Origin of the sequence: Bradyrhizobium sp. SZCCHNR1093, from assembly GCF_032381175.1 — a bacterium.
Taxonomy (GTDB): Bacteria; Pseudomonadota; Alphaproteobacteria; order Rhizobiales; family Xanthobacteraceae; genus Bradyrhizobium.
Genome location: NZ_JAUHJJ010000002.1, coordinates 1062172 through 1176721 on the forward strand (window position 1 = coordinate 1062172; position 114550 = coordinate 1176721).

The 114550-nt window shown below is 65.7% G+C and carries 103 protein-coding genes, 1 tRNA gene, 1 other RNA gene, 2 pseudogenes and 1 riboswitch (2 of these 108 running past the window's edge); of the genes and pseudogenes, 69 read left to right on the forward strand and 38 right to left on the reverse strand.

From position 1 onward, the window contains the following. The 11 genes from QX070_RS10510 to QX070_RS10560 form a co-directional block, all read left to right on the forward strand. Positions 1-731 carry the 3' portion of an MFS transporter gene (locus QX070_RS10510; protein WP_315736847.1) on the forward strand. Its footprint begins 571 nt before the window's first position, so the window shows 731 of its 1302 coding nt (coding positions 572-1302); the start codon falls outside the window, past its left edge; the stop codon is at positions 729-731. A 70-nt stretch (positions 732-801) separates the two neighbouring features. After that, positions 802-2034, forward strand: coding sequence for a cytochrome P450 (locus QX070_RS10515; RefSeq protein ID WP_315736848.1), 1233 nt, complete (start codon positions 802-804; stop codon positions 2032-2034). A 169-nt stretch (positions 2035-2203) separates the two neighbouring features. Continuing rightward, the gene (locus QX070_RS10520; protein ID WP_315736849.1) at positions 2204-5971 is read left to right on the forward strand and encodes an AsmA-like C-terminal region-containing protein; all 3768 of its coding nucleotides are present in this window, start codon (positions 2204-2206) and stop codon (positions 5969-5971) included. 31 nt (positions 5972-6002) lie between these two features. Next, the gene (locus QX070_RS10525; RefSeq protein ID WP_315736850.1) at positions 6003-6944 is read left to right on the forward strand and encodes a LysR family transcriptional regulator; all 942 of its coding nucleotides are present in this window, start codon (positions 6003-6005) and stop codon (positions 6942-6944) included. A gap of 121 nt (positions 6945-7065) precedes the next feature. Beyond that, on the forward strand, positions 7066-7947 hold the full coding sequence (locus QX070_RS10530) for a shikimate dehydrogenase (protein ID WP_315736851.1): 882 nt from the start codon (positions 7066-7068) through the stop codon (positions 7945-7947). A gap of 80 nt (positions 7948-8027) precedes the next feature. Further along, a complete protein-coding gene (locus QX070_RS10535; protein WP_315736852.1) occupies positions 8028-9167 on the forward strand; it encodes an ABC transporter substrate-binding protein in 1140 nt (379 codons plus the stop codon). A gap of 71 nt (positions 9168-9238) precedes the next feature. Beyond that, positions 9239-10114 (forward strand): branched-chain amino acid ABC transporter permease, encoded by an 876-nt coding sequence (locus QX070_RS10540; RefSeq protein ID WP_315736853.1) that lies wholly within the window; start codon positions 9239-9241, stop codon positions 10112-10114. After that, positions 10111-11109 (forward strand): branched-chain amino acid ABC transporter permease, encoded by a 999-nt coding sequence (locus QX070_RS10545; RefSeq protein WP_315736854.1) that lies wholly within the window; start codon positions 10111-10113, stop codon positions 11107-11109. Before QX070_RS10540 ends, QX070_RS10545 begins: the two co-directional genes overlap by 4 nt. Then, positions 11106-11849, forward strand: coding sequence for an ABC transporter ATP-binding protein (locus tag QX070_RS10550; RefSeq protein WP_315736855.1), 744 nt, complete (start codon positions 11106-11108; stop codon positions 11847-11849). The genes QX070_RS10545 and QX070_RS10550 overlap by 4 nt, the downstream gene beginning before the upstream one ends. An 11-nt stretch (positions 11850-11860) precedes the next feature. Further along, entirely contained in the window at positions 11861-12598 is a 738-nt protein-coding gene (locus tag QX070_RS10555; RefSeq protein ID WP_315736856.1) for an ABC transporter ATP-binding protein, read from the forward strand. Then, positions 12595-14466: a bifunctional sugar phosphate isomerase/epimerase/4-hydroxyphenylpyruvate dioxygenase family protein gene (locus QX070_RS10560; protein WP_315736857.1), complete on the forward strand. Its 1872-nt coding sequence runs from the start codon at positions 12595-12597 to the stop codon at positions 14464-14466. The genes QX070_RS10555 and QX070_RS10560 overlap by 4 nt, the downstream gene beginning before the upstream one ends. Position 14467: 1 nt before the next feature. On the opposite strand, the gene QX070_RS10565 is transcribed toward QX070_RS10560, so the two are convergent. Next, a complete protein-coding gene (locus QX070_RS10565; RefSeq protein WP_315736858.1) occupies positions 14468-15391 on the reverse strand; it encodes a LysR family transcriptional regulator in 924 nt (307 codons plus the stop codon). Between the two features lie 89 nt (positions 15392-15480). On the opposite strand from QX070_RS10565, the gene QX070_RS10570 reads away from it, so the two are divergent. Continuing rightward, positions 15481-16269 (forward strand): NAD(P)H-dependent oxidoreductase, encoded by a 789-nt coding sequence (locus QX070_RS10570; protein WP_315736860.1) that lies wholly within the window; start codon positions 15481-15483, stop codon positions 16267-16269. 16 nt (positions 16270-16285) lie between these two features. Here QX070_RS10570 and feoB read toward each other — a convergent pair whose 3' ends face one another. The 7 genes from feoB to ssrA all read right to left on the reverse strand — a co-directional run bounded on the left by feoB (position 16286) and on the right by ssrA (position 21967). Further along, positions 16286-18163, reverse strand: a complete 1878-nt coding sequence (gene feoB / locus QX070_RS10575) for a ferrous iron transport protein B (RefSeq protein ID WP_315736861.1) — start codon at positions 18161-18163, stop codon at positions 16286-16288. A 20-nt stretch (positions 18164-18183) separates the two neighbouring features. After that, positions 18184-18459: a ferrous iron transport protein A gene (locus QX070_RS10580; RefSeq protein ID WP_315713372.1), complete on the reverse strand. Its 276-nt coding sequence runs from the start codon at positions 18457-18459 to the stop codon at positions 18184-18186. Between the two features lie 107 nt (positions 18460-18566). After that, complete coding sequence (locus QX070_RS10585; RefSeq protein ID WP_315736862.1) at positions 18567-18854, reverse strand: ribbon-helix-helix domain-containing protein; 288 nt, start codon at positions 18852-18854, stop codon at positions 18567-18569. Beyond that, positions 18854-19039, reverse strand: coding sequence for a DUF4169 family protein (locus QX070_RS10590; protein WP_315736863.1), 186 nt, complete (start codon positions 19037-19039; stop codon positions 18854-18856). Before QX070_RS10590 ends, QX070_RS10585 begins: the two co-directional genes overlap by 1 nt. A 238-nt stretch (positions 19040-19277) precedes the next feature. After that, positions 19278-20702: a class II fumarate hydratase gene (gene fumC / locus QX070_RS10595; protein ID WP_315736864.1), complete on the reverse strand. Its 1425-nt coding sequence runs from the start codon at positions 20700-20702 to the stop codon at positions 19278-19280. Positions 20703-20798: 96 nt separating this feature from the next. Beyond that, complete coding sequence (locus tag QX070_RS10600; RefSeq protein WP_315736865.1) at positions 20799-21329, reverse strand: SspB family protein; 531 nt, start codon at positions 21327-21329, stop codon at positions 20799-20801. A 283-nt stretch (positions 21330-21612) separates the two neighbouring features. Further along, positions 21613-21967: a transfer-messenger RNA gene (gene ssrA / locus QX070_RS10605) on the reverse strand. A gap of 95 nt (positions 21968-22062) precedes the next feature. On the opposite strand from ssrA, the gene QX070_RS10610 reads away from it, so the two are divergent. The 12 genes and pseudogenes from QX070_RS10610 to QX070_RS10665 all read left to right on the forward strand — a co-directional run bounded on the left by QX070_RS10610 (position 22063) and on the right by QX070_RS10665 (position 32109). After that, positions 22063-22659 (forward strand): chromate transporter, encoded by a 597-nt coding sequence (locus QX070_RS10610; RefSeq protein WP_315736866.1) that lies wholly within the window; start codon positions 22063-22065, stop codon positions 22657-22659. Next, complete coding sequence (locus QX070_RS10615; protein ID WP_315736868.1) at positions 22656-23189, forward strand: chromate transporter; 534 nt, start codon at positions 22656-22658, stop codon at positions 23187-23189. The genes QX070_RS10610 and QX070_RS10615 overlap by 4 nt, the downstream gene beginning before the upstream one ends. Positions 23190-23286: 97 nt before the next feature. Continuing rightward, positions 23287-24066, forward strand: a complete 780-nt coding sequence (locus tag QX070_RS10620) for a tripartite tricarboxylate transporter TctB family protein (RefSeq protein ID WP_315736869.1) — start codon at positions 23287-23289, stop codon at positions 24064-24066. Between the two features lie 7 nt (positions 24067-24073). Then, positions 24074-25588: a tripartite tricarboxylate transporter permease gene (locus QX070_RS10625; RefSeq protein WP_315736871.1), complete on the forward strand. Its 1515-nt coding sequence runs from the start codon at positions 24074-24076 to the stop codon at positions 25586-25588. Between the two features lies 1 nt (position 25589). Then, positions 25590-25769, forward strand: a pseudogene (locus QX070_RS10630) (tripartite tricarboxylate transporter substrate binding protein BugD); the annotation flags it as partial. 180 nt (positions 25770-25949) lie between these two features. After that, entirely contained in the window at positions 25950-26744 is a 795-nt protein-coding gene (locus QX070_RS10635) for a thymidylate synthase (RefSeq protein ID WP_315736873.1), read from the forward strand. Between the two features lie 3 nt (positions 26745-26747). Continuing rightward, the gene (locus tag QX070_RS10640) at positions 26748-27233 is read left to right on the forward strand and encodes a GNAT family N-acetyltransferase (RefSeq protein ID WP_315736874.1); all 486 of its coding nucleotides are present in this window, start codon (positions 26748-26750) and stop codon (positions 27231-27233) included. Further along, entirely contained in the window at positions 27230-27742 is a 513-nt protein-coding gene (locus QX070_RS10645; RefSeq protein WP_315736876.1) for a dihydrofolate reductase, read from the forward strand. The genes QX070_RS10640 and QX070_RS10645 overlap by 4 nt, the downstream gene beginning before the upstream one ends. A gap of 248 nt (positions 27743-27990) precedes the next feature. Continuing rightward, positions 27991-29118, forward strand: a complete 1128-nt coding sequence (gene hflK, locus QX070_RS10650; RefSeq protein ID WP_315736878.1) for an FtsH protease activity modulator HflK — start codon at positions 27991-27993, stop codon at positions 29116-29118. Beyond that, the gene (gene hflC / locus QX070_RS10655) at positions 29115-30053 is read left to right on the forward strand and encodes a protease modulator HflC (protein ID WP_315736879.1); all 939 of its coding nucleotides are present in this window, start codon (positions 29115-29117) and stop codon (positions 30051-30053) included. The genes hflK and hflC overlap by 4 nt, the downstream gene beginning before the upstream one ends. 120 nt (positions 30054-30173) lie before the next feature. Then, entirely contained in the window at positions 30174-30380 is a 207-nt protein-coding gene (locus QX070_RS10660) for a DUF2065 domain-containing protein (protein ID WP_008960820.1), read from the forward strand. 226 nt (positions 30381-30606) lie between these two features. Beyond that, positions 30607-32109, forward strand: a complete 1503-nt coding sequence (locus QX070_RS10665; protein ID WP_315736881.1) for a Do family serine endopeptidase — start codon at positions 30607-30609, stop codon at positions 32107-32109. Between the two features lie 851 nt (positions 32110-32960). On the opposite strand, the gene arsH is transcribed toward QX070_RS10665, so the two are convergent. From arsH to serB, 3 genes are all read right to left on the reverse strand, one after another. Further along, positions 32961-33662 carry an arsenical resistance protein ArsH gene (gene arsH / locus QX070_RS10670; protein ID WP_315737074.1) on the reverse strand — a complete coding sequence of 234 codons (702 nt, stop codon included), beginning with the start codon at positions 33660-33662 and terminating at the stop codon, positions 32961-32963. A 487-nt stretch (positions 33663-34149) separates the two neighbouring features. Next, a complete protein-coding gene (locus tag QX070_RS10675; protein ID WP_315736882.1) occupies positions 34150-34413 on the reverse strand; it encodes a hypothetical protein in 264 nt (87 codons plus the stop codon). A gap of 562 nt (positions 34414-34975) precedes the next feature. Further along, positions 34976-35866: a phosphoserine phosphatase SerB gene (gene serB / locus QX070_RS10680; protein ID WP_315736884.1), complete on the reverse strand. Its 891-nt coding sequence runs from the start codon at positions 35864-35866 to the stop codon at positions 34976-34978. Between the two features lie 3 nt (positions 35867-35869). Here serB and miaA point away from each other — a divergent pair, with 3 nt between their 5' ends. From miaA to ilvC, 7 genes are all read left to right on the forward strand, one after another. After that, positions 35870-36787: a tRNA (adenosine(37)-N6)-dimethylallyltransferase MiaA gene (gene miaA, locus QX070_RS10685; RefSeq protein WP_315736885.1), complete on the forward strand. Its 918-nt coding sequence runs from the start codon at positions 35870-35872 to the stop codon at positions 36785-36787. A gap of 520 nt (positions 36788-37307) precedes the next feature. Next, positions 37308-39077, forward strand: coding sequence for an acetolactate synthase 3 large subunit (locus QX070_RS10690; RefSeq protein ID WP_315736887.1), 1770 nt, complete (start codon positions 37308-37310; stop codon positions 39075-39077). A 224-nt stretch (positions 39078-39301) separates the two neighbouring features. Further along, complete coding sequence (locus QX070_RS10695) at positions 39302-40285, forward strand: threonine dehydratase (RefSeq protein ID WP_315736888.1); 984 nt, start codon at positions 39302-39304, stop codon at positions 40283-40285. Between the two features lie 175 nt (positions 40286-40460). Beyond that, positions 40461-41003 carry an acetolactate synthase small subunit gene (gene ilvN / locus QX070_RS10700; RefSeq protein WP_315736889.1) on the forward strand — a complete coding sequence of 181 codons (543 nt, stop codon included), beginning with the start codon at positions 40461-40463 and terminating at the stop codon, positions 41001-41003. Positions 41004-41006: 3 nt separating this feature from the next. Continuing rightward, positions 41007-41696 (forward strand): class I SAM-dependent methyltransferase, encoded by a 690-nt coding sequence (locus QX070_RS10705; RefSeq protein WP_315736890.1) that lies wholly within the window; start codon positions 41007-41009, stop codon positions 41694-41696. Positions 41697-41925: 229 nt separating this feature from the next. After that, positions 41926-42531, forward strand: coding sequence for a LysE family translocator (locus QX070_RS10710; protein ID WP_315736891.1), 606 nt, complete (start codon positions 41926-41928; stop codon positions 42529-42531). 150 nt (positions 42532-42681) lie between these two features. Then, positions 42682-43701 (forward strand): ketol-acid reductoisomerase, encoded by a 1020-nt coding sequence (ilvC, locus tag QX070_RS10715; RefSeq protein WP_315736892.1) that lies wholly within the window; start codon positions 42682-42684, stop codon positions 43699-43701. Positions 43702-43783: 82 nt separating this feature from the next. Here the strand turns inward: ilvC and QX070_RS10720 are convergent, their stop codons facing one another. The 3 genes from QX070_RS10720 to QX070_RS10730 all read right to left on the reverse strand — a co-directional run bounded on the left by QX070_RS10720 (position 43784) and on the right by QX070_RS10730 (position 48225). Further along, a complete protein-coding gene (locus QX070_RS10720; RefSeq protein WP_315736893.1) occupies positions 43784-44362 on the reverse strand; it encodes a hypothetical protein in 579 nt (192 codons plus the stop codon). Between the two features lie 70 nt (positions 44363-44432). Beyond that, positions 44433-46514 (reverse strand): TonB-dependent receptor domain-containing protein, encoded by a 2082-nt coding sequence (locus tag QX070_RS10725; RefSeq protein ID WP_409999159.1) that lies wholly within the window; start codon positions 46512-46514, stop codon positions 44433-44435. A gap of 95 nt (positions 46515-46609) precedes the next feature. Next, a riboswitch (cobalamin riboswitch) is annotated at positions 46610-46828 on the reverse strand. Positions 46829-47112: 284 nt separating this feature from the next. Next, positions 47113-48225 (reverse strand): DUF2336 domain-containing protein, encoded by a 1113-nt coding sequence (locus QX070_RS10730; protein WP_315736896.1) that lies wholly within the window; start codon positions 48223-48225, stop codon positions 47113-47115. A gap of 545 nt (positions 48226-48770) precedes the next feature. Here QX070_RS10730 and QX070_RS10735 point away from each other — a divergent pair. After that, entirely contained in the window at positions 48771-49628 is an 858-nt protein-coding gene (locus QX070_RS10735) for an SDR family oxidoreductase (RefSeq protein ID WP_315736897.1), read from the forward strand. Then, positions 49628-49936: a hypothetical protein gene (locus tag QX070_RS10740; protein WP_315736898.1), complete on the forward strand. Its 309-nt coding sequence runs from the start codon at positions 49628-49630 to the stop codon at positions 49934-49936. The genes QX070_RS10735 and QX070_RS10740 overlap by 1 nt, the downstream gene beginning before the upstream one ends. Before the next feature lie 31 nt (positions 49937-49967). Here QX070_RS10740 and QX070_RS10745 read toward each other — a convergent pair whose 3' ends face one another. Beyond that, positions 49968-50609, reverse strand: coding sequence for a response regulator transcription factor (locus QX070_RS10745; RefSeq protein WP_315736899.1), 642 nt, complete (start codon positions 50607-50609; stop codon positions 49968-49970). Beyond that, complete coding sequence (locus QX070_RS10750) at positions 50606-52009, reverse strand: sensor histidine kinase (RefSeq protein WP_315737076.1); 1404 nt, start codon at positions 52007-52009, stop codon at positions 50606-50608. The genes QX070_RS10745 and QX070_RS10750 overlap by 4 nt, the downstream gene beginning before the upstream one ends. 189 nt (positions 52010-52198) lie before the next feature. On the opposite strand from QX070_RS10750, the gene QX070_RS10755 reads away from it, so the two are divergent. Both QX070_RS10755 and QX070_RS10760 read left to right on the forward strand, forming a co-directional pair. Continuing rightward, a complete protein-coding gene (locus QX070_RS10755) occupies positions 52199-53131 on the forward strand; it encodes a DUF2380 domain-containing protein (protein ID WP_315736901.1) in 933 nt (310 codons plus the stop codon). 191 nt (positions 53132-53322) lie between these two features. Next, positions 53323-55032, forward strand: a complete 1710-nt coding sequence (locus QX070_RS10760; protein ID WP_315736903.1) for a sulfatase-like hydrolase/transferase — start codon at positions 53323-53325, stop codon at positions 55030-55032. A 48-nt stretch (positions 55033-55080) separates the two neighbouring features. On the opposite strand, the gene QX070_RS10765 is transcribed toward QX070_RS10760, so the two are convergent. From QX070_RS10765 to QX070_RS10780, 4 genes are all read right to left on the reverse strand, one after another. Then, the gene (locus QX070_RS10765) at positions 55081-56304 is read right to left on the reverse strand and encodes an ABC transporter substrate-binding protein (RefSeq protein ID WP_315736904.1); all 1224 of its coding nucleotides are present in this window, start codon (positions 56302-56304) and stop codon (positions 55081-55083) included. 32 nt (positions 56305-56336) lie between these two features. Next, on the reverse strand, positions 56337-57323 hold the full coding sequence (locus QX070_RS10770; protein WP_315736905.1) for a tripartite tricarboxylate transporter substrate binding protein: 987 nt from the start codon (positions 57321-57323) through the stop codon (positions 56337-56339). 86 nt (positions 57324-57409) lie between these two features. Next, positions 57410-58606, reverse strand: coding sequence for a CoA transferase (locus QX070_RS10775; protein ID WP_315736906.1), 1197 nt, complete (start codon positions 58604-58606; stop codon positions 57410-57412). A gap of 17 nt (positions 58607-58623) precedes the next feature. Continuing rightward, positions 58624-59514 carry an IclR family transcriptional regulator gene (locus QX070_RS10780; RefSeq protein WP_315736908.1) on the reverse strand — a complete coding sequence of 297 codons (891 nt, stop codon included), beginning with the start codon at positions 59512-59514 and terminating at the stop codon, positions 58624-58626. Positions 59515-59697: 183 nt separating this feature from the next. Between QX070_RS10780 and QX070_RS10785 the strand changes: the two genes are divergently transcribed. Then, a complete protein-coding gene (locus tag QX070_RS10785) occupies positions 59698-60093 on the forward strand; it encodes a rhodanese-like domain-containing protein (protein ID WP_315736910.1) in 396 nt (131 codons plus the stop codon). Between the two features lie 144 nt (positions 60094-60237). Here the strand turns inward: QX070_RS10785 and QX070_RS10790 are convergent, their stop codons facing one another. Both QX070_RS10790 and QX070_RS10795 read right to left on the reverse strand, forming a co-directional pair. Then, positions 60238-61794 carry a glycine betaine ABC transporter substrate-binding protein gene (locus QX070_RS10790; protein ID WP_315736911.1) on the reverse strand — a complete coding sequence of 519 codons (1557 nt, stop codon included), beginning with the start codon at positions 61792-61794 and terminating at the stop codon, positions 60238-60240. Then, on the reverse strand, positions 61791-62585 hold the full coding sequence (locus QX070_RS10795) for an ABC transporter ATP-binding protein (protein WP_315736912.1): 795 nt from the start codon (positions 62583-62585) through the stop codon (positions 61791-61793). Before QX070_RS10795 ends, QX070_RS10790 begins: the two co-directional genes overlap by 4 nt. A gap of 130 nt (positions 62586-62715) precedes the next feature. On the opposite strand from QX070_RS10795, the gene QX070_RS10800 reads away from it, so the two are divergent. The 5 genes from QX070_RS10800 to QX070_RS10820 all read left to right on the forward strand — a co-directional run bounded on the left by QX070_RS10800 (position 62716) and on the right by QX070_RS10820 (position 67406). After that, on the forward strand, positions 62716-63522 hold the full coding sequence (locus QX070_RS10800; protein ID WP_315737078.1) for an ABC transporter ATP-binding protein: 807 nt from the start codon (positions 62716-62718) through the stop codon (positions 63520-63522). Positions 63523-63739: 217 nt separating this feature from the next. After that, on the forward strand, positions 63740-64525 hold the full coding sequence (locus tag QX070_RS10805; protein WP_315736914.1) for an ABC transporter permease: 786 nt from the start codon (positions 63740-63742) through the stop codon (positions 64523-64525). A gap of 223 nt (positions 64526-64748) precedes the next feature. After that, complete coding sequence (locus tag QX070_RS10810; RefSeq protein WP_315736915.1) at positions 64749-65762, forward strand: ABC transporter substrate-binding protein; 1014 nt, start codon at positions 64749-64751, stop codon at positions 65760-65762. A 4-nt stretch (positions 65763-65766) separates the two neighbouring features. Next, complete coding sequence (locus QX070_RS10815) at positions 65767-66483, forward strand: NUDIX hydrolase (protein ID WP_315736917.1); 717 nt, start codon at positions 65767-65769, stop codon at positions 66481-66483. Next, the gene (locus QX070_RS10820; protein WP_315736918.1) at positions 66480-67406 is read left to right on the forward strand and encodes a polyphosphate kinase 2 family protein; all 927 of its coding nucleotides are present in this window, start codon (positions 66480-66482) and stop codon (positions 67404-67406) included. The genes QX070_RS10815 and QX070_RS10820 overlap by 4 nt, the downstream gene beginning before the upstream one ends. Before the next feature lie 36 nt (positions 67407-67442). On the opposite strand, the gene QX070_RS10825 is transcribed toward QX070_RS10820, so the two are convergent. Next, the gene (locus QX070_RS10825; RefSeq protein WP_315736919.1) at positions 67443-70211 is read right to left on the reverse strand and encodes an EAL domain-containing protein; all 2769 of its coding nucleotides are present in this window, start codon (positions 70209-70211) and stop codon (positions 67443-67445) included. A gap of 148 nt (positions 70212-70359) precedes the next feature. Further along, positions 70360-71604 (reverse strand): FecR family protein, encoded by a 1245-nt coding sequence (locus QX070_RS10830; RefSeq protein ID WP_315736920.1) that lies wholly within the window; start codon positions 71602-71604, stop codon positions 70360-70362. Positions 71605-71731: 127 nt separating this feature from the next. On the opposite strand from QX070_RS10830, the gene QX070_RS10835 reads away from it, so the two are divergent. After that, positions 71732-73531: a ShlB/FhaC/HecB family hemolysin secretion/activation protein gene (locus QX070_RS10835; RefSeq protein ID WP_315736921.1), complete on the forward strand. Its 1800-nt coding sequence runs from the start codon at positions 71732-71734 to the stop codon at positions 73529-73531. 15 nt (positions 73532-73546) lie between these two features. Here QX070_RS10835 and QX070_RS10840 read toward each other — a convergent pair whose 3' ends face one another. Further along, on the reverse strand, positions 73547-74794 hold the full coding sequence (locus QX070_RS10840; RefSeq protein ID WP_315736922.1) for a multidrug effflux MFS transporter: 1248 nt from the start codon (positions 74792-74794) through the stop codon (positions 73547-73549). Between the two features lie 207 nt (positions 74795-75001). Here QX070_RS10840 and QX070_RS10845 point away from each other — a divergent pair, with 207 nt between their 5' ends. Next, positions 75002-75343, forward strand: a complete 342-nt coding sequence (locus QX070_RS10845; protein ID WP_315736923.1) for a YqfO family protein — start codon at positions 75002-75004, stop codon at positions 75341-75343. Between the two features lie 120 nt (positions 75344-75463). On the opposite strand, the gene QX070_RS10850 is transcribed toward QX070_RS10845, so the two are convergent. Next, positions 75464-77758, reverse strand: a complete 2295-nt coding sequence (locus QX070_RS10850; RefSeq protein ID WP_315736924.1) for a tetratricopeptide repeat protein — start codon at positions 77756-77758, stop codon at positions 75464-75466. Here QX070_RS10850 and QX070_RS10855 point away from each other — a divergent pair. From QX070_RS10855 to QX070_RS10890, 8 genes are all read left to right on the forward strand, one after another. Continuing rightward, entirely contained in the window at positions 77757-78023 is a 267-nt protein-coding gene (locus QX070_RS10855) for a hypothetical protein (RefSeq protein WP_315736926.1), read from the forward strand. The genes QX070_RS10850 and QX070_RS10855 overlap by 2 nt on opposite strands. A 63-nt stretch (positions 78024-78086) precedes the next feature. After that, complete coding sequence (locus tag QX070_RS10860) at positions 78087-78329, forward strand: hypothetical protein (RefSeq protein ID WP_315736927.1); 243 nt, start codon at positions 78087-78089, stop codon at positions 78327-78329. Positions 78330-78344: 15 nt separating this feature from the next. Further along, positions 78345-80903: an arylsulfatase gene (locus QX070_RS10865; protein WP_315736929.1), complete on the forward strand. Its 2559-nt coding sequence runs from the start codon at positions 78345-78347 to the stop codon at positions 80901-80903. A 53-nt stretch (positions 80904-80956) separates the two neighbouring features. Then, positions 80957-81745, forward strand: a complete 789-nt coding sequence (locus tag QX070_RS10870) for a hypothetical protein (RefSeq protein ID WP_315736930.1) — start codon at positions 80957-80959, stop codon at positions 81743-81745. A gap of 101 nt (positions 81746-81846) precedes the next feature. Beyond that, positions 81847-82875: a transporter gene (locus QX070_RS10875; protein ID WP_315737080.1), complete on the forward strand. Its 1029-nt coding sequence runs from the start codon at positions 81847-81849 to the stop codon at positions 82873-82875. Between the two features lie 151 nt (positions 82876-83026). Then, a complete protein-coding gene (locus tag QX070_RS10880) occupies positions 83027-83659 on the forward strand; it encodes a CAP domain-containing protein (protein WP_315736931.1) in 633 nt (210 codons plus the stop codon). A gap of 18 nt (positions 83660-83677) precedes the next feature. Next, the gene (locus tag QX070_RS10885) at positions 83678-83842 is read left to right on the forward strand and encodes a hypothetical protein (RefSeq protein ID WP_315736932.1); all 165 of its coding nucleotides are present in this window, start codon (positions 83678-83680) and stop codon (positions 83840-83842) included. Continuing rightward, the gene (locus QX070_RS10890; RefSeq protein WP_315736933.1) at positions 83829-84182 is read left to right on the forward strand and encodes a hypothetical protein; all 354 of its coding nucleotides are present in this window, start codon (positions 83829-83831) and stop codon (positions 84180-84182) included. Before QX070_RS10885 ends, QX070_RS10890 begins: the two co-directional genes overlap by 14 nt. A gap of 64 nt (positions 84183-84246) precedes the next feature. On the opposite strand, the gene QX070_RS10895 is transcribed toward QX070_RS10890, so the two are convergent. Further along, positions 84247-84972, reverse strand: coding sequence for a Crp/Fnr family transcriptional regulator (locus tag QX070_RS10895; RefSeq protein ID WP_315736935.1), 726 nt, complete (start codon positions 84970-84972; stop codon positions 84247-84249). A 123-nt stretch (positions 84973-85095) separates the two neighbouring features. Between QX070_RS10895 and QX070_RS10900 the strand changes: the two genes are divergently transcribed. Continuing rightward, positions 85096-85326: a hypothetical protein gene (locus tag QX070_RS10900; RefSeq protein WP_315736937.1), complete on the forward strand. Its 231-nt coding sequence runs from the start codon at positions 85096-85098 to the stop codon at positions 85324-85326. Here QX070_RS10900 and QX070_RS10905 read toward each other — a convergent pair whose 3' ends face one another. Continuing rightward, positions 85327-85920, reverse strand: a complete 594-nt coding sequence (locus tag QX070_RS10905) for a TetR/AcrR family transcriptional regulator (RefSeq protein WP_315736938.1) — start codon at positions 85918-85920, stop codon at positions 85327-85329. 199 nt (positions 85921-86119) lie between these two features. Here QX070_RS10905 and QX070_RS10910 point away from each other — a divergent pair, with 199 nt between their 5' ends. Beyond that, positions 86120-86410, forward strand: a complete 291-nt coding sequence (locus QX070_RS10910) for a hypothetical protein (RefSeq protein ID WP_315736940.1) — start codon at positions 86120-86122, stop codon at positions 86408-86410. Between the two features lie 279 nt (positions 86411-86689). On the opposite strand, the gene QX070_RS10915 is transcribed toward QX070_RS10910, so the two are convergent. The 4 genes from QX070_RS10915 to QX070_RS10930 all read right to left on the reverse strand — a co-directional run bounded on the left by QX070_RS10915 (position 86690) and on the right by QX070_RS10930 (position 93829). After that, entirely contained in the window at positions 86690-87868 is a 1179-nt protein-coding gene (locus QX070_RS10915; RefSeq protein WP_315736942.1) for a PepSY-associated TM helix domain-containing protein, read from the reverse strand. Between the two features lie 23 nt (positions 87869-87891). Beyond that, positions 87892-90183: a TonB-dependent siderophore receptor gene (locus QX070_RS10920; RefSeq protein ID WP_315736944.1), complete on the reverse strand. Its 2292-nt coding sequence runs from the start codon at positions 90181-90183 to the stop codon at positions 87892-87894. 385 nt (positions 90184-90568) lie between these two features. Then, the gene (locus QX070_RS10925; protein ID WP_315736945.1) at positions 90569-92020 is read right to left on the reverse strand and encodes a HAMP domain-containing sensor histidine kinase; all 1452 of its coding nucleotides are present in this window, start codon (positions 92018-92020) and stop codon (positions 90569-90571) included. Between the two features lie 249 nt (positions 92021-92269). Then, the gene (locus QX070_RS10930; RefSeq protein WP_315736947.1) at positions 92270-93829 is read right to left on the reverse strand and encodes a serine hydrolase; all 1560 of its coding nucleotides are present in this window, start codon (positions 93827-93829) and stop codon (positions 92270-92272) included. A gap of 140 nt (positions 93830-93969) precedes the next feature. On the opposite strand from QX070_RS10930, the gene QX070_RS10935 reads away from it, so the two are divergent. After that, entirely contained in the window at positions 93970-94464 is a 495-nt protein-coding gene (locus tag QX070_RS10935; RefSeq protein WP_315737082.1) for a hypothetical protein, read from the forward strand. Here QX070_RS10935 and QX070_RS10940 read toward each other — a convergent pair. Next, positions 94447-95205: an alpha/beta hydrolase gene (locus QX070_RS10940; protein ID WP_315736948.1), complete on the reverse strand. Its 759-nt coding sequence runs from the start codon at positions 95203-95205 to the stop codon at positions 94447-94449. The genes QX070_RS10935 and QX070_RS10940 overlap by 18 nt on opposite strands. Positions 95206-95647: 442 nt before the next feature. Between QX070_RS10940 and QX070_RS10945 the strand changes: the two genes are divergently transcribed. The 3 genes from QX070_RS10945 (at position 95648) to QX070_RS10955 (ending at position 97894) form a co-directional block, all read left to right on the forward strand. Next, positions 95648-95782: a hypothetical protein gene (locus QX070_RS10945; protein ID WP_315736949.1), complete on the forward strand. Its 135-nt coding sequence runs from the start codon at positions 95648-95650 to the stop codon at positions 95780-95782. Between the two features lie 296 nt (positions 95783-96078). Then, complete coding sequence (locus tag QX070_RS10950; RefSeq protein ID WP_284423887.1) at positions 96079-96204, forward strand: hypothetical protein; 126 nt, start codon at positions 96079-96081, stop codon at positions 96202-96204. A 112-nt stretch (positions 96205-96316) separates the two neighbouring features. Continuing rightward, positions 96317-97894, forward strand: coding sequence for a 2-isopropylmalate synthase (locus QX070_RS10955; RefSeq protein WP_315736950.1), 1578 nt, complete (start codon positions 96317-96319; stop codon positions 97892-97894). A 36-nt stretch (positions 97895-97930) separates the two neighbouring features. On the opposite strand, the gene QX070_RS10960 is transcribed toward QX070_RS10955, so the two are convergent. Further along, positions 97931-98071: a hypothetical protein gene (locus QX070_RS10960; RefSeq protein ID WP_315736951.1), complete on the reverse strand. Its 141-nt coding sequence runs from the start codon at positions 98069-98071 to the stop codon at positions 97931-97933. Between the two features lie 122 nt (positions 98072-98193). Here QX070_RS10960 and QX070_RS10965 point away from each other — a divergent pair, with 122 nt between their 5' ends. The 5 genes from QX070_RS10965 (at position 98194) to QX070_RS10985 (ending at position 102217) form a co-directional block, all read left to right on the forward strand. Next, positions 98194-99210 (forward strand): TRAP transporter substrate-binding protein, encoded by a 1017-nt coding sequence (locus QX070_RS10965; protein ID WP_315736952.1) that lies wholly within the window; start codon positions 98194-98196, stop codon positions 99208-99210. 122 nt (positions 99211-99332) lie between these two features. Next, the gene (locus QX070_RS10970) at positions 99333-99899 is read left to right on the forward strand and encodes a TRAP transporter small permease (RefSeq protein ID WP_315736954.1); all 567 of its coding nucleotides are present in this window, start codon (positions 99333-99335) and stop codon (positions 99897-99899) included. Continuing rightward, a complete protein-coding gene (locus QX070_RS10975; RefSeq protein ID WP_315736956.1) occupies positions 99896-101221 on the forward strand; it encodes a TRAP transporter large permease subunit in 1326 nt (441 codons plus the stop codon). The genes QX070_RS10970 and QX070_RS10975 overlap by 4 nt, the downstream gene beginning before the upstream one ends. 149 nt (positions 101222-101370) lie before the next feature. Continuing rightward, positions 101371-101976 (forward strand): Spy/CpxP family protein refolding chaperone, encoded by a 606-nt coding sequence (locus tag QX070_RS10980; RefSeq protein ID WP_315736958.1) that lies wholly within the window; start codon positions 101371-101373, stop codon positions 101974-101976. Positions 101977-102141: 165 nt separating this feature from the next. Beyond that, positions 102142-102217, forward strand: a tRNA-Lys gene (locus tag QX070_RS10985). A gap of 134 nt (positions 102218-102351) precedes the next feature. On the opposite strand, the pseudogene QX070_RS10990 reads toward QX070_RS10985, so the two are convergent. From QX070_RS10990 to QX070_RS11000, 3 genes and pseudogenes are all read right to left on the reverse strand, one after another. After that, positions 102352-102530: pseudogene (locus tag QX070_RS10990) on the reverse strand (transposase); the annotation flags it as partial. Positions 102531-102626: 96 nt separating this feature from the next. Then, complete coding sequence (locus tag QX070_RS10995) at positions 102627-104027, reverse strand: ATP-binding protein (protein ID WP_315736959.1); 1401 nt, start codon at positions 104025-104027, stop codon at positions 102627-102629. After that, positions 104024-104686, reverse strand: coding sequence for a response regulator transcription factor (locus QX070_RS11000; protein WP_315736961.1), 663 nt, complete (start codon positions 104684-104686; stop codon positions 104024-104026). Before QX070_RS11000 ends, QX070_RS10995 begins: the two co-directional genes overlap by 4 nt. A gap of 160 nt (positions 104687-104846) precedes the next feature. Here QX070_RS11000 and QX070_RS11005 point away from each other — a divergent pair, with 160 nt between their 5' ends. From QX070_RS11005 to QX070_RS11035, 7 genes are all read left to right on the forward strand, one after another. Continuing rightward, complete coding sequence (locus QX070_RS11005; protein WP_315736962.1) at positions 104847-105269, forward strand: PepSY domain-containing protein; 423 nt, start codon at positions 104847-104849, stop codon at positions 105267-105269. A gap of 252 nt (positions 105270-105521) precedes the next feature. Further along, positions 105522-105992, forward strand: a complete 471-nt coding sequence (locus QX070_RS11010; RefSeq protein ID WP_315736963.1) for a DUF2271 domain-containing protein — start codon at positions 105522-105524, stop codon at positions 105990-105992. Between the two features lie 23 nt (positions 105993-106015). Next, the gene (locus QX070_RS11015) at positions 106016-108220 is read left to right on the forward strand and encodes a PepSY domain-containing protein (RefSeq protein ID WP_315736964.1); all 2205 of its coding nucleotides are present in this window, start codon (positions 106016-106018) and stop codon (positions 108218-108220) included. Beyond that, complete coding sequence (locus QX070_RS11020) at positions 108201-109205, forward strand: FAD:protein FMN transferase (RefSeq protein ID WP_409999160.1); 1005 nt, start codon at positions 108201-108203, stop codon at positions 109203-109205. The genes QX070_RS11015 and QX070_RS11020 overlap by 20 nt, the downstream gene beginning before the upstream one ends. Positions 109206-109410: 205 nt before the next feature. Then, on the forward strand, positions 109411-110448 hold the full coding sequence (locus tag QX070_RS11025; RefSeq protein ID WP_315737083.1) for a zinc-dependent alcohol dehydrogenase family protein: 1038 nt from the start codon (positions 109411-109413) through the stop codon (positions 110446-110448). A 274-nt stretch (positions 110449-110722) separates the two neighbouring features. Next, positions 110723-112648, forward strand: a complete 1926-nt coding sequence (locus QX070_RS11030; protein WP_315736968.1) for a hypothetical protein — start codon at positions 110723-110725, stop codon at positions 112646-112648. A gap of 11 nt (positions 112649-112659) precedes the next feature. After that, positions 112660-114282 carry a PEP/pyruvate-binding domain-containing protein gene (locus tag QX070_RS11035; RefSeq protein ID WP_315736969.1) on the forward strand — a complete coding sequence of 541 codons (1623 nt, stop codon included), beginning with the start codon at positions 112660-112662 and terminating at the stop codon, positions 114280-114282. Positions 114283-114330: 48 nt separating this feature from the next. On the opposite strand, the gene QX070_RS11040 is transcribed toward QX070_RS11035, so the two are convergent. Next, a protein-coding gene (locus QX070_RS11040; RefSeq protein ID WP_315736971.1) for a LysR substrate-binding domain-containing protein crosses the window boundary here: on the reverse strand, positions 114331-114550 show its 3' end. The gene runs 746 nt beyond the window's last position; 220 of the gene's 966 nt are visible here — the last part of the coding sequence; its start codon lies off the right edge, out of view; its stop codon occupies positions 114331-114333.

Here is a 114550-nt window from a genome sequence, read left to right on the forward strand (position 1 = left end):
AGGAGATCGGCCTGCGTCCCGACGGCGACGTCGCGCCGCTCGCCAATGCGGTCAAACCGGTCTCCAACATCGTCGATGCCGCCTGGGCCGGCACCGACTGGACATTGTCGCGCGCGCTGCGCACGGGCCGGTTCTGGTGGCTCGCGCTCGGCTATTTCTTCGGGCTCTACGTCTGGTACGCGGTGCAGGTGCACCAGACGAAATACCTGCTCGAGATCGGCTTCAGCTCGAGCGTCGCGGTGTGGGCGCTCGGGGCCGTCAGCCTGCTCGGGATTCCCGGCCAGATCGCGCTCGGCCATCTGTCGGATCGCCTGGGGCGTGAGGCGGTGTGGGGATTAGGCTGTCTCGGCTTCGCGATCTGCTTCGCCGCGCTGATCGCGCTCAAGGCCGCGCCGTCGCTCGTGCTGATCTACGTCATGGTGGCGACGCAGGGCGCGCTTGGTTACGGCCTGACCTCGGTGATGGGCGCGGTCGCGCTGGAAATATTCCAGGGCGCGCATTTCGGCAGCATCTTCGGAACGCTGATGCTGATCGGGCTGTGCGGCGGCGCAGCAGGGCCGTGGGTGACCGGCGTGCTCTATGACTACACCCTGAGCTACACGCCGGGCTTCGTGATCGCCTTCCTCGGCGCCTTCGTCTCGGCGGCGGCGATCTGGATCGCGGCACCCCGCAGGGTCCGCCTCGTCGCCGGCCAATTGCACAGGTTAAGGACGGCAGGGGCCACGGCGTGATGTGTGATCCGGCCGACTTGCCATCGCCGCGCGGCCGTGAGCTAATCGGCCAATCCAAGGGAGGGACCACATGAACGAGCATGTCCAGGCCGCCAAGGCTGCGCCGCTGTTCAATCCGCTGTCGCCGGAGTTCATCCGCGACCCCTATCCCTTCTATGCGCAACTGCGCGACAACGATCCGATGCATGTGACGCCGTTCGGCGCGTTCCTCGCCAGCCGGCACGCGGAATCGAGCCTGGTGCTGCGCGACAAGCGCTTCGGCAAGGACTTCGTCGCGCGTTCGATCCGGCGCTACGGTCCCGACATCATGCAGGAGCCGGTGTTCCAGAGCATGCGGCATTGGATGCTGCAGCAGGACCCGCCGGACCACACCCGGTTGCGCGGCCTGGTCGTGAAGGCGTTCACGGCGCGGCGGGTCGAGGACATGCGGCCGCGCATCCAGGAGATCGTCGACCGCACGCTCGATCAGGTGATCCCGCAGGGCCGGATGGACCTGATCGAGGACTTCGCGTTCAAGCTGCCCGTCACCGTGATCTGCGATATGCTCGGCATTCCCGAGGAGCATCGCGAGGCGTTCTACAAGAGCTCGCGCGAGGGCGGCCGGCTGCTCGAGCCGGTGCCGCTGTCCAAGGCCGAGATCGCCGAGGGCAACGCCGGCAATGCCTTGTCCAAGGCGTATTTCCAGCACCTGTTCGAGCTGCGCCGGAAACATCCCGGCGACGACCTGACGACGCAGCTGCTGCAGGCCGAGGAGGACGGTGCCAAGCTCAGCCATGAGGAGCTCACCGCCAACATCATCCTGCTGTTCGGCGCGGGGCACGAGACCACGGTCAACCTGATTGGCAACGGCCTGCTGGCGCTGCACCGCAATCCGGACCAGTTGGCGCTCTTGAAGGCGCGGCCGGCGCTCATCACCAACGCGATCGAGGAGTTCCTGCGCTACGATTCCTCGGTGCAGCTCACCGGGCGGGTCGCGCTCGAGGATATCGAGGATCTCGGCGGCCGGCGGATTCCTGCGGGCGAGAGCGTGCTGTGCCTGCTCGGCTCGGCCAACCGCGATCCCGCCGTGTATCCGGACAATCCGGAACAGCTCGATATCACCAGGCCAAACGTGAAGCCGCTGTCGTTCGGCGGCGGCATCCATCATTGCCTGGGCGCGCAGCTTGCCCGGATCGAGGCCGAGATCGCGATCGGAACCCTGCTGCGGCGGCTGCCGGAGCTGAAGCTGGACGATCCGGACAACCCGGAATGGCGGCCGACCTTCGTGCTGCGCGGCCTCAAGCGGCTGCCGGCCCACTGGTAACCATCTTCGTTAACGGAGTTGTGCAACGCCCCCGGAAAGACCGACAGCGCTGTGACTTCGCCATACTTAATCCTATATGATGCAGCGCTCCGGTATCGATGCCAGTGGGCCGCGGCCGCATTGGTTTTAAGGTTGGGACACCGGAGCGTTGTCCTTTGAGGGAGACCCCGTGCAGACGACCCTGCTCGGCTTGGCGATTGCCTTCATCCTTGCGCTCCTTGCTGCGCTGATCGGCCCGTACTTCGTCGACTGGAACCAGTTCCGGCCGCAGTTCGAGGCCGAGGCGAGCCAGGTCATCGGTGTGCCCGTGCGGGTCGCCGGTGCGCTGGATGCACGGCTGTTACCGACGCCGACCTTAAGGCTGCGCCAGGTCACGTTCGGCGGCGCCAACCATCTCGGCAAGCTGCGCGCCGACAAGCTCGACGTCGAGTTCAGCCTCGGCGATCTGATGCGCGGGGAATGGCGGGCGAACGAGCTCACCATCGGCGGCATGGCCGCCGATCTCGGCCTCGATGCCAAGGGCCTGGTCGACCTGCCGGCTGCCTCCGGCCGCTTCAACCTGGCCGCGCTCGCGATCGACCGGCTCAATCTCACCGGCCGCGTCGCCCTGCACGACGCAGCCAGCCGCTCGACGCTGGAGCTGACCGACATCGTCTTCTCCGGCGACGTGCGTTCGCTGGCTGGCTCCCTGCGCGGCGACGGCGCCGTGTCGATCCGCGGCGGCCGCTACCCGTTCCGGGTGTCGTCGAGCCAGGACAAGGACTCCAACGGCCTGCGCGTCCACCTCAACATCGACCCGGGCGAGCGTCTCGTGATGGCCGACATCGAAGGCCTCATCAGCTTTCCCAACCGCTCGCCGAAGTTCGAGGGCGCGCTGACGCTGTCGTCGCCCCCGAAAGAGCAGGGCGCCGACAACGACAAGCCCGCCCAGTCTGCGAAGGAGCCGTCCGCAAAGCAGGCCCAACAGGCCAAGACACGTCCGCTGAACCAGGCCGGCGCGACGCCTTGGCGCATCGCCACCAAGATCGTCGGCGACCAGGCGACGGCCAAGCTCGACCAGATCGAGGTCAGCTTCGGCCAGGAGGATCGCTCGCTGAAATTCGCAGGCAGCGGCGACGTCCGTTTCGGCGCCGCCCCCGTGCTGAAAGCCTCACTGTCCGCACGCCAGCTCGATGCCGACAAGCTCCTGGCCGGCGGTGACGACGTCAAGGACCGGCGGGCGATTGCGCCCGCGCTGGTGCTGCCGGCGCTGCGCAACTGGATTGCACAACTGCCGACCTTGCCGATGCCGGCCAACGTGCAGTTCGCGACCGAGCAGATCATGCTCTCCGGCCGCCCGGTGCAGAACTTCACCGCCGACTTGCACAATGAGCCGTCGGCATGGAGCCTCGAGAAGGTCGATCTGCGCGCGCCCGGTTCGACGCGGCTGACCTTCCGGACCATCGGCATCTCGACCTCGGTGACATCGGGCTTCACCGGCGCGCTCGATCTCGAATCGTCGGAGCCCGATACGCTGGTGGCCTGGCTGCAGGGCCGCAGCGACAGCAGCTACCGCACCCAGCGTCCGCTGCGGCTGCGCGGCGACCTCAACGTGGCGCCGGAGCGGATCGCGATCGACAGCCTCAAGGCCGATATCGACGGCGGCTCCGTCGATGGACGCGTCGCTCTCGTCAACCGGTCGGCCGGGCCGGGCTCGCGTTTCGAAGCGGTGCTGAAGGGCGACCGGCTCGACCTCGACGCGGCGATGGCCGTGACCCGGTCGCTGGTCGGCGTCACCGGCGAGTGGCCCGCCGAGGCCACCGTGGCGCTCGACGTCGGCCGCGCCAAGCTCAGCGGCCAGGAGCTGCGTCCGCTCACCGCGCGCTTTTCCTACGATCCCAAGACCATCGCCATCGACCAGATCAAGTTTGGCCAGAGCGGCGGCGTGACGAGCGAGGGCTCCGGCCGTTTCGATCGCGCCGACGCGACCGGGCGGCTGGTCGTGACCTCGATGGCCGGCTCGCTCAAGGAGATCACGGCGCTGGTGCAGCCGTTCGCGCCGCAGATCGCCGCGCGCTTCGATGCACTCGGCACGCCTGCCGGTGCTGCCCGGTTGAAGCTCACGCTCGATCTCGCCAAGGATCCTGCCAATGCCGACCGCAGCCAGGCCAAGGCGGTGCTTGATCTCGATGCGCCGCAACTCAAGGGCTCGGCGACGCTGACGGCCAAACCGTCGGCGGCGGCGCTGCGCAGCTTCGAGGTCGACGCGATCGATCGAACCGAGCTTGGGATCGAGAGCCGCGTCGCGGCCGAGCAGGGCAATGTCGTGCTGGCGCTGCTCGGGCTCGATCGCGTCGCGGCGGCCGGCAACGGTCCGGCCCAGTTCGACGCCAGCGTGACCGGCAGCTGGCGCACGCCGCTACGGGTGAATGCGAAGCTGTCCGGCGCCGGGCTCGATGGCGATGCGCAAGGCTCCGTCGATCCCTGGGGGGACACCGCCAAGGCCAACGTCAATCTGCGCCTGCGCAGCGCCAATCTGTCGCCGTTGTTCGGATTGAAGCCGCAGGATCCGGCGGCGCAGAACATCCGCCTGTTCGGCCGTCTCGGTCTTTCCAACAATCGCGTGACGCTCGACGACATCGACAGCACGGTCGGTGGATCGCGGCTGCGCGGCCGGCTCGCCCTGGTGCTCGACGAGGACAAGCAGATCGATGGTGAGCTCGGGCTGGACGCGCTCGACGTGCCGCAAGTGTTCTCGGTGCTGGTCGGCGCAGCCGGGCGTGAGCAGGCCGAGCCTCTCGGCGCAGGTCTCTTGAAGGGATGGCGCGGGCGGGTCTCGTTCCAGGCCCTCAGCGGCGCCATTCTGAACGGCACTGATCTGCGTCCGCTGGGCGGCGCCATCAAGAGCGACGGTCAGTCGCTGAGCATCGAGAACCTCAAGGGCAAGCTCGGCGGCGGCGACGTCACCGCGACCGTCGATGCGCGCTCCAACGCGAATGGTCTCGTCCTGAACGGCCGCGTCGAGCTCGCCGGCATCGACGGCAACGCGCTGCGCTATCACAGCCTGAAGATGCCGACCGGCAAGGTTTCGGCGCAGATGACGCTCGCCGCCGAAGGGCGCAGCGTGCAGGCACTGGTCAACGCGCTCTCGGGCAATGGCACGGTGACGCTCGACAATGCGGCGCTCCCCAATCTCGACCCGCGGGCGTTCGATGCGGCGTTGCGCGCGGCCGACGCAGGCCAGGTGAGCGACGACGGCAAGTTGCGGCAGGTGATCGAGCCGGTGCTGACATCGGGGACGTTGCCGGTCGCGTCTGCTCAGATCCCCTTCATCATCCGCGATGGCCGGCTGCGTGTCGGCGCCACCACGCTCGAAGCGCAGGGCGCCCGCGCCGTCGTGTCCGGTGGCTTCGACATTCCTGCCGACCAGGCCGACATTCGCGCCAGCCTGAGCGCGAACACCGTCGGCAACGCCAACAGCCGTCCCGAGATCCAGCTGTTCGTGATCGGCACGTCCGAGGCGCTGACGCGCGCGGTCGACGTCACCTCGCTGTCGTCGTGGCTCGCGGTGCGTGCGATCGATCGCGAAACGCGGCGTCTGGATGCGATCGCGCGCGGCGAGGTGCCGCCGGCCTATCCGTCGTCCACCGCGTCGCTGCCCGGTGCACCCGAGGCTGGCCCGGCCGCGCCGAGCGCGGCCGACGTGCCGCTGCCCGGGCGTGATCCGCGGCGTGAGCCGCGCGCCAAGCTCGGCGGTCCCCGCGCCGTCGTGCCGCCGCTGACCCAGCCGCTCTCCGCTCCCGCGCCTCAGCCGGCGGCACCGGTGGCATCGAGCCAGCCGCAGGTCGCGCCCTTGCCGCCGCCGGTCGAGATCAAGCCCGCGCCGGGTGCGCTGCCGCCGCGCCCCAGGCCCGTGCCGCGTCCGCCGGTCGTGCTGACGCCGCCGGGCAGCCCATGATGCCGGCTGACGGCGTGCGGGGACCGCGCCGATGATGACGTTGCGACAGGTCGAGGTCATCCGCGCGGTCATGGTGACGGGCACCATCAACGGCGCTGCGCGCCTGCTGAAGGTGTCGGCACCGGGCGTCAGCCGTCTGGTGAAATACACCGAGCGTTCGCTCGGCATCCGTTTCTTCCAGCGCCAGAACGGCCGCTATTTCCCGACCCCCGAGGCGCAGAACATCTTCGAGCAGATCAACAGCGTCTACGAGAAGGTCGACGATCTCAGCTACATCATCTCCAACATCGGCCGCGGCGCGCTGTCGGAACTGCGCGTCGGCTCGGTGCCCAGCATCTCCCAGGTGATGGTGCCGCGCGCGATCGAGCGCGTCCGCCGCCGCTATCCCGATCTCGGCATCGACATCAACATTCTCAAGATCGAGGAAGCGATCGACTATCTGATGCTGGGCAAGGGCGAGTGCGTGGCGATGAGCTACCGGCTCGATCATTCCGGGCTCGAATTCCTGCCGCTGGCCTTAGGCGAATTGTTCTGCATCGTGCCGCCGGGACACGAACTCGCCGGCCGCAAGCAGGTGTCGGCTGCCGAGATGACGCGCTATCCGCTGATCGGCATCGATCCCAACGACCCCTACGGCCGGATCATGGCGGAGATCTTCGCGCGCAACAAACTCAGCTACAACATCTCGATCAAGGCGCGCTTCGGCACCACGGTCTGCGCGCTGGTGAAGGCCGGGCTCGGCATCGCGGTGATCGACCAGTTCACGGTCGCGCATGGCGGCTATCCCGGCATCGAGTTGATCAAGATTGCCGAGCCCACGCGGTTCGACACCTACATCGCCGTCAAGCGCGGCACGCCGCTGTCGCTCTACGCCGAACACTTCATCGACTGCCTGCGCGCGGAGATGCGCGCGCTGGAGCCCGGCCGACGTCAGGTGGCCAAACCGGCGAAATCCGGCGGCGGCAAAAAATAACATGATGTTAGGTTCAGCCGATATTTGAGTAATTGTGTTAGCGAGCGAACGCGCTATCGTCTGCATCGAAATCCGCGCGTGCGACGCTCGCACGTCACAGCAGCAAGAGACAAAAGCGAACGTGCCCGATCTTTCCGCGCTCAAAGCCCGCAAATTCCTGACCGGCTTGATCGGTGCGCCGATCGCGCATTCGGCGTCTCCCGCGATGCACGAATATGCCGCGGCGGCGCTCGGCATGCGCTGCCATTACCAGCTGATCGAGGTGGCCGGTGCCGATCGCGCGGGTCTGGCGACGCTGCTTGAAGGCGTGCGCCGGCTCGGCTTTGCCGGGGTCAATGTGACCTATCCCTACAAGGAAGCTGTGGTCGAGCTGCTCGACGAACTCGCGCCGAAGGCGGCGGCGATGGGCGCCGTCAATACCGTCGTCGTGCGCGATGGCCGGCTGATCGGCCACAATACCGATACCACCGGCTTCGAGCGGGCAGTGGCGCCGCTGGTCAGCCGGACCGGTCGCGGCGTCGTGGCGCTGATTGGGGCCGGCGGGGTTGGTAAAGCGATTGCGTTCGCGCTTGCGAACCTCGACGTCGCAGGCTTGCACATCTACGACACCGAGCGTGCGCGTGCGGAGAAGCTGGCGAACCTGCTTCCGGGCGGCAAATCCATCACGGTGGCCGATAGCGTCGAAGAGGCGCTGCAGGGGGTGGTGGGCGTCGTCAACGGCACACCGATCGGGATGCTGCCGAACCGCGGTACGCCGGTGCCGGAACACTTGCTGCGCGTCGATCTCTGGGTCGCGGACGCCGTCTATTCGCCGCTGTGGACGCCACTCCTGAAAGCCGCCAAGGCCCGGGGCGCCCACGTCCTGCTCGGGCGCGAGCTCGCGATCTATCAGGCGGCGGACGCGTTCGAGCTGTTCACGGGGCTCGTGCCCTCGACCGAGGCGATGGGCGCGGCGTTCGACAACCATATGGCGGAGAGATATCCGGCGGTTGACGCCGCCTGACCAAACCGGCCAATACGCGCCGGACTAGTCGTTCAAGCAAGAAACGCAAACAAGCGTTTGGAAACAGAGGAGGAAACAACGTGAGATCGATCACCCTGGCTGGCCTGTGCTCAGCCGTGCTGCTGTCCGGAGCCGCCTTCGCGCAATCCGGCGCCCCCATCAAGATCGCCAATGTCGCCGAGCTCTCAGGCGGTGGCGCCACCGTCGGCAACAACTGGAAGAACGGCATCGATCTCGCCGTCGAGGAAATCAACGCCAAGGGCGGCATCCTCGGCCGCAAGATCGAGGTCAGCCATGCCGACTCGCAGTCGAACCCCGGCGTTGCGCGTGCGCAGGTGCAGAAGGCGCTCGATGGCGAGCCCTACGTGCTGCTCGGGCCCGGCTATTCCGGCTCGGTGAAGGTGACGGCGCCGCTGGCGGCCGAGGCCGGCATCACCCAGATCATGGGCGGCGAAGCGGCCGAGCTCACGCAGGCCGGCAACAAGTTCCTGTTCCGCACCTCGTTCGGCCAGCAATCGTCGATGCCGAAGGTCGCGAAGTACATCAACGATGAGCTGAAGGCGAAGTCGGTCGCGGTGGTCTGGGTCAACAATGATTTCGGCCGCGGCGGTCGCGACGTCATCACCAAGGAGTTCAACCGTCTCGGCATCAAGGTCGCGGCCGACCTCTCGACCGAAGCCGGCCAGGCCGACTTCGCCGCCGACGTCAGCAAGATCAAGGCGGCGGCGCCGGATGCGGTCTTCATCTATGTCAACGAGGAAGAGAGCGCGCGCATCCTCAAGGAGATCAAGCGCCAGGGCGTGACCGCGCCGCTGATCGGCGAGACCACGCTGGTCGGCCAGAAGGTGATCGAGCTCGCCGGCGATGCCGCCAACGGCGCCCGCGGCCATGTCGGTCTCACCACCGACGCACCGATCGAGGCCATCAAGGCGTTCCGCGACCGCTTCGTGAAGAAGTACAACTACGTGCCGGATCACAACGGCCTCAAGGGCTATCTCGCGATCTACATGGTCAAGGCCACGACCGAGAAGATGGGCAAGGTGGATTCCAAGGCCTTCGCCGACACGCTGCACGGCCTGACCATCAAGACCTCGACCGAGCCGAATATCCTGATGGATGTCACGTTCGACCAGAACGGCGACATCGATCGCCAGGGCTTCCTGGTCGAGGTGGTCGAAGGCAAGCAGGTCGTGAAGCAGGTGCTGCCGAAGCTCAACTGAGGACAACGGTCGACCGGCGGCGCCGGAGGGGATGCTAGTGCCGCCGTCACCCAAAGGCTTAGGGGGAAACGATGTCCAATCTGCTCGACCTGATCGTGGCGGGTCTCGCCACCGGCGCCATCTACGCGCTCGTTGCCGTCGGCTTCACCTTGCTGTGGCAGACCTCGCAGACCATCAACTTCGCCCAGGGCGAGTTCGTGATGCTGCCGGCCTTCCTGATGCTCGCGGTGATGCATCTCGGCGCGCCGTTCTGGCTCGCGGTTCTCGTCGGCATCCTGTTGTCGGCACTGCTGCTCGGTCTCGCCTTCAAGATGCTGCTGGTCGATCCGATGCTGCGGCATGGCGTGCTGCCGCTGGCGATCGCCACCATGGCGCTGGCGGTCGGGATCAAGGAGGCGGTGAAGCAGTTCTTCAGCGCCGAGGCCTCGCCTTTCCCCTCGATCGTGCCGGTCGGCGATGTCTCGATCCTCGGACGTGCGATTTCGCTGCAGAGCCTCGGTGTGCTCGCCGTCGCGATCCTGGCCGTCGTCGGCCTGACCACACTCTTGAACCGTACGTCGCTCGGTCACCAGATGCAGGCGGCGGCGCAGAACCCGACGGTGGCGCGCATCATCGGCGTGCCTGTCGAGCGTATGATCCTCCTGACCTTCCTGATCAACGCCGTGCTGGTGGCGCTGGCCTCGCTGCTGATCACGCCGATCTATCTCGCGAAGTTTTCCAGCGGTGAGGTGCTCGGGCAGGCCGCGTTTATCGCCGCCATTGTCGGCGGCTTCAACCAGGTGCGCGGCGCCATTGCCGGCGGTCTCCTGATCGGCGTCGTCGACAACCTCGCCGCCGCCTACGTCTCCACTCAGTATCGCGCCGCCGTTCCGATGGTGCTGCTGATCCTTGTCATCCTGTTCCGGCCGCAGGGCCTGCTCGGACGCGCCGAGGAGCGTACGGTATGAGCAAGCACAGCAAACTGCTTCTCGTCGCGCTCGGTCTCGTCATCATCGCGGGTCTGATCATCATCCCGATGAACTTCAACCGCTACGGCCTGTATATTCTGAGCCAGTGGGCGGTCATGACCATTGCGGCCATGGGGCTCAACCTCACGCTCGGTTATGCCGGACAGGTGTCGCTGGCCCAGGGCGCGTTCGTCGGCATCGGCGCCTACGGGGCCGCGATCCTGACTACGCATGGCTGGCCACTGATCGCCGCGCTAGGGCTCGTCATCGTGATCTGCTTCGCCGTCGGCTGGCTCTTGGGCTATCCGGCGCTGCGCGTGCAGCACCACTATCTCGCCTTTGTCACGCTCGCCTTCTCGACCTTGGCGTTCCTGGTGTTTCGCAACGAGAGCTGGCTCACCAACGGCATCTACGGCATCAGCAACATTCCGCGCCCGGAAATCTTCGGCTTTCCGACCCGCAAGCCATTGCCGTTCTATTACCTCTGCCTCGGCTCGCTCGGTCTGGTGACGCTGGCGATGTGGTGGCTGATCCGCTCGCCCTGGGGCCGCGCCTTCATGGCGCTGCGCGAGAACCCGATCCGGGCGCAGTCGCTCGGCATCGACACCAGGCGCTACACGCTGATGGCGTTCGCAATCGGCTCCGTGCTCGGCGGCATCGCCGGCGTGCTCTATGCGCCGCTGACGCAATATGTCGACCCGGTGCCGTTCAACCTGCAGCTTTCGCTCGACCTCCTGATGATGGTGATCGTCGGCGGCGCTGGCTTCATGCTCGGGCCGTTCCTGGGCGCCATGATCGCGGTGCTGCTGCCGGAGTGGCTGCGCTTCGCCGAGGGCTACTATTTGATGCTCTATGCCGTGGCGGTCATCCTGCTGCTGATCTACTCGCCCACCGGCATCCTTGGCATTATCGATCGCTATCTCAGCTCACGGCGAACCCAGGCTGCCTCCGCGCTGCGGGCCGCGGCCCAATCCAAGCTGGAGGCCGCGCGATGACCGCAGTCCTCGACGTACGCGACGTCAAGAAGAGCTTCGGCGGCATCACCGCCGTCAACGGCGTCAGCTTCGACGTGCACGAGGGCGAGATCCTCGGCCTGATCGGCCCCAACGGCTGCGGCAAGTCGACCCTGTTCAACTGTATCCTCGGCCAGCTGGTGCCGAGTGCCGGCGAGGTCAGGGTCGACGGCAAGCTCGTCACTGGACAGCGTCCGGCGGAGCTGAACCGGCTCGGCGTCAGCCGCACGTTTCAGTTGCTGCAGGTGTTCCCGAAACTGTCGGTGCGCGACAATCTGATCCTTGCGGGACAGGAGCATCGCGGCAGCATGCTGTCGCGCCTGTTCGGTCCGTCGGATGCCGGCCTGACCACGACCGCCGATCAGATGATCGGCTTCTTCAAGCTGGAGCACCTCGCCAACGAGCCGGCCGGTGGCTTGTCCTATGGTCAGCAGAAGCTGCTCGATGCCGCGATGGCCTTCATGGGCGGCCCGCGGCTGGTGCTGCTCGACGAGCCTGCAGGCGGCGTCAACCCGACCATGCTGGGCGACCTCAAGGAGCGGCTGATCGCGATCAATCGCGAGCGCCGCGCCACCTTCGTCGTGATCGAGCACAACATGGAGTTTGTGATGTCGCTGTGCTCGCGCGTGATGGTGATGGCGGAAGGCAAGGTGCTTGCGATCGGCAAACCCGACGAGATCAGGGCCAACCCGGCCGTGATCGAAGCCTATCTCGGACACTGAGGGAGCCGGCGATGAGCGATCCCATTCTCGATGTCCAGAACCTCGTCGGCGGCTACGGCAAGATGACGATCCTCAACGGCACGACCTTCTCGGTGCCGGCGGGCTCGATCACCACCGTCATCGGTCCGAACGGCGCCGGCAAGTCGACCGTGTTCAAGGCGATCTTCGGCCTGCTCAAGCTGCGCGAAGGCAAGGTGGTCTTCAAGGGCCGCGACGTCACCGGCTTGAGCCAGCGCGCGCTGCTCGGCGCCGGCATCTGCTACATCCCGCAGGGCCGCAACATCTTCGGCGAGCTGTCGGTGCGTCACAACATCGAGCTTGGCGGCGTCGCCGCTTCGCGCGATCTCGATCTGACCGCCCGCGTCGAGGCGGCGCTCGACGTCTTTCCGGTGCTGCGCAAGAAGGCGGATCGTCAGGCCTCGACCCTGTCGGGCGGCGAGCAGAAGCAGCTCGAGATCGCGCGCGGGCTGCTTCTCGAGCCGCAGCTGGTGCTGATCGACGAGCCCTCCATCGGCCTGTCGCCCTTGATGGTGCATCAGACCTTCGACATGCTGAAACAATTGCGCGACCGCGGCGTCTCGGTGCTCCTGATCGAGCAGAATGCGCGCTCGGCGCTGGAGATCTCCGACTACGGCATCGTGCTCGAGCTCGGCCGCACCCGCATCATCGACAAGGCCGATCGCGTGCTGGCCGATCCGCGCATCGGCCAGCTGTTCCTGGGCGGCGCGATGGAGGAGACGGCGGCATGAACCAGCGCTCGATCGCAACCGTCTCCATCTCTGGCGCGCTCGACGAGAAGCTCAAGGCGATCGCTGCCGCCGGCTTCGATACGGTCGAGATCTTCGAGAACGATCTGGTCGCGTTCGGGATGCGGCCGCGCGAGATCGGGCAGATGTGCCGCGACCTCGGACTTGCGATCTGCGCCTATCAGCCGTTCCGCGATTTCGAGGGCATGCCGGAGCCGCAGCGCGCGCGCAACGTCATCCGCGCCGAGCGCAAGTTCGACCTGATGCAGGAGCTGGGCACGGATCTGCTGCTGATCTGCAGCAGCGTGTCGCCGGCCTCGCTCGGCGGCATCGACCGCGCCGCCGCCGATTTCCACGAGCTCGGCGAGCGCGCCGCGAAGCGGGGTCTGCGCGTCGGCTATGAGGCGCTGGCCTGGGGCCGTCACGTGCATGACTATCGCGATGCCTGGGAGATCGTGCGCCGCGCCGATCACAAAGCCATCGGCGTCATCCTCGACAGTTTCCATGCGCTCGCACCGGCGCTGCCGACCAACGCGATTCGCTCCATTCCCGCCGACAAGATCTTCCTGGTGCAACTCGCCGATGCGCCGAAGCTCGAACTGGATGTGCTGTCCTGGAGCCGGCATTTCCGCAGCTTTCCCGGGCAAGGCGATCTGCCGGTCGGGGAGTTCATGGAGGCGGTGGCCGCGACCGGCTATACGGGGCCGCTGTCGCTGGAGATCTTCAACGATCAGTTCCGCGCCGGCTCGGCGCCGCGCACCGCGCTCGACGGCATGCGCTCGCTGCTGCTGTTGCAGGATGACCTCGCCGGGAAGATGCCCGCCCAGCCGGAGCCGCGCTTCGAGCCTCGGGTCAAGAGCCACGGCATCGGCTTCGTGGAATTCGCGGTCAGCGAGGACAAAGCGGAGTCTCTGGCGAGACTGTTCGGGCAGCTTGGCTTCCGCAAGACGGGGCGTCACCGCAGCAAGGCGGTGCAGCGCTGGTCCCAGGGCGCAATCGAGCTGGTGATCAACTGCGAGCCGGCCAGCTTTGCGCATTCGCATTACGTCACGCATGGGGCAGGCGTCTGCGCGTTGGCGCTGGACGTCGACAGCGCCGCTCGTGCCATGGCGCGGGCGCAGTCCTTGAAGACGCGCACCTTCACGCAGCCGGTCGGGCCGGGGGAACTGGAAATTCCGGCGATCCACGGCGTCGGCGGCAGCCTGTTGTACTTCCTGGATACGCACGGGCGGCACTGGGACGTCGATTTCGAAGCTGTCGCCAGCGACAGGAGCACCGACCGTCTCGTCGCGGTCGATCACATCGCCCAGTCGATGCCGTATGAAGAGATGCTGTCCTGGCTGCTGTTCTATGCCGGGATCATCGACTTCTCGCGGCTGCCGCAGATGGAGATCGCCGACCCCCGAGGCCTCGTGCAGAGCCAGGCGATCGTCAACGGCGATCGCAGCCTGCGCTTCATCCTCAACGGCTCCTCGGCGACGCGCACCTTGTCTTCGCGTTTCATCTCCGAGTTCTTCGGTTCCGGCGTCCAGCACATCGCGTTCTCCTGCGACGACATTTTTGCAGCCGTGGCCGAGATGCGCGCCCGCGGCGCCGGCTTCCTCGACATTCCCGATAACTACTACGACGATCTCGAAGCCAAGTATGATCTTGCGCCCGAGACGATCGCAGCGCTCCGTGCCAACGAGATCCTGTACGACCGCGACGGCGACGCCGAGTTCTTCCAAGTCTACACCCATATCTTCGAGGAGCGCTTCTTCTTCGAGATCGTGCAGCGGCGCAACTATCAGGGCTTCGGTGCGGCCAATGCCGCGATCCGGCTGGCGGCGCAGGCCCGCGAGGTGCGGCCGGACGCGATGCCGCGGCTGTAGCTCAGGGCTCGGGCCGGATGCCGGGCAGGCGGACGATCTCCTCGGCGAGATAGTCGATCAGCAGCCGCACGCGCGCGATGCCGGCGCGCTCCGGGACGATCAGCATGTTGAGGGGAGTCGATGGCAAACGGTGGTCGGGCAGGATGACCGTCAGCCTGCCAGCCGCGATGAGGTCGTCGACCAGCCACGCATGGCTCCCGCCGATTCCGCGCCCGGACAGCACGGCCTCTCGAACCGCGAGTCCGTGATTGGTGCGGAAGCAGCCTCTGAACGGCACCTCATGGCGTTCTCCGTCGGGTCCCATGACGACCAGCGACTCGCTGTCCGCGACGTTGGTCATGCGGATGCCGTCATGCCCGATCAGTTCCTGCGGCGTGCGCGGCGTGCCGCGTCTCGCGAGGTAGTCGGGAGAAGCGACCAGCAGCCGGTGCGAGTGGCCGAGCGACCGCAGCTTCAGAGAACTGTCGGTGAGCGGGGCGAGACGCAGCGCGATGTCGACACCCTCCCGCACGAGGTCGATGCGCTCGTCGGTCAAATTGAGATCGATCGCGATGTCCGGATAGAGATCCTGAAACGCGAAGACCAGCCGCGCGACATGCAGGATGCCGAAGGCCGCCGTGCAGGAAATCCGGATGATGCCGCTGGCAGCGCCACGCGCACCGCGCGCCTCGTCGCCGGCCTGTTCGATAAGCCGCAGGATCTGGACGCAGTTCGTGTAGTAGCGGCTGCCTTCGTCGGTCAGGGTGACGCGCCGGGTGGTGCGGCTGAGCAGCGGCACGCCGATCGCATCCTCCAATTCCTGAAGGTGACGCGAGATGGTGGACTGGCCCAGCCCGAGCTCGCGCGCCACGGCCGACAGGTTGCCGCGCTCGGCGACCCGGACGAAGCTGCGCATGTTGATGAGGCTGATGTCTGATTTATCCATAAAACAGCATAATATTATCGATATATGCCATATAGTGGATAAGTTGGCGCGCGTCTATGTTCCGGCTGTTCCAGCAAAGGATCCAAGCCATGAACGTGCTGCTCGTCTTCGCCCATCCCGAACCCCGCTCGCTGAACGGCGCCCTGCGCGAGGTCGCCGTCGCCGAGCTCAAGGCCCAGGGCCACGAGATCCGGGTCTCAGATCTCTACGCGATGGGCTGGAAGTCGGCCACCGACCGCGCCGACTTCCCGCTCTTGCCGCCGGACGGGCCTCTCAACGTCGCCACCGCGTCTGGCGAGGCCTTCAAGACCCACACCTTGACCGAGGACGTCAGGGCCGAGCAGGACAAGCTGCTCTGGGCCGACGCGGTGGTCCTGCAGTTTCCGCTGTGGTGGTTCACGATGCCGGCGATCCTCAAGGGCTGGGTCGACCGGGTGTATTCCTATGGCTTCACCTATGGCGTCGGCGAGCACAGCGACAAGCGCTGGGGCAACCGCTATGGTGAGGGTGTGTTTGCCGGCAAGCGCGCGATGCTGGTCGTGACCACCGGCGGCTGGGAGGAGCATTATTCGGCGCGCGGCATCAACGGGCCGATCGACGATCTCCTGTTTCCGATCAACCACGGCATCCTGTTCTATCCCGGCTTCGACGTGCTGCCGGCGTTCGTGGCGCACCGGGTCAACCGGCTCGATGATGCCGGCTTTGCCGCGATCGCCGAGCGGCTGCGCGAGCGCATGCGGACGCTGTTCACGGATCAGCCGACCCCGTACCGGCGGCAGAACCACGGCGACTATCTGATCCCGTCGATGCAGCTTCGTCCCGAGCTCGGCGCGCCGGACGCGCGCGGCTTCGCGCTGCATGTCGACGTCGCGCGCTGACGCGGAGGGCGCGGGCTCAGCCCGCGCCCATCGCGACCGCAATGTGGTAGGTCGCGAACGCGGCCGCATAGGCGAGCGCGAACATGTAGAAGAAGGTGACGGCCATCCAGCGCCAGCTGCCGGTTTCTCGGCGGATGACGGCGAGGGTCGAGGCGCATTGCGGGGCGAAGATGTACCAGGCGAGCAGCGCCAGCGCCGTGGCGAGGCTCCATTTGCTGGCCAGCACCTGTCCGATCTGCTCGGCGGCCTCCTTGCCGCCCTCGATCGCATAGACGGTGCCGAGCGCGGCGACTGCGACTTCGCGGGCGGCCATGCCGGGCACCAGCGCCACCGCGATCTGCCAGTTGAAGCCGACCGGCGAGAGCAGGGGGGCGATCGCCTGGCCGATCATCGCCGCGAGGCTGTAATTGATCGCGGGCTCGGTCGCGCCCTCCGGCGGCTGCGGGAACGACGCCAGGAACCAGATCAGCACCATCATCGCGAAGATCGTGGTGCCGGCGCGCTGCAAGAACATCTTGGCGCGGGTGTAGACGCCGATCGCGATGCTGCGCAACCGCGGCATCTTGTAGTCCGGCAGCTCCAGCATGAACGGCGCCGGCTGGTAGTCGCGCATCAGGAAGAACTTCACCAGGAACGACACCAGCAGCGCGCTGATGATCCCGGCGGCGTAGAGCCCGAACATCACCAGGCCCTGCAGGTTGACCAGGCCCCACACCTTGGTCGGCGGGATGAAGGCCGAGATGATCAGCGTATAGACCGGGATCCGCGCCGAGCAGGTCATCAGCGGCGCGATCAGGATCGTGGTGAGCCGGTCGCGGCGGTTATCGATCACGCGCGTCGCCATGATGCCGGGAATGGCGCAGGCAAAGCTCGAGAGCAGCGGGATGAAGGCGCGGCCATGCAGCCCGGCGCCGCCCATGATGCGGTCCATCAGGAATGCGGCGCGCGCCATGTAGCCGAAATCTTCCAAGAGCAGGATGAACAGGAAGATGATGATGATCTGCGGCAGGAACACGATGACGCTGCCGACGCCGGAGATCACGCCGTTCTGCAGGAAGCTCTGCAGCAGGCCTTCGGGAAGCTCGTCGTGAACGAGCTGGCCGAGCGCATCGAAGGCCGCCGACAACACCTGCATCAGCGGCTGGGCCCAGGCGAACACCCCCTGAAACATCACGAACAGGATCGCCAGCAGGATCAGCAGACCGCCGACCGGATGCAGCGCGATGGCATCGATCCGGGCAGTCCAGGTATCGGGCCGCTCGGGCAAGCTGACCGTCTCCGCGATGATACGGTCGGCCTCGCGCTGGGTGGCGCGCAGCTCCGGGACCGTGAGAGGACGCCAGGTGTTGGCGCGCTCTCCGGTGGCCGCGGCCGCCCGGGCGAGGAGCTCGTCGGTCAGCCGCAGCAGGTCGTCGGTGCCGCCCTTCCGCACGGCGATCGACGTCACCACCGGCACGCCCAGCGCTAGCGACAGGGCGGGGACGTCGACCGTGACGCCGCGCCGCTTGGCGATGTCGAACATGTTGAGCACGAGCGCCAGCGGCCGGCCGGTGCTCTTGAGCTCGAGCAGCAGCCGGATCGTCAACCTGAGGTTGGTGGAGTCGGCGACGCACAACACCAGATCGGGCAGGACCTCGCCGGTGGCACGTCCCAGCACGAAATCCCTGGTGATTTCCTCGTCAGGGCTGCGACCGCGCAAGGAATAGGTGCCGGGCAGGTCGACCAGCGAGACCTGGCGGCCCTGCGGGGTGACGAATGCGCCCTCTTTGCGCTCGACCGTGACCCCAGGATAGTTCGCGACCTTCTGGCGGCTTCCCGTCAGCGCGTTGAACAGCGAGGTCTTGCCGCTGTTGGGCGTACCCACCAGGGCCAGATGCAGCAGAGGGCTTTCCATGACGACGCTTTCCGCGCGGCCTATGCCACGATGACGGCCATGGCCTCGCGCCGGCGGACCGCGACGGTGATGTTGTCGACACGCACGGCGATCGGATCGCGCCCGACGATCCCCTCATGCAGAATTTCGACCCGGGCGCCCTCGACGAAGCCCAGTTCGATCAGCCGGCTCTCCAATTCGACGTCCGGCAGGGACGAGCTCGCGCCGCCCGCAGCCAGATGCTGGATTGTTCCGGTATAGCCTCGCCGGGCAAGACCGAGCGGCTGAGGCGGCCTTGTATCGCAGATTTCGCTCATAGCCTGTATTTTCAATCGCGTGCCAAGAGGTCAAGCGCGGCATGTTAAATGCCGCTGCATCTTAGAGCGATTTTAAACAGGCCGGGCGGACCGCCGTCTGATCTGCCTCAAGGAGCCGCGGCGGCTGCCGTGTGCCGGGCGTCCACCGCCGCCTTCGGCTCGAGGCCGGAAGAAGCTGCGGCGCGGCTCTTGAAGTGGTCGAGCACGAACAGCCGGATCGCCGAGGACAGGTTGCCCTGCTGGCGATTGTTGTCGATCTCTCCGACCAGCTCGGACAGGGTCATGTTACGGAGACCCGAAATCTCCTTCATGCCGTTCCAGAAGGCCTCTTCGAGGCTGACGCTGGTCTTGTGGCCAGCAACCACGATTGAACGTTTTACGACGGGCGACTTCATCACGCGTCCTCGCCATTGATACGATGTTGATCGAGTAATTCGTTCGCGCGCTTGTCGCGTTGCGCGTCATTTGCGCGTTCGGACTTCGTCCTGCCGAAGCGAGCGCGGTTGCTTTCGGCGACCTTCGCTGCTTCATCGCGCTCCACGCGCTTTCTGAAACGTTTCAAGTTGATGACATCACCCATGCTTGCTCCAATCATCTAAGCCATCGAACGTCGTGACGAGAGCATACGCATTGCGCGGATGAGCCCAGGCGTTCTCCAGACAATCACGTCATCGCTCCCTGATAGTTCGAGGGCCAGTCGCGTCGTTGCGAGCGGGATTTGTTTACTCACCAAACGCAGCAGAACTTGTAGTCGAGAGTATCCTTTAGGGGTTAACGGCGAGAATTGCATCACCCCCCGTAGTACTACGGGGCTACCGTCAGGGTCGTCCGGGCCGCGTCATCTTCTCGGGCTGCACGAGGCGGTCGAATTCGTCCTCAGACACGAAGCCGAGCCTTAAAGCTTCCTCTTTCAGCGTCGTGCCGTGCTGATGCGCTGATTTGGCGACCTTGGCCGCATTGTCGTAGCCGATCTTCGGCGCAAGCGCCGTCACCAGCATCAGCGAGCGCTGCATCAGCTCTCGAATCCGATTCTCGTCGGCGCGAATTCCCGTCACGCAATGTTCGCTGAATGAACGCGCTGAATCACCTAGTAATTGTACGGACTGCATCATGCAATGTGCGAGCAATGGCTTGTAGACGTTCAGTTCGAAATGCCCCTGGCTGCCGGCCATGGTGATCGCCGTGTGATTGCCGAACACCTGGCAGCACACCATCGTGAGTGCTTCGCACTGCGTCGGGTTCACCTTGCCCGGCATGATCGAGGAGCCGGGCTCGTTCTCCGGCAGGATCAATTCCCCCAATCCCGAGCGGGGGCCCGATCCGAGAAAGCGGATGTCGTTCGCGATCTTGAACAGGCCGGTGGCCGCCGCGTTGAGCGCGCCATGTACGTACACATAGGCGTCGTTGGACGCGAGCGCTTCGAATTTGTTGGCGGCGCTGGTGAAGGGCCAGCCGGTGATGTCGGCAACATGCTTGGCGAACAGCTTCGCGAATTTCGGATCCGCGTTCAGGCCGGTGCCCACGGCGGTGCCGCCTTGGGCCAGCGGCAGGAGCTCTCGCGCCGCCGTCTCGATTCTTGCGATCGCGCTCTCGACCTGTGCGGCGTAGCCGGAGAACTCCTGGCCGAGCGTGAGCGGCGTGGCGTCCTGGGTGTGGGTGCGGCCGATCTTGACGATGTCCGCGAACGCGTCCTGCTTGGCGCGCAACGCCGCCAGCAGCTCCGACAGCGCCGGCACCAGATGGCCCGAGATCGCCCGTGCCGCGGCGATGTGCATCGCGGTGGGGAAGGAGTCGTTGGACGATTGGCTCATGTTGACGTGATCGTTCGGATGCACGGGCTTCTTGGTCCCGCGTTCGCCCCCGAGCAGTTCGCTGGCGCGGTTGGCGATCACCTCGTTGAGGTTCATGTTGCTCTGGGTGCCCGAGCCGGTCTGCCAGACGACCAGCGGAAAGTGGTCGTCGAGCTTGCCGTCGATGACCTCCTGCGCCGCTTGGACGATGGCGTCCGCCATGCGCGGCTCGAGCAGTCCGAGCTCGCGGTTGGTCTGCGCCGCGGCCATCTTCACGAGCGCGAGCGCGCGCACGATGCCGATTGGCATGCGGTCGTGGCCGATGCGGAAATTCTGCCGGCTGCGCTCGGTCTGCGCGCCCCAATAGCGGTCGACGGCGACCTCGATCGGGCCGAAGCTGTCGGTCTCCGTGCGCGTCGATCCGTGCGATGATGAACTAGCTGAATGTGCCATGAAGCATGCCCGTGATTGGTTGCGAACCGGCGTCGACCGGTTCGAGCATGCTTCAATCTAGTGATCCGACCGTCGTTCCGCGCGGGGCGAATGCGCCTACTTCTTGCGGAAACGGTCCAGACGCACGACTTCGGCGCCTTCTCCCGGCGTGGCCGGCGGCAGCGGCTTGTCGTCGCCGGCTTCGGCCGGCGTCGCAGGCAACGGACCGGCAACGGCCGACGGCGCCGGCGCGGCCGGCAGTTTCGGCGCGGCCGGCGTCTCGGCAATCGCCTCCGACGGCTCGAACTGCAGTCCGAATTGTACGGACGGATCGAAGAAGCTCTTGATCGCGTGGAACGGCACCACGAGGCGCTCAGGGATGCTGCCGAACGACAGGCCGACTTCGAACCGATCCTCCGAAACCACCAGATCCCAGAACTGGTGTTGCAGGATGATTGTCATCTCCTCCGGATATTGCGCCAGCAGCCGCGGCGACAGCTTCACGCCTTCGGCCTTGGACACGAAGGTGATGAAGAAATGATGCTCGCCTGGGAGCCCATGGGCGGCAGCGTCGCTCAGCACCCGGCGCAGCACCCCGCGCAACGCGTCGCGCGCCAGCACATCGTATCGAATATGATCCGTCGCCATGATCGGTCCTGTGTCGTGTGGGGCTGCGCCCGACGCTTCGGGCCGCCGCGCCCGGCAGGGCAGCAGCATTCCCGACTCGCGTCAATCACATCGTACCCGGCATCGGCGCTGAGGTCAGCAGCCATGCCGGTCGATCGCCAGATATGGGAACGGGTAGAAGCTGGCGGAAGTCCGGTCAACGAAGGAATGAACCGAAGCCGCGCCAAAAAACTGGGGACAGACAGTACGGCCCCTGAAGCGGAGACGGGTTAAAGCGGGGCAGGTGAAAGTGGAGGCAGCTGAAAGTGGAGGCTTCTGTTGCCAGGTGCCTCCGAACCCCGCCTAACGGAGCTTAACCCGTTAGGACTTTAAGGTGGTCTTTCAAACTGCGTTACGCAGCCTGAGCAACCGGAGCAAAGTTGTCGTTGGCAACTATTGCAGTAGCCCGATAACGGCGGAACAATACCGGGAAAAAGCTCGCCCTTTACGCCCTCGTCGATCCTATTTCGCCCCCGCCAAAACCCATCTGTCGGTGGGCTTTGGTGGAGGCGCCGGGTACCGCCCCCGGGTCCGAATGGTTTATTTCGACGGCGATTTATTTCCATAGCCGGCAAGCCGGCAGGTCCTATATAGGCCGGCGGTCAGCGGATGCACAGGGCCGAAGCACCGCGACACGCGACAAAAATGTGGGCGGCTGCCGGGAACCCTCTGGTTCGACCTTGGCAGGCTGGTTTTCGTCCTCCTACAGTGCGGCATGCCTTCCGAAGTTGCGCTGGTTGCCCCTCCCGCGGCCGACATCGCCAAACACCCGCCCAGCCTTCGCACGCTCTTCTTCGCATTCGCGAAAATGTCGCTGTCGGGCTTCGGTGGCGTGCTGGTGTTCGCTAGGCGTGCAATCGTCGATGAACATCGCTGGATGACGGCGGAGGAGTTCAACGCGACCTTCGCGCTCTGCCATTTCCTGCCTGGACCCAACATCGTGAATTTCTCCGTGGTGTTCGGCGCGCGGTTGCGCGGTGTCGCGGGCGGAATCGCTGCCTTTGTCGGCCTGCTCGGACCCCCGATGCTGCTGATCACCTCTCTCGGCGCCATCTACGGTCATTTTGGACAAGCCGACACGTGGCGACGGGGGCTTGCTGGCGTGTCCTGCGTGGCCGTGGGCCTGTTGGCGTCGGTGGTGCTTCGCATGATCTCGCCGCTCCTCAAGAAGAGCGACCTGGCGGGCGTTGTCCTCGTGGCCGGCGTGTTCGTGGCGATCGGGCTGGTGCGGCTGCCGCTTCAGGAGGTTCTGCTGGTGGCCGTGCCGCTCAGCCTTGCCGTCACCTATGCCAAGACGCGGTGGGCACGATGAGCGGGGACGACAATCCGCTGTTCCAACTGTTCTGGACCTTTGCGTTGATCTCGCTGTTTGCGGTTGGCGGCGCAGTTGCGGCGATTCCCGAACTGCAACGTGTTGCAGTCGAGGTCCGGCACTGGATGACCGACAAACAGTTCGCCGATGTGTTCGCACTCTCGCAATTGTCGCCCGGGCCCAACGTTCTGATCGTCACCCTGATCGGCTATTCGGTCGCAGGCGTGGCAGGTGCGGCGGTCGCGACGATCGCGATGTGCGGTCCCACCGCCGTGCTCTCCTATTTTGTCAGCCGCTGGCTCTCGAATGCGCGGGATGCGCGCTGGCCCGCCATTCTGCAGGCGACGCTGGTGCCGCTGTCGATCGGCTTGATGGCGGCGAGCGCATGGATTCTCGGTCAGGCTTCCGACCAGACGTGGCGGGCGTTCACGCTGACGGTCCTTGCCGCAGTCGTTGCATCGATGACGCGACTCAATCCGCTCTGGCTGCTCGCCGCGGGCGGCTGTCTTGGTTTTGCTGGCCTTCTCTAGGGAAAGTCGCTAGGCAAAATAGAAGCGCGACCGGTTTGCTCCGGGCCGCCGAACGAAAACAGTGCCGGCCATCAAGGCCGATCGGGGAGGGCGAGGCATGGCCGAGACCACGGGCCAATTGTCGGGCGAAACGGCGGGCATGCCGGCCGCCCGCAGCGCGACCGGCGCATCGATCATTCTGGTCCTTGCCTTCGCGCCACAGATCATCGAACTGCTGATCGCCTTGGCTGGTCTCGTGGCGCCACTATCCGGACGCGGTCCGCTGCAGGTCATTGCGGCCCATGCGTCGGCCTTGTCAATGGCGATCCCGAGCCTGGCGCAGCAATATGCCGCAAGCGGCAAGACATCGCTGTCTTCCGATGTTCTGCTGGCTCTCATCTACACCTATCCGCTGATCGCGGTCGCGGTGTTCACATTCATGGCACGTCCACGCGCGCCGCAGGACTATTTCGGTGGCGTCGTGCTGATGGCGATCGCGCTGTTCGCGCTGTGGGCCTCCAGCGATCTGCAGGGCATGCGCGGCTTCTCGTTCGGTGCCGGAACTGCGCCGCGGATGTTCGGTCTGCTGCTGCTGGGGCTCGGAGCTGCCGTGGCCGTGATCGGCGTCGTGAGTGAAGGCGCGCAGCTTGCGACCTATCACTGGCGCGGACCGCTGTTCGTCTCGCTCGCGATCCTGACCTTCGCCGTCTCCATTCGCCCGCTCGGACTATTGGTCACGGGGCTTGCAAGCTTCCTGATCGCGGCGATCGGCAGCCCCGAGACGCGCTGGCGCGAGGCCCTGATCGTCGGCATCTGCCTGACCGGCGGCTGCGCGCTGCTGTTCCCCTACGTGCTGGGGTTGCCGATGCCGCTGTTGCCGCGTTTCCTTTTGCAGTGAGGGCGTGATGGATCTGTTTGCAAATCTCGCCCACGGTTTCGCCGTCGCGTTGTCGCCGATCAATCTGCTGATGTGCCTGATCGGCGCGCTGGTCGGCACGCTGGTCGGCGTTCTCCCGGGCATCGGGACCATCGCCACCGTCGCGATGTTGCTGCCGATCACCTTCGGCCTGCCGCCGGTCGGCGCGCTGATCATGCTGGCCGGCATCTACTACGGCGCCCAGTATGGCGGCTCGACGACGTCGATCCTGGTCAACATTCCTGGCGAGGCGACGTCGGTGGTAACCGCGCTCGACGGCTTCCAGATGGCGAAGCAGGGCCGTGCCGGTCCGGCGCTGGCGATCGCCGCGATCGGCTCATTCTTTGCCGGCTGCGTTGCCACCGTGCTGATTGCGATCCTCGGCGCGCCGTTGACCAGGCTCGCGCTGGCGTTCGGCCCAGCCGAGTATTTCTCGCTGATGGTGCTGGGCCTGATCTTCGCAGTCGTGCTGGCGAAGGGCTCGGTGCTGAAGGCGATCGCGATGATCGTGCTCGGACTGCTGCTGTCGATGGTCGGCTCGGACATCGAGACCGGCGTCTCGCGCATGGCCTTCAATATTCCCGAGCTCGCCGACGGCCTGGGCTTTGCCACCGTCGCGATGGGCGTGTTCGGCTTTGCCGAGATCATCCGCAATCTCGATGCCGGCGCGGAGATGGACCGCGACCTCGTGCAGAAGAAGATCACTGGCCTGATGCCGACCCGGAAGGATCTGAAAGACTCCACGCCGGCGATCCTGCGCGGCACGGTGCTCGGCTCGATCCTCGGCATCCTGCCGGGCGGCGGTGCGGTGATCGCCTCGTTCGCGGCCTATACGCTGGAGAAGAAGCTCGCGCGAGATCCGTCGCGGTTCGGTCGCGGTGCGATCGAGGGCGTCGCGGCGCCGGAGAGCGCCAACAATGCGGCGGCCCAGACCTCCTTCATTCCACTGCTGACGCTCGGCATTCCGCCGAATGCGGTCATGGCGCTGATGGTCGGCGCGATGACCATCCACGGCATCGTGCCGGGCCCGCAGGTGATGCAGAAGCAGCCCGACCTGGTCTGGGGCATGATCGCCTCGATGTGGATCGGCAATCTCATGCTGATCATCATCAACCTGCCGCTGGTCGGCATCTGGGTGCGGCTCTTGCGCGTGCCGTACCGGCTGATGTTCCCGTCGATCGTGATCTTCTGCGCGATCGGGATCTACTCCGTCAACAACGCGCCGGTCGACGTCGTCCTGGCGGGCGCGTTCGGCCTCGTCGGCTACTGGCTGATCAAGCATGATTTCGAGCCGGCGCCGCTGCTGCTCGGCATGGTGCTGGGGCCGCTGATGGAGGAGAACCTGCGCCGCGCGCTGTTGATCTCGCGCGGCGACTGGTCGGTGTTCCTGACGCGGCCGCTGTCCGCCGTGCTGCTCGCGATTGCCGCGGGGCTGCTGGTGCTGGCGGTGCTGCCGACGCTGCGCCGCAAGCGCGACGAGGTTTTCGTGGAAAGCGAAGGCTGACCTCGCGGGCCAGCTCAACGCCGCCGCTGCCCAGGCGCTCGACGACGAGGGCGTCCGCAAGCGCCTGCTTGAGTTCGATAGCGTCATTCCCGGTGCTGCGGACGGCACGCCGGAAGCGCTGGCGGCGCTGGTGAAGGCGGAAATCATCAAGTGGACCGCGGTGCTCAAGCCGGCGAGCTAGCGCGAGACGACCATCGAGGCGGAAGGGGCAGGGCGGAACGCGCGGTTCCGCCCTTGTCATTTGCGGCGGCGGCCGACAATTTTCGGGGTATAATTGGTGACCGGGCCGAGTCGAGGCTAGGGCCGGGCGATTCCTGCCGTTAAATTCGCCGCCTTCTGCGAAAGGCCGCCAGCGCGCACCATGCACCAGTATCACGACCTGCTCGAACGCATCCTGTCCGACGGCGCGGAGAAGCATGACCGCACCGGCACCGGCACGCTCTCGGTGTTCGGCCATCAGATGCGCTTCAACCTTGCGGCCGGCTTTCCGCTGGTGACCACCAAGCGGCTGCCGCTGAAGGCGATCGTGCACGAGCTGCTGTGGTTCCTGAAGGGCGACACCAACATCAAATACCTTCACGACAACGGCGTCACCATCTGGGACGAGTGGGCCGATGCCAATGGCGATCTCGGCCCCGTCTACGGCTATCAGTGGCGCTCGTGGCCGACGCCGGACGGCGGCCATATCGACCAGATCGGAGGCGTGATCGACATGATCAGGCGCAATCCGGATTCGCGCCGGCTGATCGTGACCGCCTGGAATCCAGCCGACGTCGACAAAATGGCGCTGCCGCCGTGTCATTGCCTGTTCCAGTTCTACGTCGTGAACGGCAAATTGTCGTGCCAGCTCTATCAGCGCTCGGCCGACGTGTTCCTCGGCGTGCCCTTCAACATCGCCTCCTACGCGCTGCTGACGATGATGGTGGCGCAGGTGACGGGATTGAAGCCCGGCGAATTCGTGCACTCCTTCGGCGACGTGCATCTCTATTCCAACCACATCGAGCAGGCGCGGCTGCAACTCACCCGCGCGCCCCGTCCGCTGCCGACCATGACGCTCAATCCGGACGTCAAGGACATCTTCGGCTTCCGCTACGAGGACTTCGCGCTCGCCGGCTACGATCCGCATCCGCATATCAAGGCCGAGGTCGCGGTCTGACGCATGCCACTGTCGATCCGCAGCGCCCGGCCTGACGACATCGGAAGCGTGTTCGCGCTGATCCGGGAGCTCGCCGACTACGAGAAGCTCTCGCACGAGGTTTCAGCCAGCGAGGCGGACATCGCCGCGGCGCTGTTCTGCGCGCATCCCACGCTGTTCTGCGACATCGCCGAGTGGAACGGCGAGGTCGCGGGCTTTGCGGTCTGGTTCGTCAATTTCTCCACCTTCGCCGGAAAGCCCGGCATCTATCTCGAGGACCTGTTCGTTCGCCCCGCGTTCCGCCGCAACGGCATCGGCCAGGCGCTGCTCGGCCATCTCGCTCGCACCTGTGTCGAGCGCAACTGGGCGCGGCTGCAATGGTCGGTGCTCGACTGGAACGCGCCGTCGATCACCTTCTACAAGTCGCTCGGTGCCGAGCTGATGGACGACTGGAAGCTCTGCAAGGTCATGGGCGAGGCGCTCGCTCAGCTCGCGGAGAGGGCGCCGTGATCGAGATCGTGCTGATCGTCGCAGTCGCCGACAACGGCATCATCGGCGCCGCCGGTGCGATCCCGTGGCGGCAGAAGAGTGACATGCAGCGCTTCAAGGCGATGACCATGGGCCGCCCGATCGTGATGGGCCGCAAGACCTTCATCTCGTTTCCGCGCCGGCCGCTGCCGGGCCGCACCAACATCGTCGTCACCCGCGATGCCGAGTTTCGCGCGCCGGGCGCGATCGTGACCCATACCGTCGATGAAGCGCTCGGCATCGCGCGTGGTGATGCGCTGCGGCGTTCAGCCGCGGAGATCGCGGTCATCGGAGGCACCGAGCTCTTTGCTGCGACGATGCCGATCGCCGACCGGCTGGAGATCACCGAGGTGCATGCGAGCCCGCTTGGCGATACCGTGTTTCCGGCGATCGACCCGGCCCAATGGGAGGAGGTGGCGCGGGAGCGCCATGCCTCGGGGCCTGACGATCAGGCCGAATTCTCCTACGTCACCTATCGCCGGCGGCGGTGAGCGTTTGCCGGTGGGACCGGCGCGACGGCCGTTCAAGACCGTCCGTTAATGATGAAGTCGCGTTGTTTGGCCGCGTGGCGGATTTGAGGCCGCGGCAAACCGGCGCTTCCGGCCCTGTTTACATTGACAAAACCCGGTTCGGGCTTAGCTGGAGCGCTACGTTGTAAGGGGCGGAGCCGTCCCTTATAACCCGGCGACCGTCGGGGCCGGCGTTGGTGCACACTCAGCCTCTCGGAGGAGATCGATCGATGGCGTGGAAGAATCAGGGCGGAGGCCCGTGGGGTCAGGGTCCGAAGGGGCCCTGGGGCTCGGGACCGCAACCGGTCGGTCCAAGGCCGCCCGACCTGGAAGATCTTCTGCGGCGCGGCCAGGACCGGCTGCAGCAGTTCATCCCCGGTGGCGGCTTCGGCACCGCCGGCGTCCTGCTGATCGTGCTCGGCGCCATCATCATCTGGCTCGCCTCCGGCATCTACCGCGTGCAGTCCGAGGAGCTCGGCGTTGTGCTCCGCTTCGGCAAATATGTCCGCGATGAGCAGCCGGGCCTGCGCTATCACCTGCCTTATCCGATCGAGACCGTGCTGCTGCCCAAGGCGCTGCGCGTCAACTCGATCTCGATCGGCATCACCGCCAATGACGATCCCGGCCGGCGCGGCCGCGGCGGTCGCGATGTCCCCGAGGAAAGCCTGATGCTGACCGGCGACGAGAACATCGTCGACGTCGACGTCACCGTTCTCTGGCGCATCAAGCCGAAGGGCGCGGCCGACTTCCTGTTCAACATCCAGAACCCCGAGGGCACCGTGAAGGCGGTGGCCGAGAGCGCGATGCGCGAGGTGATCGGCCGGTCGAACATCCAGCCGATTCTCACCGGCGCCCGCACCGTGATCGAGCAGAACGTGCAGGAGCTGATGCAGAAGACGCTCGACAACTACGGCTCCGGCATCCAGATCACCCAGGTGCAGATGCAGAAGGTCGATCCGCCGGCCCAGGTGATCGAGGCGTTCCGCGACGTCCAGGCGGCGCGTGCCGACCTCGAGCGTCTCCAGAACGAAGCCCAGACCTACGCCAACAAGGTCGTGCCGGATGCGCGCGGTCGCGCCGCGCAGATCCTGCAGGTCGCCGAAGGCTACAAGGAGCAGGCGATCGCCGAGGCCAAGGGCCAGAGCGCGCGCTTCCTCAAGGTCTATGACGAGTACAAGAAGGCGCCCGACGTGACCCGCGAACGGATCTATCTCGAGACCATGGAGCGCGTGCTCGGCGGCTCGGAGAAGCTCGTGCTCGACAGCGGTGCCTCCGGCGGCCCCGTGCCGCTGCTGCCGCTCGGCGATCTCCTACCGCGCCGTACGGCACCGGCCGCTCAGCAGGGAGGCGTCCGATGAGGTCCCCCGTTGCAGGCATCGTCGCGCTCGTCGCCGTGCTCGTGCTCGTCGTCATCGGCTACAGCTCGCTGTTCACCGTGCAGCAGACCGAGCAGGCGCTGGTCGTGCGGTTCGGCAAGCCGGTCGACGTCGTCACCGAGCCTGGCCTGAACTTCAAGGCGCCGTTCATCGACAACGTGATCTCGATCGACAAGCGCATCCTCGACCTCGAGAACCCCTCGCAGGAAGTGATCGCCTTCGACCAGAAGCGGCTCGTCGTCGACGCCTTCGCGCGCTACAAGATCAAGAACGCGCTGCAATTCTACCAGAGCGTCGGCTCGATCCAGACCGCCAACGTCCAGCTCGGCACGCTGCTCAACGCCTCGTTGCGCCGCGTGCTCGGCGAGGTCACCTTCACGCAAGTCGTGCGCGACGAGCGCGAGGGCCTGATGCGCAAGATCCGCGATCAGCTCGACAAGGAGGCCGACGCCTATGGCATCCAAGTGGTGGACGTCCGCATCCGCCGCGCCGACCTGCCGGAGGCCAACAGCCAGGCCGTGTACAACCGGATGAAGACCGAGCGGCAGCGCGAGGCCGAGGAGTTCCGGGCGTTCGGCGGCCAGAAGGCCCAGGAGATCAGGTCCAAGGCCGATCGCGAGGCCACCGTGATCGTCGCCGAGGCCAACTCGCAGGCGGAGCAGACCCGCGGCGCCGGCGATGCCGAACGCAACCGGCTGTTCGCCGAGGCCTACAGCAAGGACCGCGACTTCTTCGCCTTCTATCGCTCGATGACGGCGTATGAGAACGGCCTGAAATCCGGCGACACCCGCTTCCTGCTGCGGCCCGATTCGGAGTTCTTCCGCTACTTCGCCAACCCCTCGGGGAAGCCGGCGGCGGAGACGTCGTCCACCGCCGGCTCGACCGCGGCCGTCGCGGTGCCGGCGCCCAAGCCCTGATGGCACCTGCCTGATGCCCAGGGCGGTTGATCCGGGCGAATAGGAGTTGACATGGACGGGGCGAAGCCGTTGCTTCGCCCCGTTACATATCAAGAAGGTCGAACGGGAGGTCCGGGTCCGATGAGGTCCATTGCGTTTTCCGATTTCCTCATCGGATTAGGTATCCTGTTCGTGCTCGAAGGCCTGATGTTCGCGGCCAGTCCGGAGTGGATGCGGCGGGCCATGAAGACTGCGATGACCACGCCCGACAACGTGCTGCGCGCGGTCGGCATCGGCTCCGCGGTGGCCGGTTTGGTCCTGATCTGGGTGATCCGGCGACCGATCTGAGCGGCGGATTGTTGTGCGTTTGCGCGTTCGCCGAACGAGGGGCGGCCGCGGCAAACGACGGTCCGCCGGCCGGCCAACGCCATTGTGAGGCGATGGCTGCGCCATTTTGCCGTATTAGGTCGCCCTCAATGATGAATCTGCGGTCCGATCCGGCGTGCTTGCGTCCCCCGCCGGTTCCGGCGCACTGTAACGGTTGAATTTGCCGACTTTTCTGGAGATCCGCCCGATGACCGCAACCCTTGCTTTCAGCCGTCGACTGCGCCCGATCCTGACCGCGGCGGTTCTTGCCGCGGGCTGGGCGCTCGCGCCGGCCCCGGCCTCGGCGCGGGGGCCGGAGGGGATCGCCGATGTCGCCGAAAAGGTGATCGACGCCGTCGTCAACATCTCGACCTCGCAGACTGTCGAGCCCAAGGGCGGCTCGTCCGAGGGGCGGAACGCCAATCCGCAGGTGCCGCCGGGCTCGCCGTTCGAGGAGTTCTTCGACGACTTCTTCAAGAACCGCCGCGGCGGTCCGGGCGGCCGGGGCGGTGCCGACAACTCGCCGCGCCGCACCAACTCGCTGGGCTCGGGCTTCATCGTCGACGACTCGGGCGTTGTCGTCACCAACAACCACGTCATTGCCGATGCCGATGAGATCAATGTGATCCTCAACGACGGCACCAAGATCAAGGCCGAGCTGGTCGGCGTCGACAAGAAGACCGACCTTGCGGTGCTCAAGTTCAAGCCGCCGCGGCCGTTGACCGTCGTCAAGTTCGGCGACTCCGACAAGCTCCGGCTCGGCGATTGGGTGGTCGCGATCGGCAACCCGTTCAGCCTCGGTGGCACCGTCACCGCCGGCATCGTCTCGGCCAAGAACCGCGACATCTCGTCGGGGCCCTATGACAGCTACATCCAGACCGACGCCGCCATCAACCGCGGCAATTCCGGCGGGCCGCTGTTCAACCTCGAGGGCGAGGTCATCGGCGTCAACACGCTGATCATCTCGCCGTCGGGCGGCTCGATCGGCATCGGCTTCGCGGTGCCATCGAAGACCGTGGCCGGCGTCGTCGACCAGTTGCGCCAGTTCGGCGAGCTGCGCCGCGGCTGGCTCGGCGTGCGCATCCAGGGCGTCACCGACGAGATCGCGGAGAGCCTCAACATCAAGCCGGCGCGCGGCGCGCTGGTCGCCGGCGTCGACGACAAGGGACCGGCCAAGCCGGCTGGCATCGAGCCGGGAGACGTCGTCGTCAAGTTCGACGGCCATGACATCAAGGAGCCGAAGGACCTGTCGCGCATCGTCGCCGACACCGCCGTCGGCAAGGAGGTCGACGTCATCGTCATCCGCAAGGGCCAGGAGCAGACGCTCAAGGTCAAGCTCGGTCGGCTCGAGGATACCGAGAAGGTGCAGCAGGCGGCGATCAAGAAGGACGAGCCGGCCGAGAAGCCGGTGACCCAGAAGGCGCTCGGGCTCGATCTCGCCGCGTTGTCGAAGGACCTGCGCGCCCGCTACAAGATCAAGGACAGCGTCAAGGGCGTCGTCGTCACCGGCGTTGACCAGGCCTCCGATGCCGCCGAGAAGCGGCTGTCGGCCGGCGACGTCATCGTCGAGGTCGCCCAGGAGGCGGTGACCTCGGGCGTCGACATCAAGAAGCGCGTCGACCAGCTCAAGAAGGACGGCAAGAAGTCGGTGCTGCTGCTCGTCTCCAACGCCGACGGCGAGCTGCGCTTTGTGGCGTTGAGCCTGCAATAGGGTAGGAGTCCACGCCTCCACATCGCGGGGCACGGTGCGTAGGGTGGGCAAAGGCGCACCGTGACCTACGCTTGGTACGACGCTCTCTCGCGCGCCGTGCCCACCATGTGGCTCTGCGTTCGCGGCACGACGGTGGGCACGCTGCCGCCCTGCGGACGGCCGCTTTGCCCACCCTACGGCAGCTACAGACTCCGCTGTCGTCCCGGCGAACGCCGGGACCCATAACCTCAGGGAGCGGTTTGGGGCGCGCTGTCAGCAAACCCGCGCCTCACGTCCGACGCGGGACGACAGCGGTGGTTTGGTCGGATTCACGGCTCAAACAGCGATCGACGTGGGGGCGCGTTCTCGCGGCGCATCGCGCCCGAGGTCTGCAATCAGTTCGTCCCTCGCGACAATGCAGAGGGCGCAGGGAATGCCGGGTGAAGGCCTCACCCATGGCCCGCCTGCTGAAAAAATGCAGGCGGCAGGTACCACAGGCAAAGCCGATTCAACCGGCATTCCCTGCGCGACGGTCTTCACGCTTATACGCAGTCTCCCTGGTGCGCCGGGCTTGTTGGCCACCATTGCCCATGCAATGCGAAGCATTGTCACGAGCGTGACACCAGCATCGGGGTGTCAGGACGCTGCGACTTCACGTCCGCGAGCGATCGTTCGTCCGCACTCTCATTGAAGAGAATGCTGCGATCTCTCGCGGCCACCGCTCCCCGCCTCGCGTGTCGTGACGATCGCGCGCTACGCCCCTCCGCAGTGAGGCGGGATGGCGCTAGACAATCATGAATTCTGTAAAATAGCAAGATATTTATTTTTTCCAGAAGTAAACGGGCGGCAGCCGCTCCACGGCAGGCGCCGGCTCAGAGCGATCGCTGGTTGACCCGCTTCGAAAGCTCCTCGGCACTTTCCTTGCGCTCGGAATAGCGGTCGACCAGATAGTCCGCCCGGTCGCGCGTCAGCAGTGTGAACTTGACGAGCTCTTCCATGACGTCAACGACGCGATCGTAGTAGGACGACGGCTTCATGCGATCGGTGTCGTCGAACTCCGCGAACGCCTTCGGCACCGATGACTGGTTCGGGATGGTGATCAGCCGCATCCAGCGGCCGAGCACCCGAAGCTGATTGACCGCGTTGAACGACTGCGAGCCGCCACTGACCTGCATCACGGCCAATGTCTTGCCCTGCGTCGGCCTGACGGCCCCGAGCGACAGCGGGATCCAGTCGATCTGGGTCTTCATCACGCCGGTCATCGCGCCGTGCCGCTCCGGCGAGCACCACACCATGCCTTCGCACCAGGTCACGAGGTCGCGCAGCTCGCGGACCTTCGGATGATCCGGCTCGGCGTCGTCGACCAGCGGCAAGCCGTGCGGATCGAAAGTCCGTGTCTCCGCGCCATAGCGGGCGAGAATGCGCGCCGCTTCCTCGGTGAGAAGCCGGCTGAACGAGCGTTGCCGGAGCGATCCGTAGAGCAGCAGGATTCGCGGAGGGTGGGAGGAGAGCGCAGGCTCCAGCAGTTTGGCGCGGTCGATCGGATGGAAGGAGGCTTCGTCCAGCTGCGACATCTCATCGGGCACTGCGGCATCTCCGGCCTCGAGCGGCTTCCGGCATTCCCTGTGCGAGCAGGGCCTGACCGGGTCGCCATGCAAACGGCTCAAGCAAAATGGCCGCCCGGATCATGCCGGTCAACGGTGGGGGCATGCATAGATCGATGGAGCGCTCTCGGCTGCAAGCCCTGTCGCGCGCGAAGATGATCCGGCCAATTGCGCGATGTCAGGCCAATGCACGCGCAGGATGGTCTTGCCGCCGGCGGCCGGAATGTCCGTGCGACTGGTCTCGACGACGCGGCCGCCGAGCGGGGTATGAAAGCGGAGAGCGGCGATATTGGCCTCGAAGACCCAAAGGTGCAGCGGGCTGGGCGTCTGGGCTGTCCGCGGAGCGGATGTCCAGGATCTTCACCACGCGCGACGCCACGCGTTTTCTCGGATAGGGAGCGCGGCCTCGCCGAGCGAGACGCGCGCTGCCTATGTGACGATGGGTTGCTCGCGTCGCTCAGTTGCGAACGCTGCCCACGGTGGTCGGAGCGACGAGAGCGGCGCTGCGACGGTGCTGGGCGAGCACGGCGAGCTGGTGCGGGGAGGCGGCGCTGTCCGCGGCGATGGTCTGCTGCGCGGCGGATGCACCGACGACAGAAAGCTGGTGCGGGGTGGCCGGCAGCGCGCCGACTTCGTAGCTCGGCAGCTCACCGGCGACAGCCGCGCCGGTCAGCAGCGCGAGGGCAAGAAGAGAGCCGGGAATGATGTGCTTGATGGTCATCGGGAGGTCCTTTTGTGACGATGATCGATTGCATCGCGTGCAATCGCTTTCGTTTCCTTGGACACTCCCTAGCCTTGTCAGCTTTATATGCGCTGCAGCATGATTTGACAATTCATCGATTGGTGATGCGGTTAAGACGACGCTGCGCGCCCCGCCTTGATGCGGAGGGCGAATGATCTGATCTGCGATCTGAGATGAGATTGGAATGAAGTTACGTGCGAGTGCATAGGATTGAAATAAAATCCTAATGATGTGCTGATCAGGCTTTTCGTAACGGCTTTGCTTGCGGTGGCGATTCGTATACGGCGTCCGATTGCGATCGCCGAGCGTTCGCAAGACTTTGATCAAATGTCACGCGCAGCAGGCTGCGCTGATCGCGAAGCGACGACGCAATCCAGAGCCTTGCGTCCGACTCTGGATTGCTTCGCTGCGCCGCTGCGCTCGCAATGACGGCCTGGCGGCTGCCCATGAATGCGTCCTCTCTCACAACAAGGGGAGAGGGCGCCGTATTGCGCTTCGCTTGCACGCGTCGTTTGACATCCGCGCCACGGCGGCGGCCCTGTCAGTCGACGAACTGATCGCGCGTGTAGCCTTGCGCATAGAGCAGGGCGGTGAGGTCGCCGTGGTCGATGCGGGCCGAGGCGGCGGCCGAGACCGCGGGCTTGGCGTGATAGGCGACGCCGAGGCCGGCCGCCTCGATCATGCCGAGGTCGTTGGCGCCGTCGCCGACCGCTAGGGTGTCGATCTCGTCGAGATCGAACGACTCGCGCAGCTCGATCAGGGTGGCGAGCTTGGCGTCGCGGCCGATGATCGGCTCGCGCACCTCGCCGGTGAGCTTGCCGCCATCGATGACGAGCTCATTGGCGCGGTTCTCCTGGAAGCCGATCTTGGCCGCGATGGCGCTGGTGAACAGCGTGAAGCCGCCGGAGATCAGGCAGGTATAGGCGCCGTGTGCGCGCATGGTCATCACCAGATGACGGCCGCCCGGCGTCAGCTTGATGCGTTTGGTCAGGACCTCGTCGACGACGCTCACCGGCAGGTCCTTCAGCAATGCGACGCGTTCGCGCAACGCCGGCTCGAACGCGATCTCGCCGCGCATGGCGCGCTCGGTAATGGCGGCGACACGCGGCTTCAGCCCGGCGAAGTCGGCGAGCTCGTCGATGCATTCCTGGCCGATCATGGTGCTATCCATGTCGGCGAGAAAAAGCTTCTTGCGCCGGACGGCTTCGGGCTGCACGACGATGTCGATCGGCATGTCGCCGCGCAGGTCGCGCAGGCGCGCCTCGAGCTTGTGGACCTCGCCGTCGTGGGCGAAGGGGATGTCGATCGCGACCTCGTCGAACAGCCAGCGCGGCGTGCCCGGCGAGGGCAGCACGGCCAGGAAGGCCTCCACGATCGTGGTATCAAGCGCGGGATCGGCGGGATTGCAGATGAAGGTGGCGACGAGAGACATCAGGTGACTTTGCCAGGGATCAACAAAGCCGTGCTTATCGCAGGGCCGACCGCCAGCGGCAAGTCGGCGCTGGCGATGGAACTTGCGCAAAAAGCGGGCGGGGTCGTCATCAACACCGATTCCATGCAGGTTTACCGTGACCTGAGAATCCTGACGGCGCGGCCAACACCTGACGACGAGGCTGATGTGCCGCACCGGCTCTACGGCCACGTCGATGCATCCGTGAACTACTCGGCCGGCCACTATGTCCGGGATGCCGCGGTCGTTCTTGCCGAGGTGCACGCGGCCGGGCGGCTCCCGATTTTCATCGGCGGCACCGGGCTGTACTTCAAAGCGCTGACACGGGGATTGGCGGCGGTCCCGCCCGTCCCTGACGACGTCCGAGACGCGGTGCGCCTGCGGCTCGACCGCGACGGGGTCGAGGCGCTGCATGCCGAGCTGGCGCGGCGCGATCCGGCGGCGGGCGCGCGGCTGAACGTGCGCGACCGCACCCGCGTCGCCCGCGCGCTGGAGGTGATCGAAGCCACCGGTCGGCCATTGGCCGAGTGGCATGCCGAGACCACCCCGCCGCTGTTGCCGGCGGGCAGCTATCGGGCGCTGTTCATCGCGCCGGAGCGCGAGACGCTCTATGCGCGGATCGACGCGAGGTTCGATCTGATGCTGGATCGCGGCGCGCTGGAGGAGGTTGAACAGCTGGCGGCCCGCGGGCTCGATCCGCTGCTTCCGGCCATGAAGGCGCACGGCGTGCCGGCGCTGATCCGTTACCTCAGAGGGGAGATCTCGCGGGAGGAGGCGGCCGTCATCGGCAAGGCCGACACCCGCCACTATGCCAAGCGGCAGTTCACCTGGTTTCGGCATCAGCTGCCGGAGTTTGAGTGGATGAGTCCAGAGGCGGCACGAGGGTGGGTGGCCTCGCTCTAGGAAGATCGTCATTCCGGGACATCGCGAAGCGATGGGCCCGGAATCCATAACCACGATCGTGAGTATGGATTCCGGGCTCGCCCTCCGGGCGCCCCGGAATGACGACCTCGTTGGGTGATGGAGCTCGTCCTCTCACCACAGCGGATCGCCCTGTCTTGAGAGCGCCGGCCAAATTACCGCTCGCCGAACGGAAAATTCCGCGTTAACATTCCAAAATCGCGCTGACGAGACGGCTTTGCCTTGACATTGGGGCATCGCTGGCTATGTTTCGCGCAACCTTTGGGAAGCTCGCTCGGCATCATGCGCAACTTTATTTCCATCCTCCTTATCGCCGTCGTACCCAGGCGCACCGCCGGGGATGGCTAGCGGCCATCCAAATTCCGAGCGGTGCGCAGGGCCTTCCAGGGCCCTTTTTTATTGCCTGGAAGCCAGCGATCCGACCGAAACGACCCTGACCCAAGTGACCAAAACCGACCGACCAAGACGACAAGCCGCTGACAGAAGCGATCCGGAGCCTGCCATGACCGACAAGAGCCACGATCCGAACCAGATGACCGGCGCCGCGATGATCGTGCGCGCGCTCATCGACCACGGCGTGCAGCACCTCTTCGGCTATCCCGGCGGCGCGGTGCTTCCGATCTATGACGAGATCTTCCAGCAGAGCGAGGTCGAGCACATCCTGGTCCGCCACGAGCAGGGCGCCGGCCATGCTGCCGAGGGCTATGCCCGCTCGACCGGCAAGCCCGGCGTGGTGCTGGTGACCTCCGGCCCAGGCGCCACGAACATGGTGACCCCGCTGGCGGATGCGCTGATGGATTCGATTCCCCTGGTCTGCATCACCGGCCAGGTGCCGACGCATCTGATCGGCAACGACGCGTTCCAGGAGTGCGACACGGTCGGCATCACCCGGCCCTGCACCAAGCACAATTGGCTGGTCCGCAACGTCAACGATCTCGCCAAGGTGCTGCACGAGGCATTCTACGTCGCGACCACGGGCCGTCCGGGTCCGGTCGTCGTCGACGTGCCGAAGGACGTGCAGTTCGCGACCGGAACCTATCATCCGCCGCGCAAGTCCGACGTGCACATCTCCTACGCCCCGCGCGTCAAGGGCGATGCGACGCAGATCCGCAAGGCGGTGGCGCTGCTGGCCGGCGCCAAGCGGCCGGTGATCTATTCCGGTGGCGGCGTCATCAATGCGGGGACCGAGGCCTCGAAGCTGTTGCGCGAGCTGGTCGAGGTCACGGGCTTCCCGATCACCTCGACCCTGATGGGGCTGGGTGCCTATCCGGCGTCGGGCACCAACTGGCTCGGCATGCTCGGCATGCACGGCACCTACGAGGCCAACATGACGATGCATGATTGCGACGTCATGCTGTGCGTCGGCGCGCGCTTCGACGACCGCATCACCGGCCGCACCGACGCGTTCTCGCCGAACTCGAAGAAGATCCACATCGACATCGATCCGTCCTCGATCAACAAGAACATCCGCGTCGACGTGCCGATCATCGGCGATTGCGGCGACGTGCTCGCCGACATCCTGCAGGTGTTCAGGGCCGAGGCGAAGAAGCCCGACATCAAGGCGTGGTGGCAGCAGATCGCCACCTGGCGCGCGCGCAACTCGCTCGCCTTCAAGCCGAACCGCGACGTCATCATGCCGCAACATGCGATCCAGCGGCTGTTCGAGCTGACGCGCGGGCGCGACACCTACATCACCACCGAGGTCGGCCAGCATCAGATGTGGGCGGCGCAGTTCTACGGCTTCGAGGAGCCGCACCGCTGGATGACCTCGGGCGGTCTCGGCACCATGGGCTACGGCCTGCCGGCCGCGATCGGCGTGCAGGTGGCGCATCCCGACAGCCTCGTCATCGACATCGGCGGCGACGCCTCGGTGCAGATGACGATGCAGGAGATGTCGACGGCCGTGCAGTACGAGCTGCCGGTCAAGATCTTCATCCTCAACAACCAGTACATGGGCATGGTGCGGCAGTGGCAGCAGCTCCTGCACGGCAACCGGCTGTCGCATTCCTACTCGGAGGCGCTGCCGGACTTCGTCAAGCTTGCCGAGGCCTATGGCGGCGTCGGCCTGCAGGTGTCTAAGCCCGGCGATCTCGACGGCGCGATCAAGGAGATGATCTCGGTCAAGAAGCCGGTGCTGTTCGACTGCCGCGTCGCGGCGCTGGAGAACTGCTTCCCGATGATTCCGTCCGGCAAGGCGCACAACGAGATGATCCTGCCCGCGGAAGCGTCCGATCCGGCCGCGGCGTTCGCCGGCGGCAAGGCGCTGGTGTGAGGACTGATCGTGAGGGCGATGCCAACCCAACACTCCGCTGTCATCGCCCGGCTTGCCGCCTTCGCTAAAGCTTCGGCGCGCCCTGAACGCGCGGCCTCGTCGAAGCCTTGGCGAAGACGGGACCGGGCGATCCAGTACGCCGCGGCAGCCGTGGCTCTCACGACTGCTGGTGGGTACTGGATGCCCACTTTCACGGGCATGACAGTCGTTATGAGGAGGTGGCCGTGTTCACACTAGCCGAGCTCGAAGCCGCCCACGCCATCGTCGCGGCCGCGGTGCCGGCGACGCCGGCGCATGCGTGGCCGCTGCTGGCGCAGCGGCTGGGGACGCATGTCGTCGTCAAGCACGAGAACCATACGCCGGCGGGCGCCTTCAAGGTGCGCGGCGGGCTGGTCTATGTCGACAACCTCAAGCGCACGCGGCCGGACGTCCGCGGCCTGATCACCGCGACGCGCGGCAATCATGGCCAGAGCGTCGCGTTTGCCGGCCGTCGCAACGGCCTGCCGGTGACGATCTACGTGCCGCGTGGCAATTCGGTCGAGAAGAACCGCGCCATGGCGGCGTTCGGCGCCGAGCTGATCGAGCACGGCAGCGACTTCCAGGAGGCGCGCGAGGAGGCTGGCCGCCACGCCGCGCGCGACGGCCTGCACATGGTGCCGTCGTTCCATCCCGATCTCGTGCGCGGCGTCGCCACCTACGCGCTGGAGCTGTTCCGCAGCGCGCCCGATCTCGACGTGCTCTACGTCTCGATCGGGCAGGGCTCGGGCATCTGCGGCTGCATCCTGGCGCGTGATCTCTTGGGCCTGAAGACCGAGATCGTCGGCGTGCAATCGACCGAGGCGCCGTCCTACGCGCTGTCGTTTGCGGCCCGCACCGTCGTGACGACCAACAGCGCCGATACGCACGCCGACGGCCTTGCCACCCGCAGTCCCGATGCCGATGCGCTGGCGATCATTCTCAAGGGGGCTTCGCGCATCGTGCAGGTCAGCGACGCCGAGATCGCCGAGGCCGTGCGCATTCTCTGGACCGACACCCACAATCTCGCCGAAGGCGCCGGCGCGGCACCGCTCGCAGGTGCGTTGCAGGAAAAGGGCAGGCTCGCCGGCAAGCGCGTCGGCCTGGTGCTCACGGGCGGCAACATCGATCTCGACCTGTTCAGACGCTGGGTGATGCCGGCGGCCGCTCATGCCGAAGCGGGGGCCGCATGAGGAGCTCGCAACTCGCCACAAACACCGCCGTCATGCCCGGGCTTGACCCGGGCATCCACGAACCGCGCGCTCGACGCTCGACGTGGATGGCCGGGAGCGCAGACAAGTCTACGCAGTCTGCGCAAGGCAGACTGCTATGCCCGGCCATCACGGCTGAAATCCTATGGGGACACCAATGAACCAGCCAGCATCGGCCTATTTCATGGAAGAGCGTCACGATCCGAACGAGACGCACACGCTTGCGGTGCTGGTCCAGAACGAGCCGGGCGTGCTCGCGCGCGTCATCGGCCTGTTCTCGGGCCGTGGCTACAACATCGAGAGCCTCACCGTCTCCGAGACCGAGAGCCAGAAGCATCTGTCGCGCATCACCATCGTGACGACCGGCACGCCGATGGTGATCCAGCAGATCAAGCACCAGCTCGACCGCATGATCCCGGTCTACCGCGTCGTCGACATGACGCTGACCAAGCGCGCGATCGAGCGCGAGCTCGCAATGGTCAAGGTGCGCGGCACCGGCGAGCCGCGCGTCGAGGCGCTGCGGCTGGCGGATGCGTTCCGCGCCCGGGTGATCGACGCCACCACGGAAAGCTTCGTGTTCGAGATCACAGGCAATACCGACAAGATCACGCAATTCATCGATCTGATGCGTCCGCTCGGCCTGGTGGAAGTCGCCAGGACCGGCATTGCGGCGATCGGGCGGGGATCGGAAGGGATGTGAGCCATGCTGGCGCGCGACTGGTACTACAACGAACGCAACCGGATCGGGCTCGACCATGCCGTGGCCTCGATCTATGGCTCGGGCGATGATGCCGACGAGCGCGCGCGCGCCGCTCTGACGATGCTCGGCGTCAAGCCGGGTTGGCGGGTGGCCGACATCGGCTGCGGCAACGGTGTGCTGGCGACCGAAGCGGCGCTGCTGGGCGCGGTGGTCGACGCCATCGACATCTCGCCGGCGATGCTGGCGCTGACCCGGATCTACAGCCGCGACCGCCGTACCGCGGTGCGGATGCATTCGGCGGGGCTGCTGTCGTTCGCCTATGAGGCTGCGACCTACGACCTGATCGCCAGCGAGTTCACGCTGCACCATCTGCCGGACTTCTGGAAGGCGGTGGCGCTGGCGCGGATCTTCGCGGCGCTGAAGCCCGGCGCGCAATTCTTCCTGCGCGACATCGTCTATGTCAGCATGCCCGATGGCGCCGAGCGCTCAGTCGAGCAGTGGGCGGATTTCAACATCAAGAACCACGACCTCGCTCGCGACAGCGTCATCACCCACATGCGTGACGAGAACTCGACCTTCGCCTGGGTGATGGAGCGCATGCTCGCCGAGGTCGGATTCGTGACCGTCTCCGCCGACTACCATGCGCCGATGCACGCCACCTACGTGCTGCAGAAGCCGGCGGGGCAGGGCTAGGCGCTGATGTTTTTGCGCGACGGTGAGGTGGGCACGCTGCCACCCTCCCCTGGAGGGGGAGGGGCGGCTCACATCGCGCGAAGCTGCGATGTGAGCCGGGGTGGGGTGATGCCTCCACGCCGGAGCCGTGTCTGCGGCCCACCCCACCCCGATCGCGCATTGCATGCGCGATCGACCCTCCCCCTCCAGGGGAGGGTGAAGAGTCGTCGTGCGGAGAGAACTCATTAGAATGTCCCAGCAGCTCCTCATCGCCTTCGTCACCTTCGCGTTCGTGATGGCGTTCACGCCTGGGCCGAACAACATCATGCTGCTGTCGTCGGGCGTGACCCATGGCTTCCGCCGCACGGTGCCGCACATGATGGGCGTCAGCTTCGGCTTCGCCTTCATGGTCGGGGCCGTCGGCTTCGGCCTCGCCACGGTGTTCATCTCCTATCCGGTGCTGCAGGAGGTGCTGAAATATCTTGGCGCCGCCTACCTGATCTATCTCGCCGTGGTGATCGCGTTCTCCGGATCGGCCAAGCCGGATGACGACACGACGCCGCGCGGCCCGATGTCGTTCTGGGGCGCGGCGCTGTTCCAGTGGGTCAACGCCAAGGGCTGGGTGATGGTGATCAGCACCATCACCGCCTATGCCGCGATCGCCAGCTTCCCTGCCAATGTCGCGCTGCAGGTCGGGATCAGCTTCGTGATGGCGATCGGCTCGACCATCACCTGGACCCTGTTCGGGACGGCGCTGCGGCCGCTGCTGAGTTCCGAACGCGCGGTGCGCGGCTTCAACATCCTGATGGCGGTGCTGCTGCTCGCCTCGCTCTATCCCGTCTTCATGGACGCATGAGGGAGGCGGCCGCCATGCGAGATCGGGGTTTCCAAGCAGGGCCAAAATGCTCTAGACACGGGCCGGATTTCGTCCGGGCGCAGCCGCCCGTGCCTCACCCAAGCGTCTGACTTTTCAGCCAATTCCGGCCATCTCAAAGAGGAAACGACAATGCGTGTCTACTACGATCGCGACGCCGATCTGAACCTGATCAAGGGCAAGAAGGTCGTCATCGTCGGCTACGGCAGCCAGGGCCACGCCCACGCGCTCAACCTGAAGGATTCCGGCGTCAAGGACGTCGCGATCGCGCTGCGCAAGGGCTCGGCTTCGGCCAAGAAGGCCGAGGGCGCCGGCTTCAAGGTGATGGAAGTCGCCGAGGCCGCCAAATGGGCCGACCTGGTGATGATGCTGACCCCGGACGAGCTGCAGGGCGACATCTATCGCGAGCACCTGCACGACAACATGAAGCAGGGCGCCGCGCTCGTGTTCGCCCACGGCCTCAACGTGCATTTCAACCTGCTCGACCCGCGCCCCGATCTCGACGTGCTGATGATCGCCCCGAAGGGCCCCGGCCACACCGTCCGCTCCGAATACCAGCGCGGCGGCGGCGTGCCGTGCCTGATCGCGATCGCCAAGGATTCCTCGGGCAACGCCCATGACCTCGGCCTGTCCTACGCCTCGGCGATCGGCGGCGGTCGCGCCGGCATCATCGAGACCACCTTCAAGGAAGAGTGCGAGACCGACCTGTTCGGCGAGCAGGCGGTGCTGTGCGGTGGCCTGGTCGAGCTGATCAAGGCCGGCTACGAGACCCTGACCGAGGCCGGCTACGCGCCGGAGATGGCCTATTTCGAGTGCCTCCATGAGGTGAAGCTGATCGTCGACCTGATCTATGAAGGCGGCATCGCCAACATGAACTACTCGATCTCCAACACCGCCGAATATGGCGAATACGTCACCGGCCCGCGCATCGTCACGGCCGAGACCAAGGCGGAGATGAAGAAGGTGCTCGGCGATATCCAGTCCGGCCGCTTCGCCCGCGACTGGATGCTGGAGAACAAGGTCAACCAGACCTCGTTCAAGGCGACCCGCGCCAAGCTCGCCCAGCATCCGATCGAGGAGGTCGGCGCCCGGCTGCGCGACATGATGCCCTGGATCAAGAAGGGCGCGCTGGTCGACAAGTCGAAGAACTGAGTTCGCGCAGGACCTGCTGAGAATTGAGAACGGCGGGCCGAGGCCCGCCGTTTTTGTTTGGTAGGTGAGTCCTTAGGCTGTTTCAGGACGTCGCGCGGCGTGAGGCCAGCGGCGCGAGCAGGCGGACGATCTCGCTGACAGCGACCAGGCCGACGAGCCAGGCGGCGCTGGTCAGGCCGAGGCGGGCGACGATCGGGAGCGTGAAGCTCGCGGCACCGCCGAGCGCGGGCGTGGCGGCCAGCAGCACCAGCTCATACGCCGTGTAGGCGCCCAGCAGGGCGGCGGCAAAGGCGAGCGGAGCCGGGCTTGCGCGCAGAGCCTGCAGCACGCCCCGGGCCGTGGCAGTGGCGCTGAGCGCGGCGGCGCCGATCATCGCGCCCCAGGCCAGCGTGTTGGCATCGACCGGATAGTGCAGGGCGCCGAAGCCGATGCCCTGGTTGACCAGCCAGGCGCCGAGCATCACCGGCAGCGCCGTGCGCAGCGGAAGCATGGCGGCCGCAATCACGGCGAAGGCCGCAAACGGCGTCGCGCAGGCGAACACGAAGCTCGCCAGCGCACAGGCGGTCGTCAGCAGCGCGAAACAAAACGCGGCTGCATGCCGCGGCGGGACGGGCGCGAGGCGAGCCTCGGAACCTGAGGGGGCGAGGACGTCGAGAGTCATGGAACATCTCCTGTTGTTGCAATTGTAGTCCAGTTTTGAGGTGGCTGTCAGCCGCTTCGGGAGGTCTGCATCACTGCACGCCGAAGCTCGCGAGCCGGATGCCGCCGAACACGCCGAAGCCGGGCGCCAGGAAGCCGGTCGGGTTCTGGGTGTGACGGTTGAACAGGTTATCGATCCGGCCAAACACCTTGACCTGGTCGGACAGCGCGTAGTCGCCGCGCAGGTTCACGAGCGCATAGCCGGGTGCGACGAGGCCGGTGGTCATGCCGTCGCGGCTGACATCGAGCCAGTCGCCGACCCGCAGCAAGGTGGCCGACAGGCTCAGCGCATCGATCGGCAGCCAGGTGGCGGTGGCGCTCCATTTCTCCTTCGGCCGGCGCAGCAATTGCTGGCCGGTAGCCGCGTCGACGGCGCGGGTGAAGGTGTAGTCCGCGCGCAGCGATATCCGATCGGTGAGCCGCGCCGTCACGAAGCTCTCGGTGCCTTCGGTGGTGGCGAGGCCGACATTGGCGTAGGAGGTGAAGGTCGCGTTGAAATTGATCAGGTTGGTGATGCTGTTGTGGAAGTAGGTCGTGCCGAAGCGGACGCGATCGTCGAACAGCGGCTGTTCGAAGCCGGCATCGTAGCCGGTGCTCTGCTCCGGCCGGAGGTTGGGATTGGCGAAGAAGTTGAACGCCGGAAAATCCTGGTGCAACTGGCTCAAGGTCGGTGCCTTGAAGCCGGTGCCGTAGCTCGCCTTCAGCTTGGTCTCGGTGACCGGCAGGATCACCGCCGGCGCGATCCGGTAGGTGCCATGGCCGCCGAACTGGTCGTTGACGTCGTTGCGCAGGCTCGCCACGACGAACCAGCGCTTCGCGAACTCGGTCTGCAGCTCGACGAAGCCGGCCTTGTTGCCGTTCTCGGCCGAAAGGTCGGTGGTCTTCAGCCGTTCGGTCTGCTGCTCCAGGCCGACGATCAGGTTGTTGCGCGGGGCGAGCTCGGTCACCGCGTGCCAGTCATATTTGATGCGCTCGCCGGTCGCGACCGCGGCGACGGGATTACCGGCCGTCAGATCGGACGACCAGTTGTTCACATAGTTGACGCCGAAGTAGTTCCTGATGCGGCCGCCGAGCAGCGACCATACGGCTTCCTCGCGCGTCGCCAGTTGATGGACGGTATGGTTGCTCTGGGCGGCGTCGGGAAAGCTGGGAAAGCCGCTGTCGCCGGTGAACAGCAGGGTGGCGTCAGTGTAGCGGACCACCGAATTGAGCGTCCAGGCCTCGTTGAGATCGACGCCGAGCTTGGACGAGGCGGTGACGTTGTCGTAGGCGTTGCCGATCGCCTTCTGCCCCGCAGGCAGCAATTGCCACGGGGTCACCGGAACGTCACCGACGTGCAGATGCGCGACGTTGACTGCGTAGTTGACATTGTCCTGAGAGCCGCTCAGCCCCGCGCTCTGGTTGAAGGTCTTGAACGAGCCGCTCTCGACCGAGGCGGTCGCCCGCGCCGGTCCGTCGCCCTTGCGCGTGATCACCGAGATGACGCCGCCGATGGCATCGGAGCCGTACAGCCCGCTCTGCGGCCCGCGCAGCACCTCGAGCTGTTGGATGTCGGCGGCGAGCAGATGCGCGAAATCGAACGCGCCGTTGCCGTTGGTGACGTCGCCTGCGTCGATGCCGTCGATGATGAGCTTGGTGTGGTTGGCATTGGTGCCGCGCATGAAGACGTTGGTCTGGCCGCCCGGGCCGCCGGCCTGCACGATGTTCAATCCGGGGACCGTGCTCAGGATGTCCGGCACGGTGCGGGCCTGCTGCGCGGCGATATCCTTGTCGGTCACCACGGTGATCGCATTCGCGACGTTGGCGACCGGCGTCACAACGCCGGTCGGGCTGACGGCGACGGGGGCGCTGGCCGGCACTGCCGGCTTTGCAGCCGGCGTCTGCCGTCGCGCGGCGTTGCGGGTTGGAGAACCGCCGGACACCGCCGGCCCTGCGGCAGCCGGCTGGCGCGGCGCGTCAACCTCGACCGGCGGCAAAAGGTTGGGGGAGGCGGATTGCTGCGCGGCTGTCGGGAAAGCACCGAGCAGCGCAAACGACACGAGGACGCAGAACGACGACAGAACGGCGCGATGCCGCCTGGCATGGGGAACGGGAGACACGAGTGACCTCGGCATGACGTCAGTGGCACGTCACCGCGAACGAGGTCTCACGCAGGCCTTTGCAGACCTGCCTGAAAACGATGCCAATAACGCCCCGACCGGCATCCTCGCGTGTGACCACGGCTGACGGCAGGTCTCCTGGCTCGCGGGTCATCACCTCCACGTCGCCTTCCCGGGACCGAGATTTCCCAGTGGCCTATGACGCGAGATTCGCCGCTTACAGTTGCGGGGGCAGCTGCGGCCTTCGATCACGTCTCTTGCGAGACGCATCCGGCACCGCATTCCCTTTTGAGCCCCGGTCGAGGGGCACCGTCACGATCACCGTAGGAGTGCGGGCGCACCAAAGTCAATCCGGCGCCCGGTGATCTCCTGGCGATAACGCTGGCCGGTCGGCTTGATGATGCCCGGCCGCCTGCGACAACCATAGCTGTCGTCCCCGCGTTCGCAGGGACCCATAGCCGCCGGCGGTCGTGTGGCGAAGGACGACGATCCAGACATTTTTCCGCCAATTCACATCACGCTGTATGGGTCCCTGCGTTCGCAGGGACGACAGCGGAGTATGAGGAGGCTCGCGAGTCGTTGCTGATGAGGATTGCGTCTTGTGAGCACCCGCTCACTTCTCGACCTTGTTGTGCACCATCCAGAATCGCAGCGTGCGCTGGGCGGTGTCGAGCGACAGGCGGCCGTAGTCGCGTTCCGCGAGCTTGAGCGTGTCGCTGTCGATGGCGTGCTTGATCGGCCGGTGGGTCAGGATTTTCGCCACCACCGACCAGGCCAGCCCGGCGGCACGGCAGGGGATCAGCACGATGTCGGTGCGCGGGCCCTCGAGCACCTTGGCCATCATCTCGGTCGGGACGTTGTTGAGCAGGCCGAGTGCGGCGGAAACCTCGCCGAACCGGCGGGTCTCGGCGAAGAAGGCGATGGCGGCATCGTTGAGCTCGTTCAGCCCCTTCATGCGCTTGACGGCCTCTTCGGCGAGCGTGAAGTCGCGGCCGACCAGGCCGCCGTCGCTGCGCGCAACGTCGGCGATCGCCTTGAGGATCTTCTTGATCTCCTGTTGCAACGCCGGCGGCGCCGAGGCCATCAGCTTGGCGCGCACGGCTTCGGTGGCGCGGCGCAGGAGGTCGCGCAGGTGCTTGGTAGGCAGATCGATGCGCAGCCCGATGATCTCGGACAATTCGTCGTCGTCCTCGGCATGCGCCATCATCCCGGAATAGCCGGTATCGGAGAAGCGCGCGGTCTGGTTGTTGGCGAGCTTGCGGATGACCCGGCGCTCGCCGCGGTCGACGATGATGTCGGTCACCGCCTCGGTCAGATGCGGACGGCTGGAGATCGCCATCAGGTGATCCTGGCCCTTGGTCGCCGCGACCTCGACCAGCGTATGCTCGGTCAGCCGGCTCGAGTGCATCAGCACGCTCTCGGCCACCGAGATTTCGTCGTCACGGGCGAGCTGCTGGATCAATTCGACGGGCGCGTAGTCGACCGGCGCGAGATGCTTGGAGAGCTCGGCCCGCGCGCGGGTCTCTACTCGCGAGACCAGCATGCACAGCACATTGTCGAACACCTTGATCTGGTCCTCGGTGAGGCGTTCGCCGTCATGCAGGAACAGATTGGTGACCTGGCGCAGCGTGTTGACGCGCTTCGCCGAGGGGCCGCTGCGGACGGCCTCTTCGAGCTCGGTGATGATGGAGTGTTCTGAAGGCGGGAGCTGTTCTGGCTGTGACACGATCGCGCTCGTTTGTCCGGATGGCCGGAGCGACAGCGACGCGCTTGTGATCCCGCTGCAAGGCTCTCGGCCGGAGCAGTTTTCGGCACGGGCGATAACAACGCGTTAGGGTCGGAGGACGTAGTACCCCGGAGAAACACGGATACGGAAAATTAAGGCGATACGCGTAGAGGGGGACGACGAGCTGGAGCGCGGTCTTCCGGAGATTCGCCGGACAGGCGATGGAATGAGGCCCGAACACCTCCCCGCGGACGCGGCGACGACAGGCCAGCGAAACGGAAAGGTTAATGATCTCATAATGTCACGGACCTTCCTTCATCCAGTTTGCTCGCTGCCCTCGATCTCACGTCAGCTGTCATCCTCCCAAGCATTGAAACTTAAACCCCATTCTTGCCGCGGCCATTTTGCTGATGCGCCGTGCGCTGCGTGCGGTCTCCCGGTGTTCCAGGGCGGGCTCGGAAGAGGGATGATCTCGCGCGAAAAATCAGCGCCAGCATCGCGCTGCATCCCGTGCGATAATCGCCGCGCAAATCGTTGAGGTCGCCATGAAATCCGTCGTCATCACCGGCGCGTCCACCGGCATCGGCTTCGCCTGTTCGAAGCTCTTGCTCGCGCGTGGCTTCCACGTGTTCGGCAGCGTTCGCAAGCAGGCTGATGCAGACCGTCTGCGCAGCGAGCTCGGCGCCAACTTCACGCCGCTGCTGTTCGATGTGACCGACGAAGCGGCGGTGAAGGCGGCCGCCGGCGAGGTGCGAGCGGCGCTCAAGGGCGAGACGCTCGCCGGTCTGGTCAACAATGCCGGCATCGCCGTCGCGGGGCCGGTGACGGAGCTGCCGATCGAGCAGTTTCGCCATCAGATGGAAGTGAACGTCATCGGTCCGGTCATTGCGACCCAGGCGTTCGCGCCGCTGCTCGGCGCCGATCCGGCCATGAAGGGAGAGCGCGGCCGGATCGTGATGATCAGCTCGGTCGCGGGCCGCAACGGCAACCCGCTGATGGCGCCGTATTCGACCTCGAAGCATGCGGTCGAGGGGCTATCCGAGAGCCTGCGCCGCGAGCTGATGCTGTTCGGCATCGACGTCATCGTCATCGCGCCGGGGGCGGTGAAGACGCCGATCTGGGCCAAGGCCGAGGAGGTCGACCTGTCGCCGTATCAGGCCTCGCCGTTCTTCCCGGCGCTGCAGAAGATTCGTGGCTTCATGCTGCATCTCGGCAAGACCGGGCTGCCGGCCGAGACCATCGCCGCGCGGGTGGCCGACGCCTTGACCCTGCCGGCGCCCAGGGTGCGCTACGAGATCGCGCCCGATGCTATCAGGCAATGGATCGTGCGGGTGCTTCCGAAGCGGACCGTCGATCGCATCATTGCCAAGCGGCTCGGTCTGACGCCGGTGATCAGGGCCTGATGCCGGCGATGACGACCATCGGCAAGACCCAGGCGGAGCTGACCCGCCTGGTCGAGGAGGAGATTCGCGCGCAGCCGGGGTGCGAGACGGCACGCGTGCCGGCCGTTCATGCGCTCGACGTGCGCAGTGGCCGCAACTGGGAGATCCCGCACGTCGTTCTCGGCGATAGCCTGATCAGCGACGTCGACCGCGCCGTGATGAGCGTGCAGCGCCGGCTCGGGCGCGAGCTTCACCTGATCGATGATCCCGTCACGGAGCCAGCGTCGGAAGCCGCCGCGACGCCGCAGATCGACACCGACGACTCCTGACATTCCCTGCGCTGACGTGAGCCCTGCGGGCTCAGGTCAGCAGGCCCTGCCGCAGCGCCAGCCGTACCAGCTCGATGTCGCTGGCGACGCCGAGCTTGTCCTTGATCAGCGAGTGCAGGTTGGCAACCGTCTTCGGGCTGAGATGCAGCGCTGACGCGATCTCGTCGGTGGTCCGTTCGGCCAGCAGCATCTGCATCACCTCGAACTCGCGCGCGGACAGGACGTCGGCGGCCGCCCGCTCGCCGGAGAGCCGGCTGAGCGCGAGCTCGTGATCGATGTCGGGGCTGATCGCGATGCGGCCGGCGAGCACGTCCATGACGGCGCGCACGAGGGTCTCCGGCGGGCTGCTCTTGGTGACATAGCCGCGGGCGCCGGCGCGGATCGCCTGCACCGCGAAGCCCGCATTCTCATGCATCGTGAAGACGAGGATGCGCGCGCTACGATCCCATTGCCGGATGCGGCGGATACCCTCGATGCCGCCGACGCCCGGCATGGTCAGGTCCATGATGACGAGATCGGGCCTGACCTCCTTGAACAGCCGGTAGGCTTCGGCGCCATCGGCGGCTTCGGCGACCACGCGCAGTCCCGGCTGCTTCTGCAGCATCGACCTGTAGCCCTCGCGGACCACGGCATGGTCGTCGACCAGCAGGATGGTGCCGGCGGGCGCCGTCATGCCGCGCATGCCGCTTGCGGCTGGGTAGGCGAGAGGTCGGGCAGGGCCGGCAGCGGAATCTCGACGCGGAGTCGCGCGCCACCGCCGGAGGCGGCCGCGAAGCTCATCTGGCCTCCCATGGAGGCGACGCGCTCGCGCATGCCGAGCAGGCCCATGCCCGGCTTGTCGGGAGCTTCACCTGCGGGACCGTCGTCTTCGACGGTGAGCACGGTCGCGCTCGCCGGCCCGTCCTGAAGCGTCAACTGCAGCCGCACGCGCGTCGCTCCGGCGTGCTTGACGGCATTGGTGAGCGCCTCCTGGGCGATGCGGTAGAGGTTGGTGGCGATGATGCCGGGCAGTCGGTCGATGCCGCCCGACAGGCTGATCTCGAAAACGGTGCGGCCGTGCTGCCGCCTGTTCCACCCGGCGACGAGGCCTTCGAGGCTGGCGGCGAGGCCGAGCTCGTCGACATCAGGTGGACGCAGCCGCATCAGCGCGCCGCGCAATTGGTCCATCATGTCGCTCGCGGTGCGCGCGATGCCGTCGCATTCGCCCACCAAAGCGGGGCAATCCTGCGCCGCGCTGTGACGGATCGACGCCGCGAGCGCCCGGATCGCCGCCAGCGACTGGCCGAATTCATCATGCAGCTCGCGCGCGAGGTGGCGGCGCTCGTCGTCCTCCAGGGCGATCAGGCGCCGGGTCAATTCGCTGCGCTGGGCCAGCGCTGTCTCCAGCCCCTCGGCGAGCTGGTTGAAGGCATCGCGGATCGCCGACAGCTCGGCAAGGTCGAACGGCGGCAGCCGTGCCGACAGATCATGGGCCGCGATCCGCTCCAGCCCGGCGCGGATCAGCCGGGTCGGGCGCAGCGCGCGGGCCAGCGCGGCGTAGGCCAGAATGCACAGCAGCGCCAGCGCCGTCCCGAGCACGGGCAGCAGCCGGCTGAGCTCGCGCCAGGCCTCCGCGGTCATGACGCCGGCATCGGCCCAGACGACGGCATCGCCGGTCCTTTCGCCGCGAAAGCTGACCGGCCGTGCCGCTTCCCGGCCTGGATCGAACAGCCGCCGATACAGCATCGCGAAGGCGCGGGGCGGATCGTCCGTCTGCGCCTCGGCGCCGCCGCAGATGCGCTGCACGATCGCGCCGTCGACGCCGCGATAGGCGATGCACAGGCCCGGTCGCATCGCGGCGGCGGCGACCGCATCGAGGTCGGGAAAGCCGGCCGGCGGGCTGTTGACCCAATGCATCTTGCTTTGCTGCAATTGCAGCGTCCTGGCCGTGATCTCGGCGATCCGCTCATTGCGCGCATGCACCGAGCGGTCGGTGTCGAACAGCACATAGGCGCAGATCGCCCCAAAGCAGAGCGCCGAGACCACCGAGATGCGCAGGGTCAGACGGTATTTGAGGTCGTAGCGGGTCCACATCTTCGGCACGTCCATGGTAGCCCTGCCCGCCGGCATTTAACGGCAGAACCGCCTGGGCCAAAAGCGCTGCGGCCTGGTCGCCGTCACCGTCGTGAAAATTTCCCGTGCCGCGCCGGGACCGCGGCCGCTGCGGCCATAGCGCCGCTGCGCCTAGCTTTGGATCGCCAGACATCGCTGCAGGGGGATCCCATGTCGAACCGTCGCGTCGTCCGTTGTCTCGTTCTCGCGCTTGCTTTCGCGGCCGGTCCGGTCCGCGCCGCCTCCGGCGATGTCCCGGCTGTGCTGGTCGACGATTTCAGCTATCTCGACACGTCCGGCGAGCCGGTCGATCAGACCGCAGCGCATCAGCGGCGGCTGGATGCATTCATCGCCGCGCTCCGCAGCGACGTCGCCGCCGACGCGCGGCTGCGGCCGGTCAGCCCGTCCTGCGCGCCGTCCTGTCCCACCGATGCGTCCCCGGAGGTCCGGCTGCAGATGGCGGCCGAGGCCGGCGCAACCGTCGTGATCACCGGCGGAGTCCAGAAGCTCTCCACGCTGGTGCAGTGGGCGCGCGCCGCGGCCATCGACGTCGCCTCCCATCGGGTCGTCTTCGACAAGGTCTTCACCTTCCGCGGCGATAGCGACGAGGCCTGGCAGCGCGCTGCGATCTTCGTTTCGCGCCAGGTCCGTGACGCACTGGCGCCGCCGGAGCCGATCCGGCTGGCGCTGCTGCCGTTCGAGCTCGACGACACCAGCGCAGGCGCGGCGCTCGGCGAGACCGAATCCGACCAGAAGGGGCTGCAGGAGGCGACCGACGCGGTGCGGCAGCTGCTGGCACAGTCCGGGCGCTATCGCCTGGTGGACGCGGCCGGCGAGATCAAGCCGGGGCAGCCGGTGCGTGAGTGCGACGATTGCGAGGCCCGGGCGGCCCGCGCCGTCGGCGCCCAGCAATCGCTGCTCGGCATCGTCCGGCGGATCGGCCGCACCGAATACATCATCGGCTTTCGTGTCCGCCAGGCCGACAGTGGCGCGCTCGTCGCCGCCGGTGACAGCGGATTGCGCCTCGGCGCCAATTATTCCTGGAGTCGCGGCGCGGTGCGTCTGGTGCGCGAGCGGCTGCTCGAGACCGGCACCCAGAATTGAAAAAGGGCGAGGATCGGTACGCGAGGATGGCTGTGATGCCACCTCTCGTCGTGGCGCGAGACGACACGCCGCCCTCCGTGCAAATCCGGGCTGTTGTGATTTGTGACGATTTCATTACGGTCGGATGACAGGATAGGCTTCCTTGATCTGTCGGCATGCGCCGGCGAAGGGCGCCTGCATTCGACCGCCTGATGTCACTGACCCCGAACGACCAACCGATCACCACGCTCGCCGCGGCGAGCGCAACACGCTCCGCGGCCGTCCGGCTGTCCGCCGTCGCCGCGCCGCATGTCGCGGCGCTGGCCCTGATGCTGCACACCGAGACCGATTTCGGCTCGCGGCTCGGCTTCGTGCTGGCCTGGGGCATCCTGAACTGCTTCTGGCTGGTGCTGCTGCGGCGGCCCGCGGTGTCCGGCGCGTTGGCGTTGACCATGGTCGTGGTGCTGGTGCTGCTGTCGCAGCTCAAGCACGCCGTGGTCCAGATGACGGCGAACTTCGTCGACGTGATGCTGATCGACCACGACAGCGCGGCGTTCCTGTTCACGATCTTCCCGAACCTGAAGCTGTCGGTGCTGGTGGCGGCCGCCGTTGTGCTGCCGCTGATGGGGCTGCTGTGGTGGGCGGATCCGTTCCGGATCGCGCGGCTGCCGGCGCTGGCCGGCAAGCTCGCCTGCCTTGCTGCGCTCACGCTGTATTCGCTCAACTGGCGCGACGAGACCTGGCGCGGCTATTATGACGACGGCTATCTGTCGAAATTCGCCCGCTCCGGCGTCACGGCGGTGTCGGACTTCGTCGCCAACGGCTTCATGGAATCCGACGCCACGGCTGATCGAAGTCTGGCTGCCTTCGTCCCGGATTCCTGTCATCCGGCCGCGCGCCGGCCGAATATCGTGCTGATCCACGACGAATCCAGCTTCGACATCCGCTCGGCGCCAGGCATCAAGGTGCCGGATGGCTATGGCAGCCACTTCAAGTCGTTCGACGGCAAGGCGCGGCAGTTCATGGCCGAGAGCAATGGCGGACCGAGCTGGTTCACCGAGTACAACGTGCTGGCCGGCTTGTCGTCGCGCTCGTTCGGCCGCTTCGCCTATTTCGTGACCCGGATCGCGTCCGGCCGGGTCGAGCGCGGCTTGCCGCTGGCGCTGCGCAATTGCGGCTACGACACGGTGTCGCTCTATCCCGCGCAGGGTGCCTTCATGAGCGCGCGCAGCTTCCAGACCACGGTCGGCGTCGATCGTTTTCTCGACGCGCGCGATCTCGGCGCCAAGGGCGTCGAGCCCGACGGCTTCTTCTACGATGCCGCGCTCGATCTAATGCAGCACCGGCCGCGCGGAAAGCCGCTGTTCATGTTCGTCTATCTCGCCGCCAACCATTTCCCGTGGGAGACGACGTTCCGGCCCGACCTGACGCCGTCCTGGCGAGCGCCCGGCAATCTGCCTTCGATCGATGAGTATCTGCGCCGCCAGGCGATGAGCGCGACGGACTATCAGCGCTTCCTCGCCAGCCTGAAGAAGCGCTTCGGCGACCAGCCGTTCCTGATCGTGCGCTACGGCGATCACCAGCCGGAGTTCTCGCCGCACATTCTCGATCCCAAGCTCGACGAGGCCGGCATCGGCGAGAAGCTCGAGAGCTACGATCCACGCTATTATCAGACCTATTACGCCGTCGATGCCGTCAATTTCGAGCCGCGCCAGAGCGCGGTCGTGATGGATCGGATCGACGCCGCCTATCTGCCGCTGGTCACCTTGGAGGCGGCCGGCATTCCGCTCGATCCGTCCTTTGCCGAGCAGAAGGAGATCATGCTCCGCTGCAAGGGCGTGTTCTACGCCTGCGGCGACGGCGCCGAGGCGCGCCGCTTCAACCGCATGCTGATCGACGCCGAGCTGATCCGGGGGCTGTGACCGGCCGACGCCAAGGTCGGCCGGGCAACGTGTTTGCAACGCCCGCTGCTACTCCGCCGCCGTGTCGGTGACGATGCCGCCGATGTTCTGCCAGTGCGCGCCGTCGAACTGGATCATCTGCAACTGCTTGTTGACGCGATAGTCCGTCGGCGAGGTCGTGATGCTGATGCCGGGCAGCAGCATGCCGAGCTCGACACGGTTGAGGTTAGTGGCCTGCTTCAGCACGTTCTCTCGCGTCAGCTCGTCGCCGCACTGCTTCAGCACCTGGACCAGGAGCTCGGCGGTGATGTAGCCATAGACGTTGAAGTTCGAGCCCTTGTCGCCGTCGGGATAGTACTTCTCCATGAAGGCGAGATAGCGCTGTACGCCGGGGTCGTTCTTGAAGCCTTCTTCGAGCGGATCCTTGACGTAGCCGACGCTGATCAGACCCTTGGCATTCTCGAGCCCGGCGGGCTTCAGGGTGGCGCCCATCGAATTGGCGTTGATGTCGACGATGTGGACCGGCTTCCAGCCGAGCTCGGCGACCTTCCTGATCGCCTGCGCGGCCTGCTTCGGCGTCGAGGCGCTGAACAGCAGGTCGGCGCCAGCATCCTTCAGCTTCAGAATCTGCGAGTCGATCGTGGGCTCGGTGATCTCGTAGGAGGTCTCGGCGACGATCATCTTGGCGGCCTTGTCGCCCAGCCCGGCCTTCAGGCCGGCGAGATAGTCGCGGCCGAGATCGTCGTTCTGGTAGAGCACGCCGATCTTGGCGTCGGGATAGGTCTTGAGGATGTATTGGCCGTAGATGCGGCCTTCGACGACGTAGCTCGGATTGAATCCCATCGTCCAAGGAAAATGCTTGGGATCGGTGAAGCGCGAGGCGCCGGTGGCCGCGAACAGCTGCGGCACCTTCTTCGTGTTGAGATATTTCTGCACGGCGACATTCGGTGCGGTGCCGATGATCTGGAACGTCAGCAGCACCTCGTCGCTCTCGACCAGCTTGCGCACCTGCTCGACCGTCTTCGGCGGTGAATAGGCGTCGTCATACTGGATCAGGTTGATCTTGCGCCCGTTCACGCCGCCCTGGTCGTTGATCATCTTCATATAGGCGGCCTGCGCCTTGCCGATGGTGGCATAGGCCGACGCCGGGCCGCTCAGCGGCACGGTCTGCCCGACCTTGATCTCGCTGTCGCTGGCGCCGGTATCGTACTTCTTCTCGGCGGCCAGCGCCGGCGCGGTTGCCGCGAGCGACAGCAGAGCAAGCGCGGCCAGCGCGGTGGTCCCAATCCTCATCACATCCACTCCCTGAATATCTTTTGTGAAACTCACTCGGCCTTGATGGCGGCGTCGCGGATGACCGCGCTCCACTTCTTGGTTTCGTCGGCGATGAACTGGCCGAACGCTGCAGCGTCGCGCGGCTGCGGATCGAGCCCCTGGGCGAGCAGCTTCTGCTTCACCTCGGGTGCGGCGAGATCGGCGAGGATCTCGCGCGACAGCCGGTCGACGATCGGCTGCGGCGTCGCGCCCGGCGCCATGAAGCCGTACCAGCCCGACGCGACCACGTTCGGCAGGCCCTGCTCGCGCAGGGTCGGCGCCTGCGGATAGATCGCGCTGGGCTCGGTGGCGGCGACGCCGAGCACGCGGAACTGGCCGGCCTGGATGTAGGGCAGCGCGGTGCTGATCGCGGTCAGCGTCGCATCGACGCGGCCGGCGAGCAGCTCGGTGTAGGCCATCGAGTCGCCGCGGAAGGGAATGTTGAGGCCGGTCACCTTGGCGTCGCGGAACAGCAGCTCGGCCGCGAGATGCGGCTGCGAGCCGGCACCCGGCGAGGCGAAGGTCAGGCCCTCGGGCTTGGACTTGCCGTAGGCGATCAGCTCGGCCAGCGTCTTGAACGGCGCGTTGGCGCTGATCATCAGGAAGATCGGCGCAACGACCGTGCCGGCCACGGGGCGCAAGTCCTTCACCGGATCGTAGGTCAGCTTGCCGAACAGCGCTTCGGCGGTGACGTAGGGCGCGGCGGCGTAGAGCAGGGTGTAGCCGTCGGGTGCGGCGCGGGCGACGAGGTCGTTGGCGATGCGGCTGCCGGCGCCCGGCTTGTTCTCGATGATGAACTGCTGGCCGAGATGGTGCTCGAACTCCAACGCCAGGAGGCGCAGCGAGATGTCGCTGGCACCGCCCGCGCCATAGGGACAGATCAGCCGCACCATGCGGGTCGGCCAGTCGCCCTCGGCGCGTGCGAGAGGGCCGTTGCCCAGCGCCAGCGCGGCTCCTGCGCCGAGCAGGCCGCGGCGCGTCATCGTCGGTTGTCTCATCGCGCGTCTCCCTGTCTGCTGCATCCGTTGTCCGGGCTGCTCCGGCGCGTTCTTCGCCGCGCCTTGTCGTCTTTGCTCGCGCCGCGTCAGATCACCTTCCTGCGGGCGAGATCGTCCATCTCCTGGTCTGATAGTCCGAGCCAGCCCTGGTAGATCTCGCGGTTGTCCTGGCCGACGTCGCCGGCGGCATGGCGCAGCGTGGCGGGATCGTTGCCAAAGCGCGGCACGACGTTCGACATCGCCACCGAGCCGAAATCGCGGTCGGGCACGCGCGTGATCATCTCGCGCGCGATCGCCTGCGGATCAGTCGCGATCTGGTCGATCGCGTAGATCGGCGCGATCGTTCCCTTGGCCGCGGTGAAGCGGGCGACGACATCATCCAGGTCATGCGCGGCGCACCAGGCGGCGAAGATCGCGTTGAGTTCGGCCGCATGCTTCACCCGCGAGGCATTGTTCGCGAAGCGCGGATCCTCGATCAGGTCAGGACGATCGATCGCGCGACAATTGGCGGCGTAGAGCGCGTTGGTCGAGCCGGCGAGCGTCACCCAGCGATCGTCGCGGGTGCGATAGACCGCGGCCGGCGCCGAGTAGCCGTTGGCATTGCCGATCCGGCTGCGGCTGAAGCCGAGCTGGTCGTGCTCGACCGGCAGCACGTCGAGCAGCCGGAACACGGCCTCCGTCAGCGCCAGGTCGATCTCCTCGCCCGGCGCCCCGGGATCAACAGCCCGCTTCCACAACGCTGCCAGCACGCCGAGTGCGCCGAACGCGCCGCCGATGGCATCGCCGATCGGATAGCCCGGATGGGTCGGCTCGCCCTCGGCCTCGCCGGTGATGTAGGTGAGCCCGCCCATCGCCTCGAAGATGCGGGCAAAGCCCGGACGGTCGCGGTACGGCCCGTCCTGGCCGAATGCGGTGGCGCGCAGGATGACGAGGCGCGGCTGGATCGACCACAGCACCTCTTTCGTCAGGCCCCAGCGGTCGAGGGTGCCGGGGCGGAAGTTCTCGATCAGGACGTCGAAGCGCGGCAGCAGCCGCTTGAACAGCGCGAGCCCCTCCGGCGTGCGCAGGTCGAGCGTCGCGAGGCTCTTGTTGCGGTTGGCGGTCTTCCACCACAGCGGCTTGCCGTCCTTGAACGGCGGAAAGGTGCGGACACCGTCGCCATGGCCCGGCATCTCGATCTTCAGAACCTCGGCGCCGTAGTCGGCGAGCAGCGTCGCAGCGAACGGTGCGGCGATGATCGTCGCGATGTCCAGAACGCGCAAACCCTGGAGTGGCCCGGCCATGTCGTGATGCACCTGTCTCAGCCGGCTTCGGCCGCAAGCGCCGGCTCCGGCGCGCGCCTGATGATCTCGGGCTCGGCTTCGTTGATGAGCGCCCGGATGCTGGCGGCGAGCGCCGTGATGCGCGGACCGATCTCGGCCTCGAGCTGACCCGGCTGCAGCCGGAAAGCGGGAATGCCGCAATTGATCGCGAAGGCGCGGCCGGAGCTGTTCGCGTAATGCAGCGGCGCAGCGACGGCGTGAATCGCGGGCATGTATTCGCCGACACAGGTGCAGAAGCCGCGCTCGGCACATTGCGTGATGCCGCCGAAATAGAGCGTGCGGAAGCTGGCCCATTGCCTGGCATCGTCGGCGGCGAGCTGCGCGTCGAAGCGCGCGGCTTCGGCTGGAGGCAGGATCGCGGCCGCCGCGCGTCCCATCGCGGTCGCGACCACGGTGATCGGCATGCCGATGTCGGGAACGTGCGGCCCGACATCGCCGGAGCGCGCCGTCTCGACATACACCACGGCGTTGCCGTCGAGCAGGCCGATCGAGACGGTGCCGCGCACGCTGGCGGCAAAATCCTGCATCAACGGTCGTGCGAGCTGCCGGAACGGCATGTCGGCGAGCAGCGGATGCGCCATCCGCAGCGCGCGGACACCAAGGCGATATTTCGCGAGGTCCTGGTCGAAGGAGAGATAGCCGAGCTCAGTGAGCGTGTGGGTCAGCCGGGCGACCGTAGGCCGCGGAATTCCGGTGCGCACCGATATGTCCATGTTTCCGAGCACGGGAGATTCCGTCCCGAACGCCTCCAGCACGATGAGGCCCTTGGCCAGCGTGGTGGCAAAGGCGGCGTCGCCGGCGCTGTCGGCCAGCATCGTTTCGAGGGCGCGATTGCGGACGGCGAGGGCGGATCGTGGAGGTGCGGGCATGCGGCGGAGAATGATCCAGGAATTTTGGAGAGTCCATATATTTGTAGATGTAATGATTAAACGTCCACTATGTGGACAAATGTCGGACGTGCGGTGGCCACGCGCGATGCTCGCCCGATCGTGGCTTGTGACGCGGGTGGAGGCCCGCTACCGGTGCCGCCTCAACGTCCGGGAGGCCAATCGATGTCGACATCAGTCAAGCAGATGCTGGAAGCCGCCAACGCCGCGGTTCCGAAGATCACGCCGGCCGAGGCGCAGGCCATGATCGCCAAGGGCAACACCCTCATCGTCGACGTGCGCGATGCGCCGGAGGTCGAGAAGAGCGGCAAGATTGCCGGCGCCGTGCACGTTTCGCGCGGCATGCTCGAATTCCGCGCCGATCCGGACTCGCCCTATCACGACAAGAATTTCGCCAAGGACAAGAGCGTGATCCTGTATTGCGCCTCGGGCGGCCGCTCGGCGCTGTCGGGCAAGACGCTGAAGGATCTCGGCTACGACAAGGTGTTCAACGTCGGCGCGTTCAAGGACTGGGCCGAGAATGGCGGCGCGGTGGAGAAGCCGATCGAGCCGGGGATGTGAGCGTGCCCAGCTGATTGGTGCGGCGGTCGCAGCGCCAACCACCGCCGTCATTGCGAGCGAAGCGAAGCAATCCAGGGCTCCGCAAGGACTCTGGATTGCTTCGGCGCTACGCGCCTCGCAATGACGTGCTGCGAAGGCGAAGGCTTACTTCGCGATCTTGCTCCACAGCCAGCGCGCCACCGCCTGCGGCGAGGACTGTGCGTCACTACCGGAAGCGCGCAGATTGGCCTGCTGCATGGTCGCGATGTCGATGCGGCCGAGCAGCGGCCGTAACGCATCCTGCAATGCGCGGTCCTCGGCGCGCTTCGGCGACAGCAGCAGGATCGCGTCGTAAGGCGGGATCGCCTGCTTGGGATCGTCGAGCACGACGAGGTCGTATTTCGCGATCAGCCCGTCGCTGGTGTAGCCGGCGATGACGTCGACCTCGCCGGACGCGACTGCCGCATACATGAAGTCCGGCTGCATCTGGCGCTGGGCGCGGAAGGCGAGACCATAGGCGTCGCGCAGGGCCGCCCATTCCGGGCGCGAGAAGAACTCGTAGTCGCCGGCGATCGACATCTCGGAGGCATGGCGCGCGAGGTCGGCGATCGAGCGGATGCCGAGGGCTTCCGCCTTCTTGCGCGGCATCACCAGCGCATAGGCGTTCTCGAAGCCGAGCTCGCCGAGCAGGGTGACCTTGTCCTTGGCGAGATCCTGCTTCAACGCATCGAGCAGTGCGACGCGCGGCAGCTGCTCCGTGTGGTGGAACTGGTTCGCCCACAGCGTGCCGGAATACTCGACATAGAGATCGATGTCGCCGCTCTTGAGCGCACCATAGATGACGCTGGAGCCGAGGCCGGCGCGGGATGTGGCCGTGAGGCCTGCCGCCTGCAGCCGTTCGCTGAGCAGCGCCGACAGCACATATTGTTCGGTGAAGGTCTTGGCGCCGATCACGTAGCGCGCGGACGTGCCGGCGAGCGAGGGCAGCAGGCTGGCACCGACCATCAGCGCGATCGTCGCGGTGCCGAGGCCCACGCGGGCGCGGCTGCGCGTGCGCAAGCCATGCTCGATCAGCGCTAGCAACTGATCGACCGCAAGCGCCAGCACCGCGGCGGCGACGCAGCCGAACACGACCAGCACCCAGTTCTGGGTCTGCAATCCGGCAAAGATGTAGTTGCCGAGCGAGGTCTGGCCGATCGGCGTCGACAAGGTCGCGGTGCCGATCACCCACACCGCCGCGGTGCGGATGCCGGCCATGATGACCGGCAGCGCCAGCGGCAGCTCCACCATCGTCAGCGCCTGGCGCTCGGTCATGCCGACGCCCTTGGCGGCCTCAATCAGGCTGGCGTCGACGCCGTTCAGCCCGGTGATGGTGTTGCGCAACACGGGCAACATCGAATACAGCGCCAGCGCCAGCATGGCCGGCAGGAAGCCGAAGGCCGAGAACGACAGGCCGAACCAGCGCAAGCTCAGTGCCGCCAGCGCCAGCAGCAGCGGATAGAACAGCGCCAGCAGCGCCAGTCCCGGCACCGTCTGCACCACGCTGGCGACGCCGAGCAGCAGATTGCGCAGGGCAGGGCGATTGCGCGCGACGAGCGCGAGCGGGAAGCTGATGGCGAGACCGAGCGCGAGCGCCGCGATGCTGACGCGCAGATGGCTGCCGAGATAGTCGGCGAGATGCGACAGCGCCTCGGCGAAGCGTGGATCCGACAGGACGCTCATGCCGCCCCGCTGTCGGGCAGCAGCGCCACCAGCCGCGCCGCCTGCCGCCGCGGCGTCGTCATCAGCTCCGTCACGTAGGGGTCGCGGCTGGCCGCGAGCTCGGCCGGCGTGCCGACCTCGACGAGGCGTCCGCCGCGCATCACCGCGATGCGGTCGGCGAGCAGCAGCGCCTCGGTGATGTCATGCGTGATCATGATCGTGGTCAGCGCGAGCTTGTCGTGCAGCGCGCGATAGTCGCCGCCGAGCGCATCGCGCGTCAGCGGATCGAGCGCGCCGAACGGCTCGTCCATCAGCACGATGCGCGGCCGCGCCGCGAGCGCGCGGGCGACGCCGACACGCTGGCGCTGGCCGCCGGAGAGCTCGTGCGGCAGCCGGTCGCGATGCGCCTTGCGGTCGAGCTGGACGAGGTCGAGCAGCTCGTCGACGCGCGTGGCGATCTCGGCCGGCGGGGTCCCCAGCAGCCTGGGGGTGATGCCGATATTGGCGGCAACCGTCATGTGCGGAAACAGCGCCCCGTTCTGGAACACATTGCCAACCCGGCGACGCAGGCTGACAGGATCGAGGCCAGCGATATCCTCGCCGGCAATCCGGATCGTGCCGCCGTCCAGCTCGATCAGGCGGTTGGTCAGCCGCAGCAGCGTGGTCTTGCCCGAGCCGGAGCCGCCCACGATTGCCAGGAACTCACCCTCGGCGATCTCCAGCGATACGCCGTCGACCGCGGTCACAGCGCCTGCCGCGCCGGGGAAACTCTTGCGGACATTGGCGTAGACGATGAACGGCGTGCGCTGCATGCGGCCTTGTGGAACGGTTGGCCTTGGGCTCAGGCAGAACACCTAGCACGTCCGGCCGCCGCGTTGAACTTCGCCCCGCAAGCGGCTAAGCCGTCCCGGCCATTCTCGGGGGAGGAACTTGGACGTGACGATGCCCACGGCCGCCGCGGTCGCGCTGGAGCGAACGACGGTGGCATTCCGTCTCGCCGGCGGACGCACCTACACCGCCGTCGAGACGGCGGATCTCAGCGTCGCCGACGGCGAGTTCGTCGCCATCGTCGGGCCGACCGGCTGCGGCAAATCCACCCTTCTCAACGTGGCGGCGGGCCTGCTGAAGCCGGCGGCCGGCAGCGTGCGGATCTTCGGCCAGCCGCTGGCCGGCCTCAATCGCGACGCCGGCTACCTGTTCCAGGCCGATGCGCTGTTCCCATGGAAGACCGCGCTGGAGAACGTCGCGATCGGGCTGGAGGTCGCGGGCACAGCATCGAAGGATGCGGCCGCCAAGGCGCAGCAATGGCTGACCTCGGTCGGCCTTGGCGCATTCGGCAACCGCTATCCGCACATGCTGTCGGGCGGCCAGCGCAAGCGCGTCGGCCTTGCCCAGGTGCTGATCCGCAATCCGCGTATCATCCTGATGGACGAGCCGTTCGGGCCGCTGGACGCGCAGACGCGGCAGATCATGGGCAATCTGCTGCTCGATCTCTGGAATGCCGACCGCAAGGCGGTGCTGTTCGTGACCCATGATCTCGAGGAGGCGATCGCGCTCGCCGACCGCGTCGTCATCATGTCGGCGGGGCCGGCCTCGCGCATCATCGGCGACTGGCGCGTCACGCTGCCGCGCCCGCGCGACATCTTCGAGGTGCGCATGAAGCACGAGTTCCACGAGCTGCACCGCGAGATCTGGCAGACGCTGAAGGCCGAGGTCGAGAAGACCTACAAGCAGGCGGAGGCAGTGTGACGGGGCGTTTGCAGGGCTTGAGCTGTCGCGCGCTTCCTTCTCGGCCACGGCGGTGCGCTCCCTCCCCCCTTGCGGGGGAGGGTTGGGGTGGGGGGTACCCAGCAAAGATTGGTGCTCGTGGCACCCCCACCCCCAACCCCTCCCCGCAAGGGGGAGGGGAGCAGAGCGGCGTGAGAGGCTTCACCTTCGTACCCACCACACCGCATGGAGCAGCGTGATGTCGCGTCTCGGTCTGCTTGCGCTGCAATTGCTGGTCGCCGTCGTCGCGATTGCGCTGTGGCAACTGCTCGCCACCGTGCCGGTGTTTGGACGCATCTGGCTTCCGCCATTCTTCTTCTCCAACCCGGTCGACGTATTCGCGCAGGTCGTCAAATGGTTCGCCACCGGCGCGATCTGGAAGCACCTCGCGATCACGCTGTGGGAGTCGATCCTGGCGTTCGCGATCGGCTCGCTCGGCGGCGTGCTGGTCGGCTTCTGGTTCGCGCGCAAGCCGCTGGTGGCCGCGGTGTTCGATCCCTACGTCAAGATGGCCAATGCGCTGCCGCGCGTGGTGCTGGCGCCGATCTTCACGCTGTGGCTCGGCCTCGGCATCTGGTCCAAGGTCGCGCTCGGCGTGACGCTGGTGTTCTTCATCGTGTTCTTCAACGTCTATCAGGGCGTCAAGGAGGTCTCGACCGTGGTGCGCGACAATGCCCGCATGCTCGGCATGAGCGAGCGGCAACTGATGCGCCACGTCTATTGGCCGTCGGCGCTGTCGTGGATGTTTTCGTCGCTGCACACGTCGGTCGGCTTCGCCGTCGTCGGCGCTGTCGTCGGCGAATATCTCGGCTCCGCGGCCGGCCTCGGCTATCTGATCCAGCAGGCCGAAGGCATCTTCGACGTCGCCGGCGTATTTGCCGGCATGTTCGTGCTGTCGGCGTTCGTCATCCTGATCGACATCTGTGTCACGCTGGTGGAGCGTCGGCTGCTGGTCTGGCGCCCGGATGCGGCGGATGGGCGATGATGGGCGCGGTGCTTCCACGCCCACCGCTGTCGTCCCCGCGAATGCGGGGACCCATAACCACAGGACGTCGTTTGTGGTACGCGCGATGACCAGTCTTCTCCAACCGCGACATCACGCGGTATGGGTCCCAGCGTTCGCCGGGACGACAGCGGCAATTCGGGGCGGCCTTCTCATTCACAGCACACACGCCTAATCTGACCGATAACATGAACGGAGGAAATCAATGAACAAGATGTTGGGCCGGGTCACCGGCGCGCTGCTGGCGCTGACGCTAAGCACCGGTCTCGCCAGCGCTGCCACCAAGGTCACGATCGCAATCGGGGGCGGCGCCTGCCTGTGCTATCTGCCGACCGTGCTGGCCAAGCAGCTCGGCGAATACGAGAAGGCCGGGCTTGAGGTCGAGCTGGTCGACCTCAAGGGCGGCTCGGATGCGCTGAAGGCCGTGCTCGGCGGCAGCGCCGACGTCGTCTCCGGCTATTTCGATCACTGCGTCAATCTCGCGGCCAAGAAGCAGGAGATGCAGTCCTTCGTCGTCTACGACCGCTATCCCGGCCTCGTGCTGGTGGTGGCGCCGTCGCACAACAAGGAGATCAGCTCGGTCAAGGATCTCGCCGGCAAGAAGGTCGGCGTCAGCGCGCCGGGCTCCTCGACCGACTTCTTCCTGAAATACATGCTGAAGAAGAACGGCCTCGATCCGTCGGGCACGGCCGTGATCGGCGTCGGTCTCGGCGCGACCGCCGTGGCCGCGATGGAGCAGGGTCAGATCGATGCGGCCGTGATGCTCGATCCCTCGGTCACCGTGCTGCAGGGCAAGCATCCGGATCTCAAGATCCTCAGCGATACCCGTACCCAGCACGATACGCTGGAGGTGTTCGGCGGCGAATATCCCGGCGGCGCGCTGTACTCGACGGCGGCCTGGATTGCCGGCCATGACAAGGAGACGCAGGCGCTGACCAACGCCATCGTGGCGACGCTGGGCTGGATCCATTCGCATACGCCGGAGGAGATCATGGCGAAGATGCCGGAGGAGCTGGTCGGCAAGGACAAGGCGCTCTATCTCGCGGCGCTGAAGAACACCATCCCGATGTACTCGCAGACCGGCAAGATGGACCCGAAGGGCGCCGACGCCGTGCTCGCGGTGTTCAGCACCGGTTCGCCCGACGTCGCCAAGGCCAATGTCGACGTCAGCAAGACCTTCACCAACAAGTTCGTCGAACAGGCGAAGGGCACGAAGTAGGGGAATGACCGAGGTCGTCATCCACCGCGTCACCGCGCTCGACCTCAAGGTCGAGCCGTGGGAGTGGCCGTTCGCGAATCAGCGCCGCGACGACATCGCGGCGCATTTCGCCGAATGCCGGCGCGCCAAGCCGGGCCTATGGAACGGTCGCGTGCTGCTAGGGCGTAACCCGCGCTTCGCGGACGGCCTGTTCGAAGCGAGCTATTTCGAGACCGATTTCGCCAGCCTGCTGGCGTGGCGCGACTGGGGCTTTCCGGATCGCTCCGCCTTCAACGGCTTCGGCATGGGCGCGCTGCGTGCCGCCGACGGCGCCTTCGTGCTCGGCGAGATGGGCGTGCATACCGCCAATGCCGGCCGGCTGTATTTTCCCGCCGGCACGCCGGATCTCGCCGACGTCAACAACGGCGTGCTCGATCTCGCCGCCAACGTCGCGCGGGAGGTCGAGGAGGAGACCGGGCTCGCGCCATCGGACTATCAGGCCGCGGCGCATTGGGACTGTGTCGTGACCGGCGCGTCGATCGCGCTGATGCGCGTGCTCGACGCCTCCGACATGGGCGAGGCTCTGCAGCGCCGCATCGAGGCCAATCTCGCGGCCCAGGACGAGCCGGAACTCTGCTCGATCCGGCTGGTTCGAAGCAGGAGCGATCTGACTGCGGCGATGCCGCGCTTCGTGACCGCCTTCCTCGAAACGCAATTCAGCCCCGGAGAGCCGTCCTCATGAGCAAGAAACCGCGCACGCTGGCCGATGAGCTCGATGGTTTCATCTCGCCGTTCCGGATCGATGGCGGGCACAGATTTCACCTCAAATCGCACAAGACCAAGGTCAAGGGTGGTCTCGACAAGGAGCAGGGCGAGGCGATCATCGAGCAGAACCGCCAGCGCCTCTCCGATTTCCAGGAGAAACTGTACGCACAGGACCGCTGGTCGGTGCTGGTGCTGCTGCAGGGCATGGATGCATCGGGCAAGGACAGCGCCATCAAGAGCATCTTCGAGGGCGTCAATCCGCAGGGCTGCGAGGTCACCTCGTTCAAGCAGCCGACTTCGAAGGAGCTCGATCACGATTTCATGTGGCGCAGCGCCATCGCGCTCCCCGAGCGCGGCCGCATCGGCATCTTCAACCGTTCCTACTACGAGGAATGCCTGGTCACGCGCGTGCATCCGGAGATCCTCAAGGCCGAGAAGCTGCCGCCGAGGCTCGTCACCAAGAACATCTGGCGCGAGCGCTTCGAGGACATCTCCGCTTTCGAGCGTTACTTGTCGCGCAACGGCACCGTGATCCTGAAGTTCTTCTTCAACATCTCCAAGGAGGAGCAGCGCGCGCGCTTTCTCGACCGGCTGGAGGAGCCGGCGAAGAACTGGAAGTTCTCGATGGGGGACATCACCGAGCGCGCCAAGTGGCCCCGCTACCAGGCGGTCTATCAGGACATCGTGCGCCACACCTCGACGCCCTATGCGCCGTGGCACGTCGTTCCGGCCGACCACAAATGGTTCGCCCGTGTCGTCATCGGCTCGACCATCGTCGCCGCGCTGGAAAGCCTGGATCTGCATTTTCCGCGCGTCGATGCCGCCTCGCGCGAGGAGTTCAAGGCGGTGCGGAAGGCGCTGGAGAGCGAAGGCAAGGGCGGCAAGAAGGGCGGCGGCTGAGACGCGAAGCCAAAGCCGCAATCACCCGGCATTGCCTCACGCCGCGCCGGCCTGCCGCCGGTCGGCGTCGCCCGCCACCAGGAATCGACGCTCGAAATCGGTGGCCGGCATCGGCTTGCCGAAGTGATAGCCCTGTCCCTGCTCGCAGCCGAGCCGCAGCAGGAACTCCGCCGTCGCCTCGTTCTCGATGCCCTCGGCGATCACGGACAGGCCGAGCTGCTTGCTGAGGCTGACCGTCGAGCCGACGATGGCCGCGTCGTCGGCCTGGGTCAGCACGTCACGCACGAAGGAGCGGTCGATCTTCAGGCCATCGAGCGGGAATTTCTTCAGGTAGCTCAGGCTCGCATAGCCGGTGCCGAAATCGTCGAACACCAGGCTGACGCCGAGCGCCTGCAGCCGGTTGAACGTCTGCAGCACGCCGGGTTCGTCGTGCAGCAGGATGTCCTCGGTGACTTCGAGCTCGAGCAGGCGCGGCGACAGGCCGGTCGACGTGAGCAGCTTGCTGACGAAGGCGGCGAGGTCGCCGGACTGGAACTGGGACGGCGACAGGTTGACGCCGACGCGGATGTCGTGGCCGGCGAGCTGCCATTGCCGCGCCTGCCGGCAGGCGGTGGCCATGACCCAGGTCGCAACCGCCTCGGACAGATGCGAGGTGTTGACGACCGGAATGAAATCACCAGGAGGCACGAGGCCGCGCGTCGGATGACGCCAGCGGATCAGCGCCTCGGCGCCGATCACGCGGCCGTTCAACAGCTCCACTTGCGGCTGGTAGAACAGCTCGAATTCGTTCCGCTCGACGGCGAGCGCAAGCTCGGCCTCCAGCGTCAATCGCTGCTCGAGCTCGCGGCGGATGGCGCTCTCGAACAGCACATGGCTGCCCGGCCGGTCCATCTTGGCGCGACAGAGGGCGAGGTGCGCGTTGCTGAGCAACTCGTCTGCCGAGTGCCCGCCCTCGGGATGCACGGCGACGCCGAGGGTGACCTTGACGCGCTGCTGACGCGTGCCCGCGTCCAGCGGCGCCTCGAACAGCTGCGACAGATGGTCGGCGAGCTCGGCCACGGTGCCGCCGATGGCGGAGCAGGGAATGGCGACGGCGAACTCGTCGCCGCTGAGCCGGGCGACGCGGCCCATGTTGCCGATCTCGGTGCGGAGCCGCTCGGCCGCCGCGCGCAAGACGCTGTCGCCGAAGGCGTGGCCGAGCATGTCGTTGATGCGCTGGAACGCATCGAGCCCGATCACCAGCAGCGCCACGCGGTCGGACGCGGCATCCGCGGTCTCGATCATGGCGGCGAGCTCGCTCTGCAGCGTGTTGCGGTTGATCAGCGCGGTCAGCGTGTCGTGCTCGGCGAGGTAGCGGATGCGCTCGGCCTCGCGCTTGCGCACCGAAATGTCGCGCAGGATCACGCCGTATTGCAGGCCGTCGGCGCCCTGCCAGGCGGAGAAGCTCGCCTCGACCGGAAACACCTCGCCGTCCTTGCGGCGGCCGTCGAACTCGATCGTGGATCCGCCGGGCATCAACGTCGCCGGCAGCGCCGCCTCCTGCTGCGGAAACAGGTCATGCGTGTCGCTGCCGTCGGCGCGCAGGCGCGCGAAGGGCTGGCCGATGATCTCGTCGGCACCGTAGCCGAAGATCGCGACGGCGCCCGGATTCCACACCGTGATCCGCCGGTCCCGGTCGGTGCAGACAAGCCCGTCGCCGATCGACATCGCGATTCGCTCGAAGCGGCTCTCGGCAACGTGCCGTAGCAGGCCGCGGAAGCCGATCTCGTCGAGGGCCGTTGCCGCGAGATAGGCGACCAGCGCGATCTGCAGCAGCGAGGTGTCGAGCACCAGGGCATAGCGGTCGTGCAGCAGCAGCGCCGCGGCCTCGATCAGGACGCTGATCATGGCGATCAGCAGCGCGCGCCGCGCCGCCGAGAGCTGCCGCCAGCTCGCCAGCATGATGATGACGATCAGCAGCAGGCCGGCCATTGTGGCCGTCGTCGATGTCGAGAGCAGGGTGCGGTGCTGAATGATGGACTCGGCCGCCAGCGCCTGCAGCATGACGCCGGGCAGAACGCGACCGTTCGGCACGCTGTAGTAGTCGCCGAGCTCGATGGCGGTCGCGCCGACGATCACCCGCTTGTCCTTGAGCCTGGCCAGCGCCGCCGCGTCGCCGCGGACGACGTCGACATACGACACCCTCGGCAGGGACGATGGATCGATGCCGTAGTCGACCAGGAACGAGCTGTGCTTGACCGCATCGCTTCCGGCGAGGAACGCTCCCATGGACTGCAGGTAGGTCTTCGCGCCGCCGGTCTCATCATTTTCGCCGAAAGCGTAGCTTCTGACGCGACCGTCGCGTGCCACCTCGATGTTCACGAAGGCCGACCATGCGAGCTGCTCGAACTGTGGCAGCGGTCGGTTGAGGTGAATGGCGGTTTCCTTCCCCGCCGCATCGAGCTGCCTGAAGACCGGCAGCACGACCGAGCTCTTGGCATTCTGCAGCGCGTTCAGGAAGGCCTGATCGCCGGCCGCGTCGGACGGCGTGCTGAAATCGACGTCGAAGGCGACGTCGCGGACACCGGCGCGCTGCAACTGCTCCAGCAGGTGCGCATACTGGGTCCGCGGCCACGGCCAAACGCCGATGGCTTCGATCGAGCGCGGGTCGATCGCGACCACCGCGATCTCGCCGCTGGCAGGGCGGTTGTCGAGGCGGAAGCGCAGATCGACGAGAGCTTGGCTCAACAGCTCGTGGCCGCCTGACAGGCCGACCGTCAGCAGCGCAACGACCACCAGAATATGCGGCATGAACCGCCTGAACATGCCCTCTCCCCAATGACTGCGTGCCACGTCGACGCCCGCTTTCGCGATCCCAATCTCATCCCACTCCGACCGCAGAGCCATCAGGAATCGTGCTGGCCTGCGCTCCCCCATGACCACGCATGCCGGCGTGAAGCTCGATGGCGGATCCTCAGTTCTTGTTGTGACCGTAGGCGTGGGCATTGCCGTTGCCGTGGCTGCCATTGCCATGGTCGTCGCTATTGCCGTTGCCGTTGCCGCTACCGCTGTTTCCGTTGCCGCTGTTTCCGTTACCGCCGTTGCCGTTACCGTTGTTGCTGTGGCTGTTGTTGCCTTGGCCGTTGTTGCCGTTGCCACTGCCGCCATTGTTGTTGCCGTTGCCGCCGTTGCCATTGCTGGCGGCATTGGCGCTGGCGGAGCCGCTCGGTGAGCCGATCGCTGCGGTGACGGCGGCTGCGATCGAGGAATCTCCCGACGTGCCGCTCGCGGTGGCCGAGTTGTTCGTCGCATTGCCGCTGTTGCCGCGCGCATCATTCCAGGCGGTGCTTCGTCCTGCACCGGCGCTCGGCGTGTGGGCGCCATGGGCGAGGCCGCGCGTCGCCTTCTGGATGTTCAGGTTGACCTCGCCGATCGATGACGAGATCCGCACGACACCCGGCTTCGCGCCGCCGAGGCCCGTTGCCGAATGCTGCTGTGCGACGACCGTTGCGCCCGAGCCGTTGGCGTTCAGTGCGTGGATCACGCTCCCCTTCGCTTCGCGCGGCGGATGCAGGCCGTCGCGCGGCACCGGAACGCGATCGATCGTGGAGGCGCGCGGGCGACCGTGCTCGATCGGGCTGAAGGTGCCGGAACCGGACAGGCTGAGGCCGGAGCGGCCGGTCGCAAAGGCGGTGGCGGCCTGGCCGGGCATCACCTGGGCGATCTGGCCGGTCTTGAAATCCGACACCTGCACCTGGCCGCGGCTGACCTCGACCTTGGTGCTGCGGCCTGAGATCGTGACGCTGAACTGCGTGCCCTTCACGACGGCGGCGAGATAGGGCGTCTCGACCTCGAAATGCTGGACATTGCGCTTCTCGACGTCGAGCAGGATCGAGCCGGCGCGCTGCAGGATGGTCGTCGCCATGCCGTCCTTGGGCGCGGCGGGCAGGCCGACTTCGGAGTTCGGCGCGATGACGATCGTCTCGGCGCCGCGTGTCAGCCGGACGCGGCCGGTCGGCCCGGTGCGGATCGTATCGCCTGGCTTCAGCGGGTCCTCGCGACCGAGCGACACCTGCGCTGCGCCCTGGGTGGTGACCCAGACCTCACCGGACGATTTGCTCACCAGCCACGGCTCACCGTCGGCCGCGAATGCGGCCGGCGTTGCACCGAAAAGGCACGCGGCGACTAACGCCGGTATCAGGAAGCGCTTGAAGGACATGGCACGAACTCGCGTCGTTGGCGGCTTTTGAAACTAATCGAAATGTTTCAAGAGACCCTTAGGAGTTGCAGCCGTGTTTGCTTCCCGCATTTACGCTTCATTGACCTTAACAAACTAAAAACGAGGCATGCGCGCTGGTTGTGTTGAGCGAACTGGAAGGGCTGCGGGTTGGCGCGACAGGGCCATCATACCGCACGCCTCGCGACGGCTGCATGGAGCCGCGCTTGCCGCCGGCATTTCGCTGTCGGCGGCGGTGTTTGCAGCGACGGCCCACGCGCAGCAGGTCAGCCAACCGAGCTTCGATCCGCGGCAGACCGAGCGATATTTCGACGAGCAGCAGTCGCGCTCAACGCAACCGGCACCGCCGCGGCCGCGGGCGCCGCAATTCGCGACCCAGGGCGGCGGCGATCGCAAGCCCTTGTTTACCATGCGCGCCGTCACCCTGACGGGGGCGTCCGCGCTGCCTGCCGAGCAGCTCGCCGCGAGCTATCAGCCCTATCTCGGCAAGCCGGTGTCGCAGGCCGACCTCGCTGCGATCGCGACAGCGATCAGCGATCAGTATCGCACCGCCGGCTATCATCTCAGCCGTGCGATCATCCCGCCGCAGGACATCCGCGATGGCCGGGTGCGGATCCAGATCGTCGAAGGCAGCATCACCGAAGTGGCCTTGAAGGGCGCCGGCGCGGAAGAGTTCGGCATCAGGCCGATGCTTGGCCCCGTGCTGGCGGAGCAGCCGTCCCGGCTCGAGACCCTGGAGCGGCAGTTGCTGCTGATCAACGGCCGCGGCGGCGTCCGTCTGGTTGATTCCTCCTTGGAAGAGATCGGCGGCACCACCGGCCGGTTCCGCCTGGTGATCGAGCTGCAGACCTGGCACGTCTACGGCTTTACCGGGATCGACAATCTCGGCTCGTCGACGGTGGGCCCGTGGCAGAGCTATGCCACCGCCGCCTTCAACTCCTATCTGCTGCCGGGCGACACGCTCACGGCCAACATGTCGACAACTCCCGGCGATCCGCGCCAACTCGCGTTCGGGCGACTGTCCTACGACGTGCCGGTCGGCACCGACGGGGCGCATATCGGCGCTTCCGCGCTGTATAGCGAGGTGCGACCGGGCGACTGGAGACGGCTGTTCAACGACAACACCGTGACCGAGACGCTCGAGCTGCGCGGCGGCCTCGCGCCGATCCAGTCGCAGCGCGCCTCGCTGAAGCTCAATCTCGCGGCCGCCTTCAGCGACGTGACCGAGCGTGACCTGTTCGGCATCTGGTATCGCGATCGCATCCGGACGCTGACCTTCACCGCCGACTACCGCTGGAAGGATGATGTCGGCGGCGACAGCTATCTCACGCTGGCCTATCGGCAGGGACTGAACGCGTTCGGCGCGACGCGGCTCGACGATCCACTCGCCTCGCGCACGGGCGCCTCGCCGAGCTTCTCGGTCTTCAACGGCTGGTTCGCACGCTATCAGACCTTGTCCGAGGCGTGGTCGCTGAAGCTCGCGGCCGCCGGGCAGCTCGCCTCGGGTCCGCTGTACAATTCGCAGCAGTTCTATCTTGGCGGCCTCGCCTATGGCCGCGGCTATGGCAGCGCCGAGATCAGCGGCGACAACGGCGTCGCCGGCACGTTCGAGGTCCGCTTCGAGCAGAAACCGAACTGGCAGTATCTCACGAGCTATCAGCTCTACGGATTCTTCGATGCCGGGCTCGCCTGGAACGACGGCTTCCGGCCGTCCGACGGCGTGGCGCTGACCTCGGCGGGCGCCGGGGTGCGCTTCACCTTCCCGAACGACTGGCGCGCCGATCTCGGCGTCGCCGTGCCGCTCAGCTACCGCGCACCCGACAATTCGACGCGCAGCGCGCGTCTGCTGTTGACGCTGTCGAGCGTGCTGAAGCTGTGCCCGCAGCGCGGGCAGGGCCCCTGCATCTGAGGCCCTCGGCGGCGGTCAGACCGGCTTGCCGGAGCCGTGGAACAGCCGGCCCTTCTCGGTGATCAGCACGATGACGAGCGCGCTCGACGTGCAGACCAGGAAGCCCGCGGCGAAGGGCAGCGCGGTGCCGTCGAAGGCCTGGCCGACGATGGCGCCGGCGGCCATGCCGAGCAGGGTCGTGATCGAGCCGTAGAGCGAGGACGCGGTGCCGGCATTCGCCCGCTGCGGCTCCATCGCCAGGGCGGTGAAGTTCGCGAACATCAGGCCGAACGTAAACATCATGCCGGCCGACAGCAGCATGAACAGCCACAGCGGCAGCATGCCCAGAACGGCCGCGCTGAAGCAGGCCAGCGCGATGACGACACTGCCGACCAGCGCGCCGTGCGAGATCATGCGCATGCCGAGCCGTCCGACGAGGCGGGCATTGAGGAAGCCGGCCACCGCAATGGTCACCGCGATCGCCGCGAAGGCGAGCGGGAAGTAGTGGCCGAGATGATAGACGCCGGTGAATAGCTGCTGCGAGGACAGGACATAGCCGAGGACGGCGCCGAAGATGCCGCTGGCCGCGAGCGCATAGCCCAGCGTCTGGCGGTTGGTGAGGGTGTTGCGGAAGGCGGCGGTGATCGCGGCGATCGAGAACGGCTTGCGCTCGCTCTCGGGCAGCGTCTCGGGCAGCCGCACCGCGGTCCACAGCAGCGCGACGATGCCGTACAGGGTCAGCACGACGAAGATGCCACGCCACTGCGTCAGCAGCATCACCGCCTGCCCGAACGACGGTGCGATCACGGGGATGGCGATGAACACCATCATCGCCAGCGAGACCACGCTCGCCATGCGGCGGCCGGCATAGCAGTCGCGCACGATCGAGGTCGCGATCACGCGCGTCGCCGCGGTGCCGAGGCCTTCCAGCGCGCGCGCCAGCAGCAGCAGCTCGAACGACGGGGCGGCGATCGCGAACAGGCTGGCGACCGCATACAGCACCATGCCGCCGATCAGCACCGGGCGCCGACCGAAGCTGTCGGACAGTGGGCCGATGACGAACTGACCGAGGCCGAAGCCGATGACGAACGCCGACAGCACCGTCTGCAGCCGGTTGGCGACGTCGATGTGGAATGAGGCGCCGATGTTCGGCAGCGCCGGCAGCATCATGTCCATCGCCAGCGGATTGAGCGCCATGATCGCGGCGACCACGATGACGAATTCGGTGAAGCCCATCGGCCGGTGACGGACGATCTCGATGGTGTCGGCACTGGTATCAGCCAAGGCGCGGGCCTTCCATGGTGTAGGGAAATGCGGAAATGGGCACCCATACGTATCGTCTTTGCTGCGTCGCACAAGGCGTGTTTCGGAATGGCTGGTCACCGGCGCCGGCCGTTGGCGCGATTGTGACCCGCCGTGACCCGCTGAAAATTGCGCCGGCGGCGACGCGATGGTAACGGCCGTGTGATCGACGTCCGGATCCAGGCCAGCATGAAGACCTACAAGATCGTCGTCTATGTCCCTGAAGCGGCGGGGGACGCCGTACGCCACGCGATGGGCGAGGCCGGCGCCGGCCGCATCGGCAATTACGACCACTGTTCGTTTACCGCGAAGGGCGTGGGCCGGTTTCGTCCGCTGGCAGGCGCCAATCCAACCATCGGCGCGGTCGGCCAGCTCGAGACGGTCGAGGAGGAGCGCATCGAGACCGTCTGCGCCGAGGACCGGCTGAAGGCCGTGCTACAGGCGATCCGCGCTGCGCATCCCTATGAGGAGCCGGCGATCGACGTCTACCCGATCGAGGTGGTTGCGTTGCGATCCGCCGACAGTGCTTGATCTCGTTGAAGACCCGTTCGACTTTGTTGCGTCCCCAGTCATTTCAGCGTCGATTTCGCGCTCGCTCCATTTGAGCTTCTCGGGCGCTCTTTGTGAGCTAAAGCAGGAGAGCCAGCTATCTTAGTTTGGCTTGTCAATCTGCCGCCTGATCTCGCCGATGAACGCCGCCAGATTCCGGTCCTCCGGCGTCATGATTGCGAGCCTTTCAGCGTAGCCCAGCGCCGCCTTTGCGTCGCCTGTCGCGCGGCTGAGCGAAATCAGAGCGGACAACACATCCCTATCATTGGGATGGCTTTCCAGAGCTTCCTTCAGGACCGTGATTGCCTCGTCGACTCGCCCGCCGGAATGCAGCGCCACCGCGTAGACATAGATGTAGCGTGCGCGTCCCGGCTCGAGTTCGGTTGCTCTGCGCAACTCGGCGAGCGCCTGATCGTACCGCTTCAGCCGGGTCAAGCTCAGGCCGAGTGCGTGATGCGCGGCCGCGTCGGCAGGTGATGCCGCAATTGCTCCGCGCAGAACAGTTTCTCCGTCGCCGTCGCGGCCAATTTGGCGATAGAGGTCGGCCAGATTGATGGCGGCCGCCGCATAGTGCGGGCTGAGCCTGAGGGCTGCCTTGTACTCGGTCTCCGCGTCCCCGGTCCGTCCGCGCAAGGCCAGGAAGTTTGCCAGTGCGGTGCGGGCCTCGGGCCGTTCGGCATTGGCGCGCTGCGCCGTGATGAATTCGCCTGCCGCCTGATCGAAGCGTGCGCGATCGGGCAGCGGCTGGCTTGCAGTCGGAACGGAAGCGAGCAGGGAGGCGACCCTGATCCGCACGCCACGCACGGGATCGGTGAGCAGCGGCGAGACCAGCGGCCAAATCTGGCCGGCAGGCACGTTTTCCAGCATGTCCAGCGCGCCGATCCGCACCATGGGATCGGGATCGGCCAGGCCTGCCCGTGCGGTCGCAATGTTCGCCGGAGCGATGCGCGAGGCGAGTTCGCCGAGCGCGCTCGCACGCGCCACAGCCGGCGCGTTCCTGTCCGCGGCCAGAAGGCCAAGCAGCGCGGCGGCGTCGGCCTGGTCGCTGCGTGCTGCGTGGAACGCGGGCCCATAGGTCTGGAAGCCCTTTCGGTCGGGCCCGAACCATTGCTCGATCGCGTCGGCGGCCCATTGCGCTGGCTTGTCGCTGTGGCAGTCGTTGCAGGCGTTCGGGGTCCCCAACGTGACCGAAAGATCCGGTCGCGGAACGCGGAAGGCGTGATCGTGACGCGGGTCGATCTGCATATAGGTACGCGCCGGCATGTGGCACGACATGCAGGTCGGCGCCGGATCGGCGCCCGCGTGATGGCGATGCTTTGCATCGGCGTATTTTTCGGACGCATGGCATTGCAGGCAAACGCCTTCGCCGGAGACTCGGAGCTTTGCGCCGTGCGGCTCGTGACAATCGCTGCAGGCAACGCCGGCGGCAAACATCTTGCTCTGCTTGAACGGCGTATAGTTATAGGGCTCCTCCACATCGCGGATCTGGCCATCGGCATGATAAGTGGTCCGCGTCAGCGCCTCGACCATATGGGTCTGGGACAGCGATTGACCGGGTGCCCAGTCCTCACTGAAGCCGGCACGGCGCGCGTGGCATAGCCCGCACGTCTCGATCTCCTTTCGCAGCGCGGCCGGCGCGGCTGAACGCATCGCATTTCCGCTCCGCGGATCGATCGGCCAAGTGACGCCGCGCCGTTCATCGAAGCGGACCAGCAATCCCTTGCTCGGATCCTCGTGCTTGCCGAACGGCCACCAGCGTTGCTTGTCACGCGCCCAGGCGGCGTGGGCGGAGCCCTGACCGTGACAGGTCTCGCAACCGACGCTGATTTCCGCCCATGTCGTCGCGAAGCGATCCGTCGCGGCGTCGTAATGCTTGCGCAGGCCGGTCGAGTGGCATTCCGCGCACATGAAATTCCAGTTCTGGTTCAGCTTGGTCCAGTGCAGGACGTCGTCGTGCTTGATCTCTTCCTCGGGATGGAGATGGAACCAACGCTGGCCGCCGTTGTCCTTGGGCCGGCCGTCCCATGCGATCGGCAGCGCCTGGATGCGCCCATCTGGAAATTCAACAAGATATTGTTGCAGCGGATCGATACCGAACGTGTACTTCACCTCAAACACGGCAAGCTTGCCGTCGGGCCCGTCGGTTTCGATCATGAATTTTCCGCCATCGCGGAAGAGGCGGGACTGCACACCGAAATAGTCGAAGCTCTTGTTGAAATCGCCGAGCACGGTCTTGTCGGTCGCGTGCGCCATCGCGGCCTTGTGCTGCGAAATATCCCATAATTTGGCTTCTGCCTGATGGCAGCCGGCGCAGCTTTCGCTGCCCACATAGGTGGCGACGAATGAGGCCTGCGCCGTGGAGGCCGGTCCGCCGGCCTTGAGGAGATGAAAAACCATGCCGACCACCAGCACGAGCGCGATCGTGACCGCTACTGCAATCCAGGTCGCGCGCCTGGAGAAGGCCGTTTCGCCGGAAGCAAGCCGATCCTGCGGCGCAGCCGGTGATGGGGCCGCGGCGGATCCCTTCCGCGATCCCTTCGTGCCGGCTTTTGGCCGCCTGCGTGTCAACGCTTTTACCTCACGGCCCAATTGGTCAGCTTGCGATCAAGCTGCTCCGTCGGTCATTTCCGCAAATGCAGGAATGTTTGCCAAGGTCGCTTGACCTGCATCAAGGCGTGCCTCCCGGAGGCCCCGATGATGAGCTGTCCGATGGGAGGATGCCAAGATGAAATTATCAATTGCCCTAACAGGGCTGTTGCTGGTGACGGGGTTCGTAGCCGCGAGCACTGAAAGGGCTAGTGCCGTCGTGTATTGTCAGTATGTCGAGTATCCCGTCGGCTGCGTCGTGAGGCCCGGCGTCGTGCTGCGGCCCCGCCCGGTGGCGCGCGCCGTGGTGACCCCAGGCGTGCGCGTGCGGGGAACGCCGATGAATCGAGGCGGGCCGGTCAATCGCGTCGGCAGACGCTAGAATTTTCGCTTCTCCTTGAGCCGGTTGGGCTGGCCGAACGTCATTGCCCGCGCCGATGATCGCGATTTGCGGGCAGGAATTGTTCCGGCAGCGAGAAGCCGTGTCAAATTGTCTCATTTGAAGGCAGTGATCATGAAGCAAATAGTGAAGTTGGCTGTGTCGGCGCTGTCATTGACGACGCTACTCGTGCTTCCAGCATTGGCCCAACAGTCGGCGCCGCCGAGTGCTGTGTTGCCGACCGAGCGATCGGTTCTGCCGATTCCTGAACCGCACCCTCCACACAGCACCGTATTCGATGCGCGCGATGCGACGCCGCCGCCGCGGTTTGAAGTCAAGGCGCCGGCCGGTGCACCCAATGTACTGATCGTGCTCATCGACGACATGGGCTTCGGCCAGTCGAGCGCGTTTGGCGGCCCAATCAGGATGCCGACGGTCGACCGCCTCGCCAACGAGGGTCTCCGCTACAACGAGTTTCACACCACGGCGCTTTGTTCGCCGACCCGCGCGGCGCTGCTCAGCGGCCGCAACCATCACATGAACAATTTCGGATCGATCGCGGAAACCGCGACGACCTTCCCGGGACAGACGGGCCAGCGTCCCAACAATGTCGCGTCCGTCGCGGAGATGCTGCGGTTGAACGGCTACAGCACGGCGCATTTCGGCAAAAATCACGAGACCGCGGCATGGGAGGTCAGTCCCTCCGGCCCGACCGACCGCTGGCCGACGCGCCAGGGCTTCGACAAGTTCTATGGCTTCATGGGCGGCGAAACCAATCAATGGGCGCCGCTGATTTACGATGGCATGACCCAGGTGGAGCCGTCGAAGGACCCGAACTATCATTTCATGACCGACATGACCGACAAGGCGATCGACTGGATGCGGTCGGAGAAATCGCTGACGCCGGACAAGCCGTTCTTCATGTATTTTGCACCCGGCGCCACCCATGCCCCGCATCAGGTGCCCAAAGAATGGATCGCCAAGTACAAGGGCAAGTTCGATCAGGGCTGGGACAAGCTGCGCGAGGAGACGTTGGCGCGGCAGATCAAGCTCGGCGTGGTGCCACCCGATACCAAGCTCGCCCCGAAGCCGGACGCCATCCAGGACTGGGACAAGCTGAGCGCTGACGAGAAGAAGCTGTTCGTGCGCCAGATGGAAGTATTCGCTGGATTTGGCGAATACACCGACACAGAGATCGGCCGCCTGATCGACGCCATCAAGACAACGGGCCAACTCGACAATACGTTGATCTTCTACATCGTCGGCGACAACGGCGCGAGCGCCGAAGGCGGCGCGAATGGCCTGTACAACGAGATGACCTATTTCAATGGAGTGCAGGAAACCGTCCAGGACGTCTTGAAGCACTATGACGAACTCGGCGGTCCCAACACCTACGGCCATTACGCCGCCGGCTGGGCGGTCGCTGGCGACACTCCGTTTACCTGGACCAAGCAAGTGGCCTCGAGCTATGGCGGCACCCGCAACGGCATGGTCGTCCATTGGCCGAAGGGGATCGCGGCGAAAGGCGAGCTTCGCCCGCAGTGGCATCACGTCATCGACATCGTACCGACCATTCTCGAAGCAGCGAAACTGCCCGAGCCCAAGAGCGTAAATGGAACGGTCCAGACTCCCATCGAGGGCGTGAGCATGACCTACAGCTTTGCCGACGCCAAGGCGCCGAGCAGGCATGCGACGCAGTATTTCGAAATCTTCGGCAACCGTGCGATCTACAGCGACGGCTGGCTGGCCGGTACGGTGCACCGGGCGGCCTGGGAAACCAAGCCGCGGCGGCCGCTCCAGCAGGATATCTGGGAGCTTTACGATGCGCGATCGGACTTCAGCCTGAGCAACGATCTGGCGGCCAAAAATCCGGACAAGCTGAAGGAGATGCAGGAGCTGTTCCTGAGGGAAGCAGTGAAATACAACGTGCTGCCGCTCGACGACCGCACCCTGGAGCGCACCAACGCGGCGCTGGTCGGACGTCCCGACCTGATGGCCGGCCGCACCAGCCTGACGGTCTACGAAGGCATGATCGGGATGACGGAGAATGTCTTCATCAACCTGAAGAACCAATCGCACGCCATTACTGCCGATCTGGACATCCCGAAGGGCGGAGCCAATGGCGTCATCATCGCCCAGGCCGGACGGTTCGGTGGCTGGACCTTCTACCTGAAGGACGGCAAGCCGACCTACACGTATAACTTTCTCGGTCTGCAGCGATACACCGTAACCGCCAAGCAGGCTCTTCCGGCAGGCAAAGCCGCATTGCGCTTTGAGTTCGCGTACGACGGTGGCGGCCTGGGCAAGGGTGGCGTGGGCACGATCCTCGTGAACGGAAAGACCGTCGCGACCGGCCGGATCGAACGAACCCAATGCTGCTTCTACTCCGCGGACGAAGGCGCTGACGTCGGCGCCGATGAGGGCACGCCTGTTACCGAGGCCTACAAGGTGCCGTTCAAGTTCACAGGCAAGATCGGCAAGGTGACGATCGATCTAGTGGGTATGAAGAAGGCCGACACTGAAGAAGCCGTCCAAGCCCGCAAGGCAGCGGCGTTGAAGAAAGGACTGTCCGATTGATGCGCTCTTCGCGCTCGCCAGGTCAGTGATCGGTCCCTTGAGAAGGAGGGGCAATGAAAACAGCCATTCTGGCGACGATCCTTCTGGCCTCGAGCCTAGGGGGAGCGGTCGCGCAAAATGCAAGCACCGCGGAACCCGAGGTTCTCGCTGACGGCAACGGCGCTGTCAGCAGGCGCTTCGATAACACCAGCAAGGTTCGTTTCATCGAGATCTTCCTCGCAGGCCGCGATGCGAAGACGGGGAAGGTGGTTGCCGCCTGCCACAACAGCATATTCACCTCGAAGGGAATCCCCGCGTCGAGAGACACTGCCCCGCAAATGTTGGTCGAAGGCCTTGATTTCGAGGCCATGAAGAAGGACTTCGGCGTGCTCGGCGCATCGTTGAATGGTCCGAAAATCTGGCTGCCGGATTGGGTCGAGGTCACCGTCGGAAAGCAAAGAGAGTTCAACGGAATCGCCACCGCATGGGTCGCCCAGTTGAATCTTGGCAGCAACGTGAGCGTCTCGGAAACCACTCCGTACAAGCCGATCACCATCGCGCGGGAGAGCGGGCTCGGTTGGAAAAAGGGCGCCCTGGCGCTTCTTCTCGACGATGCCGAGGGCAATACCTGGATCATGAAGGGATTCCAGCTAGGCCTCAAGCCGCAGCATACCTTCGAACAATTCGTTGCCGCAGGAGCAAGCAACTTCAAGCAGCTCCCGCCCGGGTGGAAGTTCCGGATCAAGACGCTTGAGAAAGATCTGACCGAGGTACCCAAAAGTGGTATCGCTACGATCATGTCGGACGAGTTTTTCAATGTCTACGACAAGACCGGACCTGGGATGAGCGACTACAAGCCGTAGTCGTCGACGACAACTCAGGCATGCCGCCTGAAATGGGAGCGTGGGGGGTACGATTGCAGCGCGATAGATCGGGACGCAGGTCCGGCTTCCTGCGATTGTGGCTGAGCGGCGTTTTCGCGTCCGCCGCGTTCGCTTCGTTTTCGCCTCTGGTCGCCCATGCCGATGAGAGCGGCATTTCGTTCTGGCTGCCGGGATTGTACGGCAGCCTCGCCGCAACGCCTGCCACGCCGGGCTGGTCGGTGGCTGCCATCTACTACCATACGAGCGTGGGTGCCTCAGGCGCGGCCGCGGCGTCGCGCGAGTTCCAGGTCGGACGATTTTCTCCGACCGTCAACATCGATCTCAATCTGGCTTTGCGCGGCCAGGCCGATCTGATGTTCATCGCGCCGACCTACACGTTTGCGACGCCCGTGCTCGGCGGCCAGTTGTCGGCGACGCTGGCCAGCGTCTACGGCAGAAATTCCGCGAGCATCGCCGGTACGTTGACGACGGTTGCCGGTCCGATCGTCAGCACGCGCACCGGATTCCTCGAAGATGCACTCGTCTCTTACGGAGATCTCTATCCGACCGTGAAGCTGAAGTGGAATAACGGCGTCCACAACACCATGGTCTACGGCACCGGCGATATTCCCGTCGGCGACTACAGTCGGAACCGGCTGGCCAACATCGGCATCGGTCACGGCGCCATCGACTTTGGCGGCGGCTACACTTATTTGAATCCGACGACCGGCACGGAATTTTCGGCCGTCGGCGGCTTGACCTACAATTTCAAGAATCCCGATACCCAATACCAGAGCGGCATCGATTTCCATCTGGACTGGGGCGTGTCGCAGTTCCTGTCGAAGCAGGTCTTCGTCGGTTTCGTCGGCTACGCCTATCAGCAGATTACCGATGACTTCGGTCAACCCGCCGTTCTCGGCGGCTTCCGCTCGCGCGTCCTCGGCGTTGGCCCGCAGATCGGATATATTTTCCAGATCGGCAGCAATCAGGCGTTCCTGGGGCTGAAGGGATATGGCGAGTTCGACGCCGCCAACCGGCCGTCGGGCTGGAACACGTGGCTGACGTTCTCGATCTCGGAGGCCGCGCCCGCCAGCACGGTGGCGCCGACTTGGCACAAAGTGTCGAAATAGAATAGAGAAGTATCGACCTCCCGCATTGGACTGAATTCCGGCATTGTCATATCGGGTGGTTCCGCGGCGGTGCAGCACGTCCGTCGCTTCGGACCGAAACGGCGGTCGAGCTGCGCTTACCCACTCCGGATTGATGAGTACGTGTCCTAGCATGCGGGAGCTTCGTTTCACGTTGCGCGGCTTTGGCGCGGTTTTGGTTGCAGCGCTGCTGGCGCTGTCGGCCCATGCGGCATTTGCCGGCGACGCCGCACCGGCCGATCAGATCTCGGCGTTCCGGCTCGCGCATGGCGAAGGCCGCGTGACGCGCGACGCGACGCTCGACCGCATCGCGATGGAGCAGGCGCGTGCGATGGCCGACAAGGACGATCTCAGCCACGAGGTGCTCGGCCCGTTCACGCGCCGCGTGGCGCCGTCGAAGGCCGGCCGCGCGGCCGAGAACATCGCCTACGGCTATGACAATTTCGACAAGACGCTGGGACAGTGGATCAACTCGGCGGGTCATCGCAAGAATCTGCTGCTCCCCAAGGCGACCAAGGTCGGCATCGCCAGCGCAAAGAATGCCAGCGGCAAGCGCACCTATTGGGCGATGGTGATCGCGGGCGACTACGACGCCGACAAGCCGAAGGGCGCTCCGAAGAGCAAGGCCAAGGCCATCGTCGCGCAGACCGCGACCCGATCCGAGAAAGGCAACGCCACGCCGGTGACGCGCTGGGGCGCCAAGCCGCCGACATCCGCCTCCAAGGACTGCCACCTCAGCATCAAGGTCATCGGTCTCTGCATCTGAGCGCAGTGACCTGCGGCCATGGCTGAACGCGACGCCCGCCGCGCGATCACGGCGTTGTGCGAACAGCGCACGTTGTCGGGGCGAGCTTTATCAGCTATGCAATTAATGGTTGTCTTTTGGGCAGCCACTATCGTGAAGATTTTTCATCTCATTTTGAACGGAGACCATCATGGCAGTCATTGAGCAGACCTCAACCACCAGCACCAACCCGCAGACCGCCTCGGCGTCCTTCCAATGGTCGCTCACGTCCTACGAGGAACAGGGCAATCTGTGGCTCAAGTGGAGCACGAACGCCCCGTTCCGCGCGCAGCAGGGGCAGATCTCCGTCTACAGCGGCAGCAGCTTCCCTTCCGATCCGAAGAAGGACCGCAAGGCCTGGTCGTGGGACAACGAGCATGGCGGCGGCTCGGGATGGGACACGGGCCTGCGCTACGGCTCCGACTGGTACTGCGCCTGGATCGCCGAGAAGAGCCCGAACGGGCCGTACGCCTACGCGGTCACGCTCGTCACCAAGCTCGCCTGAGCTGACGCGCCGTAAGAGGTGGGATCTACGATCCCACGCGATTGGCCGCGCTGAGACCTGTGCCTCAGCGCGGCTGCTTCTTCAGGTGCAGATAGCCGGGATCGAATTCGCCGATCGCGCATAGCCGCGTCCAATCGTGCACCGTCAGCGTACCGCTGCGGAAATCGACGGCGCGGCTGGCGCGCAGCTCGACCAGCGTGCGGTTGACCGTCGCGATTGCCATGCCCAGCGCCTCGCCGAGCTGCACCAGGCTCACCGGCAACGGCAACTGATCGTCCCGGACGTGGCCGAGCGCCCTGGCGCGATAGAACAGCTCGCAGAACAGATGCGCCATGCGCGCCGGCTTGCTCCGCGCGCTGTTGTTGGTGACGGCCTCGCGGAAGATCGACGCATCGATCAGCGTCTCGCGCCAGATCGCAAAGCCGAGCGCCGGCCGCCGGCTGATCGCGCGGATCAGCTCCTTGTGCGCAATGCTCGCCACCACCGCCGGCCCGATCGCGCAGACGGCGTGATCCATGCGGTCGAGGAAGATGGCCTGGGCGTCAGGCCAGTCGCCTGGCATGTGGAAGGAGAGATATTGCCGCGCGCCGCTCGGCAGCAGGTGATAGCGCGCCACCCATCCGGACAGCACGACGACGGAGCGGTCCGGCTCGTCGCCCTGGCGGATCAGGTCCTCATGATCGACCAGCTCGCGCGGGGCGAAGCTGAGCGTCTTGATCTCGGCGACGTCGTCGTTCGAGAGCTGCGAATGCTCCTTGAGCTTGGTGATGACGGTCCGGTTCGCTTCCATCGCAATCGTGCCCGTGTCGTCCTCTCGCATATCAAATGAGATGATGCCGCCGGCAGTTCCTAGCTAAAGTTGAGCGCAGAAGATGCGGGTAATGTCACCGGGCGCCGCCTCGGGAGAACAGTCATGCCCCACATTGCGTTCCTCGACCTGGTCCGGCGCTTGTTCGGCGGTGCAGCTGCCGATGGCGAGAGCAGCACGGTGGGGAACGACGGCCGCTCCGATCCGTTGGTGCATCCGATGTCGGATCAGGAGCTCTCGCGCGCCATCCGCGATCTGCGCCGCCATCGGCCATCCGAGACCGCGCCGAACAGACCCGCACGGCGTTCGTCGGCTGCGCAGCGCGATCGCTCGTGACTAGACCGGTCGCGCCGGCGCCGTGTCCTGCTCCATCAGAAACAGCATCAGCCGCACCAGCTCGTCCTCCAGCTCGCGTGTGCCGACGAGGCGATGCTCGCGCATGACGGCGGCCCGGATCGGTCCCAGCGCCGCGCGCACCAGGATGAAGCGGCGCGCGGCCGGCATCGTCTCGCTCCGCAATCCCGCCGCCTCGATCAGCCGCTCGGTCATGCGGTCCACCATCTCGTGCAGCGCCTTCTGCAGCTCCGCGTCATGGCCCAACAGGCCGAGAAGATAGCGCCGCACGCGGTGGCGGCCGGCGAACGGGGCAAAGCCCTGGCGCACCGCCGCGCGGACGATCGCCTCGCGGCCGAGCCCGCGATGCGTCTCCAGCGCCTCCGCGAACTGCGCCTCCTGGCGGGCGAACTCGCGCAGCACCAGCGCACGCAACAGCGAGGTCTTGTCCCTGAAGTAGCTGTAGAGCGTGCCGATCGAGAAGCCCGCGCGCTCGGCGATGGCGTTCGTGCTCAGGCCCTTGCCGCCGCCGCTCTGCAGAAGTTGAGTAGTCGCCTCGAAGATCACGTCGAGGGTCTGCCGCGTGCGCTTCTGCACCGGGGTTTTTCGAAGTATTTCAGGAGCTTGCTGCACGGTCTGGACCTTGGCTGGCGGACGGGCGAAATCGAGTAGGCGTTGCCGCCGGCTCGGGTTGGATCAGAGCCCGCATGCGGGCGGCCGGACAATGAGTGGATGGGCTCCGGGCCGAGCCTGCTTGCACCGGGTTGAACCTCATTTGAACGAAGGACTGATTGCCATGCTGCGCGTCGCATTCCCGTTTGTCACAATCATCGCCATCTCCCAATGTCTTCTGTCGCAGGCCGCGCTGGCCGGCAACCGCGCCGCCGCCGACAGCTGCGCCGCCAAGCTGTCGCCGGTGGCGAAGCAGATCTACGACGTGACCGCGCCGGCCATCGGCCCGGACAGCGTCGTCAAGGACGCGATCGTCGAGCGTGTCAGGCCGCTGGTGTTGGCCGGCAAGTTCGATCGCGACACCGCCCGCGCCAACGCCACGCCGGCCGGCGAATGCCTGGTGCTGCTGAAGTAGGTCGCGCCGCGCCCCATAAGGTTTGGAGGCTGCGACGGGACATGAGGCCGCAGCCTCCCGGAGCAGGCGGCGTCGCTCCGGGACAACCCGGCTTGGCAAGTCAGCCGGCTCGCACATCAATAGGTGATGCTGGACCTTCTCACCCGTCACTGGGTTGCCGGTGCCGCGTTCATGGCCGCAGCGCTGCTGGCGGCCTGTCGCTGCTGCTGCACGTGATCATCGCCGCCAACGCCGTCCGGCGCGCGTCGCACGCCCGCGCGGTGGCCTGAGCGCGCGTCCTCATTCACCCGGAGCGAGCTGGATCGTCCGTGCCGGCTCTGGCCGACGGCGCAGCCGTCTGCGTGAGACGTAGAGCAGCACGCCGGTGATCCCGAACAGCGGCATCAGCGCGGCGGCGAGCATGAAGACGAATTGGCCGGGCCAGCCGAGAATGCTGCCGCGGTGGATATCCAGGATCCGCGCCAGGGCGCGCTCGCCCACGGTCTTGTTGGCGTAACGCTCGGCCGCGAGCAGCCGGCCGGTCGCGCCGTCGATGCGGAATTCGTCGCGCCTGCCGTCGAGCGCCTCGCTCGGCCAGGTGCGCACGCGCACCGCCGTGCCGACGCCCGTGGGCAAGGTGAGCTGCATCACGGCAAAGCGATCCCCGATCTGTTCGCGCAACGTGGCCCACACCAGATCGAGCGCGACGAGCTTGGCCTGCGCTGTGGAATCTGCGCGGCCGTCGCGTGAGGCCTTGCCGGGCATCGGGGCGGGCGACGAGGACGGCGCGAGCAGCCAGGTCAGGCCGTCCTTGTACCAGGCGTAGGAATAGGAAAGACCGGTCAGCGCCATCACAAGGTAGATTGGCAGCACCCACGTGCCGATCACGCTGTGCAGCGAGCGATGCAGGCCGCGACCGTTCAGGCCGAGCTGCGGCTTGAGCCACAGCGTCGCGCTGCCGGCCCGTCGTGGCCAGCGCAGCACGAGGCCCGTGATCAGCAGCACCACGAGCCCGAGCACCGCGGCGCCGGTGATCTGGCGGCCGGCGCCATTGCCGTCGCCCGGCAGCAGCAGCCAGCGATGCAGCCGGCGGACCGTGGCGAAGAACGCCTCGCCGCTGATCGGGCCGAGCACGCGGCCGTCATAGGGATCGACCAGCGCCGAGGTTGGCCGCCCGCCGTCCTCTCCGCGCGCGAAGCGGATGCGCACGGCGGCGGTGGGATCGCGCGACAGCGTGATTGCGGCCACCTTGCCGGCCTCGGGATCGGCCTGCAGCCGCGCGACGAGCTCCGACGGCGCGAGCCGCGCCTCCAGCCGCGGAGCGACGCGCGCCAGCGAGGCGTTGAGGCCGGCCTGGATCTCGTCCTCGAAGCTCATGACCGCGCCGGTGAGGCCCATCAAGGCGAGGATCAGCGCCGCCGCGAGGCCCAGGACGGAGTGGATCTGCAGCAGCGCTGGTTTGATGCGCATTGGCGTCAAGCGGCGTCCTCCCTGCCTCGTTGCTAGAACTTCACCGTGGCCGACAGCGACACCCGCCTGGCATCGCCGACGGCGACGTTCAGCGCGCTCACCGCCGACGGATAGTAGACGTTGTCGAACAGGTTCTTGACGTTGAGCTGATAGATCACCGGCAGGTTCTGGTGCCTGGTCTCATAGGTCGCGAAGAGGTCGGCGACCACATAGGACGGCAGCACGAAGCTGTTGGCGGCGTCGCCGGCGCGGTCGCCGACATAGCGCGCGCCGCCGCCGAGCCGCAGCTGGCCGGGCAGGGCGGTACCGAAGTCGTAGACGAGATAGAGCGAGGCGGTGTCGAGCGCGACGTTCTGCAGCCGCTTGCCGGCATAGACCGGATCCTCCGTGACCCTTGCGTCGGTGTAGCCGTAGCTGCCGATCATGCTCCAGTGATCGGAGAGCTTGCCGGTGACGTCGAGCTCGGCGCCGCGCGAGCGCGCCTTGCCGGCGGTGGTGTATTCGACCACGTTGCTGGCATTGGTCTGCGACACCAGCACGTTGCGCTTGGCGATGTCGTAGACGGCGACGGTGCCGGACAGTCGCTTGTCGAGGTCGAACTTGAAGCCGGCCTCCCAGGCCGTGCCTTCTTCCGGCGCGATGCTGGAGCCGAGCACGACGCCGCCGCTGAGCGGGGCGATCGTCGAGTTCGGCTTCAGCGATTGCGTGTAGCTGGCATAGAGCGAGAGCTGGTCGCTGAGCTTGAGGATGGCGCCGCCGAGCGGCAGCACCTTGTCGGCGGCGACATCGGTGTTGGCCTTGAACGGGCGTCCGCGTCCGGCGATCTGCTCGTAGTCCATGTAGCGCACGCCGCCGACCAGCGCGAGCTTGTCGGTGAGATGCAGCGTGTCCTGCAGGAACAGCGAGTAGGTGCCGAGCTTGTCGGTCTGGTCGCTGTCGGTGGCCGAGATCGTCGTGCCCGGCTGGATCAGCCCATAGACCGGGTTGTAGATGTTGAACGTCGAGACCTTCTGCCGGATGAGGTCCTGGCGATAGATGGTGCGATACTGCGCGTCGCCGCCGACTAGCACCTCGTTGCGCATCCCGCCGATCCAGAAGCCGCCCTGCAGATAGGAGGTGCCGTAGCTGACCCTGCTGAGCGAGCCCCAGGTGCCGTCGTTGCTGCGCGTCTCCGCGCCGGTGGTCGCGTCGATGGAGGTGATGCGCAACTGGTTGGCGCTGTAGGTCTCGGTGTTGTAGCTGTAGGCCGCGGTCAGTTTCCAGTCCTCGTTGAGCCTCTGCTCGACCGAGGCCTGGACGAGGTCGGATTGTCCCCACATGTTGTTGTAGGGCTCGTCGAGCCGCCGCGTCGCGGGGATCGCCAGCGGCGCGCCGTTGACGAAGGCGGTGCCGCGATCGAACGGGCTGATGAACTCGCGATGCTCGTAGGTGAGCTGGACGGTCGTCATGTCGCCGTACCAGGCGAGCGACGGCGCCACCAGCATCTCGCGGTGGCGGCCGAAATTGCGCCAGTAGTCCTCGCTGACGCCATAGCCGATGAAGCGATAGGCGAGGCCGTCATTGCCGATCGGACCCGTGATGTCGAGCGTGCCGTCGGCACCGGTCTTGTCGTTGGCATAGGCCGAGCCGAGCAGCGTGACCGAGCCGTGCTGATACAGCTCCGGACGCTTGCTGATGGTGTTGACGATGCCGCCGGGATCCATGATGCCGTAGAGCAGCGAGGCCGGCCCCTTCAGCACCTCGACGCTCTCGACCGCGGCGGTGAGGCTGCGCCCCTGCACCAGCGGCATGCCGTTGCGCATGATCGAGCCGTCGCGGTTGTCGCCGAAGCCGCGCCGCATCACCGCATCCTGGGTGCCGGCGAGCGTGTTGGTCTGGGTGACGCCGGAGATGTTGGCGAGCGCGTCGTCGAGATTGCGCGGCAGCTGATCCTTCAGCACCTGCGCGGGCACGACATTGACCGACTGCGCCGCATCGAGCGGCGAGGCGCCGCTGCGCAGGGTCGTCGCGCTCGGCATGGCGCGGTAGGCGAGCTTGGCGGCATCGAGCACTGCGGCCTCGGCTGCGGCGCGCTCGGCGCGTGTCGGCATCGGCGGCGGCTGCGTAGCGCGCCGTGACGGCTGCGCCTGGGCGCGGCGCTGTGGCGCGCCAGAGGTGGCTTGAGGTTTACGCTTCGGTGTCGACGAGTCCACCGTCACCGGCGGCAGCTCGGATTGAGCATGCAGTGTGGAGGAGCAGAGCAGGTCGGCGGTCAGGGCACTCAGGATCGCAATCGTGTGACACGTGCCGGAGCGCGGATCGCGCCGGCCTTCCATCTTCGTCATCGTTTACTTTCACTTCCAACGTCGCGCCGTTCAAGCGAACGGTTTGCATGACGTGGTGTGTAGCAACGAGGTCGAGCGATGAACACGCCGCGTGTCGTTGAATTGCTCTAAGCAGCGCGGCGCCGAAATGTTCTGAATTGGTTCGGACATGCGCGCGCACGCGGCAGCTTTGCGGCCTCGCGCGCGAACTGATCATGGCGTGCGCAGACCGATGCACGAACGTGCAGACGTTGCGCATGCGCGGCGCTTCTTCACCCGCTTTGGCGAATGAAGCACCGTCGGTCTCATTTTTCGGGACTCGGCGCCGACCCTTGTCAGCGCATCGGCTACGTCGTGCCGGAATGCGCGCTCATCGTGCCCCATCGATGCGCGCGATCGGCCGGGACTATTGTGCCGCGGCGAGCTCCAGCTCCGCCGGCTTGCCGGGCCCGATCAGCGGAATGTCGAGCGTCACGCGCGTGCCCTGCTGCGGCTGGCTGTCGAGCTCGATGCGGCCCCCGAGCGTGGATGCGACGAGGTTGAAGGCGATGTGCAGGCCGAGGCCGGCATTGCCCTTCTCGCGGCGCGTGGTGAAGAACGGATCGAACACCCGGCCGCGCACGTGGTCGCGCATGCCGACGCCCTCGTCGGCACAAACGATGCGCACCGAGTCCTCGCTGGGTGGTGCGACCTCCACGGTGAAGACGCCGCTGATGTCGCCAGGATAGGCATGCGTCGCCGCATTGAAGGCGAGGATGCTGATGACCTGTCCGAGCGCGCCGGGATAGCTGGTGAGCACGATGCCCTCCGGGCAGGAGAGCACGACCGTCAGTCCCTGGCGCGCCAGCAGCGGGCGGAGCTTCGCGACGTGATCGCTCATCCAGCCCAGCAGTTCGAACGTCTGCAGCGTTTCGTTGGCCTGGTCGACGGCGACCTGCTTGAAGCTGTGCACCATCTCGGAGGCACGGTGCAGGCTCTGCGTCGTCAGGTGCAGACCCTGCTGCAGCCGCTCGACCCCCCGCGCCAGATCCGAGCGGCGCACCGGGCCGCCGCCGAGCATGCGGGCGATCGCCTCGACGTCGCCTTCCATCGCCGTCGACGTGGTCAGCGCGAGGCCCAGCGGTGTGCTGACCTCGTGGCCGACGCCGGCGACGAGCTGGCCGAGCGAGGCCAGCTTCTCGGCCTGCACCAGATGGGCCTGCGTGGCATGCAGATCGCGCAACGAGGCCTCGGAGCGTTCCTTCTCGCGCTGCAGCGCCTCGGCGGTGCGGAACTGCTTGCGTGCCTGGTACTCCCGCGCCCCGACGGCATAGAGCGAGAGCAGGCAGGCATTGCCGACCAGCGAATGATCGATGAAGCGCAGGCCGGGCGGCAGCGGCTCGGTCGCAAGACTCTCGGCCACCGCCAGCGCGCTCCAGCTCGTTGCACAGAAGATCGCGTAGGAGCCGGTGCGCAACGGCAGCATGGTCGATACGAACAGGATGACGATGATCATGCCGGCCGCGGAGTAGGTGAAGCCCGACGGCAGCACCCAGTAGATCGTCGGCAGCACGCAGCCGGGGATCACGCAATAGACCAGATGAATCGGCTCGGCCCATCGGCGCGCCGGCGTCGACAGCAAAGCCGTCAGCGGCAGCAGCACCAGCGCGGCGGTCCCGCCGCGGATCGCGAACGTGGTCGGCACGATCTCGGGATAGAGCACCCAGTCCCACAGCGTGTAGCCGGCAAAGGTGAGGGCGCCGAGCAGCATCGCGATCTGCGTCCAGGCGGTGCTGCCGCGGACGTAATGGTCGACGAAACGCCGCTCCTCGACGGTATCCTCGAAACGGAGACCCAGACGCTCCAGCAATCTCAACATTATGCCACCGCAATCGAAAAACGATCCCCCGCCGCGGAGTGAGAGCCTCGGCGGGAGGGCAGACATACACGAGATGCGTTGGTTGAGAAAACGACGGGAGATCGCATCCGCCGCCCGCGGCACGCAGAGCGCTATGAGAACTGTTCCAATTCTCGCCGTGCGGCATGTCTCCGCCCAGCCGAACGGAGCCGATCAGTGCTGCAGCATTTGCGCTCGACTTTCGTCAGGCTGCGCAGAGCCGCCGAGGACTCATGGCGCCGCATGACCCTCGACCACCACGTCCTTGCCGTAGCGGCCCTTCGTTCGGAACGTCACCTTGTCGCCGTCGAAGCTGAGCCGCCAATTGCGCTCCTCGCCCTGGCCAACGAACTGGGCGTCGATCACGAAGGTCGTGGCGTCGATCCAGCTGCCCTTCATGGCCCGGTAGGTGAAGGGCTGCCAGGGATGGGGCGGCGCGGTCTTGCGGTAGAGGCCATCGAGGCCGATCGGGCTCTGCAGATGCACCGTGCCTCCGGCGCGGTCCCGCGAGGGGATGTCCCAGGTGACCTGCGGTTCCGGTCCCGTGAGGTCCAGCTTGATCGTGTTGATGCCGAGCGGGCCGGGCGGGAAGCTGTAGGTCTTGCCCGAGATGGAAGCCGCCATCTCCGGCACGGCTCCGACCGGGCCTCGCGTTTCCGTCGCGACCTCGCGGACATCAGCGGCGAGCGCGGCTGCCGCTTCCGGCGCCGCAGGCAGGGCGCTGTCAGATGTCACAGTGGCCGAAATGGTGTTGGCGAGCTTGCGGAATGGACAGAACTCGCGCGCGGTCATCACCGCCACGATGTCGCGGTCGGGCAGCACCATGATGACCTGGCAGTGGTAGCCGACCGCCATGAACACGTGTTTGTCCGGCAGGGCCCAGAACTGATCGGCGTAGGAGAGCCCCGGATCGAACTTCGCATTCATGCTGACGGTGGCGTGGTTGACGGCTTCGATCCAGTCCGGCGGCAGCAATTGCTGCTCGCCCCAGCGGCCGCGCCGCAGATAGAGGTAGCCGATCTTCGCCATGTCGCGCGGCTTCAGCGCCAGCCCGAAACCGCCGGCGGAAATTCCCTGGGCATCCTTGAACCAGGCGTGCTCGGTGATCTCGAGCGGCCCAAACAGCCTCTCCTTGGCGAAGTCCTCCGCGCTCTTGCCGGTGAGCTTCGTGACGATCGCGGAGAGCAGATGGGAGTTGCCGCTGTTGTAGTAGAACATCTCGCCGGGCGCTTGCGCCATCGGCCGGTCAAGGATGTACTGCACCCAATCCGGGCTCCGGCCCATCTCGTAGAGGGATGTCTCGGCGCCGCCGCTATAACCCTCGTCCCAGTCGAACCCGGAAGTCATGTTGAGCAGGTGCTGCACCGTGAGCGCCTGCTTGCGCGCGTCGACATTGTCGATCTTGCGATCCTTGAAGAAGTCGAGCACCGGATGATCGAGACTGTCGAGCACGCCGTCCTTGAGCAGCATCGCAATCAGCGTCGAGACCACGGCTTTGGTCGCGGAATTGATGATGTGCGGCTCGTCGGCCTTGTAGGGCGCGTAGCTGGCATCGAGCACGATGCGGCCATGGCGCGTGATCAGCAGGCTGTCGAACCGCATCGCCTTGCCGGAAGCGACGAGTTTTGCGAGGGCCGCCGAATCCATCCCTTCGTCCTCAGGCGTGGCGGTCGCCCAGTCGGATTGAGGAAAGCGGGCGAGGCTCAAGTCCTCGGCGAAGGCTGCGCTGGAGAACAGCCGGGCCACCAGCAGCGCCGAGAACAACCAAAGTCCGGTCTTGAGACGCGCCATGTCGAATGTCTCCGATGAGCGACTTTCAGGTTATGGTATCAGAGGACCGCAATCCATCAAAGATTGTGTGATAACCGGCGCGCACGTCGAAGAGCCGGCCCATTGCTCGGGCGTAGATTGAGATGAGGATTGAAGTGACCATGCAGGCCGGCATACTTCGACGTTTTCATGACGTTTTTCTTGGTGTTGCATTTGCCGTCGCGGCTCTGCTCACGGTCCTGGCGCGACCTGCTTCGGCCGAAGGCGAACGCGTGATCGCGGTGCCCGAGCTGCATGCGATGACGCCCGAGGCGGGAGATGATGCCGCCCTTCTGACGAGCGCGCTACGCGCGCGATTCCACGCAATGCCGTCGCTCCGGGTCGTCGAAGAGCCTGTCCCGATGGCAAGCCCAGGTCATCCGGATATTCTGCTGCCGCAATTCGAGAAATCTCGAGATCTGCATTTTGATCTCGTGCTGGTCGGCAACGCTGCCGTTCTCAGCGATGGCCGGCACAAAGTCACTCTGCGGATTTGGAACGTCGAGAAGCGAACGCAACTCCTCGGGCAACAATACGTGTTCAGCGCGCACCAGGGCCACGATCAGGAGATTGCCGATCTCGTTCGGGACGCGCTGGTCTCAGCCCTCTCGCAATAGGACCGGGGGTCCCGCCCAATGCGTCCGCAGCGCAGCCGCGATGCTCTGCGGCCGCTCGACGATGCTCCAGTGGCCGGCGTCCGCCTCGACATGGAGCGGCGCTCCGTGCGCTTGCGCAAACCTGCTGAGCGTGTCGAGCGGCACGAAAGGGTCCTGCGTGCCTGATATCACCAGCCCGCGCCGCGGTAGTTTGTTGAGCCGCGCGATCCAGTCGCCCTTGAAGCGCAGCCCGTCGGCGGAGCGATACAGCGCGAGGATCGCCCGGCGCATCGGGGCCTGCCACGCGGCGGCTTCGCGCGCCGCCAATTCGGATGGCAATCCGTTCTGCCGGAACATCCGCGCCATCGCGCTCTGGGTCGACACCGCCATGAAGATCTCGCCGAGCACAGTCGTGTTCCAGATCCGTGCAATGCGATGTCCCCGATAGTCCGGATCGAGCGCACCGCCGGCCACCGCCCAGGACCGCACCAACTCCGGCCGCAGCGATGCGGCCCGCAGCACCAGCAGCGCGCCCCAATCATGCCCGACCAGGTCGAGCGGCCCGACCGCCGCGTGCTGTGCTTCCATCAGCGCGACCAGCCAGTCGGCGTAGGCATCCTTGGTGCAGGCGAAGCCGGCAGGAGCCTCGTCACGGAAGCCGGGTAGGGAGGGGATGGCAACGGTCTCGCCGATGGCGGCGATCAGCGGGCCCCAGATTGCAGGCGTGTCCGGCACGCCGTGGACGAAGATGCGGTTTGTCATGAGGTCATGTTACCACACGCTCGATCTTCGTATTCGACGAAATTCCCTCTTTCCTTTTTTCAGAAAACGTGCTTCTCTACGTCATCCCGCCTCATCGAAGAGGGGCGTACGCGTCGTCACGATACGTGGAGTGCGGGGAGCGATGGCCGTGAGGCGCCGGTGGACGACCGGCGTTTTGCGGACGGCGAAGTCGTGTGGTCCTGGCCTCCCGATGCTGAGGTCAAGTTCGTGCCGTTGCGCGAAGCCGCGGCGCGGGCGATGGGGGCAAGAACGCCGATCCCCAGGGAGAGCGCGAAGTAAGCCGTAAAGCCGTTGCGCAGGGAAGGCCGGGTTGTCCTGGCCGATCCTGTGGTTCCTGCCCCGTGCATTTTCTATCGCACGGGGGCCGCGGGTGTCGGCAGACGCCCGGTCTTCCCTGCACCCTCTGATGGAAGAGGGTTCGATGCCGGTGAACAACTCGGGCACGGATGTGTCGCGGGAGCGTGAAATGCGTGCTGGTGCAGATGCCGACAACCACACCCTCACCGTCATCCCGGACAAGCGCGCGGTCACGCGTGCGCCGATCCGGGATCCATAACCCCAGGGAGATCTGCGAGGCACGATGGCCGCTCCAACTCGCCCAGCCAAATCCGCCGCGGCGTATGGATCCCGGGTCGGCGTCCACCAACGCTGGCGCGTTGGCGGCCTTGCCCGGGATGACACTATTTATAGGGAGAGCGGCGCGTGCCCGCCCCAATACGTCACCCCTCCTGACCATTATTCGGCGTTGCGAGACCCTCCCATTCCCAGTAAAAGCGCTGTCGAGGGCACCTCGGCAACAAACCGTCAACGGTTTTGCCGCACAGTTTTCGTGTTCTCGCAAAGGGTTTGGCAATGCTGATTCGCAGCGCAGAGATCGAGGCCATCGCCGGGGCAGACGCCCGGACGATCGCGCTCGCCGCGCTGCAGCCCGCCGACCTGATCGGCGCGATCGAGCTTCTGCTTCTTAGCTGCCCCTGAGGGCCGGCTGGGCGGGATGCGCCTGGGCACTCAGGGGGCTGCTTCGACACCGAAACACCCTTCAGCGCCTCTGGAAGCCACGCGCACCACCCGAAAAGTTCGAGGAAAGCAGATGTCCAATCCCGTTCAGTCCGACAAGGACCGCGTCGTCATTTTCGACACCACCCTGCGCGACGGCGAGCAGTGCCCCGGCGCCACCATGACCTTCGAGGAGAAGCTCAACATCGCGGCCATGCTGGACGGCATGGGCGTCGACATCATCGAGGCCGGTTTCCCGATCGCGTCCGACGGTGACTTCGAGGCTGTCAACGAGATCGCCAAGCGGTCCCAGAACGCGGTGATCTGCGGCCTGTCGCGCGCCGGCGCCAAGGACATCGACCGCTGTGCGGAGGCGATCCGCCCGGCCAGGCGCGGCCGCATCCACACCTTCCTGTCCACCTCGCCGGTGCACATGAAGTACAAGCTGCAGATGGACCCGCAGCAGGTCTACGAGCTGGTGATCTCCTCGGTGACGCGCGCGCGCAACCACACCGACGACGTCGAGTGGTCGTCCGAGGACGGCACCCGCACCGAGTTCGACTTCCTGTGCCGCTGCGTCGAGGCTGCGATCAAGGCCGGCGCCACCACCATCAACATCCCCGACACCGTCGGCTACGCCGTGCCGGAAGAGTATTACGACCTGTTCAAGCGCGTGCGCGAGAGCGTGCCGAACTCCGACAAGGCGGTGTTCTCGGTCCACTGCCACAACGACCTGGGCATGGCGGTCGCCAACTCGATGGCCGGCGTCCGCGCAGGCGCCCGCCAGATCGAATGCACCATCAATGGCATCGGCGAGCGCGCCGGCAATGCGGCCCTGGAAGAGGTCGTGATGGCGATGCGCGTGCGCAACGACAAGCTGCCGTACTGGAACAAGATCGACACCACGCAGCTCACCCACGCCTCGAAGGTGGTCTCGGCCGCGACCTCGTTCCCGGTGCAGTACAACAAGGCCATCGTCGGCCGTAATGCGTTCGCGCATGAGAGCGGCATCCATCAGGACGGCATGCTGAAGAACGCGCAGACCTACGAGATCATGCTGCCGGAGACGGTCGGCGTGAAGCAGACCTCGCTGGTGATGGGCAAGCATTCCGGCCGTCACGCCTTCGTCCACAAGCTGGAGGAGATGGGTCACAAGCTGGCAGGCAACCAGGTCGAGGACGCCTTCGTCCGCTTCAAGGCGCTGGCCGATCGCAAGAAGCACATCTACGACGAGGACATCGAGGCTTTGATCGACGAGGGCATGGTCAGTGCCCATGACCGGATCAAGCTGCTGTCGCTGTCGGTGATTGCCGGCACCCGTGGTCCGCAGCGCGCCACCATGAAGCTCGACGTCGACGGCGTGACGAAGATCGAGGAGAGCGAGGGCAACGGGCCGGTCGATGCCGTCTTCAACTGCATCAAGTCGCTGGTGCCGCACGAGGCCAAGCTGGAGCTGTACCAGGTCCACGCCGTCACCGAGGGCACCGACGCGCAGGCCGAGGTCTCGGTCCGCCTGTCGCAGGATGGCCGTTCGATGACCGCGCGCGCGGCGGATCCGGATACGCTGGTGGCATCTGCGAAGGCCTATCTGGGTGCGCTCAACAAGCTGGTCATGAAGCGCCAGCGCGACGTGGCGCAGGGCGCGGGTACGGCGGCCGCAGCGGCGAGCTGAGCTCACGATCGTCGGTTGGGGCCGAACCTTGCTTCGTCATTCCGGGGCGACGCGCAGCGTCGAACCCGGAATCCCGAGCTTGGCTTGCGCCAGCGCCAATAACCTCCGGATTCCGGGCTCAGCCGCTTGCGCGGCCGCCCCGGAATGACAGTCATCACCATTTTTGCGCTGCAGCATGGGAATCCCCGCCTCTGCGGCTAACGGTCAATGGCATTCCGGCCGGTGACCCGCTAACAATGTCCTTGGCATACAAAGCGGGGGCGTCATTGCAATGTCCCCCGAAACGTCGGGAGGACACCTTGCACTTCAAGTTTCGCCATGTGATCGCCACCGCCGCCTCGCTCGCGGTGCTCGCTCTGGCCGGCCCGGCCCTCGCTGCCGACAATCCGATCGTGATCAAGTTCAGCCACGTGGTGGCCTCGAACACCCCGAAGGGCCTCGCTGCCGACAAGTTCAAGGAGCTGGCCGAGAAATACACCGACGGCAAGGTCAAGGTCGAAGTCTATCCGAACTCGCAGCTCTACAAGGACAAGGAAGAGCTCGAGGCGCTGCAACTCGGCGCGGTGCAGATGCTGGCGCCGTCGAACTCCAAGTTCGGCCCGATCGGCATCAAGGAATTCGAGGTGTTCGATCTGCCCTACATCCTGCCCGACCTCGCCACCTTGCGGAAGGTGACCGACGGCCCGCTCGGCGCCAGGCTGCTGAAGCTGCTCGAGCCCAAGGGCATGATCGGCCTCGCCTACTGGGACAACGGCTTCAAGCAGATGAGCGCCAACAAGAAGCTCGTCGATCCCGCCGACTACAAGGGTCTGAAGTTCCGCATCCAGTCTTCGAAGGTGCTGGACGCGCAGTTCCGGACGCTCGGCGCGATTCCGCAGGTGATGGCGTTCTCGGAAGTCTACCAGGCGCTGCAGACCGGCGTCGTCGACGGCCAGGAGAACACGCCCTCGAACATCTATACCCAGAAGATGCACGAGGTGCAGAAGTACATCACGCTGACCAATCACGGCTACATCGGCTACGTCGTGGTCGTGAACAAGAAGTTCTGGGACGGCCTGCCGCCGGATATCCGCGCCGCCTGCGAGAAGGCGATGAAGGAAGCGACCGCCTACGGCAACAACCAGTCGGCGAAGGAGAACGACGACGCGCTCGAGGAGATCCGCAAGTCCGGCAAGACCGAGTTGGTCAAGCTGACGCCGGCCCAGGACGAGGCGATGCGCAAGGCGATGATGCCGGTCTACAAGGACGTCGCGGGGCGCGTCGGCCAGCCGCTGATCGACGAGTTCCTGAAGGAGACGCGCGGCACGACCAACTGATGGCGTGAGGCGAGCGGTGCGCGGGCCATGGTCCGCGCATCGAGGGGGTGAAGCACTCGGCGCGCAAGAAGGCAGACGGCGCAGCCAAGCGCCGCGGACGTTTGATTGTGGGGGTAGGGGACTTGGGCTTTCTGTTGCGCATCCTCGATCGGCTCGAGGAGATCCTGATCGCATTCCTGATCGCGGCGGCGACCTCGATCATCTTCCTGGCGGTGCTGCATCGCTATCTGGTCGGCGTGCCGCTGTTCTATCCGCTGCTGTTCCCGATCGACATGTCCTGGGCGCAGGAGCTCTGCATCTACATGTTCGTGTGGATGGCGAAGTTCGGCGCCGCCTACGGCGTGCGCACCGGCATCCATGTCGGCGTCGACGTCGTCGTCAACATGATGCGGCCATCGCTGCGCAAGGTGACGATCCTGTTCGGCCTGCTGTGCGGGGCGCTGTTCACCTCCATCATCGGCACCATGGGCGCCAAGTTCGTCTACGGCCTGTCGCAGACCGACCAGGTGACGCCGGACATGGAGCTGCCGAGCTGGCTCGTCTACCTCTGCATCCCGCTCGGCTCCTATCTGATGTGCTTCCGCTTCCTGCAGGTCGCCTGGCACTATCTCCGCCACGACGAGCTACCGCATCATGATCATGCGGCCGTCGAGGGCATCGAGACGACGAGCGTGGAGGCCGCGCGATGAGCAGCCTCCTCATCTTCAGCCTGCTCATCTTCCTGATGCTGACGGGCATGCCGATCTCGATCGCGCTCGGCCTCACCGTGCTGTCGTTCGTGTTCTTCATGACGAACGTGCCGACCGAATCGGTCGCGCTGAAATTGTTCACGGGCATCGACAATTTCGAGATCATGGCGATCCCGTTCTTCATCCTGGCCGGCAACTTCCTGACCCATGGCGGCGTCGCCCGGCGGATGATCAATTTCGCCACCTCGATGGTCGGGCACTGGTATGGCGGCCTCGGCCTTGCCGGCGTGATGGCCTGCGCGCTGTTCGCCGCCGTGTCCGGCTCGTCGCCGGCGACGGTGATCGCGATCGGCTCGATCATGCTGCCTGCAATGGTGAAACAGGGCTTCCCCAAGCGCTTTGGTGCCGGCGTCATCACCACCTCGGGCGCGCTTGGCATCCTGATCCCGCCCTCGATCGTGATGGTGGTCTATGCGGTCGCGACCGGCGGCAGCATCGCGCTCGATCCGGCCGGCCATCGCGTCTCCTCCGCCTCCGTCGGTCAGCTGTTCATCGCCGGGGTCATTCCCGGGCTGATGTTGGCGAGCCTGCTCGGCTTCACGACCTTCTACCGGGCCTGGAAGAACGACTATCCACGGATGCCGCGGGCGAGCTGGGCCGAGCGCCTCGTCGCGTTCCGCAAATGCATCTGGGGCCTGCTGCTGATCGTGATCGTGCTGGGCGGCATCTACACCGGCAAGTTCACGCCGACCGAGGCCGCGGCCGTCAGCGCCGTCTATGCCTTCGTCATCGCGGTGTTCGTCTATCGCGACATGTCGCTGAAGGACGTGCCGAAGGTGCTGCTCGGCTCGGCCAATATGAGCGCGATGATCCTCTACATCATCACCAATGCCGTGCTGTTCTCGTTCCTGATGGCGAACGAGAACATCCCGCAGCAGATCGCCAACTGGATGGCAGGCGCCGGCGTCAACTGGGCGGTGTTCCTGCTGGTGGTGAACATCCTGCTGCTGCTCGCCGGCAACGTGATGGAGGCGACCTCGATCGTCTTGATCATGGCGCCGATCCTGTTCCCGGTCGCGGTCAAGCTCGGCATCCATCCGGTGCATCTGGGCATCCTGATGGTGGTCAACATGGAGGTCGGCATGTGCCACCCGCCCGTCGGGCTCAACCTCTACGTGGCCTCCGGCATCGCCAAGATGGGCATCACCGAACTGACCATCGCCGTCATGCCCTGGCTGCTGACGATGCTGGGCTTCCTCGCGCTCGTCACCTACGTGCCGGAAATCTCGCTGTGGTTGCCGCGCATGCTGGGGATGCTTTGAGGCGCGGCAACAAACTGAAACTGATTTGCAAAAACAGAAAGGTATTTGAAGCAATTACATCTTCGTAAGGTCGCACACTCTGTCCAAACTGTAAGTTGAAGGCGCGGAACGGCAGGCTCATGCTGATCCGAGTTTCCAAGGAGGTTGGCATGAGAAGGTTCACCATCGCCGCAGTCGCCGTGCTCGCCATCGCCGGCTCGACCGCGGTCTACGCCCAGCGCGGCTGGTTTCATGATCACATGCACCATGCGCGCATGAATCCGGAAGATCGCGCCGCCATGCTCGATGCGCGCATCGCTTCCGTCCATGCCGGACTGAAGCTGACGGCGGACCAGGAGAAATTGTGGCCGCCGGTCGAGAGTGCGGTGCGCGATCTCGTCAAGCTGCGGTTCGATCGTGCCAACGCGCGAATGAAGGCAGCCGATGAGGCGCAGGACAAGGATGTCGATCCGGTGGCGCGGCTGCGCGAGCGTGCCGACACCATGGCGGTCACGGCGGATGCGATGAAGAAGGTCGCCGACGCCGCCGACCCGCTCTACAAGACGCTCGACGACGGCCAGAAGCGCCGGCTGTCGATGCTGACCCGGCCGATGGGGCGCATGATGGGACCGGACGGTCCGCGCCATCACCGCTGGATGGAGCGCGGCGAGGGCGGCACGGAGGATGGTTCGGGCTTCGGCGAGCATCGCTTCGGCCCGGGACCGATGGGCCGCATGGGCTGGTCCGAGGAGGAACGCGAGTCCGGGCGGCTCTGACAGCCGTTTAACGATCCGTCTGATTTCATTTGGGGAAAACCGCCGCCCGCCGGCGGTTTTTCTGCATCGAAAGTGCCGAAAAATCCTCAGGGATCGCTGGACATCTCGGAATCGCTTTGCTAAACGACCGGCTCTCGCGGAAGGCTTTCTCCGGATGCAAGATCCGGGCGCATAGCTCAGTTGGTAGAGCAGCTGACTCTTAATCAGCGGGTCCTAGGTTCGAGCCCTAGTGCGCCCACCAAGCCTTTCAAGGACTCTTGGCTGATCCCGTGAATTGGCTGATCCCGTGAAGCCATTCCGACAAGCGGTCATTTCGGAAGATGCCGGCGCTTGATCTCGCCATTGAGCCGCTCGATCGGATCGGTCGAATGCAGCTTGGCGCGATGCGGACAGGACCTTGCTGACTGAAGCCTTGATGTCTTCATCCGCGTCGGAGATCACAAGTTTGACGCCGCACAGCCCACGGCGGGCGAGCACGTGCAGGAACGCCGTCCAGAATGTCTCGGAGGGACGATGTCCATGCCGAGAACCTCGCGGCGGCCGTCGCTGTTCAGCTGCTCGCCTTCCGGAGTGACCTAGCGGCCGTCGGTCTGCCGGCCTGGCCTCCCGTCGTGGACAGGTGAGGACGCGCCCGGTTTTTCGTATTCTCATCACATGCAATGCGTCGAGCCTACCGCGCCGGGGTTTTTTCCCTTTTTACTCGCACTTTCTTCAACTGGGCCCAAGGCTTGGAGGGAAAAGCGGGCCTGGAAACCACTCTGCGCTCCAGGCAACGGAGATGTTAGAATAAGCTCGCCGCCAACGCCGGAGGCGATGGCTCTTGCAATGGCCAGGCCCAGGCCGGATCCTTCTGCATCAGTACGACCGCGCTCGAAGGGGCGGGACAGGCGCGTCAGCAACTCTGGCGGAACCGGCGGTCCTTCGTTGGTCACCGTGAGCACGCCAATGTTTGAAAGTGTCACTGTGACCGGAGCGTCCGACGCTCCGTGCTTGAGGCCATTCTCGATCAGGTTGCGCGCCAGAATGGCAAAAGCATCGGTATCAATATCCAACAGAACCGGCGTGGCAGGAATATTGAGAACAAGCCGGCCGGCCGTGGCCGGATCGCGCATTATCTCGTCTGAGACTAATTTCAGCACGGATGCGATGTCGATCGTCTCCTTGGCTTGAAGGCGCCCGCCCTCGGCCTTTGCCAGTTGCATCAACTTTTCAGACAGTCGCCAAAGCCGCCGCAGCGCCGTCTCGATCTGCTGTGCCCGACTTTGCGCCGCAGCGTCCTGCGTCTCCGCGATCAGCCGCTGTGTCTGCGCCAACGCGGCGGCGATCGGTGTACGCAGTTCGTGCGCAGAGTTGGCAGTAAAGCTTCGCTCAGCTTCCAGTGCACGCCGAAGCCCTTCCAAGAGGTGGTTCACAGCGTCGGCAATCGGTGCGATCTCGGAGGGCAGGTCTGCGACCGGAATCGGAGACAGGTCGCCGCTGCCGCGCGCCTCTATACCCCTCCCCAGGCGCCTGACCGGCGCCGTCGAGACGCGCACGACGCCCCAAACCGCCACAAGACCGAGAGGCACCAAGAGGCCGAGCGGCAGAGCCAGGCCGAGGAGAGCCTTGTTTGCGACCTCGCGACGGTGGGCAAGCGGTTCTGCCACGGCGATCGTCACCGTGTTTCGCAGCGCGGCGTCGAAGTAGAGTCGGTGGGTCGGTGTGTCGACGAACCCCGTCTTGGCGAAAGGCGGAAATATCGCGTCGTCAGCGCGGTGCGAGCGCAGCAGCACGGACCCGCGCGCGTCGCGTACGATATAAGTGAAGTACTCGTCATGCTCCCTCAGGGTCGCAATACGCTGCGAGGTGTCGCCGTCCTCGCGGTCCAGGATGTCGAGCACTGCGAGTGGAAGAAGGCGCTGGGCTGTTTCCTCGAGCGCACTATCGAAAACCCTGTTCATTTCGTGGCGCAGCCTTTGAGCCGTCGCGACGGCTGCGACGATCCAGAGAAGTGCGATGCCGAGTCCTAGCCACAGCGAGATGCGCCACTGCAAGCTGCGCGGCGGCATCATGCGCTGTGTCCCAGTCGGTAACCGAGACCACGCACCGTCTCGATGACGTCGTGTCCGAGCTTCTTGCGAAGCCGACTGACGTGCACCTCGATGGTGTTGCTCTCGATCTCTTCTCCAAATGAATAGAGCCGTTCCTCAAGAATGGTCTTTGACAGGACCCGACGCGGTCGCTGCACGAAGGTCTCGAACAGCACCCATTCTCGCGCTGTCAAGTTGATGTTCTTTCCTGCACGGGTGATTGAGCGGGCGGCCAGATCGATCTGGAGATCGCCGATCCCGACAAGTGGATTCGGATTACCGGAATAGCGACGCGCGACGGCGTTCAACCGCGCCGAAAGCTCCGAAAGATCGAAGGGCTTGATCATATAATCGTCCGCGCCGGCGTTGAGGCCTTCAATGCGATCGGAGAGTTGATCGAGTGCCGTCAGGATGATGACCGGCGTCACCGTGCCCTCGGTGCGGAGATCGCGCAGGAGCTTGATACCGCGACCGTCGGGCAGCATCAGATCCAGTAGAAGCAGGTCATAGGCCGTGCTGCGCAGATGGTCCTGCGCGGCATCAAGGCGGGTAACCCAGTCAACTGAGTGTCCATCGGAGACGATCTGGTCGCGCACCGCAGCGCCCAGAATCGTGTCGTCTTCAATCAGCAATATCCGCATCGCCTCATTCCGCCCACCCCCCCATCCATCTCGGATCATAGATAGTCATAGAGGGGAATCTGACGTTGACCTGACGCAAATGCCACAGCGTCTTCAGGTCGCCGTCAGGAAACCGGCTCACAAGGACGACAGGTTGAGGCTTCGAACGGGAGCAGGAAACGTGAAAGCGATAGCAGTGATCGTGGCCATTCTGATGGGCACTCTGGCGCCGGGTCTGGCGGTGGCTGATAATGACGACTGCAAGGTTCCCATGGCCCAATGGCAGCCGCGCGAAGCAGTCGAGCAAATGGCAAAGGCGCGCGGCTGGACCGTGCGAAGGATCAAGATCGACGACGGATGCTTCGAGATTCGAGGGCAGGACGAGAACGGTCGTGACATCGAGGCAAAGGTGGATCCCGCATCGCTCGCCGTGATCCGCGTGAAACAAAAGCGTGGAGAGCACGGCAGGAACCGCGATGATGAGGAAGACGGTGCCCGGCGTGGTGGACGCTCCGGGCCGGGGGGAGCCCCTGAGCCAGCGGGAGTACCGCCTTCCAACGGGCTTTTTCAGGGCGGTGCCGCCCCCAAGGCCGAAGTCAAGTGATGCCGTGGTGCGGAGTCCATCTCGTTGGAGCCGTGATCAGAGAAGGTGAGAGTCGGCGCCATTGACTTCCATTGCCTGAGGCGAACGAGCACATCGCGTTCAAGTGCGCCCCGCCTGCTGCGGGGCGTTTGCCGTTTTTGAAAAGGTCCAACCTGACGGCTGCCTGAAGCAGATTCCTATCGACCTTCAGGAGCACGTCATCTGCGGTCTTCAGTCTTGGTTCGATCAATACGCCACTGCTGGAGACCAACAATGAAATCGCTGCTCGCCGTCCTTGCCGTCACCACCGCGCTGACCGCTCCCGGGCTCGCCATGGCGCGTCCTGTCACGTTGACCACCACGCTCAGCAATTATGGCGGGAACGGAGCCTATCTCGCGCTTTACGTGACCGATTCCACGGGCGCCTATAAAGGCACGCTGTGGGTGGCGGGCTCAAAGTCCAAATATTACAGCCATCTCAGCGGTTGGAACCGAGGATCCCGCGGAAACCCCGCCGAAATCAACGGCATTACGGGGGCCAGCGTCGGTGCCGGCCGGACGCTGAAAGTCACGCTGGACCTCGCGGATGCGCTCTTTGATGCAGGCTACAAGCTCCACATCGATGCCGCCGCCGAGGACATGCGGGACAGCCCGTCCGAGGTGGTCGTTCCGCTGACATCCGCGGGAGCAAGTCGGCCCGCGGCGGGCCGAAGCTACGTCCGCTCCTTCACCTACGCCATGTAGGCCTATGGACAGGGATGGATGTCATGCTGCGCTGGATTCATCGGATTCTAGGCCTTTTCGTCATCATTCCGCTGATGGCACTCGCGATCAGCGGTTCGGTGCTGTCGGCGATTCCGGCCTGGGATCGGGCTGAAGCAATTTCGCCAAGCAGTGTCACCGTCGCCGCTTTGGCTGGCCGAGTCGTCGGCACCTATCCTGGTGTGGAGGAGCTCAAACGCCTGCCCTCCGGTAAGATCATCGCCTTCTATTCCGGGAACGACGGCCCGGCCGCGAGCGTGGTGAACCCTGTGAGCGGTGAATTTGTTTCGGACTACACGCGCTCGGCATTCGAACGCTGGATGACCAACCTGCATCGCTCGTTCTTTCTCGGCGATAGCGGGCGCATGGCCGCGGGCGCCGGCGCGCTGGCGATGCTGGTCCTGCTGCTGTCTGGCCTGCAGATGACCGCCCGACGCATGGGAGGATGGGGACAGATTCTCAGCCGGGCGCGCGGCAATGGCATTCAGCGACTACATACCGACCTCGGCCGGCTGGCGGCTGGTGGGCTTCTGCTGTCAACTCTGACGGCGCTCTATCTGTCGCTCACCACGTTCGGACTGATTTCGGACGGCATGTCGCAGGCGCCCGCTTTCCCGACGGCGACGACCCGCGGCCCGGCTCTTCCCGTCGAGCAAATCACGGCCTTGCGCGGGATCGATCTTTCCCAGCTCCGAGTGCTGACTTTTCCCAACCCGGCGAACCCGGACGATCTCTTTCACCTGACCACCGCGACCGGCGAAGGATATGTCGATCCCGCGGGCGGAGGCCTGCTGGCCTGGAACGCCCATTCGCTCGCCCGGCAGATCTACGAATTCATCTACATGCTGCACACCGGCCAAGGGCTGTGGTGGTTCGGCTTGTTGCTGGGCGTCAGCGCCCTCAACGTTCCGGTACTTGGCTTGAGCGGAGCTGTGATGTGGTGGAGCCGGCGCCGTGCATATGCTCCAATTGCTGACAACGTTGTCGCCAAGAACGCCGACACCGTGATCTTGGTGGGGAGCGAGGGTGGCAGCACATGGGGCTTTGCCCGCACGCTGCACGCCGCCCTGACGGCTAACGGACACGGGGTTCATACGGCCTCGATGGATAGCTTGTTGCGATCCTATCCATCGGCGCGGCGCATGTTCCTGCTGGCCGCGACCTATGGCGACGGTGCGGCTCCCGCGTCGGCCACCGCGTTCCTCGAACGCCTCGACGGGATCGCAGAGCCACCGCGTTTCCCAATCGCGGTCCTCGGCTTCGGCGACCGGCAATTTCCGCAATTCTGCCGTTTCGCTCGCGACGTCGAAGCGACGTTGGCGCGGAAGGGCTGGGCGTCGCTGATGCCGCTCGAGACGATCGACCGTCAATCCGCGCAGGAATTCGCGCGGTGGGGCGAGGCGCTGTCGCAGGTCATGGGCGAAGAGCTGGCGCTGCTGCACGTGCCTGAGCGGCCGCGCACGCATACCCTGACGCTTGTCGACCGCGTCGACTACGGCGCGGAGGTGCAGGCGCCAACCTGCGTGCTGCGCTTCGCGCTGCCGATGAGCCACATGTTCGCGCGCGTCGCAGGGGGCGGCTGGCCGCGCTTCACGGCAGGCGACCTCATAGGCATCGTGCCGCCGGGCTGCACCTCGCCGCGCTATTATTCGTTGGCCAGTTCGACCAGCGATGGATTTGTCGAGATCTGCGTGCGCAAACATCCCGGCGGGCTTTGCTCGGGCCTGCTTCACGGGCTTGAGCCGGGCGACAGCGTCGAGGCCTTCGTGAAGGCCAATCCAGCCTTCCGTCCGGCGCGCGGACGAAAGCCGGTCATCCTGATCGGCGCCGGCACCGGCATTGGTCCCCTGGCGGGATTGGTCCGCGCCAATTTCTCGCGCAGGCCCATGCATCTCTATTTCGGCGGTCGCGATCCAGCCTCGGACTTCCTCTATGAGCGCGAGATCGCCGGCTGGCTGAATGACAGACGGCTGACGAGCCTCGCCACCGCCTTCTCGCGCGTGAAAGGCGGCGGCTATGTGCAGGATCGGCTGCGCAAGGACGCCGATCGATTTCGTGCCCTGATCGCCGGTGGTGCGCAGGTCATGGTGTGTGGTGGGCGCGACATGGCGGCGGGCGTGACGGAGGCGATAGCTGATGTGCTCGCGCCGACCGGCCTGACGCCCATGGTGCTCAAGGCCCAGGGGAGGCTTGCTGAAGATGTCTACTGATCTTGTTCGCCACGCATTGAGCGGCGCCACGATGGGAACGCGCTGGTCGGCGCTGGTCTATGCTTTTCCTGACACCGACATTGCCGCACTGGAGGCCGCCCTGGCTCGTGCCGTCGATCGCGTCGACCGCCAGATGTCCACATGGAAGCCGGACAGCGATCTGATGCGATTGAACTCGGCCGCGCAAGGCGTCTGGGTATCCCTACCTGCCGAGATCATGCAAGTTCTGCAACGGGGCGTGACGATCGGACATGCATCGGGCGGAGCCTTTGACATCGGCCTGGGGCACCTGGTCAATGCCTGGGGCTTCGGACCTGCTGCCTCTGCTCCCGACAAGGACGCGATCCAGATGGCGCTTCGTGAGCGACTGCCGCCAACCCATACGGTTCTAGAGCTGGATGTGCCGGGAAGCAGGGTGCGCAAACACGCGCAGTCTACGTTGGACCTTTCAGGAATCGCCAAGGGTTTCGCCGTGGACGAGATGATGCGAACGGTCGAGGCCCTCGGTATTTCCAATGCGCTGGTCAGTCTGGATGGAGAGCTGAAAGCACGAGGCGCCAAGGCGGACGGAACACCTTGGCGCGTTGCGGTGGAAAAGCCTGACTACGAACAGCGCGGTCCGCTTGGCGTCATTGAATTATGGGACGCGGCGGTCGCTACTTCAGGCGATTACCGGCATTGGATCGATCTCGGGCGAAAACGTCTGTCTCACACCATGGACCGGTCACGCGGCGGTCCCATCGACAACGCAATCGCCTCAGTCTCCGTCGTCGCGGCAAGCTGCATGGATGCTGACGCATGGGCGACGGCATTCATGGTCCTCGGTCCGGTGCAGAGCAAGGCGCTGGCGCAGGAGCAGGGCCTCAGTGCCCTGCTTATCCAGCGAGGGAACGAGAGGTTGGTCGAGATTCCGGTCGGTCCGGCGTTCGAGGTGCCTTGGGCAGCGTCGGCGGAGATGAGGCGGCAAGATCTATCACATGGGTGAGGTCGATGTGCACGCGCTCCGCCTAGCTGCCTAGGTACGGCGGCAAACGGCCATGCGGTGGATTGGCTCTCGATGCTGGATCTTGGTTCCGACAAATCATCGTGATGCAGCCGGATGGAGAGGTTTGACCAACATCAAGCTCGCGCATCGTCGCCCATCTAGCTTCCTCTGCGAATTTTTCGTCCGCGACGCAGAGGAGATGGTCATGAAGGCGCTCGTCTATAACGGTCCGGGAAAGAAGGCCGTTGAGGAAAGGCCGAAACCCGAGATTTCGGCTCCGACCGACGCCATCGTCAAGCTTGTGAAGACGACAATCTGCGGGACTGACCTCCACATATTGAAAGGCGACGTTCCGACCTGTGTACCCGGCCGAATTCTTGGCCATGAGGGCGTCGGCATCGTCGACAAGATCGGCGGCGCCGTTACCGCCTTCAGGCCGGGCGATCACGTCATCATCTCCTGCATTTCCTCCTGCGGGACCTGCGACTATTGCCGGCGCGGAATGTATTCCCATTGTGTGAACGGCGGCTGGATCCTTGGCAACCGAATCGACGGAACGCAGGCGGAATACGTGCGTACTCCGTTTGCTGACACCAGCCTTTATCATGTGCCGGCCGGAACCGAAGAAGACGCGTTGGTGATGCTGAGCGACATTCTTCCGACCGGCTTCGAGTGCGGCGTGCTCAACGGTAAGGTCCAGCCCGGCTCGACGGTGGCGATCGTCGGCGCCGGCCCGATCGGCTTGGCAGCCCTGCTGACGGCCCAATTCTACTCGCCGGCCGAAATCATCATGATCGACCTCGACGACAATCGCCTGGAGATGTCGTCCCGCTTCGGCGCCACAACTGTCATCAACAACAAGGATGGCAAGGCTGTTGAAAAGATCATGGAGATGACGGGCGGTCGCGGCGTCGACACCGCCATGGAAGCGGTCGGTGTGCCGGCGAGCTTCATCGTCTGCGAGGATATCGTTGCGCCCGGCGGCGTCATTGCCAATATCGGTGTTCACGGCGTCAAGGTCGATTTGCACCTGGAGCGACTGTGGGACCGCAATATTGCGATCACGACAAGGCTCGTCGACACTGTCACCACGCCGATGCTGCTTAAAACGGTACAATCTCGCAGGATCGACGCGAAGAAGCTCATCACCCATCGGTTCAAGTTCGAAAAGATCCTGGACGCCTATGAGACCTTCGGAGCAGCTGCCAGTACGCACGCCCTGAAGGTACTGATCGAGTTCTAGTACCCGGACTCATGGCCGGGGGATACGTCGGCCTTTGAAGGGGCGCTGGCGAGCCTTTTTCTCGATCCAGACGAAGGGTTCAGCTCTGTCGTTGCAGGCTTGGACGAAGGCATCGATCGCACGACTGCGACATTTTGGGAAAGACGCGCGTAACCTGCGGACTGCCGAGCTTCAGCGCTGATCGCCGAATGTGACACTTCGATGAATGATCCAGCGCAACACCGCACCGTTCGCCGGCTGCTACGAGGCCGTTATCAAACTGCGACGTGCGCCGATGAAAACTGAAATTGTCAGAGAGCTCGGACAAACCGACATCCTGCTGCCGCAGCTCGTGGCAGATGGACTGGCCGCCAACGATCGCATCAAGCTCCGCCTCAGCGCGCTGCAGGCCGCGGTCCAACATGCAAGACAGCCGCGCGCGAACGTGCCTGATCTCGCGATGGAGAGCCGCGCTGCCGGGCTGGCGCCTGCGGCGCTCGTCACACTGATCGGCGGCGCACATCTTGCTGGCGATGACAAGGTGGTGGCACCGGGACTCGCTCCTCTGCTGAGGGGCATCGAGGGCGATATTCTCGCGATGATCGGTGCCGCCGCCGCAGGCAATCCGTCGGAAGGCCAGCAGTTCGAAAGACGCCTGGCCTCGATCCGCAGCGCGGGTCACCTCGAAGCGACGCCGGAGATCGAGATCGCCCGCGTCGGTCGGCTGACCGGGGTCGAGCATGACGGACCGGACAGCCTGCATCGGCTGGTGATGGACCTGCACAAGGCATTGAACCGTCTGGCCGCGAGCAACTCGGAGGAGGTCATCGCCGGCGCGCATATCTTCGGCGTGCAGGACGCCGATCGCGCACCGATCGCGAGCTTCATGCGCGGGCTCAACGAGACGAGATCGCTCAAGTTCAATCATCCCGGGCTCGATACGACCGCAATCCGGGCGGGCGACCGGCTGGTCATCCAGAACGATATCGGCACCACCGATGCGCATGTGATCGTCATCGTGGTCACGGCGAGCGCCGTGACCATCACCTATACCGACGTTCATCTGGCGCGCGCGAAGTTCTTCGTATCGCTGTTCGACGAGTGTTCGCTGAAATGGAGCGGCCTGGACAAGCATGCCGCCGCGGGGCTCGAGGACGACGGGACGTTCTATCTCGTCACCGGATCTTGTGAGTATGGAGCGCCCGACGACCGCGACGAATTGCTCGCCGCCATCGGATCTTCGCTGGTGTTCCTGATCGACTGGAACAAGGCGCGCAAACTGCTGCGCAGCTGGGTCGCCAAGACCGATGCGGTTCGTATCCTGGAATGGGCGGCGCGGCAGCGTGTCGGTCACCGCGGCTTTCTGGAGCTTGGCGGCAGCGAGCTGCTCGGCGCAGCCGTGCGCAGCGCGGCACCGACGCGCATCGGCTTCGGCGAGCGGCTCGACCAGGTGCTGGAGCGAGAGGCAGCGATCGGTTTCCTCAAGACGTGCCTGCAGGTCTCGACCGAGGCTTTGCGCGAGGGGCAGTCGTCACGGCTGGCGCGGGACCGGATCGGCGCCGAGTTGGTCAGGCATCTCGATCGCGTCGATAGTGGATTGCTCGCGATGGTGCTCCGACAGATCGGCCTGGCGCGCGATGTGGCGGCGCTGGTCCAACAGGCCGTGTCGATGATCGAGCCGGAGCCGACGTTGGTCAGGCAGCTCGCGGAGCGGGCGGGCCGGATCGAGCGGAAGGCCGACAGGATCGCCATCGAGGCGCGTGCGGAAATCGCGCGGCTCGCTGCGCGGCCGGTGATCGGCGACCTGGTCGACCGGATCGAGCAGGCGATCGATGAGTTGGAGCAGGCTGCGTTCATTGCGTCGCTGGCGCCGGGCGCGCTGAAGCCCGAGATCAGGTCCGCACTGGGGGCGCTCGCGTTGGTGGCGGGGTCGGCAACCGAGCACGCCGCGTCGGGCCTCGCCGCCGCTGCCGAGGTCCAGGAAGGCCGCCGAGCAGATTCGGAAGATGCGTTGGCGGCGGTTGCCCGGCTGATGGATGCCGAGCACCAGGCGGATGCCAAGGAACGGGAAATCACTGCGAGCGTGTTCTCCGGCGGGCTCGATCTGGCAGCCTCTCTTGGCGCTCTGGAGCTCGCGCGGGCGATCGAGCGCGCGACCGACTGCCTGGCGAGCTTCGGCCATTTGCTGCGGCGCTACACGATGAGTGACCTCTCGGCCTAGGGAACGAAGTGATGATGATGGTGCGGATCGGGGATGGCCGGCGCGAGCTGCCTGGCGCCGAAGAGGTCGGGGCGAAGGCGGCAAATCTCGCACGGATGGCGGCGCTGGGTCTGCCGGTGCCGCCTGCGTTCGTGCTGCCGGTGCAGCTCTGCGCCGACGTGGTGGCCGGCAAGGGGCAGGCAACGCGCCAGCTCGTTGACGGACTGAAAGGAGGGATCGCCTTTCTCGAGCAGGCGACCGGAAAGTCGTTCGGCTGCTCGCGCAATCCGCTGCTCGTGTCCGTCAGGTCCGGTGCGGCGCGGTCGATGCCGGGCATGCTGGATACCGTTCTCAATGTCGGCTGCACGTCGCGCGCCGTGCGCGGTCTGGTGCGCGCAACGGGGCGGCCGCGGCTGGCCTGGGACTGCCGGCGGCGCCTGCTCGAGAGCTACGCCGAAACGGTCATCGGGATCGATCCCGCCCCGCTTGCCGAGCGATTGAGCCAGATGATTGCCGCCGAAGGCGTCAGCAACGAGCGTGAGCTGGACAGCGAGGCGCTCGAGCGGCTGGTTTGCGACGAACACAAGCTTCTGGAAGAGGCCGATGATGACGGATGGCTCGAAGATGCCGCGGTGCAGCTGGAACGCTCGGCGCGGGCCGTCTATCGATCCTGGACCAGTGAGCGGGCGCGGACCTATCGCCGGCTCGAGGGCCTCGAGCATCTCAAGGGCACGGCGGTCACGGTGCAGGCCATGGTGTTCGGCAATGGCGGCATGTCGTCCGGTGCGGGCGTCGCATTCTCGCGCGATCCCTCGACGGGAGCGGACGAGCCGGTCATCGACGTCATGTTCGATTCGCAGGGCGAGGACGTCGTCTCCGGCCGAAGGACGCCGGAAACCGAGAGGGCCCTGTCACGGGCGCTGCCGGATGTGGCGCTGGGGCTGCGTGCAACTCTGAAGCGGCTGGAAAGTGAATTTCGCGATGTGCAGGACATCGAATTCACCATCGAGGAAGGCCGATTGTGGATCCTGCAGACAAGAGCCGCCAAGCGCACCCCGCGCGCCGCGCTCCGCATCGCGGTCGACCTCGTGCACGAAGGATCGATCACGCGGGAAGAGGCCCTGGGAAGACTTGATGGCATCGACGTCGAGGCACTCACGGAGACCTCGCTCGTTTCGACCGGCCAGCCAGCAGCCGTGGGAGTTGCGGCTTCCGGCGGTGTCGCAACGGGGCGGGCGGCCTTCGACAGCGCGTCCGCGGAACGCCTCGCGGCGGCAGGTGATCCGGTCATTCTGATCCGTCACGACACCAGCACCGCAGACATCGCGGGTTTCGCTGCAGCTTCCGGGATCGTCACGGCCGTTGGCGCCCGCACCGCGCATGCCTCTCTCGTCGCCCGTCAGATGGGCAAGCCCTGCGTGGTCGGTTGCGCCGCGATCCGGGTCGATGGTGAAGCGCAGCAGGCACGTATCGGCGCAGCGGTCGTGTCCCCCGGCGACTGGATCACCGTCGACGGCAATACGGGCCGTCTCTACCTGGGACGCGGCGAAATCGTCGCGCAACGGCCCGAAGCTGAGCTTGCGGAGCTGTCGGCTTGGCGGTTTCCGCGCGATCCGGCGCCTGGAGGCGCAATCGCTGAAGCGCCCGCGGCCTGACCAGTTGAACCCTGGTTTAGGCGAAGGACCGGATCATACGCCGCTCAATCAGCGGGTCGTAGGTGCGCCCACCAGGCCCCCGACCAAGCCTTCCCCGGTTTCTCCAGCGCTTGATGCCCGGCTGAGCTCTTCCAGGGCCTGTCGCACCGACTCGACGAGGTCCAGCGCCACCGGCGAGGGGCTGCGCTGCGGCGGAAACACCGCGGCGAATTCGAAATCGATGCGCGGCGTGAATGGCCGCATCACCACGCCGCGGCCGTCGAATTCG

Coding starts and splice junctions, on each gene's coding strand:
- QX070_RS10515 (WP_315736848.1), top strand. CDS start 802: ATGAACGAGCATGTCCAGGCCGCCAAGGCTGCGCCGCTGTTCAATCCG.
- QX070_RS10525 (WP_315736850.1), top strand. CDS start 6,003: ATGATGACGTTGCGACAGGTCGAGGTCATCCGCGCGGTCATGGTGACG.
- QX070_RS10540 (WP_315736853.1), top strand. CDS start 9,239: ATGTCCAATCTGCTCGACCTGATCGTGGCGGGTCTCGCCACCGGCGCC.
- QX070_RS10545 (WP_315736854.1), top strand. CDS start 10,111: ATGAGCAAGCACAGCAAACTGCTTCTCGTCGCGCTCGGTCTCGTCATC.
- QX070_RS10550 (WP_315736855.1), top strand. CDS start 11,106: ATGACCGCAGTCCTCGACGTACGCGACGTCAAGAAGAGCTTCGGCGGC.
- QX070_RS10555 (WP_315736856.1), top strand. CDS start 11,861: ATGAGCGATCCCATTCTCGATGTCCAGAACCTCGTCGGCGGCTACGGC.
- QX070_RS10560 (WP_315736857.1), top strand. CDS start 12,595: ATGAACCAGCGCTCGATCGCAACCGTCTCCATCTCTGGCGCGCTCGAC.
- QX070_RS10565 (WP_315736858.1), bottom strand. CDS start 15,391: ATGGATAAATCAGACATCAGCCTCATCAACATGCGCAGCTTCGTCCGG.
- QX070_RS10570 (WP_315736860.1), top strand. CDS start 15,481: ATGAACGTGCTGCTCGTCTTCGCCCATCCCGAACCCCGCTCGCTGAAC.
- feoB (WP_315736861.1), bottom strand. CDS start 18,163: ATGGAAAGCCCTCTGCTGCATCTGGCCCTGGTGGGTACGCCCAACAGC.
- QX070_RS10580 (WP_315713372.1), bottom strand. CDS start 18,459: ATGAGCGAAATCTGCGATACAAGGCCGCCTCAGCCGCTCGGTCTTGCC.
- QX070_RS10585 (WP_315736862.1), bottom strand. CDS start 18,854: ATGAAGTCGCCCGTCGTAAAACGTTCAATCGTGGTTGCTGGCCACAAG.
- QX070_RS10590 (WP_315736863.1), bottom strand. CDS start 19,039: ATGGGTGATGTCATCAACTTGAAACGTTTCAGAAAGCGCGTGGAGCGC.
- fumC (WP_315736864.1), bottom strand. CDS start 20,702: ATGGCACATTCAGCTAGTTCATCATCGCACGGATCGACGCGCACGGAG.
- QX070_RS10600 (WP_315736865.1), bottom strand. CDS start 21,329: ATGGCGACGGATCATATTCGATACGATGTGCTGGCGCGCGACGCGTTG.
- QX070_RS10610 (WP_315736866.1), top strand. CDS start 22,063: ATGCCTTCCGAAGTTGCGCTGGTTGCCCCTCCCGCGGCCGACATCGCC.
- QX070_RS10615 (WP_315736868.1), top strand. CDS start 22,656: ATGAGCGGGGACGACAATCCGCTGTTCCAACTGTTCTGGACCTTTGCG.
- QX070_RS10620 (WP_315736869.1), top strand. CDS start 23,287: ATGGCCGAGACCACGGGCCAATTGTCGGGCGAAACGGCGGGCATGCCG.
- QX070_RS10625 (WP_315736871.1), top strand. CDS start 24,074: ATGGATCTGTTTGCAAATCTCGCCCACGGTTTCGCCGTCGCGTTGTCG.
- QX070_RS10635 (WP_315736873.1), top strand. CDS start 25,950: ATGCACCAGTATCACGACCTGCTCGAACGCATCCTGTCCGACGGCGCG.
- QX070_RS10640 (WP_315736874.1), top strand. CDS start 26,748: ATGCCACTGTCGATCCGCAGCGCCCGGCCTGACGACATCGGAAGCGTG.
- hflK (WP_315736878.1), top strand. CDS start 27,991: ATGGCGTGGAAGAATCAGGGCGGAGGCCCGTGGGGTCAGGGTCCGAAG.
- hflC (WP_315736879.1), top strand. CDS start 29,115: ATGAGGTCCCCCGTTGCAGGCATCGTCGCGCTCGTCGCCGTGCTCGTG.
- QX070_RS10660 (WP_008960820.1), top strand. CDS start 30,174: ATGAGGTCCATTGCGTTTTCCGATTTCCTCATCGGATTAGGTATCCTG.
- QX070_RS10665 (WP_315736881.1), top strand. CDS start 30,607: ATGACCGCAACCCTTGCTTTCAGCCGTCGACTGCGCCCGATCCTGACC.
- arsH (WP_315737074.1), bottom strand. CDS start 33,662: ATGTCGCAGCTGGACGAAGCCTCCTTCCATCCGATCGACCGCGCCAAA.
- QX070_RS10675 (WP_315736882.1), bottom strand. CDS start 34,413: ATGACCATCAAGCACATCATTCCCGGCTCTCTTCTTGCCCTCGCGCTG.
- serB (WP_315736884.1), bottom strand. CDS start 35,866: ATGTCTCTCGTCGCCACCTTCATCTGCAATCCCGCCGATCCCGCGCTT.
- QX070_RS10690 (WP_315736887.1), top strand. CDS start 37,308: ATGACCGACAAGAGCCACGATCCGAACCAGATGACCGGCGCCGCGATG.
- ilvN (WP_315736889.1), top strand. CDS start 40,461: ATGAACCAGCCAGCATCGGCCTATTTCATGGAAGAGCGTCACGATCCG.
- QX070_RS10705 (WP_315736890.1), top strand. CDS start 41,007: ATGCTGGCGCGCGACTGGTACTACAACGAACGCAACCGGATCGGGCTC.
- QX070_RS10710 (WP_315736891.1), top strand. CDS start 41,926: ATGTCCCAGCAGCTCCTCATCGCCTTCGTCACCTTCGCGTTCGTGATG.
- ilvC (WP_315736892.1), top strand. CDS start 42,682: ATGCGTGTCTACTACGATCGCGACGCCGATCTGAACCTGATCAAGGGC.
- QX070_RS10720 (WP_315736893.1), bottom strand. CDS start 44,362: ATGACTCTCGACGTCCTCGCCCCCTCAGGTTCCGAGGCTCGCCTCGCG.
- QX070_RS10725 (WP_409999159.1), bottom strand. CDS start 46,514: ATGCCGAGGTCACTCGTGTCTCCCGTTCCCCATGCCAGGCGGCATCGC.
- QX070_RS10735 (WP_315736897.1), top strand. CDS start 48,771: ATGAAATCCGTCGTCATCACCGGCGCGTCCACCGGCATCGGCTTCGCC.
- QX070_RS10740 (WP_315736898.1), top strand. CDS start 49,628: ATGCCGGCGATGACGACCATCGGCAAGACCCAGGCGGAGCTGACCCGC.
- QX070_RS10745 (WP_315736899.1), bottom strand. CDS start 50,609: ATGACGGCGCCCGCCGGCACCATCCTGCTGGTCGACGACCATGCCGTG.
- QX070_RS10750 (WP_315737076.1), bottom strand. CDS start 52,009: ATGTGGACCCGCTACGACCTCAAATACCGTCTGACCCTGCGCATCTCG.
- QX070_RS10755 (WP_315736901.1), top strand. CDS start 52,199: ATGTCGAACCGTCGCGTCGTCCGTTGTCTCGTTCTCGCGCTTGCTTTC.
- QX070_RS10760 (WP_315736903.1), top strand. CDS start 53,323: ATGTCACTGACCCCGAACGACCAACCGATCACCACGCTCGCCGCGGCG.
- QX070_RS10765 (WP_315736904.1), bottom strand. CDS start 56,304: ATGAGGATTGGGACCACCGCGCTGGCCGCGCTTGCTCTGCTGTCGCTC.
- QX070_RS10770 (WP_315736905.1), bottom strand. CDS start 57,323: ATGAGACAACCGACGATGACGCGCCGCGGCCTGCTCGGCGCAGGAGCC.
- QX070_RS10775 (WP_315736906.1), bottom strand. CDS start 58,606: ATGGCCGGGCCACTCCAGGGTTTGCGCGTTCTGGACATCGCGACGATC.
- QX070_RS10780 (WP_315736908.1), bottom strand. CDS start 59,514: ATGCCCGCACCTCCACGATCCGCCCTCGCCGTCCGCAATCGCGCCCTC.
- QX070_RS10785 (WP_315736910.1), top strand. CDS start 59,698: ATGTCGACATCAGTCAAGCAGATGCTGGAAGCCGCCAACGCCGCGGTT.
- QX070_RS10790 (WP_315736911.1), bottom strand. CDS start 61,794: ATGAGCGTCCTGTCGGATCCACGCTTCGCCGAGGCGCTGTCGCATCTC.
- QX070_RS10795 (WP_315736912.1), bottom strand. CDS start 62,585: ATGCAGCGCACGCCGTTCATCGTCTACGCCAATGTCCGCAAGAGTTTC.
- QX070_RS10800 (WP_315737078.1), top strand. CDS start 62,716: ATGCCCACGGCCGCCGCGGTCGCGCTGGAGCGAACGACGGTGGCATTC.
- QX070_RS10805 (WP_315736914.1), top strand. CDS start 63,740: ATGTCGCGTCTCGGTCTGCTTGCGCTGCAATTGCTGGTCGCCGTCGTC.
- QX070_RS10810 (WP_315736915.1), top strand. CDS start 64,749: ATGAACAAGATGTTGGGCCGGGTCACCGGCGCGCTGCTGGCGCTGACG.
- QX070_RS10815 (WP_315736917.1), top strand. CDS start 65,767: ATGACCGAGGTCGTCATCCACCGCGTCACCGCGCTCGACCTCAAGGTC.
- QX070_RS10820 (WP_315736918.1), top strand. CDS start 66,480: ATGAGCAAGAAACCGCGCACGCTGGCCGATGAGCTCGATGGTTTCATC.
- QX070_RS10825 (WP_315736919.1), bottom strand. CDS start 70,211: ATGTTCAGGCGGTTCATGCCGCATATTCTGGTGGTCGTTGCGCTGCTG.
- QX070_RS10830 (WP_315736920.1), bottom strand. CDS start 71,604: ATGTCCTTCAAGCGCTTCCTGATACCGGCGTTAGTCGCCGCGTGCCTT.
- QX070_RS10835 (WP_315736921.1), top strand. CDS start 71,732: ATGCGCGCTGGTTGTGTTGAGCGAACTGGAAGGGCTGCGGGTTGGCGC.
- QX070_RS10845 (WP_315736923.1), top strand. CDS start 75,002: ATGAAGACCTACAAGATCGTCGTCTATGTCCCTGAAGCGGCGGGGGAC.
- QX070_RS10855 (WP_315736926.1), top strand. CDS start 77,757: ATGCCGACCACCAGCACGAGCGCGATCGTGACCGCTACTGCAATCCAG.
- QX070_RS10850 (WP_315736924.1), bottom strand. CDS start 77,758: ATGGTTTTTCATCTCCTCAAGGCCGGCGGACCGGCCTCCACGGCGCAG.
- QX070_RS10860 (WP_315736927.1), top strand. CDS start 78,087: ATGAAATTATCAATTGCCCTAACAGGGCTGTTGCTGGTGACGGGGTTC.
- QX070_RS10870 (WP_315736930.1), top strand. CDS start 80,957: ATGAAAACAGCCATTCTGGCGACGATCCTTCTGGCCTCGAGCCTAGGG.
- QX070_RS10880 (WP_315736931.1), top strand. CDS start 83,027: ATGCGGGAGCTTCGTTTCACGTTGCGCGGCTTTGGCGCGGTTTTGGTT.
- QX070_RS10885 (WP_315736932.1), top strand. CDS start 83,678: ATGGCTGAACGCGACGCCCGCCGCGCGATCACGGCGTTGTGCGAACAG.
- QX070_RS10890 (WP_315736933.1), top strand. CDS start 83,829: ATGGCAGTCATTGAGCAGACCTCAACCACCAGCACCAACCCGCAGACC.
- QX070_RS10895 (WP_315736935.1), bottom strand. CDS start 84,972: ATGGAAGCGAACCGGACCGTCATCACCAAGCTCAAGGAGCATTCGCAG.
- QX070_RS10900 (WP_315736937.1), top strand. CDS start 85,096: ATGCCCCACATTGCGTTCCTCGACCTGGTCCGGCGCTTGTTCGGCGGT.
- QX070_RS10910 (WP_315736940.1), top strand. CDS start 86,120: ATGCTGCGCGTCGCATTCCCGTTTGTCACAATCATCGCCATCTCCCAA.
- QX070_RS10920 (WP_315736944.1), bottom strand. CDS start 90,183: ATGACGAAGATGGAAGGCCGGCGCGATCCGCGCTCCGGCACGTGTCAC.
- QX070_RS10925 (WP_315736945.1), bottom strand. CDS start 92,020: ATGTTGAGATTGCTGGAGCGTCTGGGTCTCCGTTTCGAGGATACCGTC.
- QX070_RS10930 (WP_315736947.1), bottom strand. CDS start 93,829: ATGGCGCGTCTCAAGACCGGACTTTGGTTGTTCTCGGCGCTGCTGGTG.
- QX070_RS10935 (WP_315737082.1), top strand. CDS start 93,970: ATGCAGGCCGGCATACTTCGACGTTTTCATGACGTTTTTCTTGGTGTT.
- QX070_RS10940 (WP_315736948.1), bottom strand. CDS start 95,205: ATGACAAACCGCATCTTCGTCCACGGCGTGCCGGACACGCCTGCAATC.
- QX070_RS10945 (WP_315736949.1), top strand. CDS start 95,648: ATGCCGGTGAACAACTCGGGCACGGATGTGTCGCGGGAGCGTGAAATG.
- QX070_RS10950 (WP_284423887.1), top strand. CDS start 96,079: ATGCTGATTCGCAGCGCAGAGATCGAGGCCATCGCCGGGGCAGACGCC.
- QX070_RS10955 (WP_315736950.1), top strand. CDS start 96,317: ATGTCCAATCCCGTTCAGTCCGACAAGGACCGCGTCGTCATTTTCGAC.
- QX070_RS10960 (WP_315736951.1), bottom strand. CDS start 98,071: ATGCTGCAGCGCAAAAATGGTGATGACTGTCATTCCGGGGCGGCCGCG.
- QX070_RS10975 (WP_315736956.1), top strand. CDS start 99,896: ATGAGCAGCCTCCTCATCTTCAGCCTGCTCATCTTCCTGATGCTGACG.
- QX070_RS10980 (WP_315736958.1), top strand. CDS start 101,371: ATGAGAAGGTTCACCATCGCCGCAGTCGCCGTGCTCGCCATCGCCGGC.
- QX070_RS10995 (WP_315736959.1), bottom strand. CDS start 104,027: ATGATGCCGCCGCGCAGCTTGCAGTGGCGCATCTCGCTGTGGCTAGGA.
- QX070_RS11000 (WP_315736961.1), bottom strand. CDS start 104,686: ATGCGGATATTGCTGATTGAAGACGACACGATTCTGGGCGCTGCGGTG.
- QX070_RS11010 (WP_315736963.1), top strand. CDS start 105,522: ATGAAATCGCTGCTCGCCGTCCTTGCCGTCACCACCGCGCTGACCGCT.
- QX070_RS11015 (WP_315736964.1), top strand. CDS start 106,016: ATGCTGCGCTGGATTCATCGGATTCTAGGCCTTTTCGTCATCATTCCG.
- QX070_RS11025 (WP_315737083.1), top strand. CDS start 109,411: ATGAAGGCGCTCGTCTATAACGGTCCGGGAAAGAAGGCCGTTGAGGAA.
- QX070_RS11030 (WP_315736968.1), top strand. CDS start 110,723: ATGAAAACTGAAATTGTCAGAGAGCTCGGACAAACCGACATCCTGCTG.
- QX070_RS11035 (WP_315736969.1), top strand. CDS start 112,660: ATGATGATGGTGCGGATCGGGGATGGCCGGCGCGAGCTGCCTGGCGCC.